This window comes from Pseudomonas sp. G11 (assembly GCF_029457515.1).
In the GTDB taxonomy this organism is placed as follows: domain Bacteria; phylum Pseudomonadota; class Gammaproteobacteria; order Pseudomonadales; family Pseudomonadaceae; genus Aquipseudomonas; species Aquipseudomonas gorinensis.
Map to the genome: position 1 here is coordinate 514,845 of NZ_CP120377.1, position 111,547 is coordinate 626,391.

Genomic DNA, 111,547 nt, shown 5'->3' on the forward strand with positions numbered 1-111,547 from the left:
GGTGCTGTACGGCGTGTTGCGCACGTTGAATCAAACGGTGATCAATGGGCTGCTGCGCATTTACCTGGAGCTGTTCCGTGCGATCCCGGTGCTGGTGTGGCTGTACCTGCTGTTTTTCGGCCTGCCGATTTTCTTCGGCCTGAGCATTCCGAGTTTCTGGTGCGCGGTGTTGGTGCTGTCGCTGTGGGGCGCCAGCGAGGTGGGCGAAGTGGTGCGCGGCGCTTTGCATTCGCTGCCCCGTGGCCAGCGCGAGGCGGGCTTGTCGATTGGCCTGTCCGCCCCGCAGCTGTACGGCTACGTGCTGCTGCCCCAGGCCCTCAAGCGCATGACGCCGCCGACCATCAACGTCTACACGCGCATCATCAAGACCAGCTCCCTGGCGGTGCTGATCGGCGTGGTGGACGTGATCAAGGTGGGCCAGCAAATCATCGAGCGCACCTATGAGTCGGTGTTGATCTACGGCGCGCTGTTCCTGTTTTTCTTCTTCATCTGCTACCCGTTGTCAGCCGCCTCCAAGCTGCTGGAACGGCGCTGGGGCCAAGCATGAGCGCACTGATCGAGTTACGGGGTTTCAATAAGTTCTTCGGCGACCAGCAGGTGCTCAAGGGCATCGACCTGAGTGTGCAAAGCGGCGAAGTGGTGGTGATCCTCGGCCCCAGCGGCTGTGGCAAAAGCACGTTGCTGCGCTGCCTCAACGGCTTGGAAGCAGCCCATAGCGGCAGCCTGCGGTTTGCCGGCAAGGAGCTGCTGGCTAAACACACGGATTGGCGCCAGGTACGCCAGGATGTGGGCATGGTGTTCCAGAGCTACCACCTGTTCCCCCATATGAGCGTGCTCGACAACCTGCTGCTCGGCCCGCTGAAAGTGCAAAAGCGCGAGCCCCGCGAAGCGCGCGCCCAGGCAGAAAAACTGTTGGACCGCGTCGGCCTGGCCGACAAGCGCGACGCCTACCCGCGCCAGCTTTCCGGCGGCCAGCAGCAACGCATCGCTATCGTCCGTTCGTTGTGCATGAACCCCCAGGTCATGCTGTTTGACGAAGTCACCGCCGCCCTCGACCCGGAGATGGTCAAGGAAGTGCTGGAAGTGATCCAGGGCCTGGCCCGCGACGGCATGACCCTGCTGATCGTCACCCACGAAATGGCCTTCGCCCGCGCCGTGGCCGACCGCGTGGTGTTCATGGAGGCCGGTCGCATCCTCGAACACAACACCCCCGAAGAATTCTTTACGAACCCGCAAACCGCACGCGCGCAGCAGTTCCTGGAGAAGTTCTCCTTTGTTTCAACACTGCCCAAGAAAACCCAGGAACTGGAGCTGATATGAAAAAGTTACTGCTGCCACTGTTTGCCGTTGCCTTACTGGCCGGCTGCGATAAAAAGGCCGAAGAGCCCGCTAAACCTGCCGCCGCCGTGAGTTACATCGACAAGATCAAGGCGCGCGACAAACTCATCGTTGGCGTGTTCACCGACAAACCACCGTTCGGCTTTGTCAACGAAGCCGGGCGCTACGTCGGCTTCGATACCGACATCGGCCGCCGATTCGCCAAGGACTTGCTGGGTGATGAAAACAAAGTCGAATTCGTCGCCGTCGAGCCGGCCAGCCGTATTCCCTTCCTGCAAAGCGACAAGGTGGACCTGATCCTCGCCAATATGACCGTGACGCCCGAGCGCAAGGACGCGGTGGACTTCACCAACCCCAACCTGAAAGTCGCGGTACAGGCCCTGGTGCCCAACGACAGCCCGGTCAAGAGCCTGGATGACCTGGCTACCCGCACCACCATCGTCACCACCGGCACCACGGCCGATATCTGGCTGACCAAGAACCACCCGGACTGGAAACTGCTCAAGTTCGAGAAAAACTCCGAGTCGTTGCAGGCGCTGTCGGCCGGGCGTGGCGATGCGTACGCGCAAGACAACCTGGTGCTGTTCAGCTGGGCCAAGCAGAACCCGGGCTACCGCGTGTTGGAACAGAAACTCGGCGACGAGGCCCCGATCGCGCCAGCGGTGAAGAAGGGCAATATCGAATTGCGTGACTGGGTGAATGCCGAGTTGGCGAAGCTGGGTGAGGAGAAGTTCTTGCTCAAGTTGTATGACCAATATGTGCGCAAAGAGCTGAGCGACGACACCAAGCCTGAGAGTGTGATTGTCGAAGGCGGGAAGTGGCAGGGGTGATGCTGCGCTGACTGTTTTACCGCTATCGCAGGCAAGCCCTAATGCCGTTCAGTTAAGGAGGAACACTGTAACTGTAACTGTAACTGTGGCAAGCCCGCTCGCCACAGCAAACCCCCTCAATACGCCTTCCCCATGCAGAAAAGGAACCCTGATCTAAGCTCACAGTCGCATACACACTGGCATATCGCATCGCGCACAAGGAGTCCGCATGGGCGGTCGTATTTCCATCTGTATGGTCGGCATGGGTTTGGCGGTGTTGCTGAGTGGTTGTGGTCAGGAAAAAACCGAACCCAAGCAGCATTCCCGGGTGTTTGTGCAAACCGTGCAACCCGCGGATTTCGCTGCGGCCGTCACGCTGACCGGTGATATCCAGGCCCGTGTGCAAACCGATTTGTCCTTCCGCGTGGGCGGCAAGATCATTCAGCGCATGGTGGACGTGGGCGACCGGGTCAGCGCCAAGCAAGTGCTGGCCAAGCTCGATCCCAAGGACTTGCAGACCAACGTCGATTCCGCCCAGGCCCAGGTCGTGGCCGAGCAGGCGCGGGTCAAGCAAGCCGCCGCGGCCTTCGTGCGCCAGGAAAAGCTCTTGCCCAAGGGCTACACCAGCCGCAGTGAATATGACAGCGCCCAGGCCGCGTTGCGCAGCAGCCAAAGCGCCTTGGCCGCTGCCCAGGCGCAGCTGGCCAACGCTCGCGAGCAATTGGGCTACACCGCCCTGGTCGCCGAAGCGCCTGGGGTGATTACCGCACGCCAGGCGGAAGTGGGCCAGGTGGTGCAGGCCACCGTACCGATCTTCAGCCTGGCCCGCGACGGCGAGCGTGACGCGGTGTTCGACGTGTATGAATCGTTGCTGGTGGAACCGGCCAATGATGACGTGATGACGGTCAAGTTGCTGGATAAGCCGCACGTGCAGGCCACCGGTAGAATCCGCGAGACCACCCCCGCGGTGAACGCTGCCAGCGGTACCTTGCAGGTGAAGATTGCATTGAACACGTTGCCCCAGGGCATGGACCTGGGCGCCGTGGTCAGCACCACTCTCCATGCCCCGGCCAAGGCCAGTATCGAACTGCCATGGGCGGCGCTGACCAAAGACCTCAGCGAACCCGCCGTATGGCTGGTGGACGGCGACGGCAAGGCGCAGTTGCACAAAGTCAGTGTGGCGCGTTACCTCACCGGCAAGGTGATCATCAGCGACGGCCTCAAGGGTGGCGAAAAAATCGTGGTGGCGGGCGGGCAATTGTTGCACCCCGGCATGCAGGTCGAGATCGCCCAGGCGCCGGACACGGCGCAGGCCCAGGGCGTGCAACCATGAAATACCTGACAGTTGTCCTCATCGCCGGCCTGCTGCTCGTGGGGTGCTCCAAGCAGGAACCGCCGCCCGAGCCGGTGCGCCCGGTGCTGTCCATGGAAGTGAAATCCGAAGACCAGGAAACCTTCGGCCGTTTCGCTGGCACCATCCAGGCGCGCTATGAAAGCAACCTCGGCTTTCGTGTTCCCGGTCGCATTGCCCGGCGCGCCGTGGATGTGGGCGCCGAAGTGGAGAAAGGTGCGGTGCTCGCCGTGCTCGACCCCACCGACCAACAAAACCAACTGCGCGCGGCCCAGGGCGACCTCGCGCGCGTCCAGGCGCAATTTATCAACGCCCAGGCCAATGCCCGGCGCCAGCAAGCGTTGTTCAACCGTGGCGTCGGCGCCCAAGCCCAATTGGATGCGGCCCAGACTGACCTGAAAACTACCCAGGCCAGCCTCGACCAGGCCCAGGCCACGGTCAACCAGGCCAAGGACCAGCTCAACTATGCCGAACTGCGCACCGACCATGGCGGCATTGTCACCGCCTGGAGCGCCGAAGCCGGCCAGGTGGTCAGCGCCGGCCAGCAAGTGGTGACCCTGGCCCGCCCGGACGTCAAGGAAGCGGTGATCGACCTGCCCGCCGGTCTTGCCGAGCGCCTGCCGCCGGACGTGGTGTTCCTCGTCGCCGGGCAGCTGGACCCCAGCATCAACACCACCGCCACCGTGCGCGAGATCGAGCCCCAGGCCCAGAGCGCCACGCGTACCCGTCGGGCGCGGCTGACCCTGGCCGAAACACCGCCCGCGTTCCGCCTTGGCACGGCGATCAGTGTGACCTTGAGTTCGACCATCGCCCCACGTATCGAGTTGCCCCTGAGCGCCTTGCAGGAAGTCGACGGCAAGACCCGCATTTGGCTGCTCGATACCCACAGCCAGACCGTGCAACCGCGCGACATCACCGTGCTTAGCCGTGACGCTGACAGCGCCTTGCTCAACGGCGGCGTCAACCCCGGCGAGCGTATCGTCACCGCCGGCGTGAACAGCCTGAAACCCGGGCAGAAAGTCAAAATCGACGAGGACAGCCCGCGATGAAAGGGAGCTTCAACTTATCCGACTGGGCCCTCAAGCATCAGTCCTTCGTCTGGTACCTGATGTTCGTCGCGCTGCTGATGGGCGTGTTCTCCTACCTGAACCTGGGCCGCGAGGAAGACCCTTCGTTCACCATCAAGACCATGGTGATCCAGACCCGCTGGCCGGGTGCGACCCAGGAAGAAACCCTCAAGCAGGTGACCGACCGCATCGAGAAAAAACTCGAAGAGATCGACTCTCTCGACTACGTGAAAAGCTACACCCGGCCTGGAGAGTCCACGGTGTTCGTGTTCCTCAAGGACACCACCAGCGCCAAGGCGATCCCCGAGATCTGGTACCAGGTGCGCAAGAAGCTCGACGATATTCGCGGCACCTTCCCCCAGGGCCTGCAAGGGCCGTCGTTCAACGATGAATTTGGTGATGTGTTCGGCTCGGTGTATGCGTTTACCGGCGATGGCCTGTCGATGCGCCAACTGCGCGATTACGTGGAGCAGGTGCGCGCCGAGATCCGCTCGGTGCCGGGGTTGGGCAAGGTCGAGATGATCGGCCAGCAGGATGAAGTGATTTACCTGAATTTCTCCACGCGCAAACTGGCGGCCCTGGGCATTGACCAGCGCCAGGTGGTGCAGAGCCTGCAATCGCAGAACGCCGTAACGCCCGCTGGGGTGATCGAGGCTGGGCCGGAGCGGATTTCCGTGCGCACCTCCGGGCAGTTTGCTTCGGAAAAAGACCTGGCCGACGTGAACCTGCGGCTCAATGATCGCTTCTATCGCCTGGCGGATATCGCCGAGATCACCCGCGGTTACGTCGACCCGGCGCGGCCGATGTTTCGCTTCAACGGCAAGCCGGCCATCGGCCTGGCTATCGCCATGCAGAAGGGCGGCAATATCCAATCGTTCGGTGAGGCCCTGCACACGCGCATGGACGAGCTGACCGCCGACTTGCCCGTGGGCGTCGGCGTGCACAAGGTCTCCGACCAGGCCGAAGTGGTGGAAGAGGCCGTCGGCGGCTTTACCAGTGCACTGTTCGAAGCGGTGATCATTGTCTTGGTGGTGAGCTTTATCAGCCTCGGCCTGCGTGCCGGGCTGGTGGTGGCGTGTTCGATCCCGCTGGTGCTGGCGCTGGTATTCGTGTTCATGGAATACAGCGGCATCACCATGCAGCGTGTGTCGCTGGGCGCGTTGATCATCGCCCTTGGCTTGTTGGTGGACGACGCGATGATCACCGTGGAAATGATGATCACACGCCTGGAAAAAGGCGAAACCAAGGAACAGGCGGCGACCTACGCGTACACGTCCACGGCATTCCCCATGCTCACCGGCACGCTGGTGACCGTGGCCGGCTTTGTCCCGATTGGCCTCAACGCCAGCTCGGCGGGGGAGTACACCTTCACCCTGTTCGCGGTCATTGCGGTGGCGATGCTGGTGTCGTGGGTGGTGGCGGTGCTGTTTGCGCCGGTGATTGGCGTGCATATCCTCAGTGCCAATGTGAAGCCCCATGGCAACGAACCGGGGCGCATCGGCCGCGCGTTCAATGGCGGTATGCTCTGGGCCATGCGCAACCGTTGGTGGGCGATCGGCATCACCGTGGCCCTGTTTGCCGCGTCGGTGTTTTCCATGCAGTTCGTGCAGAACCAGTTCTTCCCGTCGTCGGACCGCCCGGAAATCCTCGTCGACCTCAACCTGCCGCAAAACGCCTCGATCAATGAAACCCGCAAGGCGGTCGACCGCCTCGAAGCCATCATCAAGGACGACCCGGACATCGCGCGTTGGAGCACCTACATTGGCCAGGGCGCGATCCGTTTCTACCTGCCCCTCGACCAGCAACTGGAGAACCCGTATTACGCGCAGTTGGTGATTGTCAGTAAGGGCCTGGAAGAGCGCGGTGCGTTGATCACGCGTCTGCAAAAACGCCTGCGTGACGATTTTGTCGGTGTCGGCAGCTTTGTGCAGCCGCTGGAAATGGGCCCGCCGGTGGGGCGGCCGATCCAGTACCGTGTTTCCGGTAAAGACACCGACCAGGTGCGCAAGCACGCCATCGAATTGGCGACCTTGCTCGACAAGAACAGCCACCTGGGCGAGATCATTTACGACTGGAACGAGCCGGGCAAAGTGCTGAGGGTCGACATCGCCCAGGACAAGGCGCGGCAGTTGGGTTTGTCATCCGAAGACGTCGCGCAGTTGATGAACAGCGTGGTCAGCGGGGCCTCGGTGACCCAGGTGCATGACGATATCTACCTGATCAACGTGGTCGGCCGCGCCGTAGACGCCGAACGTGGCACGCCGGAAACCTTGCAGAACCTGCAGATCGTGACACCCAACGGCACCTCGATCCCGCTGCTGGCCTTCGCCACCGTGCGCTATGAGTTGGAGCAGCCGCTGGTGTGGCGCCGCGACCGCAAGCCGACCATCACCATCAAGGCGGCGGTGCGCGACGAGATGCAGCCCACTGACCTGGTCAAGCAGCTCAAGCCCGAGATCGACGCGTTCAGCGCCGGCCTGCCGGTGGGCTACACGGTCGCCACGGGCGGCACCGTGGAAGAAAGCGGCAAGGCCCAGGGCCCGATTGCCAGCGTGGTGCCGTTGATGCTGTTTTTGATGGCGACCTTCCTGATGATCCAACTGCACAGCGTGCAGAAGATGTTCCTGGTGGCCAGCGTCGCGCCGCTGGGACTGATCGGCGTGGTGCTGGCGCTGATCCCCACAGGCACGCCCATGGGCTTTGTGGCGATCCTCGGTATTCTCGCGCTGATCGGCATCATCATCCGCAACTCGGTGATCCTGGTGACGCAGATTCACGAATATGAAGTGGCCGGCCATTCGCCGTGGGATGCGGTGGTGCAAGCCACCGAGCACCGGCGCCGGCCGATCCTGCTCACGGCCGCGGCGGCCAGCCTGGGCATGATCCCGATTGCACGGGAAGTGTTCTGGGGGCCGATGGCCTACGCGATGATTGGCGGCATCATCATCGCCACCTTGCTGACGCTGTTATTCCTGCCGGCGCTGTATGTGGCCTGGTACAAGATCCGCGAACCCCAACAGTAACCTGTGGCGAGCGGGCTTGTTGTGATGAACGGGTTTGTTGTGGCGAGCGGGCTTGCCCCGCGTTGGGCTGCGAAGCAGCCCCAATAAGGCCGCCGCATTTCTTCTGGTAGAACCGGGAGACTGGTTTTAGGGCCGCTACGCGCCCCAACGCGGGGCAAGCCCTAATGCCGTTCAGTTAAGCGTACATCGCCTTCTGTAGGAGCGAGCTTGCTCGCGAAAAACGTCAACGATAACGCGTGTTTCCTGAATGAACGCGGCGCCTGTGAGTTCTTCGCGAGCAAGCTCGCTCCTACAAAAAAGCCTTAACTGAACGGCATTAGGGCAAGCCCGCTCGCCACAAAAAGCGGGTTCGCCACAGTTACAGTGTTGCTCCTTAACTGACTGGCATCCGGGCTTGCCCCCTCCCACAAGTTGATCTCGGCTGGGCATTTGAGCCGTGGGAAATTTCTGGAAGTGACGCTTGTTACCCTGGCCGACCGTTGAGTGATTTAACCTCCGGCCTCCACCTCTCAACGGTCGCCTGCCATGAACCGTATGCGTCATACCTTGCTGATGTGTTGCTGCTTGCTGTCGCCCGTGGCCTTTGCCAGCACTGTATTGGAAAACCCGTTGTGGCGAGTCGAACTCGACCCGGCCACCCTCACCATCCGCGTGACACCCAGCGGCCAGCCAGAGGTCCAGGCCTCCAACGGCGTAGCGGCCCGTGCCGTCAGTCAACTTGCACAACACGATCAACAGGCCAGTTGGCAATGGGATGACGGTGCCTATCGGGTAACTGCCAGCCTGGAGCAGCGCGACCTGGTGCTGTCGATCACGGCGCGGGAAGCCGGTGAGCTGCCGATGCTTTTGCAGCCGGCGAGCGCCATGGGCCGAGGGTTGATGTGGCCGCTGGCCGAAGGGCATTACGTGCCGGTCGGCAATACCACGTGGAACACTTTCCTGGTGGCCCAGGGCGACATCAACACCACCCAGGACCTCAGCCTGCCGCTGTGGGGTGTCGATCACGGCGCCTTCACCCTTAACTGGTTGCTGACCAATCCCTATAACAACCGCCTGCGCTGGCGGGGCCAGGCGTTGTCGTTGACCCATGAGTTCACCTCGCTCGCACCTGCCGCCCCCATGACCCTGTTGTTGCACCTGGGTGGAAGCGATCCGCTGGCCGGCGCCAGGCGCTATCGCCAATGGCTGGTTGAGCAGGGCCGCTATGAACCCCTGGCAGACAAGCTGCGGCAAACCCCTGGGGCTGAAAAGCTGCTGGGTGCCAGCCATGTTTACCTGTGGGGCAATGACCTGCTGGCGCCGGAGGATGTGCGTGATTGGCCGCTGTTGCTCAAGCGCTTGCGTGCTCATGAGCTCAAAGGCCTGTTGGACAAGGACTCCGCAAAGATCCTGGCGCAGCCCCGCGGGTTGAATCGCTACGAACAAAACGTGCTGTTGCGCGGCCTCAACGCCGCGATCAACAGGAAGGCCCGGCAGAGTTGGCAGGTGGACGAGCCCGATATGAGCCGTCTTGCCGCCCGCTACGGTGAATTGCGTCGCGAACTGGCCGTGGACTTTGCCGGTGCCCTCGGCGACAGTCCCGACACCTGGGGCAGCCAGGCGGTACAAACCCTGCGCGACGCCGGCTTGCCACGCTTGATGCTGACCCTTGGCGAAGGCTGGGAAGGCGGCCTTTGGCACCCCGAAACCATCCGCGCCGGCGTCGACGCCGGCTACCTGATGGCGCCCTACGATTCCTATCAAACCGCGTTGTCCGCCACCGAAAACCCCGACTGGACCACCGCCCACCTGGGCAACCGGGCCTACCGCGACTGCGCCATCGTGTTGAAGGACGGCAAACTCAAGACCGGCTTCCAGCAGTCCGGCCACTACACTGACCCGCGCTGTGTGCGGCCTCTGCTGGAAGCGCGGGTGAAAGCCGTGCAGGCCAGGGCCGGCTTCAATGCCTGGTTTCTCGATGCGTATGCCACCAGCATGGTGCTCGACAGTTACCGCGACAGCGCTCCGATGACCCAGGCGCAGAACGCTGAAGGCAATATCGATGCGTCCCGTTGGCTGAATACCACGCTGCAAATGCCGACAGGCTCCGAAGACGGCAACGCCATCACCGCCCAGGGCATTCTGTTCGCCCATGGCATGCAAACCCCGGTGCTGGGCTGGGGTGATCGCGACATGACCCAGGACAAGCAGTCGCCCTACTACGTGGGTAACTGGTACCCGCCGGAGCAACCGGCGGTGTTCTTCAAGTCGGTGCCGCTGAACGAGCCGTTTCGGACGCTCTACTTCGACCCGACGCTGCGCCTGCCGCTGTATCAGGCGGTGTTCCACGGCGCGGTGATCACCACCCATCACTGGCTGTTCGACAGCCTCAAACTGAGCAATGTGCGCGCCGAGAACGAGCTGGCCCAACTGCTCTACAACGTGCCGCCGCTGTATCACCTGAGTGCTGCGACGCTCAAGGCGCGGCTGCCGCTGATCCAGCGCCAGGACCGATTTTTTCGACCGTTGCATGAGCGCCTGGCCACCCAGGCGATGACCGGGTTTCGCTGGCTGACGGCGGATCGACAGGTGCAGGAAACCACGTTTGCCGATGGCACGCGGTTGGTGGCGAATTTTTCCACGGCGTCGAGAGAGGGGTTTGCGGCAAGGAGCGTGACAGCGGTGGTGGATGAGAAATCGGTGGTGTATCAGGTGCAGTAGTGGCGTCCATCAGTCCGTCATCGGGGGCAAGCCCCCTCCCACAGGGGCATGCATTTCAAATGTGGGAGGGGGGCTACACCCCGATGGCAGCCCAGGCAACCCCAGACTCAAGCCTTGCGCCAAACACTGGCCAGCCAAGGCTGCTGCTCCCGGGGTAATCCCGCCGGGCGGTAGTAATGCTCCAGCTCCACAAACCCGGCGGTGGTGAGCAGTGTTTGCCACGCATCGAGGTCGTGATAAGACCCATAGCGCGGCCCATTCCAGCCTTCCTGGTTTTCCCCCCGTGGATTGGAGCTGAACAACACTCCACCCGGTTTCAGCGCCCCATGCAGTTGCCTGAGCACACGCGGCAGTTCCTGCTTGGGGATATGAAACAGCACCGCATTGGCAAAGATGCCGTCAAAGCGTTCAGCGGGCAGTTCCAGCTTGAGGAAATCCTGCTGCAACACCTCACAGCCACTGTCTTCCCGCGCCATCTGCGCAAAGCGTTCCGAACCATCGAGCCCGACGGCGATATGCCCCATGCGCGTAAAGGTCTGCAAATCCCGCCCCGGCCCGCAGCCGAAGTCCAGCACGGTAAAGGGCGGCGTGCCCTGGATATGCCGCAGCAGCGCGTTGATGTTCTGGCTCACATCGTGGTCGCGGGTACCTTCACGGAAGTCCTCGGCCACCTTGTTGTAGTGGCCGAGGGTGGTGGACGTGATCTGGTCGAGGTCGTCGGGCTTGAGAGGCATGGTGATGAATACCGGGCGCTGAGATGGCCCGACTATACCCCATGTGTCGAGCGGGCTTGCCGTCACACCAGTCAGTTAAGGAGGAGCACTGTAACTGTGGCGAGCGGGCTTGCCCTAATGCCGTTCAGTTAAGCGTACATCGCCTTCTGTAGGAGCGAGGGGGACGCCTAGTTCTTGCTCGCGAAAAACGTCAACGATAACGCGTGTTTCCTGAATGAACGCGGCGCCTGTGAGTTTTTCGCGAGCAAGCTCGCTCCTACAAAAAAGCCTTAACTGAACGGCATTAGGGCTTGCCCCGCGTCGGGCTGCGCAGCAGCCCCAGCTTTCAGCGCTTATTCAGCCCCCGCGCCAACCGATCGCCACCCAACTGGATCGCCGCCACCAGGATCACCAGCAGCACAATCACCGTGAGCATGATCTGCGTATCGAAACGCTGGTAGCCGTAGCGGTAGGCAATGTCGCCCAAGCCACCGGCGCCGATTGCCCCGGCCATGGCCGACGAGTTGATCATGGTCACCAGGGTGATGGTGAACCCGCCGACAATCCCCGGCAGGGCTTCGGGCAACAGCACGTGCCAGATGATGTGCCAGCGCCGGCAGCCCATGGCCTGTGCGGCTTCGATCAGGCCGTGGTCGACCTCGCGCAGACTCACTTCGGCGATCCGCGCAAAGAACGGTGTAGCGGCGATAGTCAGCGGTACCACCGCCGCCCATACGCCATAGGTGGTGCCGACGATCAACCGCGTGAACGGGATCAGCGCCACCATCAGGATCAGGAACGGAATGGAGCGGAACAGGTTGACGAACGCCCCCAGCACCCGGTTCAACGCAGGCGCCTGGTAGATGCCGCCCTTGTCGCTGGTGACCAGGAACACCGCCAGCGGAATGCCCACCAGCAACGCGATCAGCGATGACACGCCGACCATCAACAAGGTGTCGAGGGCACCCTGTACTAAACGATCAAACCACATAGCCCACCACCTCTACCTGTTGTGCCCAGCGCCCGGCGCGATTGCGCAGCGCTTCGGCGTTATGGGGCGAGCCGTTCACTGCCAGCAGCAGTTGCCCCAGGGCATGCCCCTGGATGCGTTCCACGCCGCCCTGCAGCAAGCGCACGCGCCCGCCAAGTGCGCCGAACAGCGCGGCCAGGTCCGGTTCATCGGTAGCGCTGCCGGTGAACTGCAAGCGCAGCACCACGGCCGCGTCTGACGACGCGGGCGTGGCCTGCAAACGGCTTTGCAGTTCGTCCGGCAGCCCGTGTTGCAACGGTGCCAGCAGGGTCTTGCTGACCTCATGTTGCGGGTTGCCGAACACTTTCCACACCGGGCCTTGCTCGACGATGCGCCCGTGTTCCAGCACGACCACGCGGTCGCAGATTTCGCGGATCACCGCCATCTCGTGAGTGATCAACACGATGGTCAAACCCAGGCGCCGGTTGATCTCGCGCAACAGGCCGAGGATCGATTGGGTGGTCTCCGGGTCGAGGGCCGAGGTGGCCTCGTCGCATAACAGGATTTGTGGGTCGTGCACCAGCGAGCGGGCAATGCCCACACGCTGTTTCTGCCCGCCTGAGAGCTGCGCCGGGTAGGCCTTGTGCTTGTCCTGCAAACCCACCAGTTCCAGCAGCTCACGGACCTTTTGCTCGCGTTGCGGCTTGGGCACGCCGGCGACTTTGAGCGGCAATTCGACGTTCTGCCACACGGTCTTGGCCGACATCAGGTTGAAGTGCTGGAAGATCATGCCGATACGCCGACGCAGCGCCACCAGACGGTCTTCGTCGTAGTCGCCGATGTCCACCTGATCGATCAGCACGCGCCCGCTGCTGGGTTGCTCCAGGCGGTTGATGGTGCGGATCAGCGATGACTTGCCGGCGCCGCTGCGGCCGATAATGCCGAACACTTCACCACGCTGGATCGCCAGGTCGATGCCTTGCAAGGCATGCACGCTGCCGTCGTAGGTCTTGCCCAGGTTGATAAAGCGCACGTGCGCGCGGTTCAGGTCCGGGTGCAGTTCGGTCTGCTCGGCGTCCCTGGGCGGTAAACCCAGGTCGCGCAGTTGAGAGTGGGCGGCGGTCATTTTTTGTCTTCCCAACCGACTTGGTACAACTTGCCAAGGGATTTATCCAACGCCGCGCGCACCACTGGCGAGTGCTGGTAGATGTCGACGAACTTGATCACGCGTGGGTCGGTTTTGCTTTTGGGCTGGATCACGAACTGGATCACGTATTCCGGGTGGTCGAGACCGTCGAACAGCAGCGCCGACTCGGCATCGAAGGTCTTCGACAGGCGGATATACGCCGGGTAGCCCTGCACCAGGTCCGCATCGTCATACGCGCGCACCAGTTGCACGGCTTCGACTTGCAGGATCTTGATCTTCTTCGGGTTGCTCACGATGTCTTCTTCGGTCGCCTTGTAGCCCACGCCCGGCTTGAGGGTGATCAAGCCGGCCTTGGCCAGCAGTTGCAGGCCGCGACCGCTGTTGATCGGGTCGTTGGCAATCGCCACGCTGGCGCCTTGGGGCAGGTCGTTGATGCTTTTGTATTTTTTCGAATACAGCCCGACGTTGTTGATGATGCCCGGCGCGTACGGCACCAGGTCAAAACCAGCGGCGGCCTTGGCGTTTTCCAGGAACGGGATGTGCTGGAAGTAGTTCACGTCGATGTCACCGGCGGCCAGGCTGACGTTGGGCGCGATCCAGTCGGTGAATTCCACCAGCTCGACTTTCAAGCCTTGCTTGCCGGCTTCGGCGACGGCGGCTTCCAGGGGAATGGCGAAGGCGGCGGTGGTGCCGATTTTCAACGGTGCATCGGCGGCGAACACCGCCGCGCTGAACAACCCGAAGGCCAGGGCCAGTGCTTTGACTGGGTGGGAGAGCAGGATCTTTTTCATAATCGAGTTCCAGTTGTAGGAGCGAGCTTGCTCGCGAAAAATTTGAGGGCGCTGCGGGGTATCAGAGGCCACGCGTTATCGTTAACTATCTTCGCGAGCAAGCTCGCTCCTACAGGGGGCAGTGGCGGTAGGTGGAGCCGGTGTGTTGTTTGGGCAAGCGCGCGCTGCGCTGGAATACCTTTTCCCGTAGCGTGCCGTTCTCATACTCGGTCTTGTACGACCCACGCTTCTGCAACTCCGGCACCACCAGGTCGATAAAGTCCACGTAGCTTTCCGGCGTCACAATGCGCGTGAGGTTGAAGCCATCCAGGCCGGTTTCGCTGATCCAGGATTCCAGCTCGTCAGCGACCTGTTCGGGCGAGCCGACCAGGGTGATATAGCGCCCACCGAGGGCGTGCTGCTCGAGCAATTTGCGCCGGGTCCAGTCGTTGTTTTGCAGGTTCTTGGTGGCCGACTGGATCGCGTTGCTCTTCACGTACTGGATCGGTTCGTCGATTTCGTATTGGGAAAAATCAATCGCGGTGGACGCCGAGAAATGCGCCACGCCGGCCTCCGCGCTGGCGTAGCTCAAGTACTCGGCGTGCTTGGCCCACGCCAGTTCTTCGGTGGCGCCGACGATCACGTTGAGGCCCATGAACACCTTGATGTCGTCCGGGTTGCGCCCGGCCTCGACTGCGCTGGCGCGCACCTTGTCCACCTGCACCTTGGTCGCGGCCTTGTTTTGCCCGCTGATGAATACACACTCGGCATGCCGCCCGGCGAACAGCAAGCCACGCTCCGAACTGCCGGCCTGGAACAGCACGGGCGTACGCTGCGGCGACGGTTCGCACAGGTGGTAACCCTCCACCTGGTAGAACTCGCCGTGATGCTCGACCTTGTGCACCTTGCCCGGCTGCGCATACACCCGCGCTTGCGGATCGTTGAGCACCGCGTCGTCTTCCCAGCTGCCTTCCCAGAGCTTGTAGAGCACCTCCAGGTATTCATCGGCCTGGTCGTAGCGCCGGTCATGCTCGACCTGTTCGGACAGGCCCATGGCCTTGGCGGCGCTGTCGAGGTAGCCGGTGACGATGTTCCAGCCGACACGGCCACGGCTCAGGTGATCGAGGGTGGACATGCGCCGGGCGAACAGATACGGCGGCTCATAGGTGAGGTTGGCGGTGAGGCCGAAGCCGAGGTTTCTGGTCACTGCAGCCATCGCCGAGACCAGCAGCAACGGGTCATTGACCGGCAGTTGGATCGACTCCTTGAGCGGCACATCAATCGAGCGCTGGTACACGTCGTACACGCCGACGATATCGGCGATGAACAAACCGTCGAACAACCCGCGCTCCAGGGTTTGCGCCAGGTCGGTCCAGTACTCGATGCTCTTGTATTGGGTGGACGTGTCCCTTGGATGGGTCCACATACCGTGGTTGATATGCCCGATGCAGTTCATGTTGAAGGCATTGAGCAGGATCTTTTTCTTCGCCATCAGATGGTCCCCCGCAGTGGCGGGTTTTCAGCGTTGAGGTAGTAATTACCTACCGCGTGGTACTTCCAGCGCACCGGGTCGTGCAGGGTGTGCACGCGGGCGTTGCGCCAGTGGCGGTCGAGGCCGTGCTCGGCCAGGGTGGCCTGGCTGCCGGCCAGTTCGAACAGGGTGCTGCCGGCGGCCAGGGAAATCTCGGTGCTCAAGGCGCGCACTTCGGCCACGGCAATCGACGCCGCCGCCACGGTGTCGGCATTGCTGTCGGCCTGGGCGCGGTCGAGGTAAACACCGGCACGTTCCAGCAAGGCTTCGGCAGCGTGCAGGCGGATGCTCAGGTGGCCAAAACTCTTCAGGGTCAGCGGGTCTTCGGTGGCTTTGTCGTTGCCGGAATCGATCCACGGGCGGGTCTTGGTGCGCACAAAGTGCAGCGCGTCCTCGAAGGCGGCGCGGGCGATGCCGGTGTCGATGGCGGCGTGAAGGATCTGCGCCAACGGGCCTACGGTGGTGGGGCGCTCGAAGGCGCTCTGGAACGCAATCACGTCGTGCGCGGCGACCCACACATTGTCGAAGACGACGGAGCCGCTGCCGGTGGTGCGCTGGCCGAAGCCACTCCAGTCGTCGATCACGTTCAGGCCTTCGCTGTCGCGGGGCACGAAGGCCAGTTGCTGGATGCCGTGTTCATCCACCACCGAGGTGGGGATGCGTTGGGCATAGATCGCGCCGGTGGCGTAGAACTTGCGTCCGCTGATACGAAAGCCATCGCCATCGCGGGTGAGGGCGGTCACGCGGTCGTGGGCGGTCTTGGTGCCCAGTTCCGCCAGGGCGTTGCCGAAGCGTCGGCCGGCGAGCACTTCGGCGTACAGGCGTTGTTGCTGTTCAGGGCTGCCATTCACGCGCAGCACTTCGAGGGCATAGAAATGGTTTTGCGGAATCTGGCCCAGCGAGGCGTCGGCCTGGGCGATCAGCGCAATGACTTTGGCGAGGGTCACGTTGGATACGCCGGCGCCGCCGTATGCCTTGGGCACGCTGATACCCCACAGGCCAGAGCGCGAAAACACGTCCAGTTCGGGCAGCGGCAGGCGGCGTTCGCGGTCGCGCTGGGCGCTGTCGCGGCGCAAGTCTTCGGCCAGGTCGCTGGCGACAATAAGGGCTTGTTCGTCGCTGGTGATAACCGCGACACGGTGAGAAAGGGTCATGAGTTTCTCCAGAGGTCTGGTCGGTTAAATCCAGGAATGGCGAGCCGGCAATGTGCCGTTCAAGCGATAGGCGCCAACGGCGTGATACTTCCAGCGCACCGGGTCGTGCAGGGTGTGCACCCGCGCGTTGCGCCAGTGACGGTCGAGGTTGAATTCGGCGAGGGTGGCGCGGCTGCCAGCCAGTTCGAAGAGTTTTTCGCTGACCAGCAACGACACTTCAGTGGTGAGCACCTTCGCCTCGGCCACGGCAATCGACGCCCGCGCGGCGGACTGGGCGGTGATCGGCGCGGCGCTGACCTGGTCCAGCACCTGACCGGCCTTGCGCAGCAGCGCCTCGGCGGCGTGCAGTTCGATTTTCAGCTTGCCGATATCGGCGATCACATACAGGTCATCGCTGGCGCGTTCGACCTTGGCGTCGATCCACGGGCGCGAACGCTCGCGCACAAAGGCGATGGTGTCATCCAGCGCGCCACGGGCAATGCCGGCGTCGATGGCGGCCTGGATCAATTGCGAGACGGCGCCCTGGATATTCGGGCTTTCGCCGATACGCCAGTTCTCGACCACCAGCTCTGCGTCGACCGGCACCTGGTCCAGCAGCACGGTGCCGCTGGCGGTGGTGCGTTGGCCAAAGCCGGACCAATCGTCGACGATGCGCAGCCCTTCGGTGCCACGGCGCACAAATGCCATGACCTGCTTGCCGTCATCGTTCAACGCTTTGACCGCCACCCAATGGGCAAACAGCGCACCGGTGGAATAAAACTTCTGGCCGCTGATCACATAACCATCGCCCTTGGCAGTGATGCGCGCCTTGAGTTCCAGGGTGTTCCTGGTGCCGCGCTCCGGGCCGCCATTACCAATGCGCCAGCCGTCGAGCACGCTCTGGAACAGATGCTTTTTCTGGCGCTCGGTGGCGGCACCCTGCAACAGGTGCAGGATGCCGAAATGGTTCTGCGGGATCTGCCCGAGGGCCGGGTCTGCCGCGCTGATGATCGCGAACACATCGGCCAGGGTCACGAACGACACTTGTGGGCCGCCGTACTCACGGGGAATGGAAATGCTGCCCAGCCCGCTGCGGGTGAATTGCTCGATCTGTGCCCACGGCAACTTGCGCTGCTGGTCGCGCTTGGCGGCTTGCAGGCGCGCAGCCTGGGCCAGCTCATGGGCCGCGCTCAACGCTTGGGCGTCGTTGCGCAGCACAGTGGCTGGCAACAGCAGGGGGGCTACGTCCAGATCACTCTGGGGGGGTGTTAGAGCCAAGTTAGACATCAGCGCCGCTCCTTGGCTGCACGTAATGCCCTGGCGTTGCGCACCGGGGTAATTCTGACCATACCGACCTCGCATTCAATGAAATGAAAACAAAACAATCAGGAATGTCCGGTGGTCCGGTGCATATACCCTAAGCGTGTTAAATCTTTAAATAAACTAACTTTTAGGAATATGCATAGAAGGTCCGTCACCCAGGTTCCAAGGGGGAACCGAGGCGACGCGGTTGATAGGGCAGCGCGTCCCTGGCCGCACGGGTCGGCGCCTGGGGCGCACAGGCGGCGATGCGCAAAGTGCGGGCGGGCGCCCAGCGTGAATTATTGCCAACCCGATCGAGGATGCAGTACGTCACGTCCAGCCGGCTGTCGTCGCCCGCTTCGAGAATCACCGCTGAAGGTACCCACACCTGGACCGCCAGGCCGACGCTGCGCGTCGTTATTTTCGGCAGGTCCAGGCGCACATCACCCCAGCGCAGGGTGATGGCGTCGCCGCTGGCCATGTTCAGGTAAGGCTCGATGGTCAGCGGAATACCGCGACGTACCTGGCTGCCGTTGACGCCGTAACGGCCGATCATCGCGGGCACCCTGATGGGGGCGAGGTTCTGGTTTTCGTCGCTGTACAACGCCGAGGGCTGGCCGCCTGGGCCGTTGGTCTTGACGCGTACCTGCGTCACCGCCGAACGGGCCGGGCTGCGACCGACTTGCATGACCTGGTAGTGAACCTGTGCCAGGCCATCCTGCACGAAGCTTTCGGGCACCCGCAGGTGGGTGGGGGTGCCGACCTTGCACGCCGTTACCCGACGTGAGGCGGCGAAGCAGTTGTTCCAGAACAGTTCGATCAGGTCGCCTTCATCCATGCCCGGATAGGGGGCGATATCGACCTGCAGTTGGGTGGCGGCCAGGGCGTTGATGCCGTGCGGCAGGGCCTGGGGCAGGGTCGGGGCGGTGAGCATGGCCGGGGTTGCAGTGCGCGTCATAAGTCATCTCCTTGATGCAGCCAGCAGCAATCGTTCCGGACCTTGGGCGCAGGTGCGCAAACGGGACCGAAAGGAACGATTCAGTGAGTAGCCGGGATAGGATCCAATCCTCTGGGTGCTAGATAAGAGGGTTGACCAGGGAGCGTCAATGGCGGCAAAAGGCTAAACGGCGGGTTCGAGAAGATTCAGAAGGGTCTGACTGGGCGGGGGATTTTAAGAGGGGGTGGTGGGGCGATTTACTGGCTGGAACGAAGCATTCCTGTAGGAGCTGGCTTGCCAGCGAAGACCGTCCAGACGACACGGTTAATCCGGTTAAACGCGTTATCGTTGACGATTTTCGCTGGCAAGCCAGCTCCTACAGGGTGGGTCTCAGTGGGCCAGGAATTTGCTCAGGAACTGCCGGGTCCGTTCTTCCTTGGGGTTGGCGAACAGCGCCTTGGCTTCACCCTGTTCGACGATCACGCCCTTGTCGAAGAAGATCACCCGGTTGGCCACATCACGGGCAAAGCTCATCTCGTGGGTGACGATGACCATGGTGCGGTTTTCTTCGGCCAGGCTGCGAATGGTCGCCAGCACTTCACCCACCAACTCCGGGTCGAGTGCCGAGGTGGGTTCGTCGAACAGGATCACCTCCGGCTCCATGGCCAAGGCGCGGGCAATCGCCACGCGCTGTTGCTGGCCGCCGGACAGGCGCCGTGGGTAGGACGCTTCCTTGCCCGCCAGGCCGACCTTGGCCAACAAGCTGCGACCCAGGGTAACCGCCGCTTCGCGGGGCATCTTCTTGACCACGATCGGGCCTTCGATGACGTTTTCCAGTGCGGTGCGGTGGGGGAACAGGTTGAAGTTCTGGAACACAAAGCCCACGTGCTGGCGCAGACGCCGCACCAGGCCCTGTTGCTGGTTGAGCGGCTTGCTGCCGTCGATCTCGATGTCACCCACCTTGATGCGGCCGCTGGTGGGTTCTTCGAGGAAGTTCAGGCAGCGCAGGAAGGTGGTCTTGCCGGAACCGCTGGGGCCGATGATGGCGACGACTTCGCCTTCCTTGACCTCAAGGTCGATACCGTTGAGCACCACCTGGCCGTTGAATTGTTTGGTCAGTTTTTCAACCACGATCATGCTTCAAGACTCCAGGTCATGCCGGTTGACCCGGTCTTCCAGGCGGTTTTGGAAGTGCGCCAGGATGCTTGCCAGCACCCAGTAGATCAGGGCGGCGGACAGATACATGGTGAAAATCTCGAAGGTGCGCGCCGACACCAGTTGAGCCTGGCGGAATAGCTCCGGCACCTGGATGGTGGCGGCCAGCGCGGTGTCCTTGACCAGCGAAATAAAGCTGTTGCCCAAAGGTGGCAAGGCGGTGCGCATCGCCTGCGGCAGGATGGCCCGGCGCAGGGTCTGCGCACGGGTCATGCCGATACTGGCGGCGGCTTCCCACTGGCCACGCTCGATGGAAGCGATGGCGGCCCGCAGGATTTCACAGGCGTAGGCGGCCATGTTCAGCGAGAAGCCGATCATCGCCGCCGGGATCGGATCCAGCTCGATGCCCACTTGCGGCAAGCCGTAGTAGATCAGGAACAGCTGTACCAGCAAGGGCGTGCCGCGAAAGAACGACACGTAGACGCGGGCTGTCCAGCTCAGCAGCTTGAAGCGCGACAGCCGCATCAAGGCCAGGCCGAAGCCCAGCAGCAAACCGAAAAACATCCCGCCAAGGCTGAGAATCACCGTGTAATACGCGCCCTTGAGCAGAAAGGGCGCGGAGTCCAGCGCGAGTTGGAAACCTGCTTCCATTATTGAGTGACGTCAGCGTTGAAGTACTTCTCGGACAGCTTCTTCAAGGTGCCGTCGGCGCGCAGCTTGTCGAGGGCCTTGTTCACCGCTTCAAGCAACTCGGGCTCGCCTTTGCGCAGGGCGATACCGGCTTCCTGACGGGAGAAGGCGTCGCCGGCAGCGGCGGTGTCCGGGGCTTTCTTGGCGTATTCCAGGGCCGCCAGGCGGTCGATCAGGATGGCGTCGATACGGCCGATGCGCAGGTCCTGGAACTTGGTCGGGTCATCGTTATAGGTCTTGATAATGGCTTTGGGTTGGTTGTCCTTGAGCCATTGTTCGTAGTTGGTGCCCAGGCCTACCCCGACTTTCTTGCCGGCCAGGTCGTTGGCGGTCTTGATGGTGTCGAGGTTCTTTTTCAGCACCAGCGCCTGGATACCGGAAACGGTGTAAGGCGTGGAGAAGTCGTACTTCTTCTTGCGCTCTTCGGAGATGGTGACTTGGTTGACGACGGCATCCAGGCGCTTGGATTCCAGGGCGGCGAGGATGCCGTCCCATGGCGTGGCCTGGAGCTTGACCTTGACGCCCAGCTCTTTGGCCAGGGCTTCGGACAGTTCGACTTCGAAACCGCTGAGCTTGCCGCTTTCATCGACGAAGCTGAACGGCGGGTAGGTGCCTTCCAGGCCGATTTTGATCTCGCCGGCCTTTTTGATATTGCCCAGTTGCTCGCCGGCAACTGCCTGGCCCAGCCAACCAGCCCCGAGAGCCAGCCCCAATGTGCCGACCAGCAAGGTGCGACGGAATACGGAAATAGTCATGAAGAGCCCCTGTGTTTTTTATGTTGAGCGAAGCAGGTGACGCGGTAGTCGTATCCTGCCTTAAAGCGCGAAGCGCGTCTTCGCCTTCGGCGCGATGATAAAGCCGGGTTTTAAGACTTGAAAATAATATAAATCAATTCATTTATGCTTATCTGGAATATGTGGCGACCCTAATGTGGGAGGGGGCTTGCCCCCGATAGCGGTGTATCAGTAACAAGTGAGCTGGCTGACACTCCGCTATCGGGGGCAAGCCCCCGCCCATATTCAGCCCGCGTTTATTCAGCTGAAAACCGAGTCATAGGCAAACAACGCCGGTGCCCCGCCGGTATGCAGGAAAATAATCGGGCCATCTTCAAAGCGCTGGCGCCCGATACCGTCCAGCAAGCCGGCCATGGCCTTGCCAGTGTAGACCGGGTCCAGCAGCAGGCCTTCCTGGCTTGCCAATAGCTTGACCGCCGAAAGGGTGCCGGCGTTCGGTTCGCCATAACGAGGGCCGAAATATTCGTCCCACAGAATCACTTTGAACGCGTCGGGGATGTCCACGCCGAGCAACTCGGCCGTGCGTTCGGCCAGGCCCTGCACTTTCGGCAACTGCGCTTCCTCGGTGCGCGACACCGTAACGCCGATTACCGGCAACTTCGGCAGCATTTCGCTCAAGGCCAGTGCCAGGCCGCTGTGGGTACCGGCGCTGCCGGAGGCCAGCACCACGGCGGCAAACTCGATCCCTCTGGCCTCGATCTGCCCGGCCAGTTCCAGGCCGGCGCGCACGTAGCCCAGGGCGCCGAGTGCATTGGAGCCGCCGATGGGGACGAGGTAAGGCTTCTTGCCGTTGCTGCGCAGGCGTTCGGCGAGGGCGTTGAGTTGCTCGTCGACGTTGTCGAGGTTCTCCACCAACTCGACCTTGGCGTCGAACAGCTCCAGCAGCAGGCGGTTGCCGTTGCCCAGGTAGTTGGGGTCTTCGGTGCCGGTGGGGTTTTCCAGCAGGGCGACGCAGCCCAGGCCGAGCTTGGCGGCGAGCGCGGCGGTCTGGCGTACGTGGTTGGACTGGATGGCGCCAGCGGTCACCAGGGTGTCGGCCCCCTGGGCGAGGGCATCGGCGGCCAGGTATTCGAGTTTGCGCAGCTTGTTGCCGCCCAGGGCCAACGGCGTGGTGTCATCGCGTTTGACGTAGATATCGCGTCCCAGCCAGGTCGACAGCCGCTCGAGTTTTTCCAGGGCGGTGGCACCGCCCAGCAGTTCCAGACGGTTAAAGCGGTCGAGCTGTTGTTTGATCATGGCTACGCACGGTTGCTAAGTGATGGAGGGACTATAGGCAGGCACTTTTCATCGGGCAACCGTCAATCGCATATGCCGGAAGGTTCTTAGCATCACACCATTGGTTCTTAAGGGCGGCCGGGGTGCATACCGTAAAGTGATGGCCATTTCGTCAGGAGTGAATACCGTGAGTGAGCGTTCCAGTCATTGGCAATTACAGACCATCGTCAGCCAACTGCGCGGCGCCCGTGACCAGTGGCGTGCGCGCAATGGCCGTTTGAGCGGCGAGCACGGCGGGCGTGAGCTGCCCTCGCGCGAAGCGGTGGCGCAGATTCTTGAAGCGCTGTGTGGTGCGCTGTTCCCGATGCGCCTGGGGCCGGTGGACCTGCGTGAAGAGAGTGAAGATTTCTACGTCGGGCATACCCTCGATGTTGCCCTCAACGCCTTGCTCGCTCAGGCGCGCCTGGAACTGCGCTATGCCGCCCGGCAAAGCGGCCAGGACGACAGCGACGTCGACGCCCTTGCCATCCGCTTGATCCAGGACTTCGCCCTGGCCTTGCCGTCCCTGCGCAGCCTGCTCGACACCGACGTGCTGGCCGCTTACCACGGCGACCCTGCCGCGCGCAGCGTGGACGAAGTGCTGCTGTGCTATCCGGGGATCCTGGCGGTGATTCACCATCGCCTGGCGCACCATCTGTACCGGGCCGGCCTGCCGCTTTTGGCGCGGATCAGCGCGGAAATCGCCCACTCGGCCACGGGCATCGACATTCACCCCGGCGCGCAGATTGGCCCAAGCTTCTTTATCGACCATGGGACCGGCGTGGTGATCGGCGAAACCGCGATCATCGGTGAGCGGGTGCGCATCTACCAGGCCGTGACCCTTGGCGCCAAGCGTTTCCCGGCAGATGAAGATGGGCAGTTGCAGAAGGGCCATCCGCGCCATCCGATTGTCGAGGATGACGTGGTGATCTATGCCGGGGCGACGATCCTCGGGCGGATCACCATCGGCAAGGGTTCGACCATTGGCGGTAACGTGTGGCTGACCCGCAGTGTGCCGGCGGGGGCGAATATTACGCAGGCGAATTTGCAGCATGATGATGGGGCGCAGAAATAGCGCCGGTCTTGAAAATCACACACAACCCTGTGGGAGGGGGCTTGCCCCCGATATAGGTGGTTCAGTCAATGCATCTGTGACTGACACACCGCTATCGGGGGCAAGCCCCCTCCCACATTTTGTGACTGCATTGCAAAGTTGAGCCGTATTTCAGTCAGCAAGGGCTGAACGATTTGCCTCTCCCACCCGTCATACCAATCCTTGAGCTGATGTAGGAATCCCCTACCACTCGGCCCTGCGATTAGTCCCAGACTGCCTATCCATGTTTAACTTGAATGCTCGTTCAAGTTAAACCGGTGGTTCGCTGCCCGCTCACAACAGGAGGCTTACCTTTGCTGAGTCCGTTATTCACAGCCACATCCTTCACCCTCGGGGTGCATCGTTCATGAGTGCATCGTCCACCCCAGCCAGCGGCCTGGTGCGCATGAATGCGCCCGTCTTCTACTTTGCCGCGACCTTCATCCTGCTGTTCGGCATCACTGTCATCGCTATCCCGCAACAGGCTGGTGCCTGGCTGCTGGCGGCGCAAAACTGGGCGGCCAATACGGTCGGCTGGTACTACATGCTGGCGATGACCCTGTATCTGGTCTTCGTGGTGGTCACCGCGTTATCGGGCTACGGCAAGATAAAACTCGGTGCCGACCACGACGAGCCCGAATTCAGTTACCTGTCCTGGGCCGGCATGCTGTTCGCCGCCGGCATCAGCATCACGCTGTTTTTCTTCTGCGTTTCCGAGCCGCTGACCCACCTGGTGCAACCGCCCCAGGGCGAGGCGATGAATGCCGATGCCGCGCGCCAGGCCATGCAGATTCTCTTCCTGCACTGGGGCCTGCATGGTTGGGGGGTGTTTGCCTTTGTCGGCATGGCCCTGGCGTACTTCGCCTACCGGCATAACCTGCCGCTGGCCCTGCGCTCGGCGCTGTACCCGCTGATCGGCAAACGCATCAATGGCCCTATCGGCTATGCGGTGGACGGCTTCGGCATCATCGCCACGGTGTTTGGCCTGGGTGCCGACATGGGCTTTGGCGTGCTGCACCTCAACTCCGGCCTCGACTACCTGTTCGGCGTTGCCCACACCCAGTGGATCCAGGTCGGCTTGATCACCTTGATGATGGGCGCGGCGATCCTCGTCGCCGTGGCCGGCGTCGACAAGGGTGTGCGGGTGATGTCCGACATCAACATGCTGCTGGCCTGCGCGCTGCTGCTGTTCGTGTTGTTTGCCGGCCCCACCCAGCACTTGCTCAACACCCTGATCCAGAACATCGGTGATTACCTGGGTGCGCTGCCGACCAAGAGTTTCGATGTGTACGCCTACGACAAACCGAGCGACTGGCTGGGCGGCTGGACGGTGTTCTACTGGGCCTGGTGGATCGCATGGTCGCCGTTCGTGGGCCTGTTTATCGCACGGATTTCCCGTGGCCGGACCATCCGCGAATTCGTGTTCGGCGTGCTGCTGATCCCGCTGGGTTTCACCCTGGCGTGGATGTCGATTTTCGGCAACAGCGCTATCGACCAGGTGCTCAACCACGGGATGACCGCGCTCGGTCAGTCGGCCATCGATGACCCCTCGATGAGCCTCTACCTGCTGCTGGAAACCTACCCGTGGAGCAAAACCGTCATCGCGGTCACGGTGTTTATCAGCTTCGTGTTCTTCGTCACGTCGGCCGACTCCGGCACGGTGGTGCTCTCAACCCTGTCGTCCAAGGGCGGCAACGCCGATGAAGACGGGCCGAAATGGCTGCGGGTGTTCTGGGGCGCCATGACCGCGCTGGTCACCAGTGCGTTGTTGTTTGCCGGCAGCATCGACTCGCTGAAGTCGGCCGTGGTGCTGACCTCATTGCCGTTCTCGCTGATCCTCTTGCTGATGATGTGGGGGCTGCACAAGGCCTTCTACCTCGAATCGCAAAAGCGCATCGCCCAGTTGCATTCGCTGGCGCCGGTGTCGGCCTCGCGCAAAGGCAAGGGCGGTTGGCGCCAGCGCCTGAGCCAGGCGGTGCACTTCCCATCGCGGGACGAGGTGTACCGCTTCCTCGAATCGACCGTGCGCCCGGCGATCGAAGAAGTGACAGCGGTGTTTGTCGAGAAGGGGCTCTCGGTCGTGACTCAGCCCGATCCTTCCAACGACAGCGTCAGCCTGGAAATCGGCCACGGCGAGGAGCACCCGTTCATCTACCAGGTGCAGATGCGCGGCTACTTCACGCCGTCGTTTGCCCGTGGCGGCATGGGTTCCAAAGAGATCAACAACCGTCGCTACTACCGCGCGGAAGTGCACTTGAGCGAGGGCAGCCAGGACTACGACCTGGTGGGCTACACCAAGGAGCAGATCATCAACGACATCCTCGACCAGTACGAGCGGCACCTGCAGTTTTTACACTTGGTTCGCTAGCCGTTTGTGGGAGGGGGCTGGCCCCCTCCCACAAAAAACCGCGCAAGGCCCTGAATTCACGGGCTTTCTTAAATTTAATTTCATCCGCCTGCGCGCCGTTTTGACGCGTAACTGTCATCTGGCCACTGCGTAATTGTGTGAAGCGTTTGACGCTTTCATTTCAGAACAGTGACGGAGACCGGTACCCATGAAGACGTTTTTAAGCCCTGTGGTGGGAGCCGCCATGGCGAGCTTTATGCTGTCTGCCCATGCCGATTTTATCGATGACAGCCACGCCGACGTGACCCTGCTCAACCGCTACCTCAACCAGCAGGGGCGTGACGTGGTTGGCAGCAATGCCAAGGCCCACAGCATTCGGGATTGGGGCCAGGGGTTCGAGTTCAACTTCAAATCGGGCTACACCGAGGGGCCGGTTGGCTTTGGCTTGGACCTGCAAGCGTTCTACGGCTTGAAGCTGGATTCCGGCGGCGACCTCAACGACAAGGACCACCAGGGCCGCTACCCTGGCAGCATGTTCCCGCTGGACAACGGCAAGTCCGCCGACCAATTCGGTGTGCTCAGCCCGACCTTCAAGATGCGCTTTGCCAAGGATGAGTTGCGCGTTGGCACGCTGTACGGCAACAACCCGGTGCTGGCCAACACCGACGGGCGTCTGTACCAGCAGACCAACACCGGTGTGCAACTGGTGTCCAAGGACCTCAGTGACTTTACCTTCACCGGCGGCGATATTTTCAAGACCAAGATCCGCAACGAAACCGGCGACCAGGGCATGATCACCGCTGGCGGGACCAAAGAAAGTGACCGCTTCCTGTTCGGCGGTGCGGACTACAGCGGCATACAGAACACCACTGTCAGCTTGTGGTACTCCAACCTTGAGGATTACTACCAGCAGTTCTTCCTCGGCGCCAAGCGCCATGACGCCTTGTCAGTCGGTGCGATCGACACCGATGTACGCGTGTTCCGCAGCCTGGGGGTAGGCGGTAACGCCGATGGCGACAAAGACTTTGCCGGCGCCGGTTTATATGGCGATGGCAGCACCAAGGGGCGCATCAACCAGTCCACCGTCAGCCTGCTGGAAAGCTACAGCCTGGAGGGCCATACCGTCGGCCTGGGCATCCAGAAAAACAGTGGCGACAGCGACTTCCCGTACCTGGATTCCGGCCTGAACAGCGGCGATAACCGGCAAGGGCCTGGCTCGGGTGCCGACACTCCGGCGTTGACCAACATGCAGTTGAACAAATTCCAGCACGCGGGTGAGCGCACCTGGCTGGCGCAATACAAATATGACTTCGGCAAGCTTGGCCTCAACGGCCTGACGTTCTCCGCTGCCTATGCCCACGGCGATGACATCCGCACTGCCCAAGGCACCACCAGCGAATGGGAACGTAACGTGGCCGTGGCCTATCAAGTGCCGACCGGGACCCTCAAGGGCCTTGGTGTCACATGGAAAAACGCGCACGCCAGCCCGGACATTACCGGCGCCACGGTGCAGGACGAAAACCGCTTCTATGTCAGCTATGTCGTTCCCCTCTGGTAGGCAATTGCTGTAAAACGGAAAGGCAGACTTAAGCGATTCAGCTGGTTAAAAGGCCTGGGAATATCGTTATTCCCAGGCCTTATTTGCCTACGTCCAAGAGAGGATTCGATGACTTACATTGCTGCCGAAAACCGCTATGAATCTATCCCGTATCGCCGCGTAGGCCGCAGTGGACTGGTGCTGCCGGCACTGTCCCTGGGCCTGTGGCACAACTTTGGCGACAGCACCCCGATCGACACACAACGCGCCCTGTTGCGCACCGCGTTCGACCTTGGGATCAACCACTTCGACCTGGCCAACAACTACGGCCCACCCTACGGCAGCGCCGAGATCAACTTCGGCCGTTTGCTGCGCGAAGACTTCAAGCACTACCGCGACGAATTGATCATCTCCAGCAAAGCCGGTTGGGACATGTGGCCGGGCCCTTACGGCCAGGGCGGCGGCTCGCGCAAATATGTGCTGGCAAGCCTGGACCAGAGCCTGCAACGCCTGGGCGTCGACTACGTGGATATTTTCTACTCCCACCGCTTCGACGCCGACACCCCCCTGGAAGAAACCGCCAGCGCCCTCGCCACCGCCGTGCAACAGGGCAAGGCGCTGTACATCGGTATCTCTTCTTACTCCGGTGTGAAAACCCGCGAAATCGCCGCCCTGCTCAAAGAGTGGAAAGTACCGCTGCTGATCCACCAACCGGCCTATAACCTGCTTAACCGCTGGGTGGAAAAAGACCTGCTGGACACCACCGAAGAACTCGGCGCCGGGGTGATCGCATTCACGCCGCTGGCCCAGGGCCTGCTCACCGACAAGTACCTCAACGGCGTGCCGGCCGACGCCCGGGTCAACCGTCCGGGTGGCGGTTCGTTGCAGGCCAAGCACCTGTCTGAAACCAACATCGCCCACGTACGTGCACTGAACGAAATCGCCCAGCGCCGTGGCCAAAGCCTGGCGCAACTGGCGCTGGCCTGGACCTTGCGTGACCCTCGGGTGACCAGCGCGCTGATCGGTGCAAGCCGGCCGGAGCAGATCATCGAGAACGTCGGGGCGTTGAAGAACTTGAGCTTCACCGCCGAGGAACTGGCGGAGATCGATCGGTTTGCGCAGGAAGGTGGGATCAACTTGTGGGAAAAGCCATCCAGCGCTGAATAACCCGGCTGCACTGGGTCAATGAGGGAGGGGGCAAGCCCCCTCCTTCATTTGATTTTCAGTGTGGCGACTAGAACGGCACATCCCCAAGAATCGTCGCCCGATGCATCACCCGCCGTTGCGGCCGGTAGTCATCCACCGCGTAATGCTGGGTTACGCGGTTATCCCAGAACGCCACGTCATTTTCCTGCCAGCGCCAGCGAATGGTGAACTCCGGGCGGGTCGCATGGGCGAACAACAGCTTGAGGATCGCCTCGCTTTCAGCAGGCTCAAGCTCATTGATCCTGGTGGTGAACCCCTCACTGACGAACAGCGACTTGCGCCCACTCACCGGATGCGTGCGCACCACAGGGTGTGACAGCGGTGGGTTCTTCTTGCGGGTTTCTTCCCAGCGCGCCAGGTCTTCGGCGGTGTTGCCGAAGCGCTCCAGCGGGAAGGACTTGATGAAGTCATGGGTTGCCGTCAGCCCGTTGAGCAGCACTTTCAACGGCCCCGACAACGCCTCGTACGCGGCAATGCCACTGGCCCACAACGTGTCGCCACCAAACGCGGGCAGCTGCTTGGCACTCAACACCGCGCCGAGGGCAGGGGTGGGCAGGAAGGTCACGTCGGTGTGCCATACGGCATTGTCGCGTACGTCGGTGACGGCGGTGTCGAGGATCAGCACTTCGGGCTGTTCCGGCACGTTGGGGTAGATCGGGTGGATGTGCAGGTCGCCGAAATTCGCCGCAAACCGCGCCTGTTGCTGCGGCGTGATCGGCTGGTCGCGGAAGAACAGCACGGAGTGGGTGAGCAACGCCTGTTCGATGGCGTCGCGTTGTTCGATGTTCAGCGGTTGGGTGATATCCACGCCACTGATCTGGGCGCCCAGGGCGGTGCTCAATGGGGTAACGGTCAGGCTGCTCATGCTGTTCTCACTTAATGTGCCTGGCCGTGCCATGGCACTAATTTACGCTGCAGGGCGCGCAGGCCCATTTCCATGGCGAAGGCGATCAGTGCGATCACCAGAATGCCAAGCACCACCACATCGGTGACCAGGAATTGCGCCGCTGACTGCACCATGAAACCCAGGCCGCTGGTGGCGGCGATCAACTCGGCGGCGACCAGGGTCGACCAGCCCACCCCTAAACCAATGCGCACGCCGGTGAGAATGTCCGGCAGCGCGCTGGGCAGGATCACATGGCGGATCAACTGCGCGCGGGTGGCGCCCAATGATTGCGCGGCGCGCAGCTTGGCCGGGTCGACGGTGCGCACACCGGTCGCGGTGGCGATGGCGATCGGCGCAAAGATCGCCAGGTAAATCAGCAACACCTTGGACAGCTCGCCGATACCACACCAGATCACGATCAACGGCAGGTAGGCCAGGGGCGGAATCGGCCGGTAGAACTCGATCAGCGGGTCGAGAATGCCGCGGGCAATGCGGTTGGAACCGATGGCAATACCCACGGGCACGGCGGTCAACACCGCAAAGCCCAAGCCCAGGCCGATACGGCTGAGGCTCGCGCCCAGGTGCTGCCACAGAGTGGAATCCATGTAGCCGGAGGTCGCCAGCAACCAGCCCTTTTGCAGCACGGCGGATGGCGGCGGCAGGAACAGCGGTTCGATCAAGCCCGTGGCGGTCACCGCCCACCAGATCGCAAGCAAGGCGACCAGGGTCAGCAGGCTGATCCAGCGTGTGCTCAAGCTGCGACGCGCGGGGATAACCACGTGCGCTACCGGCTTTGCAGCGGTGGCGGGGAGTTCGTAGCTGCTCATGCGGACACCTGCCGTTGCGAGAACACTTTGCCCAGCACGTGTTCGCGGGTTTCGATAAAGCGTGGGTCGGACTTGATCGCACGCGCCGATTCACCGGCCGCGTAGCGCTGGCCGAAGTCCAGGTGCAGGCGCTCGACGATCTGACCTGGGTTGGGCGCCAGCAGGATCAGGTCGGTGGCAAGGAACACGGCCTCTTCGATGTCATGGGTAATCAGGAAGGTCGGCTTGGCCGTGCGCTTCCAGACTTGCAGCAACAGCTCCTGCATCTGCTCGCGGGTGAAGGCATCGAGGGCGCCGAAGGGTTCGTCCATCAGCAATACGCGAGGATCTGCCGCCAGGGCGCGAGCCAGTCCCACGCGCTGTTTCTGCCCGCCTGACAGTTGCCAGATGCGGCGGCTGTCAAAACCGGCCAGGTCCACCAGCGCGAGCATTTCCCGCGCACGGGCTTCGCGTTGCGCCTTGGGCACGCCGGCCAGCTCAAGGCCGAAACCGACGTTGGCCAGCACGTCCTGCCAGGGCAGCAGGGCGTCGTCCTGGAACACCACGCCGCGTTCGGCGCTGGGGCCTTTGACCGGTATGCCATCGAGGGTGATGCGCCCGGCAGAAGGTTCGACAAAGCCGGCGATCAGGTTCAACAGCGAAGTCTTGCCACTGCCGGACGGGCCGAGGGCCACCAGCAATTGCTGAGGCCCAAGGTTCAGTGAAATGTCAGCCAGTACCGGTTCTGTGGCGCCTGGGTACTGTGCGCTGATGCGCTCCAGTTGTAGCAAGGCCATCGCGATGAACTCCTTGAATCAGTGGGTGATGAACTTGGCGCTGACGTAAGGGGCGTAGTCCGGCAGCACGGCCTCGACCTTGCCTTGTTCCTTGAGGAACGCGGCGGTGTCGGTCACCGCTTTGGTGGTCGGTGCGCCCAGCAAGGTCACCTGGTCAGCGGCCAGCGGGTAGACGTTGCCTTGCAGCAGCAACGGGATGTCGCTGGCCTTGGCGCCGGAGAGTTTCACCAGCTTGTCGACGTTGCCTTTGTCGGCCAGCCAGGCTTGTGGGTCTTTGCGGTACTCGGCGTAGGCATCGAGCGTGACTTTGGCGAACGCGCTGACGATTTCCGGGTGTTTCTCGGCAAAGTCCTTACGCACGATCCACGCATCGAAGGTGGGCGCACCGAACTTGGCCAGTTCGCCGGAGGTGATCAGCACCTTGCCGTTTTCCTTGGCTACGCCCAGGGCTGGGTCCCACACGTAGGTGGCGTCGATATCACCGCGCTTCCAGGCGGCGATGATTGCCGGTGGTGCGAGGTTGAGGATGGTGACTTTCGACGGGTCGATATTCCAATGCTTCAACGCGGCCAACAGGCTGTAGTGGCCGGTGGATACGAACGGTACCGCGACTTTCTTGCCGATCAGGTCCTGGGGGCCGTTGATCCCGGAACCGTTGCGCGCCACCAGGGCTTCGGCACCGCCGATCTGGGTGGCGACGAGGAAGGTTTCCACTGGCACTTTGCGGGTGATCGCAGCGGTCAGTGGGCTGGAACCGAGGTAGCCGATTTGCACATCGCCGGAGGCGATGGCGGCGATGATATCGGCGCCGTTGTCGAATTTGCGCCAGTCGATCTTGGCGTGGGTGGCTTTTTCATAAGCACCGTCGGCCTGGGCGACTTTGGCCGGGTCCACGGTGGTCTGGTAGGCGATGGTCACATCCGCCGCCTGGGCAAACAGGCTGGCACCGGCCAGGGACAACGCCGCCAAGAGGCGCAGAGGGGTAAGCAGTTTCAAGGGGAAGCTCCTCAATCAAGCGGCCGAGGGTCGGCATGTGAGGAGACTAAATGATCTAAGAATCCGAAAATAAATAACATTTTCGAATTAGCTTATGTGGAGAAAAGTTGAGGCTGATCTTGAGATTGAAGAAGGCAAATGTGGGAGGGGGCAAGCCCGAATGCCAGTCAGTTAAGGCTTTTTTGTAGGAGCGAGGGGGACGCCTAGTTCTTGCTCGCGAAAAACCTCAACGATAACGCGTGTGTCCTGAATGAACGCGGCGCCTGTGAGTTTTTCGCGAGCAAGAACTAGGCGTCCCCCTCGCTCCTACAGAAGGCGATTTACGCTGGCATTAGGGCAAGCCCCCTGCCACAGGGGACCGAGTAGGTTCTTAGTTGCTGATGGCGAGGATGCTCGCCTGGTACGACCCGACAAACACATCAAAGTCGCCCACTTCGTTCTGCTCCAGTTCCGCCTGTTGTGCCAGCGACGTGCGCGCCAGTTCTTCAAAGCGCGCCTGCTCAGCAGCTGGCAGTGGCTCCTGGCGGAAATGCTCGGCATGCACCTCGCTTTGGTGCAGGGAGAACTGCGCGAAGCTTTCCTTGCGTTCGGCCATCGCCGCCAGCACTTGGGCCGAGGGGGTCAGCGACGGGTCGTTGACCTTGGCCAACTGAGCGTCCAGCGCCTGGCTGTGCTCGGTGATGCCGTGGCTTTCATCAAGCAGGGCTGCCAGGGGCGCGATCTGCTCCAGCAACTCGGTGGCCCATTCCTTCATGTCCACGGCCTGGCCCTTGCGCTGCAATTGCAGGCCGGGGCGGCGGCCTTCCTTGACCACGCTGAGGAAGTTGGAGGTGGCGTTGCCGCACTCGTTGTTGGCGAACAACGGGCTGTCGTTCAGCGCGCAATACAACAGGAAGGCGTCGAGGAAGCGCGACTCCGGCAGGTCGATGCCCATCGGCAGGAACGGGTTGATGTCCAGGCAACGCACTTCGATGTACTGGATGCCGCGCGCCATCAGGGCCTGGATCGGCCGCTCGCCGGTGTAGGTCACGCGCTTGGGGCGGATGTTGGAGTAGTACTCGTTTTCGATCTGCAGGATGTTGGTGTTGAGCTGAAACCATTCACCATCCTTGTGGGTGCCGATTTCGACGTAGGGCGCGTAGGGCGTTGCGACTGCCTTGCGCAGGCTGTCGGTGTAGCTGGCGAGGTCGTTGTAGCACGGCGTCAGGCCGGCTTGGGCGTTGCTCTGGTAACCCAGGTCGCTCATGCGCAGGCTGGTGGCGTACGGCAGGTACAGGGTGTCGGCATCCAGCACTTCCAACTGGTGCGAGCGCCCGCGCAGGAAGCCGGCGTCCAGGGCCGGCGAGGCGCCGAACAGGTACATCAGCAGCCAGCTGTAGCGGCGGAAGTTACGGATCAGCGCGATATAGGCGTCGGACTGGTAGTCGCGGTCGGTGCCAACAAAACCTTCGGTTTCCTTGAGCAGTGGCCACAGCTGTTCCGGCAACGAGAAGTTGTAGTGAATCCCGGCGATGCATTGCATGGTCTTGCCGTAACGCAAGGCCAGGCCCTTGCGGTACACATACTTGAGCTGGCCGATATTGGAGGTGCCGTAGTAGGCAATCGGAATATCTTCCTCGGCCGGCAACGGGCACGGCATCGAGGGGCTCCACAGGTATTCGCTGCCGAGCTTGGAATAAGCGAAGCGATGGATCTTGTCCAGGCTGCTCAGGGTATCGGCCGGGTTGGGCAGGGCTGGTGTAATGAACTCCAGCAGCGATTCCGAGTAGTCGGTGGTGATCTGCTCATGGGTCAACGCGGCGCCCAGGGCTTCGGGGTGCGGGGTTTGCGCCAGGCGTCCCTCACTGGTGACACGCAGGCATTCGCGCTCGATGCCATGCAGGCAATGCTCTAGCAGGGAGAGGTGTTCGCGCTTGCCGAGCAGGGCCAGGCGGCGGTTGAGAAGTTCGCTCAAGTTGGATTCCTTCACGCGTCAGTCGCCCCAATATGGGGGTGGGCAGGACGGTCTACAAGGGTGAAGTTAAAACTGGCGTTATCGCCTGGTTTTGAGTCGATTTGACTCGCTTTGAAAAAGCCTACTTCACTCCATGAATTGGGCTATAGCGCAGCAAGAAAATTCCGACGCCGTTATCGCAGCGCCGAAATTAACTCAAATCGAGGGTGGGGAGCTATAGGACAGCGAAGGTGCCTTGCGCTTTTGCGACAAGTCTTTCGTCCTGGTACACGTCAGCCTCGACCACCAGCGTGCGACGGCCTGCGTGGATCACTCGGGAGGTGCACAGCACATCACCGTCTTCCACGGCGCGGATGTAGTTGATCTTGCACTCGATGGTCGCGCTCTGCTGGTCGAAACCATGGGAGCTGGAGCACGCCAGCCCCATGGTGATGTCCACCAGGCTGAAAATCGCCCCGCCATGGAGCTTGCCTGCTCGGTTGCGCAAGTGCGGCTCCAGGGTCAGGGCCACCTCGGCAACGCCTGGCTCCAGGCGTTGCAGGCGGCAGCCGATCAGCTCGCTGAACGCGCTCTGGGTCAAGCCGGCTGGGATCTCCATCAGCGCTTCTTCAACTGCTTGGCATTGGCGAACAGCGAAGCCATGGCGTTGTTGGCCGGGGCGGCGGTCGCGGTTTCCTTGCGCGGCGCGTTGTTCTGCGACGGCCGGGGGGCCGAGCCTGGGCGTGCGCCACGTGCGCCGTCGATTTTCTCGCCGGGGGTGTCGCTCATGCGCATCGACAGGCCGACGCGTTTGCGCGGGATGTCGACTTCCATGACCTTGACCTTGACCACATCACCGGCTTTCACCGCTTCGCGCGGGTCCTTGATGAACTTCTCCGAAAGTGCAGAGATATGCACCAAGCCGTCCTGATGCACGCCGATGTCCACGAAGGCACCGAAGTTGGTCACGTTGGTCACCACGCCTTCGAGGATCATGCCCAGTTGCAGGTCCTTGAGGTCTTCGACGCCGTCCTGGAACTCGGCGGTCTTGAACTCGGGACGCGGGTCGCGGCCAGGTTTCTCCAACTCTTGCAGGATGTCGGTGATGGTCGGTACGCCGAAGGTTTCATCGGTGTACTTCTTAGGGTCCAGGCGCTTGAGGAATGCGGCATCGCCGATCAGCGAACGGATATCGCGGTCGGTCTCGGCGGCAATGCGCTGGACCAGCGGGTAGGCTTCCGGGTGGACCGCCGAGGCGTCCAGTGGGTTGTCGCCGTTCATGACGCGCAGGAAGCCGGCGGCCTGTTCGAAGGTTTTTTCACCCAGGCGGGCGACTTTTTTCAGCGCGGCGCGGGTCTTGAACGCACCGTTTTCGTCGCGATGGGTCACGATGTTCTGTGCCAGGGTGGCGTTGAGCCCGGAGATACGCGCCAGCAGTGCGACGGAGGCGGTGTTCACGTCCACGCCCACGGCGTTCACGCAGTCTTCCACGACCGCATCCAGGCCGCGCGCCAGTTTCAGCTGCGACACGTCGTGCTGGTACTGGCCGACGCCGATGGATTTAGGGTCGATCTTCACCAGCTCGGCCAACGGATCCTGCAGGCGACGGGCGATGGACACGGCGCCACGGATCGACACATCGAGGTCCGGGAATTCCTTGGACGCCAGCTCCGACGCCGAATACACCGACGCACCGGCTTCGGAAACCATCACCTTGGTCATCTTCATTGCTGGGTATTTTTTGATCAGTTCGGCGGCCAGCTTGTCGGTTTCACGGCTGGCGGTGCCGTTGCCGATGGCGATCAGGTCCACGGCGTGCTTGGCGCACAGGGCGGCCAGGATCGCGAGGGTCTGGTCCCACTTGTTGTGCGGTACGTGGGGGTACACGGTGGCGTGGTCCAGCAACTTGCCGGTGGCGTCGACCACGGCGACCTTGCAGCCGGTGCGCAGGCCCGGGTCGAGGCCCAGTGTGGCGCGCGGGCCGGCCGGGGCGGCCAGCAGCAGGTCATGCAGGTTGTGGGCGAATACGTTGATCGCCTCGGTTTCGGCGCCATCGCGCAGCTCGCCGAGCAGGTCGGTTTCCAGGTGGGTGTAGAGCTTGACCTTCCAGGTCCAGCGCACCACTTCACCGAGCCACTTGTCGGCAGGACGGTTCTGGTTCTGGATGCCGAATTGCTGGCCGATCATGCCTTCGCACGGGTGCATGGTGCCGGGCAGTTCGTCGCCGACTTTCAGCGCGGAGCTGAGAATGCCTTCGTTGCGGCCGCGGAAAATCGCCAGGGCGCGGTGGGACGGCATGCTTTTCAGCGGTTCGTCGTGTTCGAAATAGTCGCGGAACTTGGCGCCTTCTTCCTCTTTGCCGGCGATGACGCGGGCGCTGAGGGTGGCTTCCTGTTTCAGGTAATTGCGCAGTTTTTCCAGCAGGTTGGCGTCTTCGGCGAAACGCTCCATCAGGATGTACTTGGCGCCTTCGAGGGCGGCCTTCACATCGGCGACGCCTTTTTCGGCGTTGATGAAGCGCGCGGCTTCGGTCTCCGGGGTCAGCGACGGGTCGTTGAACAGGCCGTCGGCCAGCTCGCCCAGGCCGGCCTCCAGGGCGATCTGGCCCTTGGTGCGGCGCTTCTGTTTGTAGGGCAGGTAAAGGTCTTCGAGGCGGGTCTTGGTGTCGGCGAGCTTGATGTCGCGTTCCAATTGCGGGGTCAACTTGCCCTGTTCCTCGATGCTGGCGAGGATACTGATGCGCCGTTCGTCGAGTTCTCGCAGGTAGCGCAGGCGTTCTTCCAAGTGTCGCAACTGGATGTCGTCGAGGCTGCCGGTCACTTCTTTTCGGTAACGGGCGATGAAGGGCACCGTGGAGCCTTCATCCAGTAGAGCGACGGCCGCTTCGACCTGTTGTGGGCGTACGCCGAGTTCTTCGGCGATGCGGCTATTGATGCTGTCCATAAAACCACCTGAAATTCTTAGAAGCAGCTCGCAGGCCCGGAAAACAAGGCCTTGCGAGGCTGGTTGAGCGGCCCGACTGGCGCCGCTGCCTGGGTCAAGAGGCTGCCTATTGACCCTCGAAATCGAAAAAATCACGACAAGCGGGTGAAAAAAGCCCGGCAGTAAGCGGTAACGATCTGACGTTGCCCTGCACGAAGGCGCCGCATTATAACCAGCGTTCTGCCCTTGGGGGGTACTGCGCCAAATGTGAGGCAGGGCACGGGTTCGCTGGCGGTAGAGGAAAAATCTGCTAACAATGCACACGGTGCGTATAACGGCAGCTACGCCATAATGCGCGCCGAGATAAGAGGAGCATCCAATGAGCAGCACTGCACAAACTGCTGAAGGCGAAAAAATTCTCATCGTTGACGACGATCCGGGGCTGAGCAGCCTGCTGGAGCGCTTTTTCAACTCCAAGGGCTATCGTGCCCGCGCGGTACCGAATACCGAGCAGATGGACCGCCTGCTGGGGCGTGAAGTGTTCAACCTGGTCGTACTCGACCTGATGTTGCCTGGCGAAGACGGCCTCACCGCCTGCAAACGCCTGCGCAGCGCAAACAACCAGATTCCCATCATCATGCTGACTGCCAAGGGTGATGAGCTGAGCCGCATCAAGGGCCTGGAACTGGGCGCTGATGACTATCTGGCCAAACCGTTCAACCCTGACGAGTTGATGCTGCGGGTCAAGGCCGTATTGCGTCGCCAGGCACCTTCGGTACCGGGTGCTCCGGGCAGTGAAGACGAAAGCGTCACCTTTGGCGACTACGAGCTGTCCCTGGCCACCCGTGAACTCAAGCGTGGTGACGAAGTTCACATGCTGACTACCGGTGAATTCGCCGTGCTCAAGGCCCTGGTGATGAACGCGCGCCAGCCGCTGACGCGCGACAAGCTGATGAACCTGGCCCGTGGCCGTGAGTGGGATGCCCTGGAACGCTCCATCGACGTGCAGATTTCCCGTCTGCGCCGGATGATCGAGCCGGACCCATCCAAGCCGCGGTATATCCAGACGGTATGGGGTGTGGGTTACGTGTTCGTGCCGGATGGCACCGCAACCAAGTGACCAATGATTTGCAGGGGCGGGTATCCTGGCGATTGGCCCGATGAGGGTCGACGGGATACCCGGCGTCTGCAATTCTGCGAGCGCTGCTCGTTCCTGCAAGGTGTCTAGCTGTCTTCTATGAAAACCCCGCTGTGGTTCCCCCAAAGTTTTTTCTCCCGCACCCTTTGGCTGGTGCTGATCGTCGTTCTGTTCTCCAAGGCACTGACGCTGGTTTATCTATTGATGAACGAGGACGTGCTGGTGGATCGACAATACAGCCACGGCGTTGCACTGACATTGCGTGCCTATTGGGCCGCCGATCCCGAGAACCGCGAGAAGATCGCCAAGGCGGCCACCCTCGTGCGCGTCGCCGGCGCGGGTGTGCCGGAGGGAGAACAGCATTGGCCCTACAGTGAAATCTACCAGCGCCAGATGCAGGCGGAGCTGGGTGAAGACACCGAGGTTCGGTTGCGTATGCACGTTTCTCCAGCGTTGTGGGTGCGCGCGCCGAGCCTGGGTGAAGACTGGTTGAAAGTACCGCTGTACCCGCACCCACTGCGGGGACAGAAGATCTGGAACGTGTTGGGCTGGTTCCTGGCCATCGGCCTGCTCTCGACGGCGTCGGCGTGGATCTTTGTGCGTCAGCTCAACCAGCCTCTCAAACGCCTGGTATTTGCCGCCCGCCAGCTGGGGCAGGGGCGCAGCGTGCGCCTGCCGGTCAGCGATACTCCCAGCGAGATGACCGAGGTGTATGGCGCGTTCAACCAGATGGCGGAGGACGTCGAACAGGCCGGGCGCGAACGCGAGCTCATGCTGGCGGGGGTATCCCATGACTTGCGTACGCCGTTGACGCGATTGCGCTTGTCCCTGGAGCTGATGGGCAACCATACCGACCTGACCGATGACATGGTGCGCGATATCGAGGATATGGACGCGATTCTCGACCAGTTCCTGGCGTTTATCCGCGATGGCCGTGATGAAGTCGTGGAAGAAGTCGACCTCACCGACCTGGTGCGCGAGGTGGTGGCGCCCTACAACCAGAATGGCGAACAGGTGCGTATGCGTCTGGAGCCGATCCAGCCGTTCGCGTTGCGCCGGGTTTCCATGAAGCGCCTGTTGAACAACCTGATCGGAAACGCCTTGCACCACGCCGGTTCCGATGTGGAAGTAGCGGCATATGTGTCCGGCGACAGCGCAGCGCCTTATGTGGTGCTGAGCGTGATGGACCGAGGAGCGGGTATCGACCCTGCGGAGCTGGAAGGCATCTTCAACCCGTTCACCCGTGGCGACCGTGCCCGGGGTGGCAAGGGCACCGGTTTAGGCTTGGCGATTGTGCGGCGGATTGCGTCGATGCATGGCGGTAACGTCGAACTGCGTAACCGTGAGGGCGGCGGTCTGGAGGCGCGGGTGCGCTTGCCGCTGGGGCTGATGTTGCCCAGGGACGCTGTCTAGCAAACAACCCAGAGCAAAATAGGGGAGGGGCGGCCCCTCCCGTATTGGGTTATAGATTGCGTCAGGGGCGGTAGTGCTAGCCCTTGCCTTTGGTCCTGGTCATATTCGGCCCGCCACTCTTCTCCAAGTGCTGAATGATGATCCCCGCCACATCCTTGCCGGTGGTGGTCTCGATCCCTTCCAGGCCCGGCGATGAGTTCACCTCCATCACCAGCGGCCCGTGATTGGAGCGCAAGATATCCACGCCTGCCACGCTCAACCCCATGACCTTGGCCGCCCGTAGCGCGGTCATGCGCTCTTCCGGGGTGATCTTGATCAGGCTGGCGCTGCCGCCCCGGTGCAGGTTGGAGCGGAACTCACCCGGCTTGGCCTGGCGCTTCATTGCTGCAATCACCTTGTCGCCCACCACGAAGCAGCGGATATCCGCACCGCCGGCTTCCTTGATGTACTCCTGCACCATGATGTTCTGCTTGAGGCCCATGAAGGCTTCGATCACCGACTCGGCCGCCGTCGCGGTTTCGCACAGCACCACACCGATACCCTGGGTACCTTCGAGCACCTTGATCACCAGCGGTGCACCGTTGACCATTTCGATCAGGTCGGGGATATCGTCGGGGGAGTGGGCAAACCCGGTGACCGGCAGGCCGATACCGCGACGCGAAAGCAGTTGCAGGGAACGCAGCTTGTCCCGCGAGCGCGCGATGGCGACCGATTCATTGAGCGGGTACACCCCCATCATTTCAAACTGGCGCAACACGGCGCAGCCATAGAACGTTACCGAGGCGCCAATACGTGGGATCACCGCATCGAATCCCTCCAGCGGCTTGCCGCGGTAGTGAATCTGCGGCTTGTGGCTGGCAATGTTCATGTAGGCACGCAACGTGTCGATCACCACCATTTCATGGCCACGCTCGGTGCCGGCCTCGACCAGGCGGCGGGTGGAATACAGACGCGGGTTTCGCGACAGCACAGCAATCTTCATGCAGCACCTGGGGTAGAAATTGTAGAGACCGGGAACACCGGCTTGTCTTGAACGTACTTGACGCCGGGATTGACCACCAGGTGGCCGTCAATCAGCGCCTTGGAGCCCAGCAGCAGGCGGTAACGCATGGCCTTGCGGCAGGCCAGGGTGAACTCAACTCGCCACACCCGATCACCCAATGCCAAGGTGGTGCTGATCACGTAGCGCACCTGCGCATGGCCGTTGGAGCTCTTGATGGTTTTCATCGTCACCAGGGGCGCTTCGCAGCGGCGGTGGCGCAGTTGTACAACGCTGCCCAGGTGCGCGGTAAAGCGCACCCACTTCTCACCGTCACGCTCAAAAGGCTCGATGTCGGTGGCGTGCAGGCTTGAGGTGCTGGCACCGGTGTCGATCTTGGCGCGCAGGCCAGCCACTCCCAGGTCGGGAAGTGCTACCCACTCACGCAGACCCACAACGGTCAAATGGTCAAATGTCTTCAATATGGGTAACCGGTCAATTCGCCCAAGCCTTCGGTGTAACCTCGGCCAGGGCTTTGAATGCGGGTTTGGCGAACCAGTATCCCTGCATCAGAAATATTCCGCAGTCGGACAGGAAGTCACGCTCCCCGGCACTTTCGATGCCTTCGGCGATGACAGTAACCCCCAACTGCTCACAGATTGTGACAATCCCCTGGACGATGACCTGCCGGACACGATCCTGGTCGACATCGCGAATCAGCGCCATGTCGAGTTTGATCAGGTCAGGTTGGAAATCAGCCAGCAGATTCAGCCCCGAATAGCCCGCGCCGAAATCGTCGATGGCGGTCATGAAGCCGAATTCGCGGTATTCACGCAGAATATTGGTCAAATGGCGATAGTTATCTACATGCTCGCTTTCCAGTGTCTCGAAAATCAGCTGGTTCAGTGGAAAGTTATGTGCCCGGGCTGCCTCCAGGGTGCTGCGAATGCACAGCTCGGGCCGATAGACGGCGTTGGGCATGAAGTTGATGGACAGTCGGGTTTGCATGCCCAGTGCCGCGGCACCGGCAATCGCCAGGGTGCGGCAGCGCTGGTCGAAACGGTAGCGGTTGCTATCGTTGATCTGCTCCAGCACTGACAGCGCCCCTTCGCCATGGGTGCCGCGCACCAGGGCCTCGTGGGCAAAGATCGAATGGTCACGCAGGTCTACGATAGGCTGGTAGGCGAAAGCGAAATCAAAGCCCAGGGGTTCGCTTTGCTGGCACCCCACGCAGCGTTGATCAGGCGAGGTGAGTGAAGTCGGGAATTCGGTCACAGGATATCCTCGCGTAAACAAGTTACTACCTGGCGTATCTTAGGTGAGCCTGGGGGTTTATGCGTCGAAGGGTTTCAACGGTAAAGTTGCGACATTTTTCAGAGCGAGGAATTCAAGTGGCTCAAAAGCAGGAAGAGGAAGAAAAAGTCCGTCTGGACAAATGGTTGTGGGCGGCGCGTTTCTTTAAAACGCGTGCCCTGGCCAAGGCCGCTATCGAGAGCGGCAAGGTGCATCATCGCGGCGAGCGCTGCAAACCGGGCAAGGAGCCGCGGATCGGCGATGAGTTGCAGGTTCGTATAGGTTTTGAAGAAAAGACCGTCGTGGTCCAGGCCCTTTCCACCGTTCGCCGTGGTGCGCCCGAAGCGCAAGCGCTGTATGTCGAAACGGAAGCCAGCATCGCCAAGCGCGAAAATGCGGCGGCCATGCGCAAGGCAGGTGCCACCGGCATGACCACCGATGGCAAGCCGAGCAAGAAGCAGCGCCGCGACCTGTTCAAGTTTCGCGGCAGTGGCAATGATGATTAACCTTGTCGAACGGTGGCGGGCTTGTTGTGGCAAGCCCGCTCGCCGCAGGCTAATGCGTTGCCCTTACGACACTGAGTCGACCGATCAGCGGCACTCGCTGAAACAGGCCGAACAGCGGCGCCGTCACGTGTAGCAAAGCGCCCGACACCTTCGCCGCAAACGGGGTGTAATACCCCCACCCCAGCGCCAGCAACGCCAGCAGCACGCCGCCGATGTAATCGTCCTGGCCCCAGTGCGCCCCCGCCACCAGGCGCGGCATCATGAACAACAGCGCCAGGCCCCAGATCACCAGTACCTGGCCAACCCGCCTAGCGAACACGGTCATGAACATCCCCCAGATCAGCAACACCGAAGCATGGTCCCCCGGGAAGCTCTGGCTCGAACGGTCTTTCAGCTCCCAGGTCTTCTCCAGGCCAGGGAACAAGTCGCTCATTTGAATGGCGCCGCTGATGACCATCGACGGGCTGCTGTGTTGCCAGCCCATCTGTGCCGCGAGTTTGGAAAACAGCATGCGGATGAACAGCAACAGCAGCAGAATGCCGACAAATCCTAACGTCGCCTGGCGCACCTGCGCGGCCTTGAATACCCAGTCACCGCGAATCAGCAACGTCAGCAAGATAACCCCGACCACCGCATCAAACGGCCGCAGACTGGCTACGGCCCACGTGTGCAGCCAGGTCGGGCTGGTCGCCAACGGGTCATTGAGCAGGTGAAACAGCCACTCGTCGAAAATCACACACAGCATCTGGCCCGTGGGCCACAGCCAAAAAACCAGCAGTCCGATAGCGAGTAGATTGCAAAGAGCCCATCGCCGGAGGTTCCACTTGGCTTGGAACAAACCCGGATTGTTCATAAACTGTCCCTCTTCGCTCTATATAAGCTCTCTGTTGCCAGGAGAAAACCGCACCAATTTGGTGCTAAAGCGTTTAATTTTATAAACCTTGTCATCAATTTGTCATCAATTCAGATACCCAGACCTATGACTGATTTACCGGATACCGACTTCACCCAACGCTTCATCTTCGACGAGATCGACGCCCGCGGCGAACTGGTCTCGCTGGAGCGCAGCTATGCCGAAGTCCTTGCCAAGCACCCCTATCCGGAGCCGGTCGCGCAACTGCTCGGTGAGTTGATGGCGGCGGCTTCGCTGCTGGTAGGCACCATGAAATTCGATGGTTTGCTGATTCTTCAGGCGCGGTCCGAAGGCCCTGTTCCGATGCTGATGATCGAATGTTCCAGCGAGCGGGAAATCCGTGGCCTGGCCCGTTACGACGCCGACTTGATCGCCCCGGACGCGACCCTGTCCGACCTGATGGCCAACGGCGTGCTGGCAATCACCGTTGACCCCACCGAAGGCCAGCGCTACCAGGGCATCGTCGACCTCGACGGCGAAACCCTGTCGGATTGCTTCACCAACTATTTCGTGATGTCCCAGCAAGTCGGCACCAAGTTCTGGCTCAACGCCGACGGCATGTGTGCCCGTGGCCTGTTGTTGCAACAATTGCCGGCCGACCGCATCAAGGACGACGATGAGCGCACCGACAGCTGGCGCAAGCTGACCGCCCTGGCGGGCACCCTCACCGCTGAAGAGCTGCTGGCCCTGGATAACGAAACCATCCTGCATCGCCTCTACCACGAAGAGGCTGTACGCCTGTTCGATGCACAGTCCCTGCGCTTCAATTGCAGCTGTTCGCGCGAGCGTTCGGCCAATGCGCTGGTCAGCCTGGGCCTGGAAGATGCGCAGGCATTGGTGGTGGAGCACGGTGGAAATATCGAGATCGATTGCCAGTTCTGCAACGAGCGCTACCTGTTCGATGCTGCCGATGTGGCTCAATTGTTCGCCGGGGCGGGCATTGATACCCCTTCCGATACCCGCCACTAAAACGTTTAAGTACAGGTAAATCACCTGACAAATGCCGGATTAGCGCTGTTCTGACGGGAGGGCCCTACTTTTTTTGGGCTTTTCTGGCATAATCCGGCCCACTTTTTTCGCGGTAGTAGTGCGCAACTTTCTACTACAAAACGTTTGGAGCACTCGGCCATAGGCCGACGGGGAACCTCATGACGCAAGCCAATAACGCCGTATACACCGATCTGAGTGTTGACGATCTGGTCAAAGAAGCCCTGCAGCGCGGTGAAGGCGTGCTTGCCGATACTGGCGCGCTGGTCGTAGAAACCGGTCACCGTACCGGCCGTTCGCCAGTCGACCGTTTCATCGTTGAAGAGCCTTCCACCCAGGACGCCATTGCCTGGGGCCCGATCAACCGCAAGTTTCCGGCCGACAAGTTCGACGCCCTGTGGGCGCGTGTCGAGGCGTTCAACAACGCGCAAGAGCATTTTGTTTCCCACGTGCATGTAGGGGCTTCCGAAGACCACTACCTGGCCGTGAAGATGACCACCCAGACTGCCTGGCAGAACCTGTTCGGTCGTTGCCTGTTCATCAACCCGGCCAAGTACAACCCGGCCGGCCGTGACGAGTGGCAAGTGCTCAACGTGGCCAACTTCGAATGCGTGCCAGAGCGTGACGGCACCAACTCCGACGGTTGCGTGATCCTCAATTTTGCCCAGAAAAAAGTGCTGATCGCCGGCATGCGCTACGCCGGTGAGATGAAAAAAGCCATGTTCTCGGTACAGAACTTCCTGCTGCCGGCTGCCGACGTTTTGCCGATGCACTGCGCCGCCAACATTGGCGAAGCAGGCGACGTGACCCTGTTCTTCGGCCTGTCCGGCACCGGCAAGACCACCCTGTCCGCCGACGAAAGCCGTTACCTGATCGGTGACGACGAACACGGCTGGGGCGAAGGCGTGGTGTTCAACATCGAAGGCGGTTGCTATGCCAAATGCATCGACCTGTCCGAGAAGAACGAGCCGGTTATCTGGAAAGCCATCAAGCATGGCGCCGTGCTGGAAAACGTCGTCATCGACGAGGCCGGGCACGCCGACTACTCCGATGTCAGCCTGACCCAGAACAGCCGCGCGGCCTACCCGCTTGAGCACGTGGCCAAGCGTTCCGAGAAGAACCTTGGTGGCGAGCCTAACGCGGTGATCTTCCTGACCTGCGACCTGACCGGCGTACTGCCGCCAGTGTCCATCCTCAGCGAAGAACAAGCGGCCTACCACTTCCTGTCCGGCTACACCGCACTGGTGGGCTCGACCGAAATGGGTTCCGGCAGCGGCATCAAGTCGACCTTCTCCACCTGCTTTGGCGCGCCGTTCTTCCCACGCCCTGCCGGTGAGTACGCTGAGCTGCTGATCAAACGCATCCGCGGCTTCGGTTCCAAGGTCTACCTGGTCAACACCGGCTGGACCGGCGGCGGCTACGGCGTCGGCAAGCGCTTCAACATCCCGACCACTCGCGGCGTGATCGCAGCGATCCAGAGCGGCGCGCTGATCGGCGTTGAAACCGAGCACCTCGACACCATCAACCTGGACGTGCCGTTGGCTGTACCGGGTGTTGAGACTGGCCTGTTGAACCCACGTAACACCTGGGCTGACAAGTCGGCTTACGACGAGGCAGCGAAGGCGCTGGCCGGCCTGTTCATCGAGAACTTCAAGAAGTTTGAAGTGAGTGATGCGATCAAGGCTGCGGGTCCGAAGTTGTAAGAGTCAGTCGCTGTTAAAAAGCCGCCCCCAGTGGGCGGCTTTTTTGTGGGCGCTGATCATTGCGCAAGGTGCAGGACTACGGCCCCGACCAGTACCAGCACAACCCCCAGCACCTGCACCGCCGACAAGCGTTCCTTGAAAAACACAAACCCCAGGATCGCCGCAATCCCGCCTGATAACGTACTGATGACTGTCACTACTGACACCGACCCTGCCATCGCCCCCCACGAAAACGCCGAGAAACCACCCAGGTTCATCACACTCGCGCCGGTCAGCGCCGCGCAGTTTTTCAACGGCGGGATCTTCAGGCCATCCTTGATCTTCAGCACCATCACCACCAGCACGCATAGGCCCACCAGGTAGCCGAGCCAGAGCATGGTGATCGCTCCCAGCGTCGGTAGCGTGTAGCGGCCTTGCAACCAGAAACTGGTGCCGTACAGCATCGCCGCGAGCATGGCGTAGGCGATGGAGCGGTTTGACGTGCTGTGGGGGACGCCGTTGTCCTTGTGAATGCTGGAGAGGATTACACCGATGACGCACAGGACAATGCAGCTGAGCTGGATCAGGCTGATGTGTTCGCCGCTCGCCCAGGACAGCAGGGTAGTGACGACGCCGTAGGACGTCACCAGCGGCGCGAAGATGGCGGCTTTGCCCAAGGCGAAAGCCTTGGACAGGGCGAGGGCGCCGGAGACGGTGAACAGCGCGGCAGCAATGCCCAGCAGCCAGGTGCTCAGGGAGGCGTTCAGGGCCTTGAGAAGCAAGGCCGGGAAGATCACCAGCAGCAGGGTCATGATCAGGAAGCCGAGGGCTTGGCCGAAGTACACCGCGCGTTTAACGCCCACGGCCCGGGCGTTAAGGCCCACGAGAAAGTCTGTGCCACCCCAGAGCAGGGCGGCCAGCAGGCCCATTGTTACATCCATGTAAGGTCCTTGTTGTTTTGAGCGCGGCTCGCCAGGTTAGCGCAGATCCAATGGTGTGCCTGGAGTCGACGGTCGCTCAGCTCAGGTTTTCCAGCGTCTGCGTATCCCAGCTGTGGGTTTTGATCGCCAGGTAGAGCATGCCGATGGTCAGCGGGACCTTTTCGCCACGCCCCTTGGCTCGACGCTTGAGGAACACGTCAAAGACCGGTGGGTTGAAGTAACGATAAGTGTCGTAGTCGCCTAGGTCGAGGGCAAATTCCTGCTCCAGTGCTTCCATGAGTTGCTTGGCTTCACTGGCGTCACAGCCCAGGTCGAAATTGAGTGAGGTTTGCAGGCGGATGGTCTTGTGTTTCGGCAGGCCGATTTCTTCGTGCAGCAGTTGCAGGAGCTGCTGCATCACGGGGTCTTCGGGGAAGTTGGGGGCGAGGTTCATGGTGGGGGCACGCAGGAGTGGGTGAGGGGGAGGGTTGCGTTGGAGGCGGTAACTGTTTCGAGTGACCAGCAAGCGAATGCCGTAGCTAAAAGCGAGCACCGGAATGCTGTCGAATTGTAGCTCGGTTACCCAGCGCGTGGCGCCAAACAGAAGTGTTGGGCTTGTCACTATCAGGGCGAACCCAAGCCACGTTCTGAGGGCAGGGCGCTTCATCTTTCTGTCGAGCAATACGGCGAGTAAGACGAGGGTGATGAGGATGATCCAAAAAGAGTATTCGGTCATCGTTTCACCCACCTTGGTATTGTCTGACGAAGGTTGAGAGTGATCGCTCAGGGCTGGCCAGGACATGGCTATTGCCAGGCACCACTGCAAAGCGCATCACGGTGAAGATGACCCCGTAGTGGCCGATGTGTTGAGTCCTTTCGATGTTCACGGGTTTCTGCCGAAACAGTTGAGAGGGCGTTATTTTCATTCAGCTACGGGTAACTTCTGTAGAGGGTTGAACGGGTATTTGAAGCAGTTTGGGAAGAGGATGTCGCGGTGTTTGGAGGTTTCCTACAACCGTTTCTGGCACTGGTGACTTAGCAATGCTTCAACAGGCCAAGCTGCTCAATTGTAGGTGCGAGCGGCTCGCGAAGAACTCAACGCTGCCGCGTTTCTTCTGGTTTACCGCGTTATCGTTGATCAGACCGTTCCCGCGCTCCCGCGTGGGAATGCATCCACCCCTGCCGAGGGTTCAAGCCGTGCGCGGATGGCGGGACGCAGAGCGTCACAGGCGGCGCTCCCATGCTGAGTGTGTGGAACGATCATTGCCCTACAGGCCTGCTGATACACCGCTCGAAAATCGCCTCCAAGCCCCGATAATCACACGCCACCGCGTCAATATTCGCCGGTATCCATGCCGCGTGTTTGACCAGCCACCAGTTCACCGAATACCCCGCGTTCACGATGATCTGTTCAAACAAAATGCGCTGCGCCCGGCCGTTGCCCTCGCGGAAGGGGTGGATGACGTTGAGGTCGCCATAGGCCTCGGCGACCTTGCTCACCAACTCGGTTTGGCTCTCGCCGATAAACCAGTTTGCCTCGGCCATCTGCCGGATGATCTTCGCGGCTTCTGGTGGGATGCGTTCCGGGGTGCAGAACAGGGTGTCGCCTTTCTGGATGTTGACGCTGCGCAGTTCACCGGCCCAGTCGTAGATGTCACCGAACAGGGTGCGATGGATGTGTTGCAGCCGTTCAAGATCATAGGGCGGCGGGAAGAGTGGGAGGCCGCCTACGGCGATTTCGGATAATTCCCGCTCGGCCTGGTGCAGGCGCGCTTCATCGTGCAAATCGAGGCGGTTGCGCAGGACGCTGCTACCGGGGTAGCAGTACGGATCCTGGCCCACCCCGTATTTGTCGAGCATCAGCGTGGGGTGTTGCGGTACTTGGCGAGGACAGCTTCACGGGTCGGCAGGGGTTTGTCGACATCAGCGGGTTGGGTGTCGAACCCTTCCAGGCGCAGGCTGGCCAGGTAATTGGAACGGCGGATCTTGTGGTAGTGATCCTGTTTTTGCTCAAACGTCAGTTCGCTCATCGCAGCGTACTCCTGGGTAGCAAGGTTTGATTGTAGCGCAATGCGTCAGCGGGCAGGCGGGATAAAAACCACGTCACATTTTGTATAAAAAGTCCGCCGGCGTGCTGAATTCAGCGTATGTTTCACCGCAAAATCTTGTAGGACGATCCCGTCCACTACTTAAAGGGAGTTAAGCATGGGTTTGCTTCGTGTCGCTTCGGCGATGTCTTTGTGCGCAGTGGCGTTTTCGATCCAGGCCGAGCAGTTGCCGATCGAGGTGCTCAGCGCAGTGGTCAAGGATCAGAAAATCGCCGACGCCGAAGTGTTGCTGCAACGCAACGGCGCGCAGAACGTGGTAGGCCGTACCAACGCCCAGGGCCAGGTGACCCTCACCAGCGAAGCCGCTGATGATGCCAGCAACCTGTTGATCATCAAGAAGCCCGGCTACTCAAACCTGGTGGTGAAGTGCCCGTGCAAAGGCATGACCTACGCCATCAGCCCAGTGATGGAAAACCTCGACGGCCTGCGTGTGGTGCTGACCTGGGGCAAGACCCCGGAAGACCTCGACTCCCATATGATCTTCCCTGGCAACAATATCTATTTCGAGAATCAGAAAGGTACCGATGCCGAGCTGGACGTGGATGACGTCGACAGCTACGGCCCGGAAACCATCACCCTGCAGAAAAAACACTACGGCGAAAGCTACGTATATGCCGTGCATGACTTCACCAACATCGCCAACCCGGGTTCGCGCCAACTCTCCAACAGCGAAGCCAAGGTGTTCGTGTATATGGGCCAGTCCCTGGTGCGCACCTACTACGTGCCGAAAAACCGCAGTGGCAACCTGTGGACCGTGTTCCGCATGACGGGCAGCGGTGACTTCCAGGACATCAACACCTTCAGCGGTGTGAATGTGGACGCCAAGGATGTGCTCAACGAAGTCAAGCCGTTGCTGGATGACAGCGTCGCGGTCGCGGCCGTGGCTGTCAGCTCTTCCGCACAAACGGATGCGAAGCGTCTGAACCTGCAAGGTGAGGCGGCCTACCAGGCGGGCAAGCTGGATGGAGCCATCGACCTGTTCCGTCAGGCCATCGAGCTGGACAACGGCTTCGGCAAAGCCTACGGCAACCTGGGCCTGGCGTATCAGAAAGCTGGCAACACCGCCGAGTCGATCTGGGCCAACCGCAAGGCCATCGCCCTGGCGAGCGGCGCCAATGCCGCAACCGTGCGGGCCGGTGCCTACTACAACATCGCGCGGATCTACGAAGCGGCGGGGCAGTTCGCGGATGCGTTGCGTCATTACCAGTTGGCCAAGGAGCAGAAGGCCAATCCAGTGTATGACACGGCCATCGAGCGGGTGCAAAACCGCTGATCCAGCCGTAGCGCAGCTCTAAAAATGTGGGAGGGGGCTTGCCCCCGATAGCGGTGGATCGGTTACTCATAACTGACGGATCTACTGCCATCGGGAGCAAGCCCTCTCCCACATTTGGTTTGTGGCGTTCCTGCAGACCCAGTCGAACTTGTCACATTTGGCCCAAGGCCATGGCTGCACCCTGTGTATCATCCTGTCTCTTTTTTCCTCACGACCTTTCTCGATTCGCTGAATATCCCAGGCTATGTTTTTGAGCCACCTTCAGCGGTCAATGGAGTGACAGCTATGCACGACACCCTCCAGCAGGTCTTTGGTTATCCACAGTTTCGTTCGGGCCAGGAAGAAACCGTCAGCGCCGTACTGGCCGGGCGTTCGGCCGCGGCGATTTTCCCTACCGGGTCGGGAAAGTCCCTGTGTTACCAGCTGTCGGCGGTATTGCTGCCGCACCTGACGTTGGTAGTGTCGCCGTTGCTGGCGCTGATGCAGGACCAGTTGGGGTTCCTGCAACGCCATGGCATTTCGGCCGGCAGTATCGATTCGGCCCAGAGCCGCGATGACGCCAACGATGTGATGGCGCGTGCGCGTTCGGGCGAGTTGAAAATCCTGATGATTTCCGTGGAGCGTTTGAAGAACGAGCGCTTTCGCAACTTTCTGCAAAGCGTGCCGATCTCGTTGCTGGTGGTGGACGAAGCGCACTGTATTTCCGAATGGGGTCACAACTTTCGTCCGGACTATCTGAAGCTGCCGGACTACCAGCGCCAGTTCAATATCCCACAAGCGCTGCTGTTGACTGCCACGGCCACGCCCAAGGTGATTGCCGACATGCAGGCCAAGTTCGCCATTGCCCCAGGCGACGTGGTCACCACAGGCTTCTACCGGCCCAACCTCAACCTGCTGGTGGAGCCGGTAGCGGGCGCAGACAAGCGTCGGCGGTTGGTGCAGTGGATGGGTGAACGCGCCAACCAGCCGAGCATCGTCTACGTCACCTTGCAGAAAACCGCCGAGCAGATTGCCGAGCACCTGAACCGCAACGGCATCCAGGCCGAGGCGTATCACGCGGGTTTGCCCCACGATAAGCGCGAGGGCATCCAACAGCGCTTCATGGGAGGGCGCTCCAATTGCATCGTCGCCACCATTGCGTTTGGCATGGGGATCGACAAGAGCGACATTCGCAATGTGGTGCACTTCGACCTGCCCAAGTCCATCGAGAACTACAGCCAGGAAATCGGCCGCGCGGGGCGCGATGGCCAACCGTCCGATTGCCTGGTACTGGCCAACCGCGACAGCCTCAATGTGCTGGAGAACTTTGTGTATGGCGACACGCCCGAGCAGGAAGGGATTCGCCGTGTACTGGAAGAGTTGCAGGCCGTGCGCAGCGATGGGCAGTGGGAGTTCCTGCTGCGTTCGCTGTCGGACCACAGCAACATCCGCGAGCTGCCGCTCAAGACGTTGCTGGTCCAGCTGGAGCTCAAGGGCGTGATCGCCCCGCGCTATGCGTTTTATGCCGAGTACCGCTTCAAGTACCTGATAGAGCCCGACGCCTTGCTGGCGCGTTTTTCCGGCGAGCGCCAGCAGTTTGTCGCGGCGATCGTCCAGGTGTGCAAACGTGCGAAAACCTGGGCGACGGTGGATTTCGACGCGCTGTATCAACAGCACAATGCCGAGCGCAATCGGGTGGTGAAGGCGCTGGATTACTTCCAGGAACAGGGCCTGATCGAGCTGGAAAGCAAGCAGATGACTGAGGTCTATAGCCTGCTCAATACCGACTTTGATCCACAGGCACTGAGTGCTGAGTTATACACAGGCTTCAAGCAGCACGAGGTGGGAGAAGTGGCACGGATTCACGCCATGCTCGACCTGTTTGCCACCGATCATTGCCTGGGGCAACGCCTCGCCCAGTATTTTGGTGATGAGAATGCGCCGCAGCGTTGCGGGCATTGTTCGGTGTGCCACGGTCATGTCGCGCATTTGCCGGCGCCGCCGAGCCTGCCGCCGCTTGTGGATAAAAACTTCATGGGACTGTGCGGTGATTTTATCCACAGGCATCATGAGCACACCGGTCACTTGCCTGGTGCGGAGCGGCTGACGCGCTTCCTGGGCGGTATCAGCGTGCCGTTGTTCACCAAGTTGAAGGCACGGGGCATTCCGGGGTTTGCAGCGCTGGAAGACTACCCCTACGCCGAAGTGCGCGAATGGGCAGCAGCCCATTTGAATGACCTGTAAACCCACTTTCATGAGGTGTGCCCATGCCCGACTCAACGCCCCAACGCGTCGATTACCGTCACTTCCAGCCGATCATCACGCGCTGGCACGACAACGACGTGTATGGCCATGTGAACAACGTGACCTACTACAGCTTCTTTGACACGGCGGTGAATACCTACCTGATCGAGCAGGGCGGGTTGGATATTCACGATGGCGAAGTGGTGGGGTTCGTGGTGAGTTCGGCGTGTGACTACTTTGCGTCGATCGCTTTTCCCGACCGTATAGAAATCGGCCTGCGGGTAGGCAAGTTGGGCAACAGTTCAGTGCAGTATGAGTTGGCGGTGTTCAAGGCGGGCGAAGAGGAGGCCTGTGCGGCGGGACGCTTCGTGCATGTGTTCGTGGATCGTGGGTCGAACCAGCCGGTGACGATTCCGGGGCGATTACGCGAAGCGTTGCAGGGGTTGGTGGCCTGACTTTGCATGGAAACCCATGTGGAAGGGAGCAAGCCCCCTCCCACAGTGTTTCTTCGATGTTCTCTAGACCTGATCAATCACGGTAGTGATGTTTGTTCTTGCGATGCCCATAGGCATGGCCACGGCCAGGATGACCGTCCCGATAGTAGCGACGGTTGTCACGGCCACGATAACGGCGGTCGTCGTCATCGCTCTTGTTGCCCATGTAGTTGCCCAGTGCGCCACCCGCGCCGCCGCCGGCAGCTGCGCCGATCAGGCTGCCGGTGGTGCCGCCCATGCTGCGGCCTACCACGTTGCCGCCGGCTGCGCCCAGAGCGCCGCCAATAGCGGCTTCGCCGCGGCTGCGTTTGTCGGCGCCCACCGCGCTGCCGCCCGCACCGCCCAGGGCTGCGCCAATGGCCGAACCGGTGTTACCGCCGACCTGCTGGCCCACAACCGAACCGAGTACCCCGCCCAATGCGCCGCCCACACCGGCTTCGGTGGTGCCACCGGCCATGGCTGCGCCACTGACCAGGCCAAGGGACAACAAGAGAATCGAGGAGAACTTCATAGAGAGACCTCAAGAGGATGACGGCGCGATCCTGAGGCTGTATCGACATTGTGACAATAGAAATCCGACCAGTAACACGAGTTGTGCACAATTCCATAAGTTACTGTTTTAGCAGGGGAACTTAAGTAATTTTTGTGGGTCTTTAGCTACTTCGGAACGGCCGCTTTTATGCAAAAGCGGCCTTTTTTGTGTCCGGATTCTCGTCAGGCCGAGCGGGCCATGATCAGCCCACTGTCACTTGCCGCTTCCAAACGAATCGCCACGAACTTCGACGTTGGCGTATGGCTGCCATCCCCCGTGCTTTCCAGCGGCACCAGCGGGTTCACTTCCGGGTAGTAGGCAGCTGCCTGCCCCGCCGGAATATCAAACGCCAGCAAGGTAAAGCCTTTCACCCTGCGCTCCCGACCGTCCTCCCACAACGACACGATGTCAGCCTTCTGCCCCGGCTTGAAACCCAGGCGGATGATGTCGGCTTCGTTGACGAACAGCACGTCACGCTGGCCTTTCACCCCGCGATAGCGGTCATCCAGGCCATATATGGTGGTGTTGTACTGATCGTGGGAACGCATGGATTGCATGATCAGGTCTGGCACGCGACCGGTGGCGTGGGTGCGTTCGTGGATCAGGTCTGCGGGCAGGATATTCGGGCGGAAGTTGGCGCGACCCGACGGTGTGTTCCAGCGACGCGCACCGGCGGAATTACCGAGGTAGAAGCCACCCGGGTGCTTGAGGCGTTCGTTGAAGTCCTTGAAGCCTGGGATGGTGTCGGCGATCAGGTCGCGAATGCGGCTGTAGTCGCCCACCAGCCAGTTCCAGTCCACCGGCTTGCTGCCCAGGGTGGCGGCGGCGATGCCGGCGAGGATGGCCGGCTCGGATTTCATCAGTTTCGACAGCGGCTGCAATTGGCCGTTGGAGTCGTGGACCATGCTGAACGAGTCTTCCACGGTCACGGCCTGCGGGCCTTCGGCCTGGATATCGATGTCGGTACGGCCCAGGCACGGCAGGATCAGTGCGTCTTTGCCGTGGGTCAGGTGGCTGCGGTTGAGCTTGGTGCTGATCTGTACGGTCAGGTCGCAATTGCGCAGTGCTTCGAAGGTGCGCGGGCTGTCCGGCGTGGCTTGGGCGAAGTTGCCGCCCAGGCCGATGAACACCTTGGAGCGACCTTCGAGCATGGCGTGAATCGCTTCCACCACGTTGTGGCCGTTGGTACGTGGCACCTGAAACTGGAAGCGGCGTTCCAGGGCGTCGAGGAACGCCACCGGTGGGCGTTCGTTGATGCCCATGGTGCGGTCGCCCTGCACGTTGCTGTGACCGCGCACCGGGCACAGGCCGGCGCCTGGGCGGCCAATGTTGCCGCGCAACAGCATCAGGTTGGCGATCTCCTGGATGGTCGGCACCGAATGGCGGTGCTGGGTAATGCCCATCGCCCAGCACATGATCACGTTCTTGCCTTTGGCGTACATGCGCGCCGCTTGCTCGATCTCGACCAGGGGCAAGCCGGACTGCGCGACGATTTCATCCCAGGAGGTGTCGTCGATCTGGCCCAGGTAATCGAGCACGTTGGTCGTGTGCTCGTTGAGGAAGTCGTGGTCGAACACCGCTTCCTTGCCTTCAGCCTGGGCCTGGCGCTCCCACAGCAGCAGGAATTTGGCCATGCCACGCAGGATGGCCATGTCGCCCCCCAGCGCCGGGCGGAAGTAGGCGGTATTGGTTGGCTTGTCGCCGTTGGTGAGCATTTCCAACGGGTGCTGCGGATGCTGGAAGCGTTCCAGGCCGCGTTCTTTCAGCGGGTTGATGCACACCACCTGGGCGCCGCGTTTCACGGCCTCACGCAGCGGTTCGAGCATGCGTGGGTGGTTGGTGCCGGGGTTCTGGCCCCAGACGAAAATCGCGTCGGCATGTTCAAAGTCGTCAAAGGTCACGGTGCCTTTGCCGACGCCTACACTTTGCGCCAAGGCCACGCCGCTGGCTTCGTGGCACATGTTCGAGCAGTCCGGGAAGTTGTTGGTGCCGTAGGCGCGTACAAACAATTGATACAGGTACGCCGCTTCGTTGCTGGCACGGCCGGACGTATAAAACTCGGCCATATCAGGGCTGGGCAGTGCGTTGAGGTGCTTGCCGATCAGGTCGAAGGCTGCGTCCCAACTGATGGGTTTGTAGCGGTCGGTCTCGGCGTCATAGCGCACCGGTTCGGTCAGGCGGCCCTGGTATTCCAGCCAATAGTCGCTTTGTTCCAGCAGCGCGGTGACGCTGTGCTTGGCGAAGAATGCAGCGTCGACACGGCGCTTGGTGGCTTCCCAGTTGACGGCCTTGGCGCCGTTTTCGCAGAACTTGACCATGCCGCTTTCCGGCGAGTCGCCCCAGGCGCAGCCCGGGCAGTCGAAGCCGCCGTTCTGGTTGGTCTTGAGCATCATGCGGATGTTTTTCAGCGCGTTGTCGCTGGTCAGCCACGCCTGCGCCACGCTGATCAACGCGCCCCAGCCACCCGCCGGGCCTTTGTAGGGCTTGTAGCGCGGGGTTGGGGTTTGGTCGGCTTGGTGGTGATTGCTCATGGCTGGTACTCCATCGCAGGGCTGTAGACCCGCGGCGCACTTTTCTGCGGCAGGTGGATGAGGTTGAGGTTGTGCCGGCGCGCCCATTGCAGGGCCAGGCCGGTGGGCGACGACAGGCTGACCAGGGTCTGGATGCCCGCGCGCAGGACTTTCTGGATCAATTCGAGGCTGCAACGGCTGGTGACAATTGCCAGGCCACCCGCTGTCGGGATCTTTTGGCGGATCAGGGCGCCGATCAACTTATCCAGGGCGTTATGCCGGCCAATGTCTTCGCGGCCCAGCAACAGTTCGCCCTGATTGTTCATAAACACGGCCGCGTGCACGGCGCCACTGTATTGGCCCAAAGGCTGGAAGGCGCTGATGCGTTGGCGCAGGCCGTCGAGCCATGCGGCGGGCGGCAAGGGGGCGCCGGGCAGCACTTGGAGGTCTGGCAGTGCCTGTTCCACGGCTTCCACGCCACACAAACCGCAGCCGCTGGTGCCCGCCAATTGGCGACGCTGCTGCTTGAGGTTCCAAAACGCGCGGCTGGAGATTTGGACTTGAGCGTATTGAGTGGCGCCCGAGCCGCTGAGTTTCAGGTCATAAATGTCGCCAACGTCGGTAATAATGCCGCTACCCATGCTGAACCCGACAATAAAGTCTTCCAGGTCAGTGGGCGTCACCAGCATGACTGCCTGGCTGATGTCGTTATAGGCAATTGCCAACGCCACTTCTTCCGCCAATGCCGTGCTGGCGGCCTCTGTGTGTTCGAGGTTGCAGAACTGGTAGCTCTGGCTGGCGGCGGGCGCGGACGTTTCAGGGGCGGGCGCCGCGCAGACTGGGCGCTTGGCGTTCATGGGGCAGTACCACCGGCGGATTGATCAGTGTCTAGACTAGGCGCGACAAAGCGTCGCGTCTAATTGCCAGTACTGATCTGCCGATAGATGACGTCGATCAATGCTCTGCCAGCAATTTCTGGTACAGCGCAAAACAGGCTTCCGCCAGCGCCGAACGGGGCGCGCTGCGACGCATGATCAGCCCCAGGCGCGCGAGGGTGTGGGCGTCTTCGATCGGTTGCAGGCGCAAGTGCTCGGTGAGCGCATCCAGGCCACCGTCCAAGGGCATTACCGCGCAGCACAGCCCGCCGTGTACCGCTTGTAACAACTGATGGACGGCATCGGTTTGCAACAGCGGCTGCGGGTGCAGGCCCCGGCTGTGGAAGTTGTGGTCGATGGACTGGCGAAAGTGCATGCCGCTGGTGAGCATGCCCAGGGGCAGTTCGATCAACGCTTCCCAGCTCAGCGGTGTGTCGCCGAAGCTGAAATAGCGCTGGTCGTAGAGCAGGCCCATGCGGGTTTCGCCGAGCGCCAGGGAGTCGAAGCGTTCATTGTCCAGGCGCTCCAGGTACGACACGCCGAGGTCCAGGCGATTGCTCGCCAGTTGTTCCAGAATCTGTTCGGAGCTAAGGGCCGAAAGCTCAAAGCGCAGGCTCGGATGTTCCTTGTGCAGTTGCTGCATCAACGCCAACGGATCGAAGCTCGACAGCGGCACCACCCCCAGGCGCAACGTACCGACGAGGTTGCCACGACAGGCCGCCGCTTCGGCCTGCAAGCCGTCATACGCTGCCAGCACCGTGCGCGCCCAGGCCAGTACTCGCTCGCCGGGGGCGGTAAAGCCCTCGAAGCGCTGGCCACGATTGACCAGCGGCAGGTCGAGTTCTTCTTCCAGGCTGCGCAGGCGCATCGACAGGGTCGGCTGGGTGATATGGCAACGCGCTGCTGCCTGGCCGAAGTGACGGGTCTCGTCGAGGGCGATGAGGAATTTCAGCTGCTTGATGTCCATCTTCGCTCCAGGGCTTATTCCAATGGCGGGGGGATTCTAGCGCGTTTGGGTCTTTGGTCGGGCTGGAACCCAAGTCTTCGGGGCTGGTCTAGTCTTGGGCATCTGGAAATCAACTATCAAGGAGAGCGCACTATGAGTCTTTTTAGCTTTGTTAAGGAAGCCGGCGAGAAGTTGGTCAAGCTGTTGACGCCGGGCAACGCCAATGCCAGTGATGATCTGAAAAAGCACATTGAAGAAGTCGGGCTGGGTAATCCGGATGTTCACGCCACTGTCGAGGGTGACAAGGTCACGCTTACAGGGACCGTGGCCAGTCAGGAAGAGAAAGAAAAAATCATTCTGGCGGCCGGCAACATTGCCGGTGTGGCCAGTGTGGATGACCAGATCACCGTAACCGGCCCGGTAGTTGCCGCCGCCCGTTTCGTCGTGGTGAAAAAGGGCGACACCCTCAGCGCGATTTCCCTGGCGGTTTACGGCAAGGCCAGCCGGTACAACGATATCTTCGAGGCCAACAAGCCGCTGTTGTCTCATCCAGACAAGATTTACCCAGGGCAGACGCTGCGTATTCCTGAGTAATTCACAAAGTAAAAATGTGGGAGGGGGCTTGCTCCCTCCCACAAGGGGTCAAAGTCCGACAATAAGGTCCCGGTAATCCTCGACTGCGGCAAATTCCCCAGTGTCCTTGGGCCCTTTTTGGCTGTCCGGCTCTTTCACCGCCAGCAAATGCCCCACGCCAAATTTCTGGGCGCTGCGCAGGATCGGCAACGTGTCGTCGATAAACAGGCTGCGCGCCGGGTCGAACCGGATATCGGCTTGCAAGGCATCCCAGAACTGCGGGTTTTCCTTGGCGAAACCGTAGTCGTGGGAGCTGATCAATCGCTCGAAATACGGCGCCAACTCAATGCGTTCCAACTTCAATGACAGCGAGTCACGATGAGCGTTGGTGATCAGGATCACCCGTTTTCCGGCCTGTTTGATCGCCGCCAGAAAGGTATCGGCACCTGGGCGCAGGGCGATCAGGTGGGCGGTTTCCAGCTTGAGCTCGCGCACCGGAATGTTCAGTTCGGTGCTCCAGAAATCCAGGCAATACCATTGCAACTGTCCGGCGTTACGCTCGAACAGCGGCTGCAACTCCATCTCGGCCATGGCCAGACTCACACCATGCAACTGGGCGTAGCGCTGAGGCAGGTGTTCCATCCAGAAATGGTTGTCGTAATGCAGGTCGAGCAGGGTGCCGTCCATGTCCAGCAGGACAGTGTCGATGGCGTGCCAGGGCAAAGAGGGCATGGGGCGGTCTCATGTAAGTAAAGATATCCGACACAGACAATCGGAAAAGCCACGGTATAGTAACCCGATCACGCCAAGGAGCCGCTTATGCGCCAGAAACCCACCGTCCTCGCCCGCGAAATAGTCGCCAGTAGCCGTTTGTTCCGCGTGGAGGAAGTGCAATTGCGCTTTTCCAATGGCGTTGAACGCACCTACGAGCGCCTGGTGGGACGTGGTGCCGGGTACGGCGCGGTGATGATCGTGGCAATGATCGACGCCGACCATGCGCTGCTGGTGGAAGAGTACTGCGGTGGCACCGACGAATACGAGCTGTCCTTGCCCAAGGGGCTGATCGAGCCCGGCGAGGACGTGCTGGCGGCGGCGGACCGCGAGCTCAAGGAGGAAGCCGGTTATGGCGCCCGCCAGTTGGAGCACCTCACTGAGCTGTCACTGTCCCCCGGCTATATGAGCCAGAAAATCCAGGTGGTGCTGGCCACCGACCTCTATGAAGAACGCCTGGAAGGTGATGAACCTGAACCGATGCGCGTGGACAGGGTCAACCTGCGCGAGCTGTCGCAACTGGCGCAAAATGAGCAGTTCAGCGAAGGCCGCGCGCTGGCTGCGTTGTATCTGGTACGAGACCTGTTGACCCAGCGAGGAGCGTTTAGCGCATGAGCGAACTGTTTTTAGGCCACCCGTTTATCGCCCCTGTGATCGAACTGGCTCGCCAGGCGGGTGAAGTCATCCTGCCGTACTGGCGCGCCGAAGTGGCGGTGACGTCCAAGGCTGACGATTCGCCGGTGACGGCCGCGGACCTGGCCGCCCATCACCTGATTCTCGCCGGGTTGACAGCCCTGGACCCGAGTATCCCGGTGTTGTCCGAAGAAGACGCCGATATCGACCAGAGCATACGCGCCGGCTGGCAGCGGTGGTGGCTGGTGGACCCGCTGGATGGCACCAAGGAATTTATCGCCGGCAGTGAAGAATTTACCGTCAACATTGCGTTGATCGAACAGGGCCGCGTGATATTTGGCGTGGTATCCATGCCCACCAACGGCCGGTGTTACTTCGGCGGCGCGGGGCTTGGCGCGTGGCGTTCGGACGTGAATGAAGCGCCCAGGCAGATCCAGGTACGCGAGACTCCGGCGGCGGGTGAAGCCTTCACCGTGGTTGCCAGCCGTCGGCATACCAGCCCAGAGCAGGAGCGTTTGCTCAATGGCTTGAGCGAAGGGGTGGGGGAGTTGAAGCTGGCGAATATCGGCAGTTCGTTGAAATTCTGCCTATTGGCCGAAGGCAGCGCCGATTGCTATCCGCGCCTGGCGCCGACCTCGCAGTGGGATACCGCTGCGGCGCAGGGTGTATTGGAAGGGGCGGGCGGCGAGGTACTGGAGTTGAGTGGCGAGCCGTTCAGCTACCCGGCGCGGGCATCGTTGTTGAACCCGTTCTTCCTGGCGTTGCCGGCGAAGGCGGCGTGGCGTGAACGCTTGCTGACTTTGGCAAGATCTTAAAACCAGCGCAGATCAAAATGTGGGAGGGGCGGTGCGACGATTCGACTTGCCCCCCCTCCCACATTGGTTTTGTGTGATGGCTTTCAGCGGTGCAGGACGTACTGGCCGGTGAAAGTCACTGCCAGCTCTTCACTGCCCTCATTTACGATCCACGTGTCCAACGTCAACCGCGCCCGGCCATAGCGCTTGTAGGTGGCTAAAAAGCGCTTCCACACCTTCTCCTCCGGCGCCGCGCAAATGGCGGTCGCGTCTTGCGTCACGGGCAGCGGATAGCTGATCTGCCCTTCCTGAATCACGATATGCCCGTCTTCAATCCCTTCCTCGCGCAGTTGCAGGTGCAGCCAGCCCCAACCCGCCAGCACCGCGCCGCAATAGAGGCTGCCACCGAACATGGTGCTCTTGTGGTTGATATTGGCTTGCAAGGGCAGGTGCAATTGCAGTTGGCCGTGTTGCCAGTCGAGCACCTTGAGGCCCATTTCACGGGTCAGGGGGATGTCGTGGTGGAGGATGGATTCCAGGTAACGGCTGTCGCGGCTCATGGCGGCCTCTTGGTGAGTGGGCAGGGTCATTCGTCGTCAGCGCCTTGGTTGCTGCTGTCGGCGAAGTTCAGGCCGTGCTTGCGAAGTTTGTCATGCAAGGTCTTGCGCGGTACGCCCAGGGCTTCGGCGAGGCTGCGCAGGGAACTGTGGGGGCGGGTCAGTTCGGCGGCGATCAGGCTTTTTTCGAACTGCTCGACCTGTTCGCTCAAGCCGCCCGGGGTCGAGGTCAGCACGCCGGTTACCGGATTGTCCGGGGTGTTATCCAGCGCCAACTCCAGGCCGAGGGCAAAGCGTTCTGCGGCGTTCTGCAGTTCGCGCACATTGCCCGGCCAGTTGTGGCGCAACAGCAACGCACGTTGGCCTGGTTGCAGCTCGTGCAGTGGCAGGCCGTGGCGGCTGCTGGCTTCGTCGGCAAAGTGCTGGAACAGCATCAGTGCGTCTTCGCCCCGTTCGCGCAGCGGCGGAATGCGCAACGGTGCGACGTTGAGGCGGTAGTACAAGTCGGCACGGAAGCGGCCCTGGTCGGCGGCCTGGCGCAAGTCTTCCTTGGTGGCCGCGATGATGCGGATATCCAGCGGGATCAACTGATTGCCGCCAAGGCGTTCGACCACGCGTTCCTGTAACAGGCGCAGCAGTTTGACCTGTACATCCAGGCTCATGCTTTCGATTTCATCAAGGAACAGCGTGCCGCCATTGGCGAATTCGAACTTGCCGATCCGGCGCTTCTGCGCCCCGGTAAACGCGCCGGGTTCATGGCCAAACAGTTCGCTTTCCACCACCGACTCCGCCAGCGCCCCGGCGTTGATCGCCACGAATGGCCCGCTGCGCCGGTTCGACAGGTCGTGCAGCGCACGGGCCACCACTTCCTTGCCGGCCCCGGTTTCACCCAGGATCAGTACATCGGCGCGGGTCGCTGCCAGTGCGCCGATCTGTTCGCGCAGGCGCAGCATTTGGGGCGAGTGCCCGACCAGGCGTGTGCTCAGTTGCTGGCGATCGCTGAGGGCCAGGCGCAGGCTGCGGTTGTCCAGGACCAGGCGACGCAGGGCCAGGGCGCGGCGCACGCTGTCGAGCAGGGCGTCGCTGGCGAAGGGTTTTTCGAGGAAGTCGTAGGCACCCGCGCGCATGGCTTGCACCGCCAACGGCACGTCGCCGTGGCCGGTGATCAGCAGCACCGGCAGCTCCGGGTCCTGGCCGTGCAGTTCGGCGAGCAGCTCCAGGCCGTCCATGCCGGGCATGCGGATATCGCTGACCACGACCCCCGGCCAGTCCCGCGACAAGCGCGCGGTGAGGCCGGTGGCTTCGCCCAGGGGCAGGACCTTCAGCCCGGCCAGGTCCAGGGTCTGGCACAGGGCCTGACGCAAGTGTGGATCGTCGTCGATCAACACCACCTGAATCTGGTTATCGATACTCATACACTGCGGTCCTCGGACGGTTGCAGACTGACGCCCGGCGAGCCGGCACGCAATTTCAAGGTTAACAGCGCGCCGCCTTCCTTGTGGTTGGCAAACAGCAGCTCGCCGCCAAAGGCGCGCATCAGCGTGTCACAGATGGCCAGGCCCAACCCCAGGCCCTGGGTGCGGGTCTTGGTGGTGTAGAACGGCTCGCTGGCGCGGCCCAGTGCTTCCATGCAAAAGCCAGGGCCATTATCGCGAATGTACAGGTTGACGCCCTGTTCGGTGGTTTGGGCACTCAGCCAGAGTTTGCGCGGCGGGCCTTTTTCAGTGAGGGCGTCGAGGGCATTGGCCAGCAGGTTGCCCAGCACCTGGCGCAGGCGCGTTTCGCCGGCCTCTACCCACAAGGTTGCCTCGGGCAAATCGCGGATCAGTTCCACTTCCATCGAACGCCGTCGCTTGGCCAGCAACGCCAGGGCATCGTCCAGCGCCGGTTGCAGGGCGACGCTTTCCGGCGCGTGCCGATCGCGGCGGGCGAACGCACGCAGGTGGGCGATGATCGAGGCCATGCGCCCGGTCAGTTCGCTGATCAGCTTGAGATTGCCGCGCGCATCGTTGGTGCGTTCATGGTCGAGGAGGATTTCGGCGTTTTCGGCATAGCTGCGAATCGCCGCCAGGGGTTGGTTGAGTTCGTGGCTGATACTCGCCGACATGGTGCCCAGTGCCGACAGTTTGCCCGCTTGCACCAAATCATCCTGGGCGCGCACCAGTTCCTGCTGGGCGTGTTCGCGTTCCAGTACCTCCTGTTTCAGGCGGCGATTGAGCCCTTCCAGGTCGCTGGTCCTCTCGACCACGCGCATCTCCAGCTCGCGACGGGCCTTGGCTTCAAAGGCGATGCGCTCCAGGTAATGACGGCGGCGCTGCATCATCAACCCCAGCAGCAACATCAATACCAGCAGCGTGGCGCCACCTACGGCCACTACCGTGCGCACCGGGCGGTTGATCAGTGAGCGTGGCGCGAGGATTTCCACGTTCCAGCCGGTCTCGGCGATCGCAGTGGATTGGCGCAACCATGCCGTGGAACTCAGGGTCAGCGGTTGCGGGTCGCGGGTCGGGTAGGGCTGGATGGCGATGATGGCCTGGCGCTCTTCATCGGTCAGCGGCCGGGTGGCGCGGAATCGCCATTGCGGGCGCGACGTGAGGATCACCACGCCGTTATGGTCGGTTACCAATAGTTGTTCGGGGGTGTTGCCCCACAGGCTTTCGGTGTGGTCCAGGTCGACCTTGACCACCAGCACGCCGATGATTTTTTCGCCATTGCGCACGGCGGCGGCGAAGAAGTAACCGCGCTTGGCCGAGGTGGTGCCCAGGCCGAAGAACCGTCCCAGCCGCCCGGCCATGGCTTCGCTGAAATACGGGCGGAACGAAAAGTTGCGCCCGACGAAGCTGTCCTGCTTGTCCCAATTGGACGCGGCAAGGGTCTTGCCGGTGGTGTCCATCAGGTACATCACTTCTACCCCGGCCTGGGCGGCGACGTCCTTGAGCAGCAGGTTGGCGTTGACCAGGTTGGTGCTGACGTCCGGTGCCTCCAGCGCGGTGCGCAAGGCCGGCAAGTCACCGAGGATTTGCGGCAGCACCTCGTAGCGGTGCAGCGTGCCCAGCAGGTTGGCGACGTAGAGGTCGAGGGTCTGGCGGTTCTGCCCGGCCAGTTCGCTGCGGTAATAACGCTCGGCCAGGTGCTCCAGCGGCCACAGCAGCGGCGCCAGGCACAGCGCCAGCAGGGCGAGGCTGCGCCAGCGGGGTCTTCGCGGGAGAGGTGGAGTCATGGGTGTCGTGCGCCTGTGGGTACAGGCGCATTATGCCTAGTGCTGCTCGGCAAGACACTCGCGCAATGCGTCTTGCCACTGTGGCTGGCCAACCTGCCACTGCTGGCGCAGGCGGCTGCAATCGAGGCGCGAGTTCAGGGGGCGCTTGGCCGGCGTCGGGTAGGCGCTGGAAGGGATCGCTTCCAGCTCGGCGCAGGGTTTGCCCGCAGCACGCAGATGCTCGCCAATCGCCTGGGCGAAGCCGAACCATGACGTCTCGCCCTGGGCGGTCAGGTGATAGATGCCCCAATCGCCCGCCTGGCCGGCCTGCCAGCGCTCGATCAACGTGCGGGTGCTGTTGGCGATGGTACCGGCCCAGGTCGGAGCACCGATCTGGTCGGCGACGATGCGCATCTGCGGTTTCTCTTGCAGCAGGCGTTGCATGGTCAGCAGGAAGTTCTTGCCGTGGCTGGAATAGACCCAACTGGTGCGCAGGATCAGGTATTGGCCACCCACGGCGGCGATCGCCCGCTCACCGGCCAGCTTGCTTTGGCCATACACACCCAGTGGGTTCGGCACATCGGCTTCGGTGTAGGGCGCAGGTTTACTGCCGTCGAACACGTAGTCGGTGGAGTAATGGATCAGCGGGATGCCCAGGGCCTTGGCTTCCTCGGCGAGGATGCCGGGAGCGATGGCGTTGACGGCGAAAGCCGCGTCCGGTTCGCTTTCGGCCTGATCGACCGCGGTGTGCGCTGCGGCGTTGATGATCAGGCCGGGGCGATGGGCACGGACCTGCTGACGAATCTGCTCGACGTTGGCCAGGTCAAGCTGGTCGCGGCCCAGCACGATGAGTTCGCCCAGGCCCTGGAGCTTTTGTTGCAGCGCCAGGGAGACCTGGCCGTGTTGGCCGGTGATGAGGATTTTTAAAGGGCGGCTCATGGGAACAGGTCGGCCTCCATCAACAGTTTGCCCGCCTGGTCTTTGGCGGACAGTTGCGGCGGTTCAGTCAATTCCCAGTCGATGGCCAACGTCGGGTCATTCCACAGGATGCTGCGCTCGGCGCTCGGCTGGTAGTAGTCGGTGGTCTTGTAGAGGAACTCTGCATGCTCGCTCAGCACCACGAACCCATGGGCGAAGCCTTCCGGCACCCACAGTTGGCGATTGTTCTGTGCCGACAGTCGCACGCCGACCCACTGGCCGAAGTGCGGCGAGCTGCGGCGAATATCCACCGCCACGTCCAGCACTTCGCCGGCGATGACGCGCACCAGTTTGCCTTGGGTGTGTTCGAGCTGGTAGTGCAGGCCCCGCAGCACGCCTTTTTGTGAGCGTGAGTGGTTGTCCTGTACGAAATCACGCTTGAGCCCGGTAGCCGCCTCGAACGCGCGGGCGTTGAAGCTTTCGTAGAAAAAACCGCGCTCATCGCCGAACACTTTCGGTTCAAGGATCAGCACGTCGGGCAGGCAGGTCTGCACTACATTCACGCGCGTTCTCCTGCCAACATGTACAGGTATTGGCCATAGCCGGTCTTGCCGAAATACTGCGCACGCTCCAGCAGGTAATCGCGGTCGATCCAGCCATTTTCGTAGGCGATTTCTTCCAGGCACGCTACTTTCAGCCCCTGGCGATGCTCGATGGTCTGCACATAGGTCGACGCTTCGAGCAGGCTGTCATGGGTCCCTGTGTCGAGCCAGGCAAAGCCACGGCCGAAGCGCTCGACATGCAGGTCGCCGCGCTTGAGGTAGGCGTTGTTGATGTCGGTAATCTCCAGCTCGCCACGGGGTGAAGGCTTGACCGCCTTGGCGATGCTGATCACGTCGTTGTCATAGAAATACAGGCCGGTCACCGCGTACGGCGATTTGGGCTTGGCCGGTTTTTCTTCGATGGACAGGGCGCGGCCGTCTTGGTCGAAGTCGATCACCCCGAAACGCTCCGGGTCCTTGACCCAGTAGCCGAATACGGTAGCCCCGGAGGGGCGCTCGGCCGCGGTACGCAGCTGGTCACTGAAGTGCTGGCCATGGAAGATGTTGTCACCCAGGATCAGGCAGACCGGATCATCGCCGATGAACTCTTCACCGATGATGAACGCTTGGGCCAGGCCATCTGGCGAGGGTTGCTCCGCATAGCTGAAGCGCACGCCAAACTGGCTGCCATCCCCCAGCAGGTTGCGGTATTGGGGCAAGTCGAGCGGTGTGGAAATCACCAGGATGTCCTTGATTCCCGCCAGCATCAGCACCGAGATCGGGTAGTAGATCATCGGTTTGTCATACACCGGCAACAGCTGCTTGGACACCCCCAGGGTAATGGGGTGCAAACGGGTGCCGGAGCCCCCGGCCAATACGATTCCCTTCATCATGCAATCAGATCCTTAAAGTCGGTGTTGCCCAATCGTTCGCCCTGATAACTGCCGTCCTGGACCCTGCGGCACCACTCTAGGTTGTCGAGGTACCACTGCACGGTCTTGCGCAGCCCGGTTTCAAAGGTTTCCTGTGGGACCCAGCCCAGTTCGCGCTCGATCTTGCTGGCGTCGATCGCATAGCGCTGGTCGTGGCCGGGGCGATCCTTGACGAAGGTGATCAGGTCGGTGAATTGCTCGACACCGGCCGGGCGCTGCGGCGCCAGCTCTTCGAGCAGGGCGCAGATGCCGCGCACCACGTCGATGTTTTTCTGCTCGTTATGCCCGCCAATGTTGTAGGTCTCGCCGACCACACCTTCGGTCACCACCTTGAGCAATGCGCGGGCGTGGTCTTCTACGAACAGCCAGTCGCGCACCTGCAAGCCATCGCCATAGACCGGCAACGGCTTGCCCGCCAGGGCATTGAGGATCACCAGCGGGATCAGCTTTTCAGGGAAGTGGAACGGCCCGTAGTTGTTCGAACAATTGGTTAGCAGCACCGGCAGCCCATAGGTACGCTGCCAGGCGCGTACCAGATGGTCGGACGCGGCCTTGCTGGCCGAGTAGGGCGAGCTGGGCGCATAGGGCGTGGTTTCGGTGAACAGGTCGTCCACGCCATGCAGGTCGCCATACACTTCATCGGTGGAGATGTGATGGAAGCGGAACGCGCGCTTGGCGGGCTCGTCGAGCTTTTGCCAATAGGCTCGGGCGGCCTCCAGCAGGCTGTAGGTGCCGACGATATTGGTCTGGATAAAATCCGACGGGCCATCGATGGAGCGGTCGACATGGGACTCGGCCGCCAGGTGCATGATCGCCTGCGGCTCGAAGCGCGCGAGCACGGCGCTGACGGTGGCCTGGTCGACGATATCGGCCTGTACGAACTCATAGCGGCTGTTGGACGCGATGCTGGTCAGCGACTCCAGGTTGCCGGCGTAGGTGAGTTTGTCCAGGTTGAGCACTTCGTGCTCGGTGTGCTGGATCAGGTGGCGGATCAGGGCGGAGCCGATAAAACCAGCGCCGCCGGTGATGAGAATGCGCATGTCGGAGGGCCTTTTCCTTAGACGGACATTAAGCAAATGGAGCATAGCTTGAGTGGTGGAGCAGGTCGGCGCAAGCGTGCCGTGTGCTGGGGGTTGCGTTAGCCCCGTAACAATGGCGATATAGACGCCTAAAAAAACCGAGGTCGTCACAATGTTGCTCGCCACGTTGATCCATCGCGCCAGCCTACCTTGCCCGCAAGTGGACCCCGATCAGGCGGCACACCTGCTTGAGCAGCATTACGGCCTCACCGGCACCCTGCAGGCGCTGGGCAGCCAGCAAGACCTCAATTACAAGGTCGACAGCGACCGTGGCCGCTTTGTTCTGAAAATCTGCCGGGGTGACTACGCTGCCGTTGAGTTGCAGGCCCAGCACGCGGCCCTCAACAACCTGCAGGCCCATGTGCAGATGCAGGTACCTCAGGTCATCAAGGCGCACACCGGTGAAGAGTTGCTCACCGTCGCGGTGGATGGACAAAACCTGCACCTGCGGTTGCTGGACTACATCGACGGGCAGCCCCTGACCCATCTCCCCCATCTGGGCCGCGATGTCATTGCAGGCTTCGGCGCGTTGTGCGGGCGAATGAGCCTGGCCCTGGCCGATTTCCAGCACCCAGGCCTGGACCGCACCTTGCAATGGGACCCGCGCCACGCCCAGGAGCTGATCACCCACCTGTTGGCAACCCTGCAAAACCTGCCCCATCGCGCCCTCTTGGAGCAGGTGGCCGAACAGGTTGACGCGCGCCTGCGCGACCTGGCCGATCACCTGCCCTGGCAAGCGGTGCACATGGACATCACCGATGACAACGTCATGTGGCAACGTGACGCCCAGCGGCACTGGCAGATCCAGGGGGTGATCGATTTCGGCGACCTGGTGCGCACCTGGCGCATCGCCGATTTGTCGGTGACGTGTGCCGCGCTGCTGCACCATGCTGAAAGCGATCCCTTTGCCATCCTCCCGGCCATCCGTGCGTTCCATGCGGTCAACCCCTTACAGCGCGAAGAACTGCAGGCCCTGTGGCCACTGATCGTCGCCCGCGCGGCGGTGCTGGTGCTGAGCAGCGAACAGCAGCAACGCCTGGATCCGAATAACAGCTACCTGCTGAAAAACGCCGAACATGAGTGGGAAATCTTCCATGTGGCAATGTCGGTGCCCTTTGAACTAATGGAAGCGGCGATTCTGAGCAGTGTCGGGGAGACGCCGGCGCCGTTGGCCGACCAGAACTTCGCCCCTTTGTTGCCAGGGTTGGTGGGCCAGGAATTCGCGCTGATTGACCTGGGTGTGCTCAGCCCGCATTTCGAAGCGGGCAATTGGGAACAGCCCGGCATCGATCGCCGATTACTGGATGAAGCGGCCACCGTGCATGGGTTGGCCGCCAGCCGCTATGGGCAATATCGGCTGTCGCGCACCCGTCCCGACAGCGCCGTTGAGCCCGAGACGTTCCCGCTGCATGTTGAACTGCACTTGCCCCATGGCACCGTGTTGGAGGCGCCCTTTGGCGGCACGTTGCGCAAGGGCGCCGACGGTCTGCTGAGCCTGCATGACGGTCCGCTGAGCCTGCGTCTGTGGGGGGTGAAAACCGCATTGAACCCCGGCGCGGTGCTGGTGGAAGGGCAGATAATCGGCGAAGTCCATGCCCCGCTGATGGTGCAGGTATGCCGCGCGGACATCGAACCGCCGCTGTTCTGCGCGCCCTCCCGGGTACCGGCGTGGCAAGCGCTTTGCCCGTCACCGGCGACGCTGCTTGGCCTGGCCTGTGACGCTGAGCCGGAACTGGACCCCGAGGCCCTGCTGGCCCGGCGCGACGCCAGTTTCGCCCGTTCGCAGAAGCATTATTACGTCGACCCGCCGCGCATCGAACGCGGCTGGCGCAACCATCTGATCGACATGCAGGGCCGTTCCTACCTCGACATGCTCAACAACGTGGCCGTGCTCGGCCACGGCCACCCACGTATGGCGGCCGTGGCGGCTCGGCAATGGTCATTGCTCAACACCAACTCGCGCTTCCACTACGCGGCGATTGCCGAGTTTTCCGAGCGCCTGCTGGCGCTGGCGCCGGAGGGTATGGACCGGGTGTTCCTGGTCAACAGCGGCACCGAGGCCAATGACCTGGCCATTCGCCTGGCCTGGGCCTACAGCGGCGGGCGCGACATGCTCAGCGTGCTGGAGGCTTACCACGGGTGGTCGGTGGCGGCGGATGCGGTGTCCACCTCGATCGCTGACAACCCCAAGGCCCTGAGCAGCCGCCCGGATTGGGTACACCCGGTGACTGCGCCGAATACCTATCGCGGTGAGTTCCGCGGACCAGACAGTGCGCCGGATTATGTCCGCAGTGTGGAGCACAACCTGGCGAAAATCGCCGCGAGCCAGCGCCAACTGGCCGGGTTCATTTGTGAGCCGGTGTACGGCAATGCCGGCGGTATTTCCCTGCCTCCGGGCTATCTGCAGCAGGTGTATGCGCGGGTGCGTGCCCAGGGCGGCGTATGCATTGCCGATGAAGTGCAGGTGGGCTATGGGCGCATGGGGCATTTCTTCTGGGGCTTTGAAGAGCAGGGTGTTGTGCCGGACATCATCACCATGGCCAAGGGCATGGGGAACGGCCAGCCCTTGGGGGCGGTGATCACTCGGCGCGAGATTGCCGAAGCACTGGAAGCCGAGGGGTATTTCTTTTCGTCCTCGGGGGGCAGCCCGGTCAGTTGCCGGATCGGCATGGCGGTGCTGGATGTGATGGAAGAAGAAAAGCTGTGGGAAAACGCCCAGGTCGTGGGCGGGCATTTCAAGGCGCGGCTGCAAGCACTGATCGACCGTCATCCGTTGGTCGGCGCCGTGCATGGCTCCGGTTTCTACTTGGGGCTGGAGCTGGTGCGGGATCGACACACCCTGGAGCCCGCCACCGAAGAGACCGCGCTGTTGTGCGAGCGTCTGCGGGAACTTGGGATTTTCATGCAGCCGACCGGTGACTACCTGAACATCCTCAAGATCAAGCCGCCGATGGTCACCTCCAAACGCAGCGTGGACTTCTTTGTCGACATGCTGTCGAAGGCGTTGAATGAACAAGCGTAAATAATCGATTGTTATCGGTTATTTGCTGTCATATTTATCGCCTATGATTGCAGGCCGCTGTTAAAGCCGATTTTTATCCGTTATAAAGTCGGCCTTCACCCCCATTCGGAGCCCTGATTGCCATGACCACCCTGCACAGCACACCTCGCGCCGATGGCTTTTATATGCCCGCCGAATGGGCGCCCCAGACCCAAACCTGGATGATCTGGCCCGAACGCCCGGACAACTGGCGCCTGGGTGGTAAACCGGCGCAGGCCGCTCACGTGGCGGTGGCCAAGGCTATCGCGCGGTTTGAACCGGTGACGGTCGCGGTGTCTGCCGGCCAGTACGAAAACGCCCGCGCCCGCCTGGACGTGCCGAATATCCGCGTGGTGGAAATGTCCAGTGACGACGCCTGGGTGCGCGACACCGGCCCGACGTTTGTGATCAACAACACCGGCGAAGTGCGTGGCGTGAACTGGGATTTCAACGCCTGGGGTGGTTTTGATGGTGGCCTGTATGCGCCGTGGAACCGTGACTCGCAGGTGGGCGGCAAGATCCTCGAGATCGAACGCGCGCCGCGTTACCGCACCGAAGGGTTCGTGTTGGAAGGCGGTTCGATCCACGTCGACGGCGAAGGCACTCTGATCACCACCGAAGAATGCCTGCTCAACCGCAATCGCAACCCGCACCTCGACCGTGCGGCTATCGAAGCGGTGCTCAGTGCCAACCTGGCGGTGGATAAGATCATCTGGTTGCCGGATGGCCTGTTCAATGACGAAACCGACGGCCATGTGGATAACTTCTGTTGCTATGTGCGCCCGGGCGAAGTGTTGCTGGCCTGGACCGACGACCCGCAAGACCCGAACTACGCCCGTTGCCACGCAGCCATGGACGTCCTGCAAAGCAGCACTGACGCCCAGGGCCGCTCGTTCACAGTGCACAAAATGCCGATTCCGGGCCCGCTGTATGCCACCGAGGAAGAGTGTGCCGGCGTGGACCCGGTGGATGGCACCCAGGAGCGTAATCCGAGCGTGCGGTTGGCCGGTTCCTATGTCAACTTCCTGATCGTCAACGGCGGCATCATCGCCCCGAGCTTTGACGACCCGTTGGACAGCCAGGCCAAGGCCATCCTGCAGAGCCTGTTCCCGCAGCACGAAGTGGTGATGGTGCCGGGCCGCGAACTGTTACTGGGTGGCGGTAATATCCATTGCCTGACCCAACAACAGCCGGCCCCGCACAAAAACTGAGTGCAGTTGTAACAGCGCCTCGACGGCGACCGGGCACTACTCGGTTCCAGCGCTCGCAGCAAGCCCGCGGCCCCGCAAGGCCGTGGGCTTTTTTGTGTCTGAATACCTATAGATCCGGGACATTGGCATAGCTCTTGTATTGGTGTTGTCACAGTAGCCAAGGCTGATGACTGCGCAGTTCTGTCATAAACCTTGAGTAAGTTAGCCGCTCACGCAGTAGGAGAGAGCGCTGAAATGAATGCCAACATCAACCCAATGAATACGCGCACGTTTCACCCCTTGCGGGTCAACGGTGACGCCATCCATGCGCTGGCGCTCTGGTTGAAGGCAAACGGTTCGCGGCAGCTCAGGCAGCAGCCGGATTTGCACAGTGTGATGAGTGAACGCTACCCGGCGGGGTTGTTCAGTGACGATGAGATGCAGGTGTTGTGTGAGTTACTGAATAACTAACGTGTACGCCTATCAACATGTGGACGCGGGCTGTAGTGGCGAGCGGGCTTGTTGTGGCGAGCGGGCTTGCCCCGCGTTGGGCTGCGCAGCAGCCCCAAAACACCCCCCCCCCCCGGAACTGACTGACACACTGCAGCGTTCTCATTAGGCTCCTGCGCAGCCCAACGCGGGGCAAGCCCTAATGCCGTTCAGTTAAGAGTACATCGCCTTCTGTAGGAGCGAGCTTGCTCGCGAAAAACTCACAGGCGCCGCGTTGATTCAGGAAACACGCGTTATCGTTGACGTTTTTCGCGAGCAAGCTCGCTCCTACAAAAAAGCCTTAACTGAACGGCATTAGGGCAAGCCCCGCTCGCCACAGCGGCTCCAGTTTGCTGCGCGACAGCGCCAAGTCAGAGATTTAGTGGAACCCCACATTTAAAGCCTGTTCAGCCCTATAAAGGGTGGGTGCCTGTAAGCACCACGATGGCTCAGTGCCGCGCACCTATCCCAGGCCTTCTGCCGAAAACCGCAATCCATCCCCACCACCCTGGCCCGGCGCCATCACGTCAGGTATCAGCACACGTACCGCTTCCAAAATATATTACGAAATGTGTTTCTGACGTCGTAAGAGAAGGAATTGGGTCGTTTTTAGAACCGGTGTAGGGCTTTGCTTAGAATTATTTCGCCTAAATACAGACGATTCGCGAAATTGACACATAGTTCAACGCGGGACTAGGATTGCGCCCAACGCCTGTGGCTAACCGCCATGACTCATCCAATAAAAAAAGGCCTGCGGCAGTTCAGTCGTCCGCGGGCCTTCTTTTTTCCGGGAAAAGTCGACGCCAGAAAAAGCAGAACGGAGCCTGGTGTCACAGCGCGTACTCAACCAGTAATAAGGAATACAAAAAATGTTGAAGCAACGGATGGGTCTGATTGCTCTGGGGATTTTGAGCGCCACTCAGGCCATGGCAAACGACCAGGAGCAATCCAAGGGTTTCGTAGACGACAGCCACCTGAACATCGCGGCACGCAACGCCTATATCAGCCGTGACTACAAGAATGGCAAGCAAGACAAAGCCGAATGGGGCCAAGGCTTTATCGGCAAGTTCGAGTCCGGCTTCACCCAAGGCACCGTCGGTGTAGGTGTGGACGTGATCGGCCAATACGCTATCCGTCTGGACGGTGGTAAAGGTCGCAGCGGCGCGGGCGGTATCGACTTCTTCAAACAAGGCGACAGCGGCGAAGCCGCCAACGACCTGGCCAAGGGCGGCGCAGCCGTCAAGGCGCGCATCTCCAACACCGTGATCAAATACGGTCAGCAGATGCCAGCCGTGCCGGTTCTGGAATACGACAACTCGCGCCTGCTGTCGGAAACCTACGAAGGCACCTCGATCGTTTCCAAAGAGATCGCCGGTCTGCAACTGGACGCCGGTCACTTCACCAAAGAAGCCCGCAAGAGCGCCGAAGGCAGCGACAGCGGCCGCCTGAAAAGCATCGACTACATCGGTGGTAGCTACAAATTCACCGAAAGCCTGTCCGCTGCGCTGTACGCTTCCGACATGCAAGACGTGCTGAAAAAGCAATACGTCAACGTCAACTACGTGCTGGCCCTGCCAGAGCAACAGTCGCTGACCTTTGACTTCAATGGCTACAAAACCAAGCTGGACCGCAGCTTCGCCCTGGAGAACCAAGGTGACGCCGACGCCCGCGACAACAAAATCTGGAGCCTGGGCGCCACGTGGGCCGTTGGCCCGCACAGCTTCACCGTCGCTCACCAGCGCAGCACCGGCGACACTGGCTACCTGTATGGCGGCTACCGCAACGCCGGCGGCATCGGCGATGGCGGCAACACCATCCTGCTGGCCAACTCCTACTGGTCCGACTTCAACGGCAAGGACGAGCGCTCCTGGCAAGTCGGCTACGGCCTGGACTTCAGCACCTTCGGTGTGCCTGGCCTGACTTACAACGTGGCCTACGTGCGTGGTACCAACATTGACGACGGTTCCAACCGTGGCAATGGCACCGAGCGCGAAATCTTCAACCAGTTCAAGTACGTCGTCCAGAGCGGCCCGGCCAAAGACCTGAGCCTGCGTGCTCGTGCGTCCTGGTTGCGTGTTTCCAACAACGCCGACCAGTACAACGTCGGCGGTAACGAAGTCCGTCTGTTCGCCGACTACCCGATCAACGTTTTCTAATTGATCTGGCGTCGCGCCTGATTCCAGGCGATAAAAAACCCCGACTGGTTCGGGGTTTTTTTATGCGGGCCGATCAGTCCTCGCGGTGCTGCAAAATCTTGCGGGCGAGGGAGGCATTTACGTAGTCGAGCATCAGTGACAAGCCCTCATAGGGTTCGAGCTTCTGGTTGTCGATGCACAACTGCGCCATCTGTAACAGCACCTGGCGTTTCTTCTTGTTGATGCGCGCGCCCGGCACGCCGAATGCGGTTTTGCGCCGTTCAGGCAAGGGCGCTTCCGGCGTCAGCTCCACGGTCACCCAGATACCCTGCATAAATTGCAGGGTGACACCGGCGATGTGCTCAATCGGCAACGGCTGCGCCAGGTTGGCGAACACAAAATGCTCCGGCGTCAGGCGCAACGCGACCTGCGGTGCGCGCTTGAAACGGCGCACACCCAGCCACAAAAAGATCAACGCGATAACGGCGATTGCCGCCCCGGCGCCGATCGCCGACAACGTGTTGCTTTTCAAACGTTCCGGGGCCAGCCAGGGCTGGCTCATGATGGCCAAGCCGAGCCCCACAAAAGGCACGGCGCACACCGCCATCAGCACGCCACGCCAGCGCCCTCCCTCATGCAGTTCACGTTCGCCGTCGGTCGATGTGGCCAGGGTTTCCAGCAACGCCGTGTGCGCGGTGTTTTCGGTGACCGCCACGTCGATCAGGTCGCGCGATAACTGCTCACGCAGCGTGCGCGGCGCACTGAAATAAGCGTCGATTTGCCCATTTGCAACGTGGGCATCCACTAACCGTGTGGCGCTGTGCAGGGCGTCATCCGGCGACACGGCAAGCGCCTGCAGGCGTTCGCCATTCGACGGGTGCGAGTCGGTCGGGTGAGGCTGATGAATCTCCAACGCTTGTGGCGGCACCTGCAGTTCACGGCCTTGCAGTGCGGCCAGGGCGGCGGCGGGCAGATCCTCTTCCGAGGCTGAGTCACACAAGGCCAACAGCGCGTCCTCGATAAGCGGTTGCAACACCGACACGCGCAACAGCGCTGAAGCCGCCGCGCCATTGCCGACCAGGCGCGCACCTGCGGCATCCGCCAGCAACTCGCGCTCGCGGCTCCAATGGTTGACCGCGTGATCAAAGCGCTGCATGAAAAACACGCCGAACAGGAATGACGGCCGCATCAGCCACTCCTGGATCAGGTCACTGGCCAGCAGGGTATCCAGCAGCACCGCCAGGCTGCGATTGACCCCATCGTAGATCGGCAAGAAGCGCAGGCTGTATTCGGTGTCTTCCCCTGCAAAGTGTGCGAGCTCATGGCCGATCACCGCGCCGATTTCGTCGCGGCTCAGCAGGCCGAGGTACAGCAGCGGCACATGCAAGGTGCGCCCATGCAGCGTGGTATGCGCCGGTTGCACGTGGGCCTCGCTGGAGGTCACGTAAAACCCTTGGGTCAGGCTCACCACGATATGGTCCGGTGACAGCGCGCCGAGCTTGCCGGCCAACGTATTCACGTCGCGCCACAGCGCCGGCGCCTGCGCGGGCGTCACCACCGCCCCGAACATCTCCAGCGGCTCGGGTTTGAACATACCCAGCATGTGTCGCGATTGTTTGAGCAGCAGCCAGATCGAATACAGGCAGAACGCCGCAATCACCGCCAGCACGGCCATCAGCTTGAATTCGCCGCGACCCAATCGACCGATGTGCCACATCGCCAAGCCTTCGAAACTCAAGGCCATCGCCACCGTCGTCGCCATCGCCACCACATGGCTCACCAGCACATAGGGCAACAAGCGGCTGCCGAGGGCGAACGCCTGCAACAGTTTTTCCCGCGACTGCCGCGCACGCCGCCCCGCCCATTGTGTGCCGGCCAGCGCCGCCACACCGATCAACGCCGCCAGCAGGCCCAGCCCCATCACCCACGGCGCCAGGGTGCGCGTGCCGCTATTGATACGTTGAGCGGTGGGCAGTTCGGCCGTGATTTTATCCAGCCGCTCGAGCGCCGGCTGGATGCCGATTTTTTCCTCGCCCAGGTCGATAAGGGCCGTAGGGTTTTGCGTCGCCAAGGTGTTCAGGGTTTGCCGAGTGGCGCTGATATCGGCCTGGTAGTTGATCAACCACGCGGCAGCCTCACCCGCCCGCTCACGCTCCCAACCGCCCAGAGCGGCGAGCAGCAGCGGGACAATCACCAGCAGGCAGATCAGTTTCAGGGCGTTCATGGGCATCCGTTCGCAACGCTTAGTCTTGACGGCGTTATACAGAAAAACCGCCCAGCAGGGCACCAAAAAGCCCCGGCCTGACTAGGCTGGGGATCGGTAAAACTCCTCTATCGAGTGAGAGCTGTCACGTTCGTAATCACTGCGAATGGGGGGCGTGGTTAGCGCCTGCATCAAGTCGGTTTCTCAGGCTCGGCCGCTGGGTTTGCAGCCGGGGGAGTGGGGAGCGATTGGGAAGATAGCTGGGTTGGTGGAATTAGGTGTTTTTATGGGTTAGCCATAATTATTGCCAGTTCATAATTCAGCATAAAGCTTGGAAATTGAATCTTGGGTATAGAGGTGGGGGATTTTCGAGGGGGTGTAGAGGCGCGGAGCAAGGCGGGCGGGTGAAGGGTGTTCAGCCAATACAGATACACCAGAAACAACGAAGCCCTCGCATTTCTGCGGGGGCTTTGTTTTGTATGGTGCGGCACCAGGAGTCGACCCCGGGACCTACTGATTACAAGGGAGTTGGTTTTAAGATTAAAATCAATGAGTTAGATTTTATTTTGTTACGCTTTCTATCCCGTCGCCCCCAGCTTTTTGGATGACACCCTCGCGCTTGTTACGTTGCTAGAGTCGTTTGCATAGGTTCACTCTTCAGCTTCATCGCGTTCCTCTTCGCCAACGCCAAGGCCGCTCAAAATCTCCCAGATTGGTAGAAAGCTCCTTAGTGATCTGTAGAAATATTTTGGTATGTCATCAGAGTAATAGAGGGCATAGCCTACCTCGGGTTTGTAAATGTGCTCCATGTACTCGGAGTGTATTTCTCTTAGCAGTCCGGTTAGATAAATGTCACCGTGATTAACCGTTACGGAATCAATTACGCTTGTTTTTAAACCGTACCAGTCAGGTAGAGATATTTCGAATCGAATTCTTTCGTTGTCTTTGTTTTTCAAAAGTTTCATGAACTCTTTGCGAACTAGTCTAATCAATCGGTTGTGAAAATTCCCTTCAATGGTTTCTAACCAGAATTCTCGTTCTGATTCCGACAGCTGATCGTGAACTGCTTGCACTTCTGCAATTCTGCCCGCCTGAGAACTTCCAGAAACGCCCTCTTCACTTATTGCTGTTCTAAAGCTAGAGAAGGGATTAACTGCCGCAACATATATAACATTGGGGAATGGCAGTTGTAGTCCGGACGCTATTTCGCCCCAGGGTTGTGTTGAATAGCACATGCTGTGGTAGCCATTTGCTTCAAGCATATTCGATATAGAACTCGTGAGCGTATTTAATGCTTTGGCTGTGTGTCCAGGCATGCCCTGTTGGCCGGTTTCAAGATCAATCCAGCCTTTTATTTCTTGAAACGCAAGTGCTACGGTTATAATTGATCTATCGTCTAGGAGGTTATTTTCAAACCACTTATAGTATGCCGCGTCAGGGTAGTATACTGTTAGCTCAGCTTTTCCATTTTCGTACTTTGGAATTAAAGCTAGGATGCATTTATTGTTCGATACTAACTCTTGCGTGTATGCGTCTCTCGTAGTTCGTGTTTCCATTGGGGCTACAAGGATAGAAGTTAAGGAACTTTCCTTTAGACCTGGGAACACCGTACAAAAGTGATTTGAGTAAGCCAGAAGCTCTGAAAATGCTTGTCGTTCTGTTTGCTTGGATTTTTTTAGCTCGATGATTGTTAAACCAGTGCTTTCCGAGTTTCCAACTAAATCAATGCGAGTGGTCGAATCTGTCTCTCTCGTTAGTCTGAGTTCTCTGGCGGCTAGGACCATATCATCTAAGTTATCGAGAACTTCGTTGATTTTCTTTTCTGCACGCTGCTGTAATAAAATATGGATCGGGGGGAATTCCTCATCTGGCCAGGCAACAGGTTCTCTGCGACCGACAATAATTGTCGAGAAATTCTCACTGTGGTTGTTGTATAAAAAATCCCGAAATTCATTTTCGCTGATGTCCATATTTCACCGAGGGCTATCTAATAAAATTTAGTCGTGCATCGTAATAGTAGTCGCTTTTTAGCGACTAGGAGTTGAGAAAACCCAGCTCCTCATTTATCAAAACATCACTCTGCAGAAGGCGATAAGATAGGTAGGCTGTGATCGTAGATGTCCATCATCCTTCAGGGAAAGGGGACAGGGAAAGGGGACAGGGACAGGGAAAGGGGACGGATCTATTTTCCAGATTCAAAATGGGATATGTACGCGCAGTGGTGCTAGCGTTGAATACAACATCTACTTACTAACGCGTCGATATCAAGCCAGTTCCCACCCCAAGGAAAACCCGTAATGGATCTACACCACGAGTTCGAAAATAGTAAATTCTTCAACCGTGCCCGTATCGATCGTCGCGCCGCCGACGCCTTGGTGGGGTTGGCCGCTGGAATTACGGCGGATGGTGTCGTGAACATATCGGAAGCGGTTTTTCTAAAGCAATGGCTGGAAAACAATCTCGCGCATCTGAACGATCCGGTGATCAATCTGCTGTATTCGCGTTTGGCATGCATGCTTCAGGACGATGCGCTAGACGTGGATGAGTCCCAGGAGCTGCTTAACATTCTGCGTGGTTTTTCTGGAGTGGACATTGAGAGAGCGAAGGTCGGCGGCACAGTTGCCGTTACTCCTACGGACCTGCCCTTCAATTCACCAGCCCCTGATTTGGTGTGGGATGGCCGGATGTTTGTATTTACGGGTGTCATGAGCTTTGGGCCGCGCAAGGAGTGTCAGGCGCTGGTCGAAGAACGAGGTGGTTTGATTGGGGGCGGTGTGAGCAAGAAGGTGCACTACCTGGTGGTCGGAAGTGTGGGTAATGAGCAGTGGCGCCATAGTACCTATGGGACGAAGATCATGAAGGCAGTGGAGTTGCGGGAGGCAGGAGCTTCGATTGCCATTGTGGGTGAGGATCATTGGCAAAGGATGCTGTTTGGTTGAGGTTGCTGCGTTTTTGGTGTCTTGGGAAACGCAGGCCTTTATTTGGTGAGTAGATCGTCGCTGGGTTTGATGGCCTCATCGCGAGCAGGCTCGCTCCCACGGGTTTCAGGGTGTGGACGAAAAGTGGACGTTTCAGAAACAACAAAGCCCCTGCATTTCTGCGAGGGCTTTGTTTTGTATGGTGCCGGCACCAGACGAACGGTATGTTTCTGCAGGGCTAGGTTTTTCGGGCGTCTGGTGTTCGCTGGAAAATTCGGCGTACCCCAAATAGTAACTATAAACAAATCAGCTAGTTATGGCGTTCGGTGGAATCGAACTCGGGATTTTTAGATGTCAGCACGTTGTCGGTCTGCAAGTAATTCAGAGCCGCATACGGAATGGTAAACCTCCCGAATTCGAACGTTGTTGATCATCCCCTCCGTCGAGAATAGGTAGGAATCCGCCAAAAGCTGCCGTGGCGACAGGCAGCAGATGGCCGATTCTGTTGAAAAAGTCGGATTTTCAGTTCGCCTGAACTCAGGCACGGCTCCCCCCGGAGAACCTACTCACCACATTGAGTGGTTTCTCGGCCCTTCGTTGACCTTTGCTGCTCTGTTATTGGGTTAATTTGAGGTTTTTTGCTTCGTGCAGGCGCACCTATCCCGTGGCAGGTGGCCCTTGAGATGTGAGTTTGGCCAGTCGACGCAGGTTCTGTACCGCAGCCGCCAGCGTGAACTCATCGGTCGCGCCACTCATGCCACGTAGCCGCAAGCGATCCAATTTCAGGATGCGCTTGAGGTGGGCAAACAACATTTCGACCTTTTTACGTTCGTGGCGAGAGCGCTGATACGCCGGCGTTGCTGCAATGCGCCGAGCCACATCACGAGCGGCTTCATGGACGCTGCGAGCGATCTTGCGGAACGCCGTGTTCGGGCAGCACTTGGCTTTCATCGGACAGGAAACGCAGTCGGTCTGCCGGGATCGGAAGATGATGGTGTTGGCTTTGGTGACGTGCGAACGCTCATTCTTGAAGGCACGCCATTCGCTGCGCAAGGCATTGCCGGCTGGGCAGCGGTATTCCTCAGTCTCCTCATTCCAGTGGAAATCGTTGCTCGATAAACTGTCGTTCTTGCGCTCGGTTTTGTCCCATACCGGCACATGCGGCTCTATGTCTTTTTCCTCCACCATCCAGGCCAGCATCGGCGCGGTTCCGTAAGCGGTGTCGCCAATAAGGCGTTCCGGCTTGATGTCGAACTGCGCCTCGACCCGGTCGATCATGATCTTGGTGCTCTCGACCTCGGCCGTGCGATGAGCCGGTGTGGGTTCCACATCCACGATGACACCGTGCTCGGTATCGATCAGATAATTCGTGGAGTAAGCGTAGAACGCTGGGCCACCTGGAGCTGCGGTCCAGCGGGCTTGAGGATCAGTCAGCGATAGGCGCTTCGGTAGCGTTTCGGCCAGAGCCTCTTCATCGAGTGCCTCAAGATACTCACGCACGGCGCGGGTGCTCAGGGCCGGATCGCTCCAGTTGACCTGTTCATCGCCCGGTACACCGCGCTGCCGGCTGGCATCCGCTTTGATAATGCTGGCGTCCACGGCAAAGCCTTCGCCTTTGACCAACCCTGCATCCATGCAGCGACGCAGTACTTCATTGAACAACCAGCGGAACAGATCACTGTCCCGAAAACGGCCGTGTCGATTTTTGGAAAACGTCGAGTGATTGGGTACTTCATCTTCAAGGCTCAACCGGCAGAACCAGCGATACGCCAGGTTCAAATGGGCCTCTTCGCACAACCGCCGCTCGGAGCGGATGCCATAGCAGTAGCCCACGACCAGCATGCGGATCATCAGTTCAGGATCAATTGAAGGGCGCCCAATCGGGCTATAGAAATCAGCGAGGTAATGGCGCAGGTCGCTCAGATCGAGACACCGATCAATGCTGCGCAGAAGGTGATTGGCTGGGATGTGATCTTCAAGGTTGAAGGAGTAAAACAGTCGCTCCTGCCCACTCGATAACTGTCCCATCATGCTGTGTGATCCCCCTCCGGCCAATGAAGAGATTTTGCCGGAGGTCGGCCAGGGGAGCTACTTTTTCAACAGAATCGGCCAGAAGCGGACGTTCGCAATCGACCGCTAACGGCCAGGAGGCAGACTGTCTGTTATATAAGGGTTGGTCCTGCCCCCTTTTTCGGTCCAAAGATGGGCAAATGAAGTGGCGGTCGATGACGCAACTGGTAAGCGCAGCAGTGGGAACTGTCAGATAGCCATTATCGATAGGTTCCGCTACGCTCAATACGTCTGAACGGCTCACAACCAACCAAAGTAACAGCTGACAGTCCCCTAAAAATCACGCATGGAAAAGCATATGTCAGAACTCTCAGGAAATCCATCATCCAGAGCTATTGGAAGCGTTTACAAAGAGAATAAAAGATTTGTTGTAATTGGTTTGACTGGAAGAACTGGTTCAGGCTGTTCTACATCAGCAGAAATTCTTTGCAATGCCTCCATTGAACTTCCAGAGAGTGCGTATCCCGGAATTACAAATAATGAGCTAAGAAAACATCGAATAATAAAGAAGTTCATTGAGCACCGATGGCAACCATTTAAGTGTCTTCAAGTTAGAACTGTTATAACTAGATACATCCTTGCCTTAAATTTTCCAGAATTTTGCCGCTTTGTTTCTGACGTGATGGTTAGAGATATGCATAAGACTTCCGAGTTCCTGAGAGAAATAAAAGAAGAATATGAAGATTTGCATATCGAAATATCTGAATACCTCAGAAGCCCTGAAAAAACACTTGATGAAATCGAAGTTAAGCAGGAGTTTGCTTTTGATCTGTATTTCAAGAGATTGCCGTTTTTTTCAAACAAGATACGCGACGTCTTAAAAAATATCTCGATTGATGCGTACACAAAAATATATCAGAGTGCAGGCGACAACATTCGAGCCTCAGGACAGGTAAATAGCTCTAAATTTGACGATTCAAAAGTTTTTCATTTTCCAAGAACTATAAACAAAGTAATAAAATCAGCGCATCACGTGGCCCGGAAAAATAATGAGTCCTGCTTTATTGTGATTGACGCTATTAGGAATCCCTATGAGGCAATATTCTTTAAGGAAACTCTGAAAAAGACTTCCAAATCTGGTGAGATACGGCTGTCCCACGAACTGAACGGTTGAGCCCCGATGAAGCAAATGTCTTTCGCTGATGCCGAGTACGCAGGCAAACGTAAGCAGACCCGCCGTGAGCGTTTCCTGATTGAGATGGATCAGGTCGTGCCCTGGAAAGGCCTGATTGCGTTGATCGAGCCGCATTATCCGAAGGGTGAAGGCGGTCGTCCGGCGTATCCGTTGATGGCCATGCTGCGGGTTCATCTGATGCAAAACTGGTTCGGCTACAGCGATCCGGCGATGGAAGAGTCCCTCTACGAAACCACGATTCTGCGCCAGTTTGCCGGGCTGCATTTGGATCGGATTCCGGATGAAACCACGATCCTCAACTTCCGCCGGCTGTTGGAAAAACATGAGCTGGCCGGTGGGATTTTGCAGGTCATCAACGGCTATTTGGGCGACCGAGGTTTGCTGCTGCGTCAGGGAACTGTGGTCGATGCGACGATCATTCATGCGCCCAGTTCGACCAAGAACAAGGACGGTAAACGCGACCCCGAAATGCACCAGACAAAGAAAGGAAATCAGTACTATTTCGGGATGAAATCGCACATCGGTGTCGATGTTGAATCCGGTCTGGTACATAGCGTGGTGGGCACGGCGGCGAATGTGGCGGACGTGACTCAGGTCGATCAGTTGCTGCATGGCGAGGAAACTTACGTCTCTGGCGATGCCGGTTACACCGGCGTGGAGAAGCGTGCGGAGCATCAACATCGCCAGATGATCTGGTCGATCGCAGCGCGCCCCAGCAGCTATAAGAAGCATGCAAAAAAGAGCCTGATCGGTCGCATGCGCCGCAAAATCGAATACGCGAAAGCTCAAGTCCGGGCCAAGGTTGAGCATCCATTCAGGGTGATCAAGCGCCAGTTTGGTTATACGAAAGTCCGCTTCCGAGGCTTGGTGAAAAACACCGCGCAGCAGACCACACTGTTTGCCTTATCGAACCTGTGGATGATGCGAAAACGACTGTTGAATGCAGGCGAGGTGCGCCTGTGATGTGGACAATGAGCCCTGAAAAGGTGCTATTCCGCAAAAAACAGTGAACTGACAGGAGGAAAGGTCTGATTTTCGATTAAGTCGGTGTTTTTTGAACCTCAGACAGCGAGGCCGTTAAAAACGGCTGCTTACTTCAGACCTTCCTTAAGGAGCGTTATGCGGGTTTTTATCTGGTTTCAATAAATACAGAAAATGACAATAGGCTCGCCCATCTCCGCAGCACTCATAAGTTTTCTGAATCTCAAATAAAAGAGCTTGATGAGAAAGAGTATCCGAGCAAACTTTCAGGCTATAGTAAATTTATTTCTCAGAATATACAGAAATGCATAGAAATATCCGATATACACATACACAACCCTAGAAAAGAACAATTCAATAATGTTGAGCTTAAATGCCAACTTGCTTGGTATATTTCTTTAATACAGCATCCGGGCTTGGTAATGCCAACATCTATAGAAAGTTGCATGCAAATTGCTTACACGGTCAAGCAAAGTTCTGGCTGCATATCCAGGCAGGTGGGAGCAGCTGTTACTGACGAAGAATTTTCTGTCAAGTCAGTTGGATGGAACAATACACCACAAGGGCAAGTGCCATGCCTTCTCAGAAATGCCGAAGACTTACTTCTTGGTCAAGACACTTACGCATACAGTGAGTATGAAAGAAATGATAGTAAGTTTAGAGAGGTTTTGCATGGAAAATTTGACAAGCTAAGAAAGTCATCCCTATTGGAAGGTCGCAATTTGTCTTTTTGCTTTAAGGATATGCAAAATGAAATAGATGGTGAAAAAAACCAAGTTCACACACGCTCACTACACGCAGAAGAGAATGCATTCCTTCAGATTTCAAAGCATGGCGGAATGAAACTTAGAGGCGGGATATTATTTACTACAGCTAGCCCATGCGAACTCTGCTCTAAGAAAGCCTATCAACTTGGAATCAGCAAAATCGTATTCATTGATCCTTACCCGGGGATCGCCACTAGGCATACTCTATTGGTAGGGAGGGATAGTCCAGAGCTACAACTCTACAGAGGAGCAGTTGGCAGGGCATATCACCAGCTTTATCAACCAATAATGCCATACAAGGATGAGCTTGAGACACTGTTATCAATACCAGGTAATGCAAACAAAAAAGCTGTTCGGACAAAGATGCTGGAAAAAGAGAATTTAGAGTTAAGAGAAGAGCTTGAGCGACTAAATAACCAACTAGATAACCTTGGTAGGTAAGATGAGCTACATATAGGTAATTACAAAAGTAGAATTGCTAATCTCTCCAAAAGGGGGCGGATTTTTTAGAAAATAGTTCGTTCCCTTTTTTCATCGCTTTCGGTTGTATTGAGGAGGGAGTTGGCGTTCTAATGCATGGGATTATGGCTTCGGTCGAAATTGTAGTTGGGGTTAGGCATGACGCCTGAAAGTATTGAGATGATTCGGCAGTCGGCGCAGCGAGCGCTTGGGGTAATTAAGGCTGCCGATGACAACACAACAGCTGATAAGCACTTTTTGTTTAACCGCAAACATGTGCTTACGAAACGAAAGCTACCGCCATACTATCTGGTTTATTTCTTGCTGGTGGATTTGCTGGGATTTAAAAATCTTGGCCGTTTTGAAAAAATAGATTGGTCAATTCCCATCGATTTTAATGGTAAGGCATTTTTGCTTGAGCATGGCAAGTTAGGGTTTGGTCTTTATGCTCATGATCCTGAAAGCGAAGGAGCTGCGGCAGAAGAAATTGCGAATCGTGTTCAGAAAGCTGTAAAGGCAGCGACTCCATTTTTTGATCATCTTGCTCGTCAGGCGATAGAACTTTCTGAAGTAAACGTAATTAATAATAGTATTCCGCTTTTTTGCCGATTTGAATTCATGAGGGAGGCCTACAAATCTAAGTGTTCTGAATCGGTTGCTGAGAGCGTGCTGCACGCTTTGAAGGTTAAGCAGAGAAATTTGCCATTGGGTATTTGGGTCTTTGGAGGCGCGAATTCAAATCTCAAACGAGAGGCGAACTGGTTGGGGATTTCTTCTATTGAGTCATTTTTTAGCTGGACCGAGCACGTGCTTATACATGTGGCGATATTAACTGGAGCTGTCACAACAGCAAGTGAAGTGGCGGATTTGGCCGCGGCGGATTGGTCACGAAAGTTTAAAGCTGTGTTCGATATAACGGGTATAGAAGAGAAATCTCTATTTGATAGTGCGCTTTCTTTGCGGCAGGAGCTCAGAAACTATATAGCTCATGGCGCTTTTGGAAAAGGTGGCGAAGCTTTCTCATTTCATTCCTCGGCGGGTGCCGTTCCGGTTTTGTTACCAGAAAAAGTTGGAAGTAAAAAATTCTCCCTCGGTAGTAACCTAAATTTCGATTATGAGTTGGCGTTTGGCGTGGTCGATATATTCATTAAGCTCCTTTGGTCAGAAAAAAGAGCCCCGGCACAGTTGTACATTCAAGGCAGCAGCTTGCCAGCAATTTTGACATTTTGCGCAGATGGGACCTACTCCCGAGCTATGGCCTCACTAGAGGAGATGGAAAACTTGGTTGAGTATCTTTCCAATGTCGCTGATCAAGTGGCAAATATGGACTGGTAGTGTCCGCTTCTGGCCGTTTTCTGACCTTCGTTTAGAGGTTGAACTGCCAGGATTTTCCTAGGCGATGAGTGAGTAATTGCATGGTCAGCAAATAGTAATAGCGCGTCGATTCAGTGCGCTGGTTTAAATGGTGATTCAAAAACCATGCAAGGTGTTTTCTCTGCCAAGTCCATGGATTGTCGCATTGCCAGCGCTCAGCGATCGCTGTTTGGATAGTCTTCGCCTGACGCAGGTGGCGTTGGCGTGTGGTGTGTGACCCGGTCAAGACGCCCGCCAGGAACAGCTCCATATCGAATGCCGTGTTCATGCTCGACCACCAATGTAAGCCGATACCACGTCGATACGGCCGTGCCCCAGCTCATAACTGATTTGTACTCGGGCCTCCTGATCGAGGTGTCGGTTGAGCTGATAGCAATGGCCACCGTTGATAGGCGCGGGATGATGGGTGATTTGCTCGTAACGTTCGCATGCATAGGCTGCCCGCAATTCGTGGAAGCCTTTGAGGTTGTTCTTATGGAGGATGTCCCGTGCGGGGCCGACGATTCCCTGCAAGAAATCGAGGTAGCGTTCGTTCGGTGCAAGCAGGTTGCGGCTGTCGTCGGGCGAGACCTTTTCGGCAAACCTCAGTGCCTCGCGAATATGATCATCCGCCCTGATCCAGCGAGGTGCCGAGGCACCTGAGCGGCCCCCCTTGGTGCCATCCTGGATGTTGATCTTGCCGTATTGTTCGGTCTCACGTTTTAAGCGCGGAAGGTCGGCCAAAATGGCCTCACGTAAGCGCATTCCGGTGGCTCGCGCTAATTGAGCGATGGCCGCGGCACGCGGCTGCTGGTGTGCGCAAAGCACCTCTACGACCCTCTTCACATGTTCGCGGTCTTGGCCTTGCGGCACCGAACGACGAACACTGGTGCGCCGCATTCCTAGCGCCTTGCTCGGACTCAGTACTTTCACATACTGATCACCGCGAAGCGCTGCCAGGGTCCGATTGACGCTGGACAATCGGTTTTGCGCAGTGGCGATGGCGAGATCGCTGCGCTCAACCAGGTGACGCAGATGCTCCGCATAATCCAGCAAGGTCTGCCGATCAATCTGCCGTGCGTCATTAATTCCCGGGCCATCCTCCGACCGACACCAGCGCACGAACGTCTGCCAACGATCACTGTGTGCTTTGACCGTCCCGTAATGCCCACCGCCAAACAGGTCTTTCAGTGCCTGCGGCCCGGCATAGCTCAATTGCCGGCCATAGCCAAAATTACGCCCCTCCCGTCTACCGACCAATCCCATGACCAAACTCCTCTGTAAGCCACACTTGTAAAACCTTCCCCACGTCATCCCGCCAAGAATGTTGAGTGTTATCAGGGATCAAGGCCCCTGCGACCTGTGAGGGTTGTCCACTAACGCGGGACTGGCGGCTCTTTACGACCGGGAGCCTGGGCATTTCATGATCTGGCCTCCTGAACACTTCCAAGGAAGTGGGCGGGTGGAGGCTGCATTGGCTGACGAGACCAACGCCGCGAGATCTTGAGCCGGGTGAAGGCAGTGATGCGATGACCGGGGCGTGCCTGACTGTCAGTCAGGTGCAGTCCATTCCCTGGGCTGCGGCACCATCATCTGCATCGCTGTTGCTGGTGACTTCGGTGTTTGTCACGCCGATTGTCACGAGGGGGAATGCCGCAAAGCCTTGTACGAGATGGGCTGCAGCAGCGGTAGGAGCGCCCGTCTCTTTCCGGGAGAAAGAGACGGGCGCAGGTTGGCGCAGTGAAATGGCCAAGCGGAAAGGTTGCTGCAGGGCAGCTGGGTAGGGGGATGTATTTGCCGCAATGGCAACGATCTGAAGTAGGCATCCATCACTCGGTGAGTGACCGTGCGAGCCGCCGGACGCTAATCGCACTTTGGGAGAACCACCACGGTGTGGCGTAGCCTTAAAGGTTCTGGCTACCTGGGTTGCTGTCAAAGACAGCGCTTTGCCCGATCTTTTCTACGCCTGTGGATAATTTGGGTCAAGGCTCGAATTTTCGGGAATTCTGCGGCTGTGGATGAAATTATCCACCGGTGGAAATCTATGGTTTTCCACAGACAATTTGCGTGGGCTTTAGATTTTTTAAATGAGGTCCATCCAAGCAGGGCGGCTTTGCAGCCCCGCTTGGATGGACCCGCGTGGAAGGGCGGACAACGGTGATCTCACAGGCTTACCCACGTTTGGATGCGCCACGGCTATTTTGTAGGGCTGTGATGTTGTCGCCGACTGGGTGAGCGAATTCGTGGGGTGTCACATGCCCATGGCGGTTGGCGTCGATGTAGTTGCTCCACCACGCCATGATCAGCCTGCGCTGTTCGAGGAATTCGGCCTTGTGGATATACGCGGCACGCACACGGTTGCGTTCCTTGTGGCTCATTTGTCTTTCGATGGCTGCGTCGGTCCATAACCCGGACTCAAGCAGGGCGCTACAGGCCATGGTCCTGAAGCCGTGGCCGCACACGTCCTTGCTGGTGTCATAGCCGACGTTGCGGAGCATGGTGTTCACCGTGTTCTCGGACATGGGCTTCCAGTACTTGTGGTCGCCCGGTAGCACCAACTCTGAAAAGCGACTGAGGCTGCGCAGGCGCTCCAGTATTTCGATGACCTGCGGCGATAGCGGAACCATTTGAATGTCGCCGTTCATTTTGGTCCCGCGTGTGGAGTTGCGTACCCCTTCAATCGGTGCGCGCGTATCGGGGATTTCCCACATGGCGCGTTGAAGGTCGAACTCACTCCATCGAGCGAAGCGTAGTTCGCTGGAGCGGACGAATACATGCAACGTCAACAGGACGGCAAGGCGCGTCAGCTCGCGACCTTTGTAGTTGTCGATGCGTTGTAGCAGTTCGGGTAGGCGGTTGAGGGATAGGGCGGGGCGATGGACTGTGCGCGGCGCGTGAATCGAGCCTGCCAGATCCAGTGCAGGATTCATGGTGATCTGCCGAGCCCTTTTGGCCCCGCGCATGATGGTGGATAAGTAGTTCTGTACCCTTAACGCCACATCCATGGTGCCGCGTTCCTTGATGCGCTGGGTGATCTCTAGCAGGTCATGGGTATCGAGTTCAGCGATGGGTCGTTGGCCGATCAGCGGGAAGACGTGGGTGCGCAGTCGGCTCATTACGGTTTTTGCATGGCCTTCGGTCCAGCGGCGGGACATGTCGGAGTGCCACTCCAGGGCAACGGTTTCGAAAAGCAGCGCCGCCCGCTGGGCTACGATCTTGGCCTTCTTTTTTTCTTCCATTGGGTCGAGGTTGTCGAGCAGCAACGCCTTGGCTTCGTCTCGCTTACGTCGTGCGACGGAAAGGGTAACGATGGGGTAATTGCCGATGATGAGCGTACCTTCCTTGCCGCTGGGCTTGATGTACTTCAAGCGCCAGGTCTTCACGCCATTGGGTTTGACGAAAAGGTACATGCCTCCGCCGTCGAACAGTTTGTAGGCGCGTTCGCGGGTTTTGGCGGTGCGGCATTGCAGGTCGCTGAGGGGGATCGCTAGACGTGGCATAGGGGTACGCGCTCCTTACCGGGAAATCGCAGTACCCCTAACATACCCTCGGGGAAGGGGGATTTTGTTGGATCCCGACAGAGGGTCTTGGAACGAAAAAACCCGCCAAAGGGCGGGTTTTCGGGGCTTCCAGAGCATTCGGTGGAATGCAATGGAGCCTAATGTGGTGCCGGCACCAGGAGTCGAACCCGGGACCTACTGATTACAAGTCAGAAACCTAAGTCCGTAATGATCTGGTGTACAGAGGACGTTTTGTACGCGGAGAGGCCACTTAAAGCCACGATTGCCGCGCCTCCTGCCCCCTAATGTACGCTCCCGATGGGCCTTTTATACCGGCTTAAGGCTGTGCACAAAGCTGTGGATAACTTGCGTGAAACGCAAAAAAGAATTATGCTTTGTGTGACTTTTCAGGGGCAGGCTGATGTCTAACCGGCATGCAGAAAAGCTCACACCTGACTATTTATTATGTCCTTAACGTCTGAAAGGAGGCTTTGATATGACTGAATCCATGCAAAGCCTTTACAGTGCGTTCCGAGCTCACGGCCTGCCTAAGCGGCAGGTGCGAGCGTTCCTGCCTTCATGGTGGGATGACGAGATAGCTGAAACGCCTAGCGGTCTCCAGCAGGCTAAGTTCATCTTGGCGCGGGCATTGAACCTGAAGCTGCGATCTATTGCTGAGACGCCTGCGCGTATTGAGTTTGACTTACCTGAGCAGCGTCGATTCAGACTCATCAAAGGTACGACGGCGGACGACGTTGAGCTCGCTGTGGCTTTGGCTCGCAGTGCATCCAAAATCGTACTGTCCAATATCGAGCGTCCTTACTTACGGCCGGCATCTGCAGCTGACATTCGTAAGAAAATACTGTCCTCCGGCAAACCCTGGGTGGGCTTGAGCGATCTATTGGACTATTGCTGGGAATGCGGCATTCCCGTAATCCATCTTGCCTCTTCTATTATGAAGAAAAAGATGGACGGTATCGCAATGTCTACGAACGATCGCCCGTCGATTGTGCTCTCGTCGAAGAAGGAGTGCGGTTATCTGCTCTTCCATCTCGCTCACGAACTTGGACACATAGCTTTAGGGCATGTAGACGCCAATGGCGCGATCGTAGATACGGAAATTGCAAAAAACGATGACGGTCGTGATGACGATGAAGTTGCGGCTGATGAATTTGCGCTTGAGCTTCTTGCGGGGAAAGCATCAGCGAAGTTGCGGTTGGGTCGCTTTATGCCGGCTGCAGATCTCGCTAGAGTCGTAAATAACTATGGCGCTACGAATCGTATTGATCCAACGCATGTTTTATTGAACTGTGCTCATAATGGTAATTTTTGGCCATTGTGCACTAAAACGCTTAAGCTTTTAGCTCAAAAAGTGAGCGATAAAGGTTTAGTGTCTAGCTATTTGTTTTCAAATCTTGCAGAAGAGATTAAAGAAGATAGTCTCGACTTGCTAAGGGCTCTAGTTGACCCTGAATGATCCTACTGTCCGATAACGACTTGGTGATCAAGCTTGCACAATGTGATCTACTGCAAGACACCCTCGGTAGCCTTAATTCGGGTGCCAAAGATTGCTTCGTCCTATCTAGTCTTCCCTACAGCCTGCGCTTGAAAGATCCAGACAAATCCATTGAGAAATACGTCGGAAGCTCACAGGCTTACGATCGAATTTGTGGGTTTCTTGAGCAATGCAGTGTGCTCAATGACGCTAAAGTTGATTTTGATTTGATCGATCACATGCAGCAGATCAATGAGGTTGACCCCGGAGAGTTCGCATTGTTTCTACATGCAAGCGATCGTCACGGCTGGGGTGAAGAGTTCAAGATACTGACAGGCGATAAGAGGGCGCTTTCCGCGATATGTTCGTACGATCATTTTGATACCGTCTTTTCTTTCCTGCCTGGAAATGTCGATTGTTTGGAGTCTTCGATGTTAAGACTTATTAACTATGCCGGATATGAATATGTCAATGAGCGCGTGTCAGTTGCTCGAAAGCAAGTAAATGAGAAAAAATACGATAAAGTTCTTCGTTCTGCGTTTGGCGAAGGCCGAGATGAAGAACACTGTACTGAATGCCTTAACAGTTACATGGTTGATGTTATAAAACTGTTCACTCCGAAGATGGATTAACTGTCGGTACGCTGAGGTCGTAAACGTCCATCATTGATTCGTCTTTATGTCCTGACGCCTGTTGCTTGTCTGCCCGGGTGCCTACTGTGTCAGTAATGCCCTTGCGCTTGAAGTCATGCATTCCGAAGCGCTGCTCCTCGGTGAGGATTCCTTTGTCGATCGCCTGAACGATCAGCCGCTGGAAGGCTGTGTCGAGACCTGACTTCGACAACTGCCTGCCGGTGGCCGAGATGATCAGGAAGCGCTGGTCTGCGCGGATCGGCACGGGGACACGCTTGCGTTCCCAGGTTTCCGTCCTGACGGACTTGGCTGCATCCCATGCGGCGCGCAGGCGCGTCGACCAACGGACGATGTTGTCCCGGCTCCCCTTGCGGCGGTTGGTGAGCACGCCTTCGGTGAGCTCGTTCTCGTCGGTGAGGGTTATCGTCTCGATACCGCGCAGGCGGCAGAGATACCCAATTTCCATCACGTACCAGAGGTAAGGCGAGCAGGCACCAGGTTGGCCGCTCTTAAGCTGGCCTTGCTGCTTCGCGAACCTGATCAAGTTGACCATTACCGTGTCGTCGGGGAGCCGGCGCTGTTTGCGCTCTTTGGGCGATTCGATGCCTTTGGCTGGGTTGTCCTTCACGAAGCCGCGGTTGCGGCCCCACTGCATCACGCGGCGAAGGTAGCGTAAAGCGTGTGCGGCCTTCGATGGCTTGCCCTCCTGGGCGATCTTGTCGATGATCCGCTGGACCAGCGCCGGCGTGAACTTGAGCACCGCCAGCTCGCCCAGCGGCTTGCCGAGCTTTGTCGGGAACGCCAGCAGCACATCGCGGGAGTAGACGTAATCATCGTGGGTTTTCGGGCTGAGGGCCTTGTACTGGTCGCTCTTGTGGAACTCATCACAGAGGTACTGGAGGCTGTCGCGGTCTACCCCGTTGCGCTCCTCGATCAGCCGATGAAGCTCCGAAAGCGTCACGTTTCCCGCACACAGGTTCTGCCGCTGGCGCCGGCCCGCTTCGTTGAAATACAGGATGTACCAGCATCCCGCCCCGCGGTGGTCGAAATACACCGAGCGTGGCAGGGCCGCCTGGTCAATATGCCCAGGGATGTTCGGGTTTTGCTGACGCTTCCTTCCTCGCTTCATACAATGTCCGCGTCATACTTTTCTTGATCGATTGGCTTGAGGCCGCCCGCCTGGTTGACCAGGTCGACGGTGGTCCAAGGCCCCTTCCTTCCGAGGAATATCCGTATTCCTTCCCCGCGCAACGCCTTCTCCACGTCAGCACGCCGCGTATAGCCGGTGATCCGCTGCAACTCCTCGAACTCTATTACTCTAGCTGCGCTCATGTCTGCCCGCCTTCGTGTCGAGACACGTTTTAGTTATGCATGGACAGTGTCGCGACACTGCTACGTTTGACGTTCCGTTTTTTCAGGCAAGCCTTGCAGCGCTCCCAGCTGCCCATGGCAACCATCGGATCTTTGTCGTGCGTTACCGCCTCAGCACCGCACTCGGCTCGCCAGAACCGGTGGCGCCCATGCTTGCCGATGGCGTCGGATGCCACCTCGACAAAGTAGTGGGCACGCATGCCGTGAAACGGTGCTTTGCCCCAGCCTTCTTTGAGGTCCAGGGCGCCGTCGCTGATCTGAATGCCTCGGCGTGTCAGTTCCTCAAAGTTGCCGGACTGCTGCAGCGCTATGACCTCATTCATATCAGTCATGGCCTGCAACTCGCTGAAAGTGGTCGGCCAGCACCCTGCGCGCGTCGATACCGCACGATGCCGACATGGCGTAGACCTGGCCGAAAGTGGTTTCCCGGCGCTGCAGGGCATTGAACAGCTCGATCAGGCGCTGGGCCTTGGTCCCTTTGCAGCGGTTCATAGTTGGTACCTCTCATCTCCAGGGTTTGGCCCGGCCACGAAAGGCTCGTTTTCAGGCGTCGAACTTGCCTGAGAGGCCCGGCCCGACTCACTTGAGGGGGTGGCGGCGGGCCGGGGTTGGAGAGCGCTATCCGGCAAGCAACTGATACCGCCCTGGGGCGTGATAAAGCACGTAACGGCCCGGGTCGAGTCGTGCTGAACACTAATGATTTGCTCGCCGGCGGTGGCCTGGCCAACTACCAGCAGCAGGATCATGGCGAAGTTGGTTTTCATTGACGCTCCTCCCAGTCCCAGCTCAGTTTCGGATTGATCGGTGGGTAGCACTGCAAAGTGCCCAGGTCGATCAGCGTGAAGTGGCCACCCATCCAGGCGCCGGTGTCGATGTGGTAGACGTTTCCGAGGATTGCCGGCTGGCGCACTGGTGTATGCCCTACGATGACCGCGCGCACACCGCTGACCCCCTCATGGTTCTCGTCCGTGATACGGCTGCGCGACCACTGACAAACAGCGTCGACGTTCAGCAAGCCGGGCATCTTGCCTGTCAGCGCGTCACGGAGCGTCGACCAAGCGGGGAAGGGGCAGTCGGCGTGCACGATGCCGACCAACCCTTCGGCAGTCATAACCTCAATGGCCACCGGCAAGTCGGCCAGCAGGGCGGCATAGCACCCACGCTCTACAGAGGGGAGCCCCAGCATCCAGGCGCCGCCGTTAGCGACATGCAAGTTGCCCGCGCGGCCATCCGGGTCGAAGTGGTAGGCGTCGTATACCATCGCCTCGTGGTTGCCCTGGACCGCAAAGAACCACGGCTTGGCCAGCCAGATATCCACGTCCGCTGACTCAGGCCCGCGGTCGACCAGATCGCCAACGCTGAACAGCCGGTCAAAGGCGGGGTTGAATCCGACAGCATCTAGCGCGGCCTGGAGCTTGGTGAAGTGCCCGTGCACGTCGCCGACGGCGAAGTCGCGCCCGGTGGTGTTGGCCTCGAATCGCTTGAACTTGTTCATGGAGCATCTTCCATCAAGTTGCCGGTGGTCAGCCCGAACACCACAGCTTCCGTGCCCAGCGCTTTCTGGCCGTAGGGGAGTAGGGCTATCAGTGGGTGGGCGTCGTTCAGGCTGGGCAGCTCGAACACGACGGTCAGGAATGCCGGCTCGCTGCCCACCATCTTCACGCGTTCATCGATGTGCATCGTTTCGGTAACTGCCGGAATGTCGGTAGTTAAACTGCCCGGATTCTGGGTAGTTTCAATCACGCGTAACGGGGTGGTGACGGTGCTGGCCAACGCATCCAGCAGGATCTGCTGACGGTTTTGCCCATCCAAGTACTGACGCACGGCCTGGACGAAAACGCTGTTCATGCTGCGGTCGCTGGTGTTTGCTGCCGCTTCGATATCGGCGCGCAGCCCGTCGGGCAGGCGCACCACAAACTTGTCAGCGGTGCGGGAATCGTAATCTGTGGTGCTCATGATCTTCTCCTGGTAGATGCCCCAGATCTGGGGCATCTACCGATTCGCGCTGTTTACAGGTGGTCTTTGAGATTGAGGCCCAGCAGCTTCGCGCTGCGCTCCAGAGCGGTCAGCTCCGCCGGTTCGATCTCGCCGTCAGCCTCGGCCACGGTCAGCATCACGTTGAGGACGGTCAGCGCTTCGGAAGGAGAGTGCGCCAGGTCGCCCAGTTCTTTCTCCGCGTTCTGGCGCAGGATGCGAGCACCCGACTTGAAGTCGGTCTTGGCGCGGTCGATGGTGTTGGACAGCTCCGCCCCGAAGCCCTGGAGCGCCGGGTTGTTGCTGAGGATGGTTTCGATCTTGGACAGTTCGCTTTCTTGCAGGTCGCCATCAGCCGCGGCGACATAGATGCTGCCATAGACCACTGCTTCCATCAGATCGCGGTTGGCCAGCTTGGCTACCGCAGCGCGGGCCTGACCAGATTTCTTGCCGAACAATTTGCCGAGCATGGGTGAATCCTCTTTCGTGGGGTTTGGGTGAAGCTTTTCGCAGGCCGAACGAATCCCGGCCGCGTTGTTGGCTTTCGCGAAAATCGGTTTGGGGTTAGGCGATAAAGGTGCCCTGGAACTGGTCGCTATCTTCCTGACGCTGTGGTCCAGGGTTTGGAGCAATGACACAGGCAGCCTGTATCAGGCCCAGTGCAAAGGCTTTCGCTACGAGCGCGGCGCGCCGGGTGACGCCAAGCTTGGTTGTCAGTGCCAGAAGACGCTTCTTGACCGTGTCCTCTGTAACGCCAAGAGCACGAGCAGCCTCTTTACCACTAGCTCCGGCAGCAACCGCCAGCAGGCATTCCAGCTCACGCGGAGCTGCGCCACGACCGAGGAAACCGGTTAGGCCGTGCGCTGTGATGGTGGTTGCTGCGTTCATGCTGGTGACTCCATGCGGGTTGCGATGGAGTGGAATCTACAATCAATTTCACGCAACTACAATATTAAATTGTATTTATTTTCTTTGAACCAAAAAAAGCCGCCAGTGAGGCGGCTCCAATCTATAAATTTTCTGGCTACATGAAGACAGATTTCGGCATGCGCCCATCGACTACCGTCCCAACTACCTCCCATTCTCCGTCCATTGGGGTTGTTGGAAATGCAGGGTTTAGCGGCTTTAGGTAAAAGCGGCCAGCGTCTCGTATGAATTGCTTGAAGGTGGCCTCGTTGGTGTCGGTCATTCGTGCGACGACGTACTGGCCTGACCTGGGCTCGGTTTCGGGTGCGACAAGGATGAGGAAACCTTCCGGAAAAGAGTTCCCTGAGTGTGCGGTCATTGAGTTCCCGACCACCCTTAACCAGAATGCGTCTTCGCCCGCCCAAACGTCAGAGGAGTGCATCTCACAGGCAGCTATGTTCGCAGTCTCCATTGCTTCTGTTGCCGCTCCAGCCTGCACCCAGCTAATTTCCGGGTATGAAAATGATCTCGTCGGTTGAAGCGCGAACTCCACATTAGAGCCCAGATCCAGCGGTCCTACCGGCACACCGCTTTCGCCCATCAGCCAAGACGCGGAAACGCCCAGCTCATCTCCAATCTTTTTTAGCATGGCGTGCCGTGGGACATTCTTATCAGACTCCCAGGCCTGTACGGACTGAGGCGTGACGCCGAGACGCCTCGCCAGTTCGGACTGATTCAAATTGAGCTGTTCGCGGGCAAGTGCGATCAATTGGCCTGTCGTTCGCTTTTTCATTGCTCAAAAATACAACTTTGTATTGTAGTTGGCATTGCAATTCTAAATTTCATGTCGTAGCCTGATATGTAATCAAAAATTGTAGGTGTCACATGAGCGGAGCTAACCCCATTGAGAGGGCTGTCGCTGTAGCGGGAAGCCAGTCCTCGTTGTCGAGGATATTGTGCTGCACCCCCCAAAATGTTCAGAGGATGTGTTCGACCGGGCACGTTCCGGCCAAACACGTTTTGAAGATTGAAGCAGCTACAGGAGTCAGTCGTCACGATTTGCGCCCGGATATCTACCCAGACCATCCGCCGACCTTGAACACAAATGTACGCCCAAACCCATCCGGCCGTCAGTCCACTGACGGTGCTGGTGTTTTGTCCAGTACTGCGGAGGTGGCGTGATGAACAACGTCATCCGCCTCGATTTCGAAGGGCAGTTGGTGCGTTTCAACACTGACGGATGGATTAATGCCACAGAAGTGGCAAAGCGCTTCGGCAAGAAGCCAGTCGAATGGCTTCGCCTTCCAGCTACTGAGCGATACATCGCCGCTCTAGCCAAAGCAATGCATCTTGGAGGCAAAGTGGGATTATCCCACTTTGGTCTCGTTGTCACCGAGCGGGGCGGCAAAGCAGCAGGCACCTGGCTCCACCCCAAACTCGGCGTCAGGTTCGCACAGTGGCTTGATGACGACTTCGCTGTCTGGTGCGACACGCAGATTGATGCGCTGCTCCGTGGCTTCCCCTCGGCAATGGGGCGGTTCAACCACGCTTGCAAGCGGCTTGATGATCGCCAGTCACAGGCAAGTGCCAGCGGCCGCGATCTTGCTGAATGGAAGCGTGAGAAGCCCGGCTTGATCGCCGAGGTTGAGCGCGGTCGTAACCAGCTGCAGATGATCCTCGCCCTGGACAACCCAGAAAACCACAGCTTGCAGGCCTCGTCATGAGCGCCTGCCCATCCCTGTATTTGCTGTCCGGTTAAACCCCAGACAGCAAAAAGCCAGCTGTCGAGGCTGGCTTCTTAATCGGTCACCTGTGTCGAGCAGGAGGCCTTGTATCTCATCGCTTGAAGGAGCGAGAAAATGTCACACCCAGAAAATACCACCGGACTTAACCGGACGCAACACCCTGATCAGGCCGACCCCATATCGGAGTCGCCTCTTATCGCCATCGTACCGGCGGAAAAGCGGCATGACGTTGCTGCAATGCTCATCGCCGAGCGCAAGCACGCAACCACCTGGTGGACGATCCTCAACGAAATGCGCCAGAGGCGCGAGCTGCCCGAATGGGCTCTCAAGATGTCCGCTGGCGCCCATCCATCTTGGGATAGCTGGGATGCCGACTGCCGGGTAACAAATATGACGCTGCTTGCTTATGACGGGCACTTGAATTTTGCAGAAGGCGTGACATTCGTCCAAGGCGGTGCGCAATGACTACTCCAAACCGCTCCGCCCTAGAAATCGCCCACGACGCACACGATGACCTTGGGGGCGCCCAGCTCGCACTGAGCAAGCTCGAATCCCTTATGCATGCCGCGCTGGCTGCAAAGCCTATGAGCCCGCACGTCTACAACCTGCTGGATATCGCCTGGAATCTGGCAGCTGATGCGGATAATACCACCTCTGGTGCCTTTGAAGAGATCGGCAAGGCCATCGAAAACTGCGCGCCACAAAACGTGCAATCCGAAAACGTGGCGCAGGAAAGTGGGGTAGCCGGCCATGAGTCGTAAAACCGTCCTTCCAGATCGCTTGGAAAGCGCGCTACTCACAATCAGCCAACTGAGCAAGATCCTGATCAACAACGAGGCGTTGCGTGGCAGTGAGCCGGAACCTCAGCTTGATCATTTGGATGTTGATGCGGTCATGCGGGCAGTTCTGTTGATCAGCGGCCAAGCGCATGACGACTTCTGCGAAATCATGAACTCTGCCGAGGCTCGCCCATGACCATCACCCCATTTACTGGCGGCGATGCCGTCACCATGTCCTCGCAAGAGATCGCCGATCTGGTCGGATCTCGTCACGACAAGGTCAAGCAATCCATTGACCGACTTGTCGAGCGGGGCGTCATTTCCCAACCCCCGGTGGGGGACGGGCCAAAAGCCGGAAACGGCGTGGTCGTTCAGGAGTACCTGGTCAATAAGCGCGACAGCTTCGTGGTGGTTGCCCAGCTATGCCCGGAATTCACCGCTGCTCTGGTGGATCGTTGGCAGGCCCTGGAAGAACAGGCCGCCCGCCCTATGACCCAGGCTGAGATTACCGCCGCCAACGCGAACCACCTGGTGGCGGTCGAGCGCCAGCAGCGGGAGCAACAGGTGGCGCTGGAGCGGATTGAGCGACGAGTCGAGGATCTCAGTCAGACAACGGTTTGGGATCACTGCCCACAGAACTGCCAGTCGCTCACTCGTATCAAGGAAACGATGCTGGCGCGCCACGGCCTGTCCGGCGCTGTCGTCGACTACGTGCTGAAGGTCTGGCCAAACCAACCTAACCCCGCCGGTATGGTCCGCAACGGCCATGAGGAAGCGCTGGGTTCGCAGTATCTGGTCTGGTCCAAAAGCCACGTCACCGCAGCGTTCCACCGGTTTGTTTCCGAATCCACGATGGTCACCACCACCCAGGCGACCCACCCATATTTTGAGGGCCGGTTCCGCCTGGTCCAGAAGGTCCAGTCATGAGTGAAGTAATCGATTTTCCGACGCCTCCAACCGTTGAAGTTATCAATGAGGCCCACTTCGAAAAGTTCGAAGACGCGGCACTTATGCTGATGTCTTTCGAAAAACTTGCTGATGCCGTTGAGGTTGTTTCTGAGGGTGGCGAGATCCACGACCGTGACGACACCCATGTCGGCCTGATGGAGGCTTGCATGGCTCTTGCGGTGATGTTCCGGCGCCGCACTGGCCACGATGCCCAGAAAGTCTCTGCAGATCATCTGGATCAGGAGAGGCAATGCCTGATGGGCGGCGTTGAGGTCAAGTCGCTGTCGATCCCATTGAGACCAACCCCTTGCGGTCCTCTTCCGAAAACGGCGTTCAACGGCATTACTGACCTCAGCTTGGCTTGGGCGGGCTTCAACTACATCAGCCGTGTGCATGAGCACATCAAGGGTAACTCGCCTCACCTGGCGGAACTTGATCTGGCACGCGCACATTCTCTCGATGCCATGAATGCTCTCAGCTTGCTGATCGAAAGGCTTTCCGGCGGCGCTGCTTTCGTCACTGGCGATGACAGCGCCAAAGTGAACGCCCCGGGCTCGGAGACTCTGCAATGACCACCACCAACCCTCATACCCCCCCCCAGGACGCCCGTACAGCCACGATCGTGACCGGCCCATGGCCTGTGTATACGCAGTTCAAGGATCTGCCCGAGCGCGAGCGCTGGGTGATGTACAGCGGCGCCAAGGCCCACCGGGAAATGCTGGAACAGGCGGGCTTCGTCATGAGTGAGAGCTATGACGACTTCGTGCGCCGGGTAACGCGGGAGCTCAACGTATGAGCATGGATCTGATGGTCAAGGCCATGAAAACCAAAGTTGGCAACCCGCTGCGCAAGCTGGTGCTGGTCAAGCTGGCTGACAACGCCAGTGACCAGGGCGAGTGCTGGCCTTCGTACCAGCACATTGCAGACCAATGCGAGATCGGCCGTTCCACTGTGAAGCTGCATATCCGCGAACTTGAAAAGGCTGGGTTTCTTCGACGGGAATATCGCCGAAAAGGTGAGCTGAATCAGTCAAATGTTTTCCATTTGTCACTTGATGGTGGGGCAGCTCATGCCCCAGGGGGTGGGGCAACAGATAACCCACCTGGGGCAGGAGATAACCCAGGGGGTGGGGCAGGAGCTGCCCCCAGAACCAGTCACTCTTCTGAACCAGTCAAGGAACCTAAAACCTTGTGTGCACAAGGTGACGAATTGGCAGATGCCTTCGAAGTGTTCTGGAAGCTGTACCCGAACAAGAAGTCGAAAAAGGACGCCCGCAAGGCATGGGAGAAGCTCAAGCCGTCCGCCGAGCTTCGCCTGACCTTGATGACCGCCCTGGGCAGTCACCGCCTTTCCCGCGACTGGACCAAGGATGACGGCCAGTACGTGCCGATGGCATCGACCTGGCTGAATGGCGAGCGCTGGACTGACGTGCTCAAGCCGGCCAATGGGGGCGCCTCAACTCAAAGCGCCGTCCTCAGCGTGCCAACCCACCGTCAGGAGGACTACCCCAATGACCGTTTCTAAATTCATCCAGGCGCCGGAACTGGCTGAAACCCGCGAAAGATCGTGCGGCACTCCAGGGCATAACGCTTTCAAGCAGTCGCTGGTAGAGCAGTTCGACGGATCGTGGAAGCTCAACGCCTGCCCAGCCTGCCGCTGGCAAGCGCTGTACAACACGCCCAAGGATCGCGAGGAGCATTTGCAGGTCGTGGCTCAGGTCGAAGCTGAGCGCCTTAACAGCGATCTCATAGCCACTGGCATCACTCCGCGCTTTCGCAAGTGCAGCCTGAGCAGCTATGTCACTGGCGACGACAAGGCCAAGCAGCGTGCTCTGAGTATCTGCCGCAAGTATGCCGAGGGCTTCGAGGATCACCTGGCCGCTGGCCGCGCCTTGATGCTGATGGGCGAGATCGGTACCGGCAAGACGCACCTGGCCTGCGCAATTCTGCAGTGCATTGTCCGAAACCAAGGATTTTCCGGCTTGATCGTCACCGCCGAGTCGATCACCCAGGCCGTGACCGACAGCTTCCGCAACAACTCGGGGCCGTCCAAGACGGACCTGGTCAACGAATTGGCCTCTGTCGACTTGCTGGTGATCGACGAGGTAGGCGTGCACTCCGTGCGGCCGGGTAAGGACTTCACGCCCAGCCTGCTGCATGAGGTGATCGACCGCCGTTACCAATTGGTCAAGCCGACGATCCTGGTGAGCAATCAGAAACCGGAGGATCTGCACAGCTTCATCGGCCCGCGCGCCGCCGACCGACTGCGTGAGAACGGCGGTCTGTTGGCGCCGTTCACCTGGAAGTCGGCACGTTCAGGAGGTTCCGCATGATGGGTTTTCCGGATGTCGCCGATTCCCCAGCGCCGTACCAAGATGTTCCCGACTCGTCGCTCTACAGCCATGAGGCGGAATACGCTCTTATTGGCAGCATGATTCAGCACCCCGATCTGATCGATGATGCCGGTGGAAAACTTTCTGCTGGGGATTTCCACCACCCGGCCTGCGCAGAGTTGTTCGAGGTTGTCTCAGGGCTCCGCTCCAGGGGGCGCGCGGTGGACGTTGTAACGATTTGCGAAGCTCGCCCACAACTGGCTGACGGTCAGAGCTCGCTGGCGGTCGCGGGGATTCTTGTGCAGAACACCCCCAGCGCGGCGAACTTTGATGAATACGGGAGGATCGTCAAGCAGCGCTCTGTCGCCCGTCGGGTTATCGCTGCTGCGAGAATCATGAGTCAGCGCCTGATTGACGGCGAACCGCTTGACGAGGTGATGAGCCAGGGCCAGCAGGCTTGGGTGTCGCTTGAGGCGGAAGGGCTCGACTCGCGCCGCCGGTACCGGTTCATCAAGGACATCCTGCCCGAGGCGATAGATGGCGTTGATCGCCGGTTCAATCGGACGGCAAGCCTTGGATTTGATACGGGCCTGCCGTCGTTGGACGAATTCATCCCAGGCATCTGTCCTGGTCACGTCGTGGTGGTGGCGGGAACGCCCGGCAGCGGCAAGACCACGTTGGGCCTTGGCATTGCCGAGCGTGTCGCCCTGGTCAAGAACGAGCCGGCGCTGGTGTTCTCGCTGGAAATGACGGACGTGGAACTGACCAACCGCTCGCTGTCCTCGGTCGGTAGCGTCCAGCTCAAGCACATCAGCGAAGGTCATTCGATGACCGACGCGGACTGGCCTGGCCTTACCTCGGCGGTGAACAAGCTGATGGATGCCCCGCTGATCATGTGCGACGACTCGTCGCTGACACTGCGGGACATTCGGCAGATCTGCCGGACGGTGAAGCGCGAGCACGGCCTTGCATTCGTCGCCCTGGATTACATCGGCCTGGTCAACGGCGAAAGCAAGTCGTCCAGCCGATACGAAACGGTCACCGAGATCAGCAAAGGATTGAAGCGCCTGGCAAAAGAGCTGGCGGTGCCCATCGTGGTGCTTGCCCAGCTCAACCGAGGCCCGAGCAATCGGCCCAACAAGCGCCCGACCAAAAGCGACCTGCGCGACTCCGGGCAGATCGAGGCCGACGCCGACGTTGTGATCCTGGTGCATCGCGATGGTGAATCCGACGCCGGGAAGGCTGGTGTCACAGAGCTGATCGTCGACAAGAACAGGCACGGGCCCACGGGCTCATGCCGTGTTCAGCACCAGGGCGCCTATCACCGGTTTGTTGAGCTTATCGGCAATCCGTATCCATCAGAGGAAGAGGTCGAGATGGGCCGCCCGCTCGCCAGTCGCTTCAAGGGGAGGAAAAACGATGAGAAGTTTTAAGCTGTTTGATCGCCTGCTGGGGCGTAGCGCCGCTCCCGCACCTTTCGTTGCCGGTGAAGCATTGGGCGCCATGCAGGCCGGCATGGAGGCCGGCAAGTCTTGCATCCTTCCGAAAGGGGCTGTGATCGTTCCGGAGCCCAAGCATCCCGAAGCAGAGCGTATCGCCGCCTCAATCCGGGATTTCCCCGAAGACTGGGGTTGGACGATGAAGGGCTACAAGATGATCCACACGCCAAGCGGCTTTGTCCTGTGGGTGGCAAATCAGGACTACGGCCTGGCTGAGGTCTACAGCAACGGAGGGAAGGGCGACTTCTCCAAGCCTGAGCAAGAGATCATCTGGCCGGCGGTCGAGGGCTGGCTGGCACGGCACAAGATCGGGTTCACCGGTCGCCTGCCGAAAGCAAGGATAACCGGGCGCAGTGGCACCTTCTGGTGTTTTGCCAAGGAGCATCCGTGGGCAGGTGTTGGCGATTCGCCGGAGGAGGCGTATCGGGCCTGGCGTCACGCTATCTCCGCCCAGGCCCGCAATGACATGAAGCCAAATGAATATCTACAGGTCCGGAGTGCCACGCTATGAGTAACGTAACGGCGGCATTGCCGCGCAAGAGCTTGACCCAGATCGAGTGCAAGTTCCTGAAGCAAGGTAACCGCCTGCTGCTGGAAAAGACCGATGGCCGAATCGGCTCGGCTGCATTCATGGATATCGTCGCCGACTGGCACGCGTCCCGATCTGCCCACGGCTTCGAAGCGTTCGCGCGCCTTTGGATCTCCGAGGGCAACGCCAAGAACAAAAAGGCTGACAAGCTGCTCCGTGAGCTGTTTGGCATGGATGAACCAACCCCGAGGAAAGCAGCATGAAAAAGCGCACCTACACCAACAAGCCTCTGGGCGACACGGAATACCTGCTGGAGCAATGGGGCTGGTGGCGGATGGACGGGATGGGAGTGCCTCGGTACGTTTCGCCTCTGTATGCCCTGATCCGCGACAACAACGTCACAGAGGGAGGCATCAAGAATTACTGCGTCACAGATGACGTCGCCCTGGTGGTGGATCGCGCGGTGGCCAAACTCGCCGCGCGGGACGCTCAGATGGGTAATTTCATCTGGCTGTACTTCGGCGCGAAATGGCCGGCGCTGCGGATCGCCCGAGACAACGACATGGGCGAGGCCAAGGCGCGGGAGCTGATCAAGGCAGGCGTAGCCTGGGTTGACTGCGCCATCGAGGTGTTTCGCGAAGCTGCGTAGAAATACCTTTCCACGCGGATAAACACCTGTTTTCATGGCACCGTGTTCAGCTTTTCAAGCGCGACACCACATCTAGAGCCCAGCCTAACCCGCTGGGCTTTTTGGTTTTTGTTGTGGGTAGCCATAGCTAGGGTGGGCCTTCGGGCAGGGCCTGGACGCGGTATGGCCGGTAGTCACGCGTTACGAAAGAACACCGGCAGCCACCGAGCCTCAGACCTCATTGTGCAAGAGGGGCGGTGGTGGCGGGCAGCGTGGGAAGACACGCACGTTATGCGGATGGTGACTGAGTGGCCAAAGGTTGAAATACCGGGTAACGCCGGCTTCATGGCTAGTTGCTTGAGGTGATCGCCACGGATCAATACCAAGGGCGCCGCAGGTCCGAATCCTGTCCATCCGCGCCTATTCAGGGCCTCAGCATTCGCTGGGGCCTTTCTCGTTATGAGGCACAGCAAATGTCCGGTTCTATCCAATCCAGCAACTACGTGCCGGGCGTTTCCGGCTGGAAATTCAACGAGGTCACCGGCGAGTTCGAGATTCATAGCTCTGACGCATCTACCAGCGCCGAGCCTCGGCTTATCAGTGTGACTGCGGGCTCTTGGTCGGATTACGACCTTCCGTCCAATGCCGTTGAGTACCACGCCTTCATCGGTGCGGAGCTGGATAAGATCCCGGCCGAGTGCCGCGCTAATGCTGATATCACAACCGAGGATATCTCGTCTGATCGTGACGGCTCGGATGTTCGTACAACGCTGACCTATGAGCGCTTCGAGACTTGCGAAGAGGTCGCGGATCGTATCGAAAAGGCTTCGGTGTCCGCTCAGATGAATGGCTTGGTTGGTGGTGGTTTCAGCATCTTCCATAACGGCCAGATTCGCGTTCGACTTGGAAGTCTTGAAGTTCCAAGCCCTTTCGTTGTCGCCGACGGCAAGGTGTATTTTCGCGATGACCTGGTGAAGGAGGCGTCGATAGCCAAAGCCAAGGTCGCGAGTGAGGGGTCGGTCCGGGTTGAGCTGTCTCCGACAGGCCAGCCGTATGCTGCTGGGTTCGGAATCGGCATTGGCGTGGCGGGCGAGTTAAAGCCCGACATCATCGTGAAGGCATCCCACATGGAAATCCTGCCTGATGGCCTGGTGAAGATCACCCAGGCGCCCAAGTAATTCGCGACAACCATTCTCTTAAAACATGCCCCACGGAGTCGAGCGCATGGAGTATTTGCAGCGCCTGCTCGACAAGATCGACAGGTTCGAATTGTTGATTGCGGGCCTGATTGGGGCCGTTGTTGCGAGCTGGTGGCACAAGGATGACTTGTCCGACTGGCGCGCCTGGATGGTGTTCTTGATCACCGGTGTTGCCTGCTCGCTGTACCTGACGAGCATGGTCAGCGCCTACCTGAATGTCACAGAGCCGAAGATTGTCGCCGGGATTGGTTTTCTCCTCGGCACATTCGGCGGCTCACTCCTGGCAGCAATCAATCGAGCCATCAAAGCCGCTGACCTTTGGGCGCTTATTCGCCAGCGGTTCGGGGGAGGCAATCCACCATGAACCTTGAACTTATCAACTCAATCGCCTGCGGCCTTATTGCGCTGTGGGCGACCTGGTGCGTACTGAGCGGGAAGGTGAGAGACGGCATCCTTGGGAAGCTGATCTACACCACGATCGCCATCACGGGTTTCGTTGTGTCGGTGCGTAGTCAGAACATCTTCTTTGGCCCGACCACCGCAGGCCTGACGCTGCATGTAGCCCTGGCTCTGGCTGGCGCCCGACACATCTTCATGGTCACGTACTGGCAACAGGTCAAGGCCTGGCTGTGCCGGACGCTGAACTGCGAGCACTGCATGAGCTGCCCGAAGGCGCCGGAAGGGATAGAGCGCCGGAAGCAGTGATCCGCGCCACGTTTTCGAATGCGCCAAATCGTGGCGCCCAACAAGGATCGCGCGATGTTGCGGACAGACAGCTTCCACCACTACAACGATGGGCGTGGCCGCCGGCGTGTGTACGTAAACGGCCATGAGGTGTCGCATGTGAAGTGGTGCGACACAGACAAGGGCATCGCTATCTATTGCCCGCTTCCGTTGCGGCTGAAGCGCCCAGGCACTGATGAGGTCTACACCCGTCGCCTTACTGGCGTGGTAACGGTCGAGAAGGTGGAGTGATGGCCAGTATTGAATTCAAGCTGAAGACCACGTTCAGCTGGTGGGTGATGCCACTGCTCAACTGCGCGGTGGTGTGGTACTGGTTCACCGGGCAAGACGAAATCGCGCCAGGCTTCATCGATTGGATCGTGCGCCATGGCCTCACGATCGAGCTCGAGTGATGGCCTGCTCAGGATGTGCAGCCCGTCGAGCCAGGGCAGTGAAGTGGCTGAGGATCGCAGGAGAGCGTGCCGGCCTGGTGCCCGCCACACCGCCTGCTGAGTCACCCACCAACCAGCCCGCCAAGAGCGAGCCAACCACCGAGTAAGCGATATGCCGGTCAGGCCACAGCGACACAAGCCGGTCTCCCCATCCACGCCCAAGCACACGACGCCCGAGCAACAGCGGGGAAGCAGCAACGAGCGCGGCTACACCTATCGCTGGCAGCAGTCGAGCAAGGGATACCTGGCCAAGCATCCGCTGTGTGTGCACTGCGAGCAGCAGGAGCGCGTGACGGTTGCAACTGACGTTGACCACATCGTTCCGCACCGCGGCGACATGGTGCTGTTCTGGGATCGGACCAACTGGCAAGGCCTGTGTCACCCCTGCCACTCAGCCAAGACAGCCAAGGAAGACGGTGGTTTCGGCAACGCCAGGCGGGCCTGATCGGCTGCTTGGGCATCACCCATGGCCTTGACCAAATGGTGCAAATGAGAGGAAATCTCATCAGAATGCACCGAAATGGTGCAAATAGGCAGACTCAATGGGTAGGGGTGGGTCAATAGTCTGGGGCTTTTCGCTTCTAGACCGCGCCCGAGCCGTTTTTTCGCACCGTCAAAATTAGCTTTTCAAAATTGAAGGACCACAAATGACCCGAGGACGGAAGCCAACGGCCCCGCACCTCAAGGTTCTGGCCGGTACAACTCGCCCGGATCGCGAGGAAGCTGACGCGCCAGAGTTCGACCTGGTCGCCGACTTCCCAGATCCACCTCAGCATCTGAATGTCGACGGCTCGGAAATGTGGCGATCACTTGGTCGCCAGCTTGTCAGCGCAAGGGTGCTGCAAGTCGTAGACCTATATTCGCTCGAGCAACTTTGCTTCGCCTGGCAATGCTTCCGGAAAAAAGCCAAGGCCGACATGGAGTCAACCGCTGCGGAAACTACCGCGCTCAAAGCATTGTTTTCAGAGTTCGGCATGACTCCGGCCAGTCGCCGGAAGGTGTCCTCTGGTTCCGAAAAACCGAAGGGCAACGCATTCGCCGGAAACGGCCGCAAGCAGGGTGCCAAATAATCGAATGATCTGGCTGTCCAGTCTGGAGTGGGAATGCGTGATTTCGTCAAGATCGCGACCGACTACGCCAAGGCTGCGGTAGCTGACAAAAAAAGGAAGAAGCACGGACGCCTGATCCGCGAAGCATCGAAGCGATTTCTTGATGACCTGAAGCGGGCAAAAAAGAAGGACTGCCCGTTTCTCTTTGACCCATGGCACGCGAACGACCCATGCGACTTCATCGAGAAGCTGCACCACGTCGAAGGCAAGTGGGAAAAACCCACTATCGTCATGCACCCTTCGCACATCTTCTTTGTGGTGCAGCTGTTCGGGTTTCGCAAACGCCAGGCGGTATATACCGAGGGCTGGGGTGATGATGGGATGTTCCATCCCCGGCGATTCACCTCTGCGCTCTTTGCCGTGGCGCGGAAGAATGCCAAGAGCACGTTGTCGTCGGCCATTCTCCTGTATTGCGAATGCTGCGAGCCGGAAGAGGGCGCCCAGATTGTCAGCGCGGCCACGACCTTCGGCCAGGCCGCAATCATCTTCAACGCTGCAAAGCGCATGGTTGAAAAGAATGCCGATCTGCGCGAGTACTTCGGCCTGGAAGTCTGGGCCAAGTCCATCACACGCGTGGAGACAGGGGCGAGTTTTAAGCCGATTCATGCAAAGGCTTCCACACAGGACGGCCTGAACCCGTCACATGTTGGCCTTGACGAGATCCACGCGCATAAAACTGCGGATCTGCTCAACGTTTTGACTTCTGCCGCCGGCGCGCGCGGAAACCCGCTCTGGCTGTACACGACTACCGAGGGATACACGAACCCGGGGCCCTGGGCTGAAATCAGGATGTTCGCCAAGAAACTGCTGTCTGGCCTGTTCGGGCACACAGCCGATCACTTCCTGGTGGTGTTCTACGCCGTTGATGACGAAGACAAGTCGCTCGGCATAAAGGCTGACCAGGAGTTCGACGAGACCTGCTGGATCAAAGCCAACCCTTTGATGGATGTGAACCCGCACTTGATGGCGGCCATCCGCAAGGAGTCGGTAGAAGCCAAGCAAATGCCATCGAAAATGGCAGAGTTTCGAATTAAGCGACTGAACCGTCCGGCATCTACAGCCGACGGCTGGGTCGACCTCAACAAGTGGCAGCGCTGCGATGGACAGGTCGATCTTGATTGGCTATCGGCGTACCCATGCTGGGGTGGCCTCGATCTGGCATCGACTACCGACCTTACATCGTTCCGCCTGGTTTGGAATGTGGATGGCGTGCTCTACACCTACGGTTGGCGGTGGGCCCCGGAAAGCGCGGTCGCTTTCCGTACCGAGCGCGGTACCGTCCCATACGCGTCGTGGGTCGAATCTGGCCTGCTTAAACAGACCGAGGGTGACGTCACGGACTACGCCGTGATCGAGGCCGACGTTAAAGAGGTTTGCGCCCGTTTCAATGTCCAGGCAATTGCCTACGACAAGTGGAACGCAAGCGACCTGGTTAACCGGCTGGTGGCCGCTGAGCTGCCGATGATTGAGTTCATCCAGGGGCCCAAGTCGTATCACCCGGCCATGCAGGCGCTGGAGCGCGCATACATCGCCGGGAACCTGGCCCACGGTGGGGACATGATCCTCAACTGGTGCGCTTCCAACCTGATCGCCCGGCGCGACGACAACATGAATATGGCACCAGACAAGAAGCGCTCCGCCGACAAAATCGACGACCTCGCTGCGCTGTTGATGGCGATAGGGGTTTCAGGCGCCGATGTGCAGAGCCAGGACCTGTCCGACTTTTTCTCAAACCCGATCATCATTGGATAAACGAACCATGGATAACGGCCTGATCCTTTTTTTAGTGGTCGCCATCGTCGCGCTTGGCCTGCTGGTGGCGGGTGTTTTTGTGCTCGCCGGGCTCGGATGGTCGCTTATCGCTGCTGGCTCTGGATTCTTGGCCGCTGCCGGATTCATCCGCAAGGGGCTGACTGGTGAATAAACCTATCAAATCAGTCCTGCGCCAGGCCCTTTTCAAGTCTGCCGAGCCTGGATTCGTGAAGTCCTCACTCGCCGGCTGGGTTGGAAGGCGTATTGGCCTGGGCGATGCGTCCTTCTGGAACGGTTACTACGGTACCGACTCTGCATCGGGCAAGACAGTAAGCCAGCAAACGGCACTTCAGCTGTCCACAGTCTGGGCGTGCGTGCGCCTGATCGCTGAAACCTTGGCCACCCTGCCAATTGCGCTTTACGAGGACAAAGATGGCGTCCCGGTTGTGGCCTCATCGCACCCTGTGCACCGCGTAATCAGCATCCAGCCGAATGCCGATCAAACGCCCGTCGAGTTCTGGGAATGCGTGGTGGCCAGCCTGCTTTTGGCCGGCAACAGCTTTAACGAGCCGCACCTGGTAGGCGGTGAGCTTTCTTCCCTGGAGTTCCTGCTACCCCAGGCTGTATCGCCGCCGCGGCGGAACAGCAACGGCGCGATTGAGTACCGATTCACAGATAGCGACGGCAAGTCCCATACGCTGCTGGATGAACAGATGATGCATACCCGCGGGTTCGGCACCGACCCAATGAGCGGGCTGAGTCCGCTGGCAATGGGTCGTAACGTGTTTGGCGCTGCCATGGCTGCCGATGAGTCGGCGAGCAAGATGTTTGCCAACGGCATGAAGCTGGGAGGGGTCTTGTCCACTGACCAGATCTTGAAGCCTGAGCAGCGCAACGATATTCGCGAGGACATGGCCGCAAAATTCGCCGGCGCCGTTAACTCCGGCAAGACGATGGTGCTGGAAGCGGGCATGAAGTATCAGCAGGTGTCCATGACGCCTGAGGATGCGCAAATGCTGCAAACCCGGGCCTTCAACGTCGAAGAGATCTGTCGGTGGTTCCGCGTTCCGCCTTGGATGGTGGGGCACACGTCCAACAGCACCAGCTGGGGAACGGGGATGGAGCAGCAAATGATCGGCTTCCTGAGTTTTACCCTGCTGCCTTGGATGAAGCGGATCGAGCAAAGCATTAACCGGCGCCTACTTCGGCCGGATGAGCGCCGGCGCTTTTACGCCAA

111 protein-coding genes, 1 tRNA gene and 1 pseudogene (2 of these 113 only partly in view) are annotated in these 111,547 nt (G+C 59.5%); 58 read left to right on the forward strand and 55 right to left on the reverse strand.

Annotation, left to right across the window (positions count from 1 at the left end):
* From P2T68_RS02250 to P2T68_RS02280, 7 genes are all read left to right on the forward strand, one after another.
* Positions 1-547 carry the 3' portion of an amino acid ABC transporter permease gene (locus P2T68_RS02250; RefSeq protein WP_024072770.1) on the forward strand. It extends 113 nt beyond the left edge of the window, so the window shows 547 of its 660 coding nt (coding positions 114-660); its start codon lies off the left edge, out of view; the stop codon is at positions 545-547.
* A complete protein-coding gene (locus P2T68_RS02255; protein WP_277378970.1) occupies positions 544-1,320 on the forward strand; it encodes an amino acid ABC transporter ATP-binding protein in 777 nt (258 codons plus the stop codon). Before P2T68_RS02250 ends, P2T68_RS02255 begins: the two co-directional genes overlap by 4 nt.
* Entirely contained in the window at positions 1,317-2,168 is an 852-nt protein-coding gene (locus P2T68_RS02260) for a transporter substrate-binding domain-containing protein (protein WP_069075017.1), read from the forward strand. The genes P2T68_RS02255 and P2T68_RS02260 overlap by 4 nt, the downstream gene beginning before the upstream one ends.
* A gap of 208 nt (positions 2,169-2,376) precedes the next feature.
* Positions 2,377-3,480: an efflux RND transporter periplasmic adaptor subunit gene (locus P2T68_RS02265; protein ID WP_024072773.1), complete on the forward strand. Its 1,104-nt coding sequence runs from the start codon at positions 2,377-2,379 to the stop codon at positions 3,478-3,480.
* Positions 3,477-4,547 carry an efflux RND transporter periplasmic adaptor subunit gene (locus P2T68_RS02270; RefSeq protein ID WP_277378971.1) on the forward strand — a complete coding sequence of 357 codons (1,071 nt, stop codon included), beginning with the start codon at positions 3,477-3,479 and terminating at the stop codon, positions 4,545-4,547. The genes P2T68_RS02265 and P2T68_RS02270 overlap by 4 nt, the downstream gene beginning before the upstream one ends.
* The gene (locus P2T68_RS02275) at positions 4,544-7,588 is read left to right on the forward strand and encodes an efflux RND transporter permease subunit (RefSeq protein WP_150095504.1); all 3,045 of its coding nucleotides are present in this window, start codon (positions 4,544-4,546) and stop codon (positions 7,586-7,588) included. The genes P2T68_RS02270 and P2T68_RS02275 overlap by 4 nt, the downstream gene beginning before the upstream one ends.
* Before the next feature lie 525 nt (positions 7,589-8,113).
* A complete protein-coding gene (locus P2T68_RS02280) occupies positions 8,114-10,288 on the forward strand; it encodes a glycoside hydrolase (protein WP_277378972.1) in 2,175 nt (724 codons plus the stop codon).
* A 107-nt stretch (positions 10,289-10,395) separates the two neighbouring features.
* Here P2T68_RS02280 and P2T68_RS02285 read toward each other — a convergent pair whose 3' ends face one another.
* The 13 genes and pseudogenes from P2T68_RS02285 to P2T68_RS02345 all read right to left on the reverse strand — a co-directional run bounded on the left by P2T68_RS02285 (position 10,396) and on the right by P2T68_RS02345 (position 22,666).
* Positions 10,396-11,022 carry a class I SAM-dependent methyltransferase gene (locus P2T68_RS02285; RefSeq protein WP_102625442.1) on the reverse strand — a complete coding sequence of 209 codons (627 nt, stop codon included), beginning with the start codon at positions 11,020-11,022 and terminating at the stop codon, positions 10,396-10,398.
* A 325-nt stretch (positions 11,023-11,347) separates the two neighbouring features.
* Positions 11,348-11,992: a methionine ABC transporter permease gene (locus P2T68_RS02290; protein ID WP_102625441.1), complete on the reverse strand. Its 645-nt coding sequence runs from the start codon at positions 11,990-11,992 to the stop codon at positions 11,348-11,350.
* On the reverse strand, positions 11,982-13,097 hold the full coding sequence (locus P2T68_RS02295) for an ATP-binding cassette domain-containing protein (RefSeq protein ID WP_102625440.1): 1,116 nt from the start codon (positions 13,095-13,097) through the stop codon (positions 11,982-11,984). The genes P2T68_RS02290 and P2T68_RS02295 overlap by 11 nt, the downstream gene beginning before the upstream one ends.
* Positions 13,094-13,909: a MetQ/NlpA family ABC transporter substrate-binding protein gene (locus P2T68_RS02300; protein WP_102625439.1), complete on the reverse strand. Its 816-nt coding sequence runs from the start codon at positions 13,907-13,909 to the stop codon at positions 13,094-13,096. The genes P2T68_RS02295 and P2T68_RS02300 overlap by 4 nt, the downstream gene beginning before the upstream one ends.
* 14 nt (positions 13,910-13,923) lie before the next feature.
* Positions 13,924-14,010 (reverse strand): annotated as a pseudogene (locus P2T68_RS02305) (outer membrane lipoprotein carrier protein LolA); the annotation flags it as partial.
* 8 nt (positions 14,011-14,018) lie between these two features.
* The gene (locus tag P2T68_RS02310; RefSeq protein ID WP_024072781.1) at positions 14,019-15,380 is read right to left on the reverse strand and encodes an LLM class flavin-dependent oxidoreductase; all 1,362 of its coding nucleotides are present in this window, start codon (positions 15,378-15,380) and stop codon (positions 14,019-14,021) included.
* Positions 15,380-16,573, reverse strand: a complete 1,194-nt coding sequence (locus P2T68_RS02315) for an SfnB family sulfur acquisition oxidoreductase (RefSeq protein ID WP_024072782.1) — start codon at positions 16,571-16,573, stop codon at positions 15,380-15,382. Before P2T68_RS02315 ends, P2T68_RS02310 begins: the two co-directional genes overlap by 1 nt.
* A 24-nt stretch (positions 16,574-16,597) precedes the next feature.
* Positions 16,598-17,839, reverse strand: a complete 1,242-nt coding sequence (locus P2T68_RS02320) for an SfnB family sulfur acquisition oxidoreductase (protein WP_277378973.1) — start codon at positions 17,837-17,839, stop codon at positions 16,598-16,600.
* 187 nt (positions 17,840-18,026) lie between these two features.
* Entirely contained in the window at positions 18,027-18,812 is a 786-nt protein-coding gene (locus P2T68_RS02325; RefSeq protein ID WP_277378974.1) for a hypothetical protein, read from the reverse strand.
* Between the two features lie 369 nt (positions 18,813-19,181).
* Positions 19,182-19,928 (reverse strand): L-cystine ABC transporter ATP-binding protein TcyN, encoded by a 747-nt coding sequence (gene tcyN, locus P2T68_RS02330; protein ID WP_024072785.1) that lies wholly within the window; start codon positions 19,926-19,928, stop codon positions 19,182-19,184.
* A gap of 3 nt (positions 19,929-19,931) precedes the next feature.
* Positions 19,932-20,597, reverse strand: a complete 666-nt coding sequence (gene tcyL / locus P2T68_RS02335; RefSeq protein WP_032884921.1) for a cystine ABC transporter permease — start codon at positions 20,595-20,597, stop codon at positions 19,932-19,934.
* Positions 20,597-21,391: a cystine ABC transporter substrate-binding protein gene (gene tcyJ / locus P2T68_RS02340; RefSeq protein ID WP_024072787.1), complete on the reverse strand. Its 795-nt coding sequence runs from the start codon at positions 21,389-21,391 to the stop codon at positions 20,597-20,599. The genes tcyL and tcyJ overlap by 1 nt, the downstream gene beginning before the upstream one ends.
* A gap of 279 nt (positions 21,392-21,670) precedes the next feature.
* On the reverse strand, positions 21,671-22,666 hold the full coding sequence (locus tag P2T68_RS02345; protein WP_277378975.1) for a D-cysteine desulfhydrase: 996 nt from the start codon (positions 22,664-22,666) through the stop codon (positions 21,671-21,673).
* Positions 22,667-22,832: 166 nt separating this feature from the next.
* On the opposite strand from P2T68_RS02345, the gene epsC reads away from it, so the two are divergent.
* From epsC to mgrA, 4 genes are all read left to right on the forward strand, one after another.
* Positions 22,833-23,759, forward strand: coding sequence for a serine O-acetyltransferase EpsC (gene epsC, locus P2T68_RS02350; protein WP_041160815.1), 927 nt, complete (start codon positions 22,833-22,835; stop codon positions 23,757-23,759).
* Between the two features lie 424 nt (positions 23,760-24,183).
* Entirely contained in the window at positions 24,184-26,145 is a 1,962-nt protein-coding gene (gene betT / locus P2T68_RS02355; RefSeq protein ID WP_172831369.1) for a choline transporter BetT, read from the forward strand.
* 187 nt (positions 26,146-26,332) lie between these two features.
* A complete protein-coding gene (locus tag P2T68_RS02360; RefSeq protein WP_277378976.1) occupies positions 26,333-27,682 on the forward strand; it encodes an OprD family outer membrane porin in 1,350 nt (449 codons plus the stop codon).
* A gap of 108 nt (positions 27,683-27,790) precedes the next feature.
* A complete protein-coding gene (gene mgrA / locus P2T68_RS02365) occupies positions 27,791-28,828 on the forward strand; it encodes an L-glyceraldehyde 3-phosphate reductase (RefSeq protein ID WP_024072792.1) in 1,038 nt (345 codons plus the stop codon).
* Between the two features lie 67 nt (positions 28,829-28,895).
* On the opposite strand, the gene tauD is transcribed toward mgrA, so the two are convergent.
* From tauD to P2T68_RS02400, 7 genes are all read right to left on the reverse strand, one after another.
* Positions 28,896-29,732 carry a taurine dioxygenase gene (tauD, locus tag P2T68_RS02370; protein WP_277378977.1) on the reverse strand — a complete coding sequence of 279 codons (837 nt, stop codon included), beginning with the start codon at positions 29,730-29,732 and terminating at the stop codon, positions 28,896-28,898.
* 11 nt (positions 29,733-29,743) lie between these two features.
* Complete coding sequence (gene tauC / locus P2T68_RS02375; RefSeq protein WP_102625251.1) at positions 29,744-30,580, reverse strand: taurine ABC transporter permease TauC; 837 nt, start codon at positions 30,578-30,580, stop codon at positions 29,744-29,746.
* Positions 30,577-31,356, reverse strand: a complete 780-nt coding sequence (tauB, locus tag P2T68_RS02380) for a taurine ABC transporter ATP-binding subunit (RefSeq protein WP_277378978.1) — start codon at positions 31,354-31,356, stop codon at positions 30,577-30,579. The genes tauC and tauB overlap by 4 nt, the downstream gene beginning before the upstream one ends.
* Before the next feature lie 18 nt (positions 31,357-31,374).
* Complete coding sequence (gene tauA, locus P2T68_RS02385) at positions 31,375-32,352, reverse strand: taurine ABC transporter substrate-binding protein (RefSeq protein ID WP_024072796.1); 978 nt, start codon at positions 32,350-32,352, stop codon at positions 31,375-31,377.
* Positions 32,353-32,722: 370 nt separating this feature from the next.
* Positions 32,723-34,306, reverse strand: coding sequence for a glutamate--cysteine ligase (gshA, locus tag P2T68_RS02390; RefSeq protein WP_277378979.1), 1,584 nt, complete (start codon positions 34,304-34,306; stop codon positions 32,723-32,725).
* 214 nt (positions 34,307-34,520) lie between these two features.
* Positions 34,521-34,904 carry a PaaI family thioesterase gene (locus P2T68_RS02395; RefSeq protein ID WP_024072798.1) on the reverse strand — a complete coding sequence of 128 codons (384 nt, stop codon included), beginning with the start codon at positions 34,902-34,904 and terminating at the stop codon, positions 34,521-34,523.
* Positions 34,904-37,228 (reverse strand): Tex family protein, encoded by a 2,325-nt coding sequence (locus P2T68_RS02400; protein ID WP_024072799.1) that lies wholly within the window; start codon positions 37,226-37,228, stop codon positions 34,904-34,906. The genes P2T68_RS02395 and P2T68_RS02400 overlap by 1 nt, the downstream gene beginning before the upstream one ends.
* Positions 37,229-37,586: 358 nt before the next feature.
* Here P2T68_RS02400 and ompR point away from each other — a divergent pair, with 358 nt between their 5' ends.
* Positions 37,587-38,327 carry a two-component system response regulator OmpR gene (gene ompR / locus P2T68_RS02405; protein ID WP_024072800.1) on the forward strand — a complete coding sequence of 247 codons (741 nt, stop codon included), beginning with the start codon at positions 37,587-37,589 and terminating at the stop codon, positions 38,325-38,327.
* A 117-nt stretch (positions 38,328-38,444) separates the two neighbouring features.
* A complete protein-coding gene (locus P2T68_RS02410; protein WP_024072801.1) occupies positions 38,445-39,758 on the forward strand; it encodes an ATP-binding protein in 1,314 nt (437 codons plus the stop codon).
* A gap of 76 nt (positions 39,759-39,834) precedes the next feature.
* Here P2T68_RS02410 and rimK read toward each other — a convergent pair whose 3' ends face one another.
* Genes rimK through P2T68_RS02425 form a run of 3 tightly spaced genes read right to left on the reverse strand, consistent with a single transcriptional unit; the run spans position 39,835 to position 42,012 of the window.
* Positions 39,835-40,740, reverse strand: coding sequence for a 30S ribosomal protein S6--L-glutamate ligase (gene rimK, locus P2T68_RS02415; protein WP_024072802.1), 906 nt, complete (start codon positions 40,738-40,740; stop codon positions 39,835-39,837).
* Complete coding sequence (locus P2T68_RS02420) at positions 40,737-41,201, reverse strand: ATP-dependent zinc protease (protein WP_172831368.1); 465 nt, start codon at positions 41,199-41,201, stop codon at positions 40,737-40,739. The genes rimK and P2T68_RS02420 overlap by 4 nt, the downstream gene beginning before the upstream one ends.
* Positions 41,202-41,232: 31 nt before the next feature.
* Positions 41,233-42,012, reverse strand: coding sequence for an EAL domain-containing protein (locus tag P2T68_RS02425; protein ID WP_024072804.1), 780 nt, complete (start codon positions 42,010-42,012; stop codon positions 41,233-41,235).
* A 116-nt stretch (positions 42,013-42,128) separates the two neighbouring features.
* Here P2T68_RS02425 and P2T68_RS02430 point away from each other — a divergent pair, with 116 nt between their 5' ends.
* Positions 42,129-42,536, forward strand: a complete 408-nt coding sequence (locus P2T68_RS02430; RefSeq protein WP_024072805.1) for a S4 domain-containing protein — start codon at positions 42,129-42,131, stop codon at positions 42,534-42,536.
* Between the two features lie 49 nt (positions 42,537-42,585).
* Here the strand turns inward: P2T68_RS02430 and P2T68_RS02435 are convergent, their stop codons facing one another.
* Entirely contained in the window at positions 42,586-43,389 is an 804-nt protein-coding gene (locus P2T68_RS02435; RefSeq protein WP_150055341.1) for a phosphatase PAP2 family protein, read from the reverse strand.
* A 126-nt stretch (positions 43,390-43,515) separates the two neighbouring features.
* Between P2T68_RS02435 and hslO the strand changes: the two genes are divergently transcribed.
* Positions 43,516-44,418 carry an Hsp33 family molecular chaperone HslO gene (hslO, locus tag P2T68_RS02440; RefSeq protein ID WP_024072807.1) on the forward strand — a complete coding sequence of 301 codons (903 nt, stop codon included), beginning with the start codon at positions 43,516-43,518 and terminating at the stop codon, positions 44,416-44,418.
* A 179-nt stretch (positions 44,419-44,597) separates the two neighbouring features.
* Complete coding sequence (locus tag P2T68_RS02445) at positions 44,598-46,139, forward strand: phosphoenolpyruvate carboxykinase (protein WP_193690068.1); 1,542 nt, start codon at positions 44,598-44,600, stop codon at positions 46,137-46,139.
* Positions 46,140-46,195: 56 nt separating this feature from the next.
* Here P2T68_RS02445 and P2T68_RS02450 read toward each other — a convergent pair whose 3' ends face one another.
* The 4 genes from P2T68_RS02450 to P2T68_RS02465 all read right to left on the reverse strand — a co-directional run bounded on the left by P2T68_RS02450 (position 46,196) and on the right by P2T68_RS02465 (position 49,068).
* Positions 46,196-47,047: a DMT family transporter gene (locus P2T68_RS02450; RefSeq protein ID WP_277379729.1), complete on the reverse strand. Its 852-nt coding sequence runs from the start codon at positions 47,045-47,047 to the stop codon at positions 46,196-46,198.
* 88 nt (positions 47,048-47,135) lie between these two features.
* Complete coding sequence (locus P2T68_RS02455; RefSeq protein ID WP_277378980.1) at positions 47,136-47,492, reverse strand: DUF1493 family protein; 357 nt, start codon at positions 47,490-47,492, stop codon at positions 47,136-47,138.
* 806 nt (positions 47,493-48,298) lie between these two features.
* Entirely contained in the window at positions 48,299-48,898 is a 600-nt protein-coding gene (locus P2T68_RS02460; RefSeq protein WP_150292036.1) for a putative adenosine monophosphate-protein transferase Fic, read from the reverse strand.
* A complete protein-coding gene (locus tag P2T68_RS02465) occupies positions 48,898-49,068 on the reverse strand; it encodes a YhfG family protein (protein WP_003236014.1) in 171 nt (56 codons plus the stop codon). Before P2T68_RS02465 ends, P2T68_RS02460 begins: the two co-directional genes overlap by 1 nt.
* Before the next feature lie 175 nt (positions 49,069-49,243).
* Between P2T68_RS02465 and P2T68_RS02470 the strand changes: the two genes are divergently transcribed.
* The 3 genes from P2T68_RS02470 to P2T68_RS02480 all read left to right on the forward strand — a co-directional run bounded on the left by P2T68_RS02470 (position 49,244) and on the right by P2T68_RS02480 (position 53,097).
* Positions 49,244-50,419 (forward strand): tetratricopeptide repeat protein, encoded by a 1,176-nt coding sequence (locus P2T68_RS02470; RefSeq protein ID WP_277378981.1) that lies wholly within the window; start codon positions 49,244-49,246, stop codon positions 50,417-50,419.
* Between the two features lie 285 nt (positions 50,420-50,704).
* Positions 50,705-52,642: an ATP-dependent DNA helicase RecQ gene (locus P2T68_RS02475; protein ID WP_069075033.1), complete on the forward strand. Its 1,938-nt coding sequence runs from the start codon at positions 50,705-50,707 to the stop codon at positions 52,640-52,642.
* A 23-nt stretch (positions 52,643-52,665) separates the two neighbouring features.
* Positions 52,666-53,097 (forward strand): thioesterase family protein, encoded by a 432-nt coding sequence (locus P2T68_RS02480; protein ID WP_193690072.1) that lies wholly within the window; start codon positions 52,666-52,668, stop codon positions 53,095-53,097.
* 73 nt (positions 53,098-53,170) lie between these two features.
* On the opposite strand, the gene P2T68_RS02485 is transcribed toward P2T68_RS02480, so the two are convergent.
* From P2T68_RS02485 to P2T68_RS02500, 4 genes are all read right to left on the reverse strand, one after another.
* Positions 53,171-53,647, reverse strand: coding sequence for a YMGG-like glycine zipper-containing protein (locus P2T68_RS02485; RefSeq protein WP_193690073.1), 477 nt, complete (start codon positions 53,645-53,647; stop codon positions 53,171-53,173).
* Between the two features lie 203 nt (positions 53,648-53,850).
* Complete coding sequence (locus P2T68_RS02490; protein WP_024072815.1) at positions 53,851-56,199, reverse strand: FdhF/YdeP family oxidoreductase; 2,349 nt, start codon at positions 56,197-56,199, stop codon at positions 53,851-53,853.
* Positions 56,196-57,035, reverse strand: coding sequence for a formate dehydrogenase accessory sulfurtransferase FdhD (gene fdhD, locus P2T68_RS02495; RefSeq protein WP_024072816.1), 840 nt, complete (start codon positions 57,033-57,035; stop codon positions 56,196-56,198). The genes P2T68_RS02490 and fdhD overlap by 4 nt, the downstream gene beginning before the upstream one ends.
* Before the next feature lie 97 nt (positions 57,036-57,132).
* On the reverse strand, positions 57,133-58,020 hold the full coding sequence (locus P2T68_RS02500) for a LysR family transcriptional regulator (protein ID WP_024072817.1): 888 nt from the start codon (positions 58,018-58,020) through the stop codon (positions 57,133-57,135).
* A 132-nt stretch (positions 58,021-58,152) separates the two neighbouring features.
* Between P2T68_RS02500 and lysM the strand changes: the two genes are divergently transcribed.
* On the forward strand, positions 58,153-58,593 hold the full coding sequence (lysM, locus tag P2T68_RS02505; RefSeq protein ID WP_024072818.1) for a peptidoglycan-binding protein LysM: 441 nt from the start codon (positions 58,153-58,155) through the stop codon (positions 58,591-58,593).
* A gap of 48 nt (positions 58,594-58,641) precedes the next feature.
* Here the strand turns inward: lysM and yrfG are convergent, their stop codons facing one another.
* A complete protein-coding gene (yrfG, locus tag P2T68_RS02510; RefSeq protein WP_193690074.1) occupies positions 58,642-59,304 on the reverse strand; it encodes a GMP/IMP nucleotidase in 663 nt (220 codons plus the stop codon).
* An 87-nt stretch (positions 59,305-59,391) separates the two neighbouring features.
* On the opposite strand from yrfG, the gene nudE reads away from it, so the two are divergent.
* Positions 59,392-59,958, forward strand: a complete 567-nt coding sequence (gene nudE, locus P2T68_RS02515) for an ADP compounds hydrolase NudE (RefSeq protein ID WP_024072820.1) — start codon at positions 59,392-59,394, stop codon at positions 59,956-59,958.
* The gene (gene cysQ / locus P2T68_RS02520) at positions 59,955-60,791 is read left to right on the forward strand and encodes a 3'(2'),5'-bisphosphate nucleotidase CysQ (RefSeq protein ID WP_277378982.1); all 837 of its coding nucleotides are present in this window, start codon (positions 59,955-59,957) and stop codon (positions 60,789-60,791) included. The genes nudE and cysQ overlap by 4 nt, the downstream gene beginning before the upstream one ends.
* Before the next feature lie 83 nt (positions 60,792-60,874).
* Here the strand turns inward: cysQ and P2T68_RS02525 are convergent, their stop codons facing one another.
* The 7 genes from P2T68_RS02525 to rfbB are packed head-to-tail and all read right to left on the reverse strand — an operon-like array spanning position 60,875 to position 67,958.
* A complete protein-coding gene (locus tag P2T68_RS02525) occupies positions 60,875-61,330 on the reverse strand; it encodes a YiiD C-terminal domain-containing protein (RefSeq protein ID WP_193690669.1) in 456 nt (151 codons plus the stop codon).
* A gap of 26 nt (positions 61,331-61,356) precedes the next feature.
* On the reverse strand, positions 61,357-62,742 hold the full coding sequence (locus tag P2T68_RS02530; protein WP_024072823.1) for a sigma-54 dependent transcriptional regulator: 1,386 nt from the start codon (positions 62,740-62,742) through the stop codon (positions 61,357-61,359).
* The gene (locus P2T68_RS02535) at positions 62,739-64,547 is read right to left on the reverse strand and encodes an ATP-binding protein (protein ID WP_069075029.1); all 1,809 of its coding nucleotides are present in this window, start codon (positions 64,545-64,547) and stop codon (positions 62,739-62,741) included. The genes P2T68_RS02530 and P2T68_RS02535 overlap by 4 nt, the downstream gene beginning before the upstream one ends.
* A 36-nt stretch (positions 64,548-64,583) precedes the next feature.
* Positions 64,584-65,465, reverse strand: a complete 882-nt coding sequence (gene rfbD / locus P2T68_RS02540) for a dTDP-4-dehydrorhamnose reductase (protein ID WP_069075028.1) — start codon at positions 65,463-65,465, stop codon at positions 64,584-64,586.
* Positions 65,462-66,007, reverse strand: coding sequence for a dTDP-4-dehydrorhamnose 3,5-epimerase (rfbC, locus tag P2T68_RS02545; RefSeq protein WP_069075027.1), 546 nt, complete (start codon positions 66,005-66,007; stop codon positions 65,462-65,464). The genes rfbD and rfbC overlap by 4 nt, the downstream gene beginning before the upstream one ends.
* Positions 66,004-66,879, reverse strand: coding sequence for a glucose-1-phosphate thymidylyltransferase RfbA (gene rfbA, locus P2T68_RS02550; RefSeq protein ID WP_277378983.1), 876 nt, complete (start codon positions 66,877-66,879; stop codon positions 66,004-66,006). The genes rfbC and rfbA overlap by 4 nt, the downstream gene beginning before the upstream one ends.
* Complete coding sequence (rfbB, locus tag P2T68_RS02555; RefSeq protein WP_193690075.1) at positions 66,876-67,958, reverse strand: dTDP-glucose 4,6-dehydratase; 1,083 nt, start codon at positions 67,956-67,958, stop codon at positions 66,876-66,878. The genes rfbA and rfbB overlap by 4 nt, the downstream gene beginning before the upstream one ends.
* A 151-nt stretch (positions 67,959-68,109) precedes the next feature.
* Here rfbB and P2T68_RS02560 point away from each other — a divergent pair, with 151 nt between their 5' ends.
* The 4 genes from P2T68_RS02560 to P2T68_RS02575 all read left to right on the forward strand — a co-directional run bounded on the left by P2T68_RS02560 (position 68,110) and on the right by P2T68_RS02575 (position 74,872).
* Positions 68,110-71,019 (forward strand): aminotransferase, encoded by a 2,910-nt coding sequence (locus tag P2T68_RS02560; RefSeq protein ID WP_277378984.1) that lies wholly within the window; start codon positions 68,110-68,112, stop codon positions 71,017-71,019.
* Positions 71,020-71,141: 122 nt separating this feature from the next.
* The gene (gene aguA, locus P2T68_RS02565) at positions 71,142-72,248 is read left to right on the forward strand and encodes an agmatine deiminase (protein WP_024072830.1); all 1,107 of its coding nucleotides are present in this window, start codon (positions 71,142-71,144) and stop codon (positions 72,246-72,248) included.
* Between the two features lie 234 nt (positions 72,249-72,482).
* Positions 72,483-72,698 carry a hypothetical protein gene (locus tag P2T68_RS02570; protein ID WP_024072831.1) on the forward strand — a complete coding sequence of 72 codons (216 nt, stop codon included), beginning with the start codon at positions 72,483-72,485 and terminating at the stop codon, positions 72,696-72,698.
* An 887-nt stretch (positions 72,699-73,585) separates the two neighbouring features.
* A complete protein-coding gene (locus P2T68_RS02575; protein WP_024072832.1) occupies positions 73,586-74,872 on the forward strand; it encodes an OprD family porin in 1,287 nt (428 codons plus the stop codon).
* A gap of 73 nt (positions 74,873-74,945) precedes the next feature.
* On the opposite strand, the gene P2T68_RS02580 is transcribed toward P2T68_RS02575, so the two are convergent.
* Positions 74,946-77,075: a M48 family metallopeptidase gene (locus P2T68_RS02580; protein ID WP_277378985.1), complete on the reverse strand. Its 2,130-nt coding sequence runs from the start codon at positions 77,073-77,075 to the stop codon at positions 74,946-74,948.
* Positions 77,076-77,704: 629 nt separating this feature from the next.
* The gene (locus P2T68_RS02585) at positions 77,705-79,024 is read right to left on the reverse strand and encodes a hypothetical protein (protein ID WP_277378986.1); all 1,320 of its coding nucleotides are present in this window, start codon (positions 79,022-79,024) and stop codon (positions 77,705-77,707) included.
* A gap of 327 nt (positions 79,025-79,351) precedes the next feature.
* On the opposite strand from P2T68_RS02585, the gene P2T68_RS02590 reads away from it, so the two are divergent.
* Positions 79,352-79,993, forward strand: coding sequence for a BRCT domain-containing protein (locus P2T68_RS02590; RefSeq protein WP_277378987.1), 642 nt, complete (start codon positions 79,352-79,354; stop codon positions 79,991-79,993).
* A 636-nt stretch (positions 79,994-80,629) separates the two neighbouring features.
* Here the strand turns inward: P2T68_RS02590 and P2T68_RS02595 are convergent.
* Entirely contained in the window at positions 80,630-82,003 is a 1,374-nt protein-coding gene (locus P2T68_RS02595; RefSeq protein ID WP_042910153.1) for an IS1182 family transposase, read from the reverse strand.
* A gap of 337 nt (positions 82,004-82,340) precedes the next feature.
* Here P2T68_RS02595 and P2T68_RS02600 point away from each other — a divergent pair, with 337 nt between their 5' ends.
* The 4 genes from P2T68_RS02600 (at position 82,341) to P2T68_RS02615 (ending at position 86,719) form a co-directional block, all read left to right on the forward strand.
* Positions 82,341-83,156, forward strand: a complete 816-nt coding sequence (locus P2T68_RS02600; protein WP_277378988.1) for a hypothetical protein — start codon at positions 82,341-82,343, stop codon at positions 83,154-83,156.
* 6 nt (positions 83,157-83,162) lie between these two features.
* Positions 83,163-84,140: an IS5 family transposase gene (locus tag P2T68_RS02605; RefSeq protein ID WP_033902000.1), complete on the forward strand. Its 978-nt coding sequence runs from the start codon at positions 83,163-83,165 to the stop codon at positions 84,138-84,140.
* Positions 84,141-84,580: 440 nt separating this feature from the next.
* Positions 84,581-85,366 carry a hypothetical protein gene (locus tag P2T68_RS02610; RefSeq protein WP_346772493.1) on the forward strand — a complete coding sequence of 262 codons (786 nt, stop codon included), beginning with the start codon at positions 84,581-84,583 and terminating at the stop codon, positions 85,364-85,366.
* 177 nt (positions 85,367-85,543) lie between these two features.
* On the forward strand, positions 85,544-86,719 hold the full coding sequence (locus P2T68_RS02615; RefSeq protein WP_277378990.1) for a hypothetical protein: 1,176 nt from the start codon (positions 85,544-85,546) through the stop codon (positions 86,717-86,719).
* Positions 86,720-86,750: 31 nt separating this feature from the next.
* Here the strand turns inward: P2T68_RS02615 and P2T68_RS02620 are convergent, their stop codons facing one another.
* From P2T68_RS02620 to P2T68_RS02630, 3 genes are all read right to left on the reverse strand, one after another.
* Positions 86,751-87,026: a hypothetical protein gene (locus P2T68_RS02620; RefSeq protein WP_277378991.1), complete on the reverse strand. Its 276-nt coding sequence runs from the start codon at positions 87,024-87,026 to the stop codon at positions 86,751-86,753.
* On the reverse strand, positions 87,023-88,003 hold the full coding sequence (locus tag P2T68_RS02625; RefSeq protein WP_277378992.1) for an integrase domain-containing protein: 981 nt from the start codon (positions 88,001-88,003) through the stop codon (positions 87,023-87,025). Before P2T68_RS02625 ends, P2T68_RS02620 begins: the two co-directional genes overlap by 4 nt.
* Positions 88,004-88,908: 905 nt before the next feature.
* Positions 88,909-90,237 carry an integrase arm-type DNA-binding domain-containing protein gene (locus tag P2T68_RS02630; protein WP_277378993.1) on the reverse strand — a complete coding sequence of 443 codons (1,329 nt, stop codon included), beginning with the start codon at positions 90,235-90,237 and terminating at the stop codon, positions 88,909-88,911.
* Positions 90,238-90,733: 496 nt separating this feature from the next.
* Between P2T68_RS02630 and P2T68_RS02635 the strand changes: the two genes are divergently transcribed.
* Together P2T68_RS02635 and P2T68_RS02640 are read left to right on the forward strand one after the other, a co-directional pair.
* Positions 90,734-91,714, forward strand: a complete 981-nt coding sequence (locus P2T68_RS02635; protein WP_277378994.1) for an ImmA/IrrE family metallo-endopeptidase — start codon at positions 90,734-90,736, stop codon at positions 91,712-91,714.
* Positions 91,711-92,364, forward strand: coding sequence for a hypothetical protein (locus P2T68_RS02640; RefSeq protein WP_277378995.1), 654 nt, complete (start codon positions 91,711-91,713; stop codon positions 92,362-92,364). The genes P2T68_RS02635 and P2T68_RS02640 overlap by 4 nt, the downstream gene beginning before the upstream one ends.
* Here the strand turns inward: P2T68_RS02640 and P2T68_RS02645 are convergent.
* The 9 genes from P2T68_RS02645 to P2T68_RS02685 form a co-directional block, all read right to left on the reverse strand.
* The gene (locus tag P2T68_RS02645) at positions 92,345-93,493 is read right to left on the reverse strand and encodes an integrase (RefSeq protein WP_277378996.1); all 1,149 of its coding nucleotides are present in this window, start codon (positions 93,491-93,493) and stop codon (positions 92,345-92,347) included. The genes P2T68_RS02640 and P2T68_RS02645 overlap by 20 nt on opposite strands.
* Positions 93,490-93,696, reverse strand: a complete 207-nt coding sequence (locus P2T68_RS02650) for a hypothetical protein (RefSeq protein WP_025858917.1) — start codon at positions 93,694-93,696, stop codon at positions 93,490-93,492. Before P2T68_RS02650 ends, P2T68_RS02645 begins: the two co-directional genes overlap by 4 nt.
* A gap of 29 nt (positions 93,697-93,725) precedes the next feature.
* Positions 93,726-94,067, reverse strand: coding sequence for a hypothetical protein (locus P2T68_RS02655; protein WP_277378997.1), 342 nt, complete (start codon positions 94,065-94,067; stop codon positions 93,726-93,728).
* The gene (locus P2T68_RS02660) at positions 94,060-94,227 is read right to left on the reverse strand and encodes a hypothetical protein (RefSeq protein WP_277378998.1); all 168 of its coding nucleotides are present in this window, start codon (positions 94,225-94,227) and stop codon (positions 94,060-94,062) included. Before P2T68_RS02660 ends, P2T68_RS02655 begins: the two co-directional genes overlap by 8 nt.
* 268 nt (positions 94,228-94,495) lie before the next feature.
* Positions 94,496-95,230 (reverse strand): metallophosphoesterase, encoded by a 735-nt coding sequence (locus tag P2T68_RS02665; RefSeq protein WP_277378999.1) that lies wholly within the window; start codon positions 95,228-95,230, stop codon positions 94,496-94,498.
* Positions 95,227-95,691 carry an Arc family DNA-binding protein gene (locus P2T68_RS35150; RefSeq protein ID WP_346772494.1) on the reverse strand — a complete coding sequence of 155 codons (465 nt, stop codon included), beginning with the start codon at positions 95,689-95,691 and terminating at the stop codon, positions 95,227-95,229. The genes P2T68_RS02665 and P2T68_RS35150 overlap by 4 nt, the downstream gene beginning before the upstream one ends.
* A gap of 53 nt (positions 95,692-95,744) precedes the next feature.
* Entirely contained in the window at positions 95,745-96,179 is a 435-nt protein-coding gene (locus tag P2T68_RS02675; protein ID WP_277379000.1) for a TerB family tellurite resistance protein, read from the reverse strand.
* 94 nt (positions 96,180-96,273) lie between these two features.
* Positions 96,274-96,597, reverse strand: a complete 324-nt coding sequence (locus P2T68_RS02680) for a helix-turn-helix transcriptional regulator (RefSeq protein ID WP_277379001.1) — start codon at positions 96,595-96,597, stop codon at positions 96,274-96,276.
* 136 nt (positions 96,598-96,733) lie between these two features.
* Entirely contained in the window at positions 96,734-97,384 is a 651-nt protein-coding gene (locus tag P2T68_RS02685) for a LexA family transcriptional regulator (protein ID WP_277379002.1), read from the reverse strand.
* A 116-nt stretch (positions 97,385-97,500) separates the two neighbouring features.
* Between P2T68_RS02685 and P2T68_RS02690 the strand changes: the two genes are divergently transcribed.
* From P2T68_RS02690 to P2T68_RS02810, 25 genes are all read left to right on the forward strand, one after another.
* Positions 97,501-97,797, forward strand: coding sequence for a YdaS family helix-turn-helix protein (locus P2T68_RS02690; protein ID WP_277379003.1), 297 nt, complete (start codon positions 97,501-97,503; stop codon positions 97,795-97,797).
* Positions 97,797-98,339 carry a KilA-N domain-containing protein gene (locus P2T68_RS02695; protein ID WP_277379004.1) on the forward strand — a complete coding sequence of 181 codons (543 nt, stop codon included), beginning with the start codon at positions 97,797-97,799 and terminating at the stop codon, positions 98,337-98,339. The genes P2T68_RS02690 and P2T68_RS02695 overlap by 1 nt, the downstream gene beginning before the upstream one ends.
* Before the next feature lie 135 nt (positions 98,340-98,474).
* Positions 98,475-98,825 carry a hypothetical protein gene (locus P2T68_RS02700; RefSeq protein ID WP_277379005.1) on the forward strand — a complete coding sequence of 117 codons (351 nt, stop codon included), beginning with the start codon at positions 98,475-98,477 and terminating at the stop codon, positions 98,823-98,825.
* Entirely contained in the window at positions 98,822-99,121 is a 300-nt protein-coding gene (locus tag P2T68_RS02705) for a hypothetical protein (protein WP_277379006.1), read from the forward strand. The genes P2T68_RS02700 and P2T68_RS02705 overlap by 4 nt, the downstream gene beginning before the upstream one ends.
* Positions 99,111-99,335: a hypothetical protein gene (locus P2T68_RS02710; protein ID WP_277379007.1), complete on the forward strand. Its 225-nt coding sequence runs from the start codon at positions 99,111-99,113 to the stop codon at positions 99,333-99,335. Before P2T68_RS02705 ends, P2T68_RS02710 begins: the two co-directional genes overlap by 11 nt.
* On the forward strand, positions 99,332-100,066 hold the full coding sequence (locus tag P2T68_RS02715; protein ID WP_277379008.1) for a Rha family transcriptional regulator: 735 nt from the start codon (positions 99,332-99,334) through the stop codon (positions 100,064-100,066). The genes P2T68_RS02710 and P2T68_RS02715 overlap by 4 nt, the downstream gene beginning before the upstream one ends.
* Positions 100,063-100,659, forward strand: coding sequence for a hypothetical protein (locus P2T68_RS02720; protein ID WP_277379009.1), 597 nt, complete (start codon positions 100,063-100,065; stop codon positions 100,657-100,659). The genes P2T68_RS02715 and P2T68_RS02720 overlap by 4 nt, the downstream gene beginning before the upstream one ends.
* A complete protein-coding gene (locus P2T68_RS02725; RefSeq protein WP_277379010.1) occupies positions 100,656-100,883 on the forward strand; it encodes a hypothetical protein in 228 nt (75 codons plus the stop codon). Before P2T68_RS02720 ends, P2T68_RS02725 begins: the two co-directional genes overlap by 4 nt.
* Positions 100,880-101,611 carry a helix-turn-helix domain-containing protein gene (locus P2T68_RS02730; protein WP_277379011.1) on the forward strand — a complete coding sequence of 244 codons (732 nt, stop codon included), beginning with the start codon at positions 100,880-100,882 and terminating at the stop codon, positions 101,609-101,611. The genes P2T68_RS02725 and P2T68_RS02730 overlap by 4 nt, the downstream gene beginning before the upstream one ends.
* The gene (locus P2T68_RS02735) at positions 101,598-102,419 is read left to right on the forward strand and encodes an ATP-binding protein (protein ID WP_277379012.1); all 822 of its coding nucleotides are present in this window, start codon (positions 101,598-101,600) and stop codon (positions 102,417-102,419) included. Before P2T68_RS02730 ends, P2T68_RS02735 begins: the two co-directional genes overlap by 14 nt.
* On the forward strand, positions 102,416-103,852 hold the full coding sequence (locus P2T68_RS02740) for a replicative DNA helicase (RefSeq protein WP_277379013.1): 1,437 nt from the start codon (positions 102,416-102,418) through the stop codon (positions 103,850-103,852). The genes P2T68_RS02735 and P2T68_RS02740 overlap by 4 nt, the downstream gene beginning before the upstream one ends.
* A complete protein-coding gene (locus P2T68_RS02745; RefSeq protein WP_277379014.1) occupies positions 103,839-104,429 on the forward strand; it encodes a hypothetical protein in 591 nt (196 codons plus the stop codon). The genes P2T68_RS02740 and P2T68_RS02745 overlap by 14 nt, the downstream gene beginning before the upstream one ends.
* A complete protein-coding gene (locus P2T68_RS02750; protein WP_277379015.1) occupies positions 104,426-104,710 on the forward strand; it encodes a hypothetical protein in 285 nt (94 codons plus the stop codon). Before P2T68_RS02745 ends, P2T68_RS02750 begins: the two co-directional genes overlap by 4 nt.
* A complete protein-coding gene (locus P2T68_RS02755; protein ID WP_277379016.1) occupies positions 104,707-105,096 on the forward strand; it encodes an antiterminator Q family protein in 390 nt (129 codons plus the stop codon). Before P2T68_RS02750 ends, P2T68_RS02755 begins: the two co-directional genes overlap by 4 nt.
* 272 nt (positions 105,097-105,368) lie before the next feature.
* Positions 105,369-105,494: transfer RNA gene (locus P2T68_RS02760), tRNA-Ser, on the forward strand.
* 54 nt (positions 105,495-105,548) lie between these two features.
* Positions 105,549-106,253 (forward strand): hypothetical protein, encoded by a 705-nt coding sequence (locus P2T68_RS02765; RefSeq protein ID WP_277379017.1) that lies wholly within the window; start codon positions 105,549-105,551, stop codon positions 106,251-106,253.
* Between the two features lie 46 nt (positions 106,254-106,299).
* Positions 106,300-106,638, forward strand: a complete 339-nt coding sequence (locus P2T68_RS02770) for a hypothetical protein (protein WP_010211438.1) — start codon at positions 106,300-106,302, stop codon at positions 106,636-106,638.
* On the forward strand, positions 106,635-106,979 hold the full coding sequence (locus P2T68_RS02775; RefSeq protein WP_277379018.1) for a hypothetical protein: 345 nt from the start codon (positions 106,635-106,637) through the stop codon (positions 106,977-106,979). Before P2T68_RS02770 ends, P2T68_RS02775 begins: the two co-directional genes overlap by 4 nt.
* 18 nt (positions 106,980-106,997) lie before the next feature.
* A complete protein-coding gene (locus P2T68_RS02780; protein ID WP_277379019.1) occupies positions 106,998-107,249 on the forward strand; it encodes a hypothetical protein in 252 nt (83 codons plus the stop codon).
* Entirely contained in the window at positions 107,249-107,410 is a 162-nt protein-coding gene (locus P2T68_RS02785) for a hypothetical protein (protein ID WP_277379020.1), read from the forward strand. Before P2T68_RS02780 ends, P2T68_RS02785 begins: the two co-directional genes overlap by 1 nt.
* Before the next feature lie 151 nt (positions 107,411-107,561).
* Entirely contained in the window at positions 107,562-107,894 is a 333-nt protein-coding gene (locus P2T68_RS02790) for an HNH endonuclease signature motif containing protein (protein WP_277379021.1), read from the forward strand.
* A 202-nt stretch (positions 107,895-108,096) separates the two neighbouring features.
* The gene (locus P2T68_RS02795) at positions 108,097-108,519 is read left to right on the forward strand and encodes a hypothetical protein (RefSeq protein WP_064450968.1); all 423 of its coding nucleotides are present in this window, start codon (positions 108,097-108,099) and stop codon (positions 108,517-108,519) included.
* Positions 108,520-108,552: 33 nt separating this feature from the next.
* Positions 108,553-110,310 carry a terminase TerL endonuclease subunit gene (locus tag P2T68_RS02800; protein WP_277379022.1) on the forward strand — a complete coding sequence of 586 codons (1,758 nt, stop codon included), beginning with the start codon at positions 108,553-108,555 and terminating at the stop codon, positions 110,308-110,310.
* A 7-nt stretch (positions 110,311-110,317) separates the two neighbouring features.
* On the forward strand, positions 110,318-110,482 hold the full coding sequence (locus P2T68_RS02805) for a hypothetical protein (RefSeq protein ID WP_167345845.1): 165 nt from the start codon (positions 110,318-110,320) through the stop codon (positions 110,480-110,482).
* On the forward strand, positions 110,475-111,547 hold the 5' portion of the coding sequence (locus P2T68_RS02810) for a phage portal protein (RefSeq protein WP_049710511.1). Its footprint extends 265 nt past the window's final position; only the first 1,073 of its 1,338 coding nucleotides appear in the window; it begins with the start codon at positions 110,475-110,477; the stop codon falls past the right edge of the window. The genes P2T68_RS02805 and P2T68_RS02810 overlap by 8 nt, the downstream gene beginning before the upstream one ends.

Excerpts from the sequence above, each read along its gene's own strand:
- P2T68_RS02255 (WP_277378970.1), top strand. The coding sequence starts at position 544 with ATGAGCGCACTGATCGAGTTACGGGGTTTCAATAAGTTCTTCGGCGAC.
- P2T68_RS02260 (WP_069075017.1), top strand. The coding sequence starts at position 1,317 with ATGAAAAAGTTACTGCTGCCACTGTTTGCCGTTGCCTTACTGGCCGGC.
- P2T68_RS02265 (WP_024072773.1), top strand. The coding sequence starts at position 2,377 with ATGGGCGGTCGTATTTCCATCTGTATGGTCGGCATGGGTTTGGCGGTG.
- P2T68_RS02270 (WP_277378971.1), top strand. The coding sequence starts at position 3,477 with ATGAAATACCTGACAGTTGTCCTCATCGCCGGCCTGCTGCTCGTGGGG.
- P2T68_RS02275 (WP_150095504.1), top strand. The coding sequence starts at position 4,544 with ATGAAAGGGAGCTTCAACTTATCCGACTGGGCCCTCAAGCATCAGTCC.
- P2T68_RS02280 (WP_277378972.1), top strand. The coding sequence starts at position 8,114 with ATGAACCGTATGCGTCATACCTTGCTGATGTGTTGCTGCTTGCTGTCG.
- P2T68_RS02285 (WP_102625442.1), bottom strand. The coding sequence starts at position 11,022 with ATGCCTCTCAAGCCCGACGACCTCGACCAGATCACGTCCACCACCCTC.
- P2T68_RS02290 (WP_102625441.1), bottom strand. The coding sequence starts at position 11,992 with ATGTGGTTTGATCGTTTAGTACAGGGTGCCCTCGACACCTTGTTGATG.
- P2T68_RS02295 (WP_102625440.1), bottom strand. The coding sequence starts at position 13,097 with ATGACCGCCGCCCACTCTCAACTGCGCGACCTGGGTTTACCGCCCAGG.
- P2T68_RS02300 (WP_102625439.1), bottom strand. The coding sequence starts at position 13,909 with ATGAAAAAGATCCTGCTCTCCCACCCAGTCAAAGCACTGGCCCTGGCC.
- P2T68_RS02310 (WP_024072781.1), bottom strand. The coding sequence starts at position 15,380 with ATGGCGAAGAAAAAGATCCTGCTCAATGCCTTCAACATGAACTGCATC.
- P2T68_RS02315 (WP_024072782.1), bottom strand. The coding sequence starts at position 16,573 with ATGACCCTTTCTCACCGTGTCGCGGTTATCACCAGCGACGAACAAGCC.
- P2T68_RS02320 (WP_277378973.1), bottom strand. The coding sequence starts at position 17,839 with ATGTCTAACTTGGCTCTAACACCCCCCCAGAGTGATCTGGACGTAGCC.
- P2T68_RS02325 (WP_277378974.1), bottom strand. The coding sequence starts at position 18,812 with ATGACGCGCACTGCAACCCCGGCCATGCTCACCGCCCCGACCCTGCCC.
- tcyN (WP_024072785.1), bottom strand. The coding sequence starts at position 19,928 with ATGATCGTGGTTGAAAAACTGACCAAACAATTCAACGGCCAGGTGGTG.
- tcyL (WP_032884921.1), bottom strand. The coding sequence starts at position 20,597 with ATGGAAGCAGGTTTCCAACTCGCGCTGGACTCCGCGCCCTTTCTGCTC.
- tcyJ (WP_024072787.1), bottom strand. The coding sequence starts at position 21,391 with ATGACTATTTCCGTATTCCGTCGCACCTTGCTGGTCGGCACATTGGGG.
- P2T68_RS02345 (WP_277378975.1), bottom strand. The coding sequence starts at position 22,666 with ATGATCAAACAACAGCTCGACCGCTTTAACCGTCTGGAACTGCTGGGC.
- betT (WP_172831369.1), top strand. The coding sequence starts at position 24,184 with ATGAATGCGCCCGTCTTCTACTTTGCCGCGACCTTCATCCTGCTGTTC.
- P2T68_RS02360 (WP_277378976.1), top strand. The coding sequence starts at position 26,333 with ATGAAGACGTTTTTAAGCCCTGTGGTGGGAGCCGCCATGGCGAGCTTT.
- mgrA (WP_024072792.1), top strand. The coding sequence starts at position 27,791 with ATGACTTACATTGCTGCCGAAAACCGCTATGAATCTATCCCGTATCGC.
- tauD (WP_277378977.1), bottom strand. The coding sequence starts at position 29,732 with ATGAGCAGCCTGACCGTTACCCCATTGAGCACCGCCCTGGGCGCCCAG.
- tauC (WP_102625251.1), bottom strand. The coding sequence starts at position 30,580 with ATGAGCAGCTACGAACTCCCCGCCACCGCTGCAAAGCCGGTAGCGCAC.
- tauB (WP_277378978.1), bottom strand. The coding sequence starts at position 31,356 with ATGGCCTTGCTACAACTGGAGCGCATCAGCGCACAGTACCCAGGCGCC.
- P2T68_RS02395 (WP_024072798.1), bottom strand. The coding sequence starts at position 34,904 with ATGGAGATCCCAGCCGGCTTGACCCAGAGCGCGTTCAGCGAGCTGATC.
- P2T68_RS02400 (WP_024072799.1), bottom strand. The coding sequence starts at position 37,228 with ATGGACAGCATCAATAGCCGCATCGCCGAAGAACTCGGCGTACGCCCA.
- ompR (WP_024072800.1), top strand. The coding sequence starts at position 37,587 with ATGAGCAGCACTGCACAAACTGCTGAAGGCGAAAAAATTCTCATCGTT.
- P2T68_RS02410 (WP_024072801.1), top strand. The coding sequence starts at position 38,445 with ATGAAAACCCCGCTGTGGTTCCCCCAAAGTTTTTTCTCCCGCACCCTT.
- rimK (WP_024072802.1), bottom strand. The coding sequence starts at position 40,740 with ATGAAGATTGCTGTGCTGTCGCGAAACCCGCGTCTGTATTCCACCCGC.
- P2T68_RS02435 (WP_150055341.1), bottom strand. The coding sequence starts at position 43,389 with ATGAACAATCCGGGTTTGTTCCAAGCCAAGTGGAACCTCCGGCGATGG.
- hslO (WP_024072807.1), top strand. The coding sequence starts at position 43,516 with ATGACTGATTTACCGGATACCGACTTCACCCAACGCTTCATCTTCGAC.
- P2T68_RS02445 (WP_193690068.1), top strand. The coding sequence starts at position 44,598 with ATGACGCAAGCCAATAACGCCGTATACACCGATCTGAGTGTTGACGAT.
- P2T68_RS02450 (WP_277379729.1), bottom strand. The coding sequence starts at position 47,047 with ATGGGCCTGCTGGCCGCCCTGCTCTGGGGTGGCACAGACTTTCTCGTG.
- P2T68_RS02455 (WP_277378980.1), bottom strand. The coding sequence starts at position 47,492 with ATGAACCTCGCCCCCAACTTCCCCGAAGACCCCGTGATGCAGCAGCTC.
- P2T68_RS02460 (WP_150292036.1), bottom strand. The coding sequence starts at position 48,898 with ATGCTCGACAAATACGGGGTGGGCCAGGATCCGTACTGCTACCCCGGT.
- P2T68_RS02465 (WP_003236014.1), bottom strand. The coding sequence starts at position 49,068 with ATGAGCGAACTGACGTTTGAGCAAAAACAGGATCACTACCACAAGATC.
- P2T68_RS02470 (WP_277378981.1), top strand. The coding sequence starts at position 49,244 with ATGGGTTTGCTTCGTGTCGCTTCGGCGATGTCTTTGTGCGCAGTGGCG.
- P2T68_RS02475 (WP_069075033.1), top strand. The coding sequence starts at position 50,705 with ATGCACGACACCCTCCAGCAGGTCTTTGGTTATCCACAGTTTCGTTCG.
- P2T68_RS02480 (WP_193690072.1), top strand. The coding sequence starts at position 52,666 with ATGCCCGACTCAACGCCCCAACGCGTCGATTACCGTCACTTCCAGCCG.
- P2T68_RS02485 (WP_193690073.1), bottom strand. The coding sequence starts at position 53,647 with ATGAAGTTCTCCTCGATTCTCTTGTTGTCCCTTGGCCTGGTCAGTGGC.
- P2T68_RS02490 (WP_024072815.1), bottom strand. The coding sequence starts at position 56,199 with ATGAGCAATCACCACCAAGCCGACCAAACCCCAACCCCGCGCTACAAG.
- fdhD (WP_024072816.1), bottom strand. The coding sequence starts at position 57,035 with ATGAACGCCAAGCGCCCAGTCTGCGCGGCGCCCGCCCCTGAAACGTCC.
- P2T68_RS02500 (WP_024072817.1), bottom strand. The coding sequence starts at position 58,020 with ATGGACATCAAGCAGCTGAAATTCCTCATCGCCCTCGACGAGACCCGT.
- lysM (WP_024072818.1), top strand. The coding sequence starts at position 58,153 with ATGAGTCTTTTTAGCTTTGTTAAGGAAGCCGGCGAGAAGTTGGTCAAG.
- yrfG (WP_193690074.1), bottom strand. The coding sequence starts at position 59,304 with ATGCCCTCTTTGCCCTGGCACGCCATCGACACTGTCCTGCTGGACATG.
- nudE (WP_024072820.1), top strand. The coding sequence starts at position 59,392 with ATGCGCCAGAAACCCACCGTCCTCGCCCGCGAAATAGTCGCCAGTAGC.
- cysQ (WP_277378982.1), top strand. The coding sequence starts at position 59,955 with ATGAGCGAACTGTTTTTAGGCCACCCGTTTATCGCCCCTGTGATCGAA.
- P2T68_RS02525 (WP_193690669.1), bottom strand. The coding sequence starts at position 61,330 with ATGAGCCGCGACAGCCGTTACCTGGAATCCATCCTCCACCACGACATC.
- P2T68_RS02530 (WP_024072823.1), bottom strand. The coding sequence starts at position 62,742 with ATGAGTATCGATAACCAGATTCAGGTGGTGTTGATCGACGACGATCCA.
- P2T68_RS02535 (WP_069075029.1), bottom strand. The coding sequence starts at position 64,547 with ATGACTCCACCTCTCCCGCGAAGACCCCGCTGGCGCAGCCTCGCCCTG.
- rfbD (WP_069075028.1), bottom strand. The coding sequence starts at position 65,465 with ATGAGCCGCCCTTTAAAAATCCTCATCACCGGCCAACACGGCCAGGTC.
- rfbA (WP_277378983.1), bottom strand. The coding sequence starts at position 66,879 with ATGATGAAGGGAATCGTATTGGCCGGGGGCTCCGGCACCCGTTTGCAC.
- rfbB (WP_193690075.1), bottom strand. The coding sequence starts at position 67,958 with ATGCGCATTCTCATCACCGGCGGCGCTGGTTTTATCGGCTCCGCCCTG.
- P2T68_RS02560 (WP_277378984.1), top strand. The coding sequence starts at position 68,110 with ATGTTGCTCGCCACGTTGATCCATCGCGCCAGCCTACCTTGCCCGCAA.
- aguA (WP_024072830.1), top strand. The coding sequence starts at position 71,142 with ATGACCACCCTGCACAGCACACCTCGCGCCGATGGCTTTTATATGCCC.
- P2T68_RS02570 (WP_024072831.1), top strand. The coding sequence starts at position 72,483 with ATGAATGCCAACATCAACCCAATGAATACGCGCACGTTTCACCCCTTG.
- P2T68_RS02575 (WP_024072832.1), top strand. The coding sequence starts at position 73,586 with ATGTTGAAGCAACGGATGGGTCTGATTGCTCTGGGGATTTTGAGCGCC.
- P2T68_RS02580 (WP_277378985.1), bottom strand. The coding sequence starts at position 77,075 with ATGAACGCCCTGAAACTGATCTGCCTGCTGGTGATTGTCCCGCTGCTG.
- P2T68_RS02585 (WP_277378986.1), bottom strand. The coding sequence starts at position 79,024 with ATGGACATCAGCGAAAATGAATTTCGGGATTTTTTATACAACAACCAC.
- P2T68_RS02590 (WP_277378987.1), top strand. The coding sequence starts at position 79,352 with ATGGATCTACACCACGAGTTCGAAAATAGTAAATTCTTCAACCGTGCC.
- P2T68_RS02595 (WP_042910153.1), bottom strand. The coding sequence starts at position 82,003 with ATGATGGGACAGTTATCGAGTGGGCAGGAGCGACTGTTTTACTCCTTC.
- P2T68_RS02600 (WP_277378988.1), top strand. The coding sequence starts at position 82,341 with ATGTCAGAACTCTCAGGAAATCCATCATCCAGAGCTATTGGAAGCGTT.
- P2T68_RS02605 (WP_033902000.1), top strand. The coding sequence starts at position 83,163 with ATGAAGCAAATGTCTTTCGCTGATGCCGAGTACGCAGGCAAACGTAAG.
- P2T68_RS02610 (WP_346772493.1), top strand. The coding sequence starts at position 84,581 with ATGCCAACATCTATAGAAAGTTGCATGCAAATTGCTTACACGGTCAAG.
- P2T68_RS02615 (WP_277378990.1), top strand. The coding sequence starts at position 85,544 with ATGACGCCTGAAAGTATTGAGATGATTCGGCAGTCGGCGCAGCGAGCG.
- P2T68_RS02620 (WP_277378991.1), bottom strand. The coding sequence starts at position 87,026 with ATGAACACGGCATTCGATATGGAGCTGTTCCTGGCGGGCGTCTTGACC.
- P2T68_RS02625 (WP_277378992.1), bottom strand. The coding sequence starts at position 88,003 with ATGGGATTGGTCGGTAGACGGGAGGGGCGTAATTTTGGCTATGGCCGG.
- P2T68_RS02630 (WP_277378993.1), bottom strand. The coding sequence starts at position 90,237 with ATGCCACGTCTAGCGATCCCCCTCAGCGACCTGCAATGCCGCACCGCC.
- P2T68_RS02635 (WP_277378994.1), top strand. The coding sequence starts at position 90,734 with ATGACTGAATCCATGCAAAGCCTTTACAGTGCGTTCCGAGCTCACGGC.
- P2T68_RS02640 (WP_277378995.1), top strand. The coding sequence starts at position 91,711 with ATGATCCTACTGTCCGATAACGACTTGGTGATCAAGCTTGCACAATGT.
- P2T68_RS02645 (WP_277378996.1), bottom strand. The coding sequence starts at position 93,493 with ATGAAGCGAGGAAGGAAGCGTCAGCAAAACCCGAACATCCCTGGGCAT.
- P2T68_RS02650 (WP_025858917.1), bottom strand. The coding sequence starts at position 93,696 with ATGAGCGCAGCTAGAGTAATAGAGTTCGAGGAGTTGCAGCGGATCACC.
- P2T68_RS02655 (WP_277378997.1), bottom strand. The coding sequence starts at position 94,067 with ATGACTGATATGAATGAGGTCATAGCGCTGCAGCAGTCCGGCAACTTT.
- P2T68_RS02660 (WP_277378998.1), bottom strand. The coding sequence starts at position 94,227 with ATGAACCGCTGCAAAGGGACCAAGGCCCAGCGCCTGATCGAGCTGTTC.
- P2T68_RS02665 (WP_277378999.1), bottom strand. The coding sequence starts at position 95,230 with ATGAACAAGTTCAAGCGATTCGAGGCCAACACCACCGGGCGCGACTTC.
- P2T68_RS35150 (WP_346772494.1), bottom strand. The coding sequence starts at position 95,691 with ATGAGCACCACAGATTACGATTCCCGCACCGCTGACAAGTTTGTGGTG.
- P2T68_RS02675 (WP_277379000.1), bottom strand. The coding sequence starts at position 96,179 with ATGCTCGGCAAATTGTTCGGCAAGAAATCTGGTCAGGCCCGCGCTGCG.
- P2T68_RS02680 (WP_277379001.1), bottom strand. The coding sequence starts at position 96,597 with ATGAACGCAGCAACCACCATCACAGCGCACGGCCTAACCGGTTTCCTC.
- P2T68_RS02690 (WP_277379003.1), top strand. The coding sequence starts at position 97,501 with ATGAGCGGAGCTAACCCCATTGAGAGGGCTGTCGCTGTAGCGGGAAGC.
- P2T68_RS02695 (WP_277379004.1), top strand. The coding sequence starts at position 97,797 with ATGAACAACGTCATCCGCCTCGATTTCGAAGGGCAGTTGGTGCGTTTC.
- P2T68_RS02700 (WP_277379005.1), top strand. The coding sequence starts at position 98,475 with ATGTCACACCCAGAAAATACCACCGGACTTAACCGGACGCAACACCCT.
- P2T68_RS02705 (WP_277379006.1), top strand. The coding sequence starts at position 98,822 with ATGACTACTCCAAACCGCTCCGCCCTAGAAATCGCCCACGACGCACAC.
- P2T68_RS02710 (WP_277379007.1), top strand. The coding sequence starts at position 99,111 with ATGAGTCGTAAAACCGTCCTTCCAGATCGCTTGGAAAGCGCGCTACTC.
- P2T68_RS02715 (WP_277379008.1), top strand. The coding sequence starts at position 99,332 with ATGACCATCACCCCATTTACTGGCGGCGATGCCGTCACCATGTCCTCG.
- P2T68_RS02720 (WP_277379009.1), top strand. The coding sequence starts at position 100,063 with ATGAGTGAAGTAATCGATTTTCCGACGCCTCCAACCGTTGAAGTTATC.
- P2T68_RS02725 (WP_277379010.1), top strand. The coding sequence starts at position 100,656 with ATGACCACCACCAACCCTCATACCCCCCCCCAGGACGCCCGTACAGCC.
- P2T68_RS02730 (WP_277379011.1), top strand. The coding sequence starts at position 100,880 with ATGAGCATGGATCTGATGGTCAAGGCCATGAAAACCAAAGTTGGCAAC.
- P2T68_RS02735 (WP_277379012.1), top strand. The coding sequence starts at position 101,598 with ATGACCGTTTCTAAATTCATCCAGGCGCCGGAACTGGCTGAAACCCGC.
- P2T68_RS02740 (WP_277379013.1), top strand. The coding sequence starts at position 102,416 with ATGATGGGTTTTCCGGATGTCGCCGATTCCCCAGCGCCGTACCAAGAT.
- P2T68_RS02745 (WP_277379014.1), top strand. The coding sequence starts at position 103,839 with ATGAGAAGTTTTAAGCTGTTTGATCGCCTGCTGGGGCGTAGCGCCGCT.
- P2T68_RS02750 (WP_277379015.1), top strand. The coding sequence starts at position 104,426 with ATGAGTAACGTAACGGCGGCATTGCCGCGCAAGAGCTTGACCCAGATC.
- P2T68_RS02755 (WP_277379016.1), top strand. The coding sequence starts at position 104,707 with ATGAAAAAGCGCACCTACACCAACAAGCCTCTGGGCGACACGGAATAC.
- P2T68_RS02765 (WP_277379017.1), top strand. The coding sequence starts at position 105,549 with ATGTCCGGTTCTATCCAATCCAGCAACTACGTGCCGGGCGTTTCCGGC.
- P2T68_RS02770 (WP_010211438.1), top strand. The coding sequence starts at position 106,300 with ATGGAGTATTTGCAGCGCCTGCTCGACAAGATCGACAGGTTCGAATTG.
- P2T68_RS02775 (WP_277379018.1), top strand. The coding sequence starts at position 106,635 with ATGAACCTTGAACTTATCAACTCAATCGCCTGCGGCCTTATTGCGCTG.
- P2T68_RS02780 (WP_277379019.1), top strand. The coding sequence starts at position 106,998 with ATGCGCCAAATCGTGGCGCCCAACAAGGATCGCGCGATGTTGCGGACA.
- P2T68_RS02785 (WP_277379020.1), top strand. The coding sequence starts at position 107,249 with ATGGCCAGTATTGAATTCAAGCTGAAGACCACGTTCAGCTGGTGGGTG.
- P2T68_RS02790 (WP_277379021.1), top strand. The coding sequence starts at position 107,562 with ATGCCGGTCAGGCCACAGCGACACAAGCCGGTCTCCCCATCCACGCCC.
- P2T68_RS02795 (WP_064450968.1), top strand. The coding sequence starts at position 108,097 with ATGACCCGAGGACGGAAGCCAACGGCCCCGCACCTCAAGGTTCTGGCC.
- P2T68_RS02800 (WP_277379022.1), top strand. The coding sequence starts at position 108,553 with ATGCGTGATTTCGTCAAGATCGCGACCGACTACGCCAAGGCTGCGGTA.
- P2T68_RS02805 (WP_167345845.1), top strand. The coding sequence starts at position 110,318 with ATGGATAACGGCCTGATCCTTTTTTTAGTGGTCGCCATCGTCGCGCTT.